The sequence below is a fragment of the Janthinobacterium sp. HH106 genome, assembly GCF_001758725.1.
In the GTDB taxonomy this organism is placed as follows: domain Bacteria; phylum Pseudomonadota; class Gammaproteobacteria; order Burkholderiales; family Burkholderiaceae_D; genus Janthinobacterium.
Map to the genome: position 1 here is coordinate 1 of NZ_LRIC01000060.1, position 114,334 is coordinate 114,334.

Here is a 114,334-nt window from a genome sequence, read left to right on the forward strand (position 1 = left end):
GGCGGGGCCGGGGGCGCCGCCAGGGCAGGATCGGGCGCCGGCGGGCCGTAGCGCTGCGCGTCGAGCTGGGCGCGCTGGTCGGGCGACAGGAACAAACGGCCCAGTTGCGGCGACTGTGCCTGGGCCGTGAGCGCGGCACCGGCCAGCAGCGCGCCCAGGACGAGGGTGGTCCTCATGGCCGCCCCGGCACGGGCGCGCTGCCCAGGGTCAGCCACAGCAGCTCGCATTCGGCGCCCACGGTGGGCGCAGCTCCGCTGCCTGGACCGGCCCCGGCCGCAGCGTGGCGCTTGAGCGTGCAATCCTGCACGGCGAAATAGCCGGCCTGGCGTAAATCGTCCAGCAGGTTCAGCAAATCCATCTCGTGCAGCAAATCCATCTGCAGGCGCATGCGGCTGCCGCGCAGCTGATATTGTCCCATCACCATGGGCAACGGTACTTGCAGCCCTTGCTGCGGGCTGATGTCATAGCTGATCGGCAGCAGTTTGCGCTGTTCCTGGCTGCGGCGGATGGCGTCGATCCAGGCCAGGCGGTTTTCCTCGCCGATCAGGCCGCGCTGGCGCAGGGCCAGGAATTGCGGTTCGTAGGCGCGGATTTCCTGCTTTTCCGCCTCCGCATGGTTGAACAGGAGGGCGGCCGCCGAACGCGTGCGCTGGGCCAGGTCCAGCTGCTGCGCTTCACGCGCCCGGTAGGCGGCACTCAGGCTCAGCAGCACCACGCTGGCCAGCAAGGTCAGCGCAAAGCACAGCAGGGCGCGGCGTATCAGGTGCAGTTCGCCCAGCCAGGCGGGCAGCGCGCGCGCGGGCGTGCCGCTCCGTTGCATGCCGGGCAGGGGCGGCTGTTTGACGGGGCCGCTCATGGCTGCCACGCGAGCAAGAGGGTGAAGCGGGCCTGGCTGGCCGGCGCCGGCACGGCGCTCTTGCCGGATAGGGCCGCGCTGGGGCGCAGGTCGAGCGGCGTTTCCTCGATCGTCACCTGCATGCCCGGCTGGCGCGCCAGGGTTTGCGCGAAGGCCGTGATGGCCGCCAGGGCCGCGCGGTAATCGTTGTTTGGCATGGCCACGTCCGCTTCCAGGCGCAAGGCCTGCGGCGGCGCGACGGGAATGCCGGCCAAGGCGCTGCCGGCCGGTGCGCCCGTACTTTGCTGCTGCTGTGGCGGCGTCTGATTGCTCGCCACGCGCGCGGTCGCCTGGCCCGCATGCCAGTGCAGCTGGCCGAGCGCGACTTGCGGCGCCTGGTCCAGTGCGGCGCTCAGTATGCCCAGCAGCCGGCCCGGCTCCGGCGCCTGGCTGGCGATCATGTGGCCCAGGGTCACGGCCACTTTCATGTTCTGCGTCTTGGCCGGCGCCGGCGGCTGGGTCGACATGACGCTGCGGTAGCGCTGCTGATAGGACGCCGTTTCCTGCGCCAGGCGTTCGATGGCGGCCCCGTCGGCTATGCCGCCGAGCAAGTTAATCGCGCACCACAGGGCCGCCGATGCGCCGATCAGCGTGCTGGCGCCATACAGCGTCTTGCGCGCGCGCTGGAAATGGTAGTAGCGGGCCAGCGCGCCGGGCGGATAGTGGCTGGACGGCGGATGCTTGCCCAGCAAAGTCAGCAGCAATTCGTCGGCCAGCGCCGGCGTGCGGCGCAAGCCCACCCGTTCGCCCGCCAGCTGCAGGTCGATGAAGTGGTAAGCCACTTCGACGCCGTTGTCGCACAGCAGTTCGAGCTTGGCGATTTGCGCGGCCGGCGCCAGGATGACGGTATTCAAGACGTCGCCGCGCGCCAGCATGCGCGTGCTGGTGAGAAATTGCCGCGTTTTTTCCGTTTCCAGCGCAATATTCACGGCCACGCCGTCGAGCGCGATGGTGGCCGTCTGGCGCGAAAAGCGCAGCTGGCCCTTTTCATAGTAGCTTTGCCGCAAGCCGCCCGACTGCTGCGTCACCAGCAGCAAGTGTTCATGCGCGATCGACAGCTTTTTGACCAGCGCGATACTGAGCAGGCTGGTCGAATAAATGCCGGCCACGGGCACGCGCAAGTGCTCGAGCGCCTCCGTCCATGGCTGCAGCAAGGATGGGTTGGTCAGCGCAAAGAACAGCACCTGGTCGTCGTGGCGGCCCGTGCTTTCGCGGCCCAGCAGGGTGCTGCCCCGGTAGGGCGTGTCGCGGTGTAATTGCTGCTTGCGCCGCTCCAGCAGGGCCCGGCCGGCCTTGCCGCGCACATGGGGCAGCAGCTGGCGCTGGAAATCTTCCTCGATCAAGTCCGTCAGCAGGTAGGCGGGCACGCCCGACCGTTGCCCCTGCGGATCTTCCAGCCACGCGGCGAAACCGTCCAGCCCGGCCGCGCTGGCGGGGAAGGCCTGGCCCTGGCCCAGCACGCCGTGGTCCCAGTCGTAGGCGCACAGCGCGTCGCTGGTGATGTAGAGTAATTGTTTGCGGAACACGGCGGTCTCAGGTCTCGGGTCTCAAGTTTTCATCGTGCTGATGGTGTCGTAGATCGGCCCCAGCACTGACAGCATGATCCAGCCCAGCAGCAGGCCCAGGATGACCGTCATGGCCGGCTCGATCATGGCTTGCACTTTTTCAATCAATTCCTTCACTTCGCGGTTGTAAAAGTAACTGACATTGCGCAAGGCCGTGTCCAGCGAGCCCGTGGCCTCGCCCACCTTGAGCATGCGGATCACCAGTGGCGGGAAGATGCCCGTATGCTGGAAGGCGGCGGTCACGCCATGGCCTTCGCTGATCAGCTGGGCGGCGCGGCGCAGGCCGGCCGCCACCACCTGGTTGCCGGCGATGCCTTCGGACAGGCGGATGCATTCGAGTATCGTGATGCCGGAAGCATACATCAGGGCAAAAAAAGTGGCGAAGCGGGCCAGGATGATCTTGTGCAGCACGGGGCCGACCAGCCACAGCCGCAGCTTCAAGCCATCCCACGCGTAGCGGGCCGCCTCGCTGCGGCGGATCAGCGCGCGCAGGCCGAAAAACAGCAGCACGGGCAAGGCCAGCAGCACATACCAGTAATCGATGAACACATTCGATACAAAGATCAACACGCGCGTGTGCAGCGGCAGCTCGCCGCCCATGTTGCGGATGAAGGCCGTCAGCTGGGGTACCAGATAAATCATCAGGAAAAACGTCACGCCCGCCACCACCAGCGCGACGATGACCGGGTACATGACGATCTTGCGCGTCTGCGAGGCCAGCTCGTCCTGCCACTTCAGGCTTTCCGACAGGTTCTTGAACACTTCGGCGATCTTGCCGCTCTGTTCGCCCGCCAGGATCAGGCTGGTAAACGTGGCGTCGAAGATGTCGCCATGCTGGGCCAGCGCGCCCGACAGCGGCAAGCCGCCTTCGATGCTTTCGATCAGATCCGTGACGACTTCGCGCAGGCGCGGGTGGTCCGTGCTTTCGCGCAAGTCGTTCAAGCCTTCCAGGATGGGCACGCCCGCACCCGTCAATTGTTCCATGTGGAAGCAGAAGTTGATCAGGTCGCGGCGGTGGATGACCCGCTTGCCCAGCAGCACAAGATACTGGCCCGTGATCTTGCAGTCGATCAAGTCCAGCTGCATGCGGTGCAGGCGCGCTTCCAGGTCCGGCACGTTGGCCGCCTCCATGCTGCCGGGAATCAATGCGCCGGCGGCATCCATGGAGCGGTAGACATATTGCGCCATCAGGCCAGCCTTTCCGTCAAGTCGACCACGCGGCCCACTTCTTCCAGGGTGGTCACGCCTTCGAGCACGCGACGCACGCCGTCGTCGACGATGCCCTTGAAGCCGGCCGCGCGCGCCGCGTTCTTCAATTCGCGCGAACTGGCGCGGCGCGCCGTCAATTCATCGAGTTCAGCCGTCATCTTGAGAATTTCCATGATGGCCAGGCGGCCCTTGTAGCCCTGGTGCGCGCAGCGCTCGCAGCCGACGGCGCGGCAGATGGAGGCGGGCGCATCGCTTGCTGCCAGGCCCATCAGGCGGCGCTCGACGTCGTCCGCGATCACGGTTTCCTTGCAATGCGGACACAAGCGGCGCACCAGCCGCTGCGCCACAATGCCGATGATGTTGCCGGCCATGATGTCGGGCAGGATGCCGATGTCGAGCAGGCGCGCCACGGAACCGATGGCCGAGCTCGTATGCAAAGTGGAATACACCTGGTGGCCCGTCATGGCGGCGGCAAAGGCCATTTCCGCCGTTTCGCGGTCGCGGATCTCGCCCACGAGGATGATGTCCGGGTCTTGCCGCATCATCGAGCGGATGCCGTCGGCAAAGCCCAGCTTGACCGATTCGTTGACGGAGGTCTGGCGTATCATGTTCATCGGATACTCGACCGGGTCCTCCAGGGTCATGATGTTGACGCTTTCCGTATTGATATGGTTGAGTATCGAATACAGGGTGGTGGTCTTGCCGCTGCCCGTCGGGCCCGTCACGAGGATCACGCCGTCGGGACGGGCGATCATCAGTTTGAGCAAGTTCAGTTCCGCTTCGGCCAGGCCCAGCCCGTCCAGCGGGACGATGCCCTTTTGCCGGTCCAGCACGCGCAGCACGACGTTTTCGCCATGCGTGGTGGGTTGCGCGGACGCGCGGAAGTCGATTTGCCGACCGGAAAACTTGATGCTGATGCGCCCATCCTGCGGCGCGCGCGCTTCGGCGATATTCATGTTCGACATCACCTTCAGGCGCACGGCCATGGCCGGCCAGTACGATTTGTGCAGGCTGCGGATTTGCCGCAGGATGCCGTCGATGCGGTAGCGGATGCGCAGGAACGACTGTTCCGGCTCGAAATGGATGTCCGAGGCGCCGTTCTGCACGGCGTCGGCCAGCAGCGCGTCGATCAGGCGCACCATGGGCTGGCTGTACTCGTCCGACGGCGACGCCATGCTTTGATAGCTGACTTCGCCCGTTTCGATTTCGTGCAGGATGCCGTCGATCGACAATTCAAAACCATAGTACTGGTCGATGGCGCGCGAAATGTCCGATTCGTTGACGAGCACGGTGGAAATCGTGATGCCCTTGACCAGCATGGCGCTGATCTGGTCGAGCGCGACGATGTTGCTGGTGTCGGCCATGGCCAGGATCAGGTTGTCCGCCTGCCGCTCATAGACGATGGGAAAGACACGGTAGCGCTTGGCCACGTCCTTCGGAATCAGCTTCAGGGCGATGGCGTCGACAACCAGGCTCGACAGGTCCGCGCTGACCTGTTTCAGGTTTTCGCTGAGGGCCTCGCGCACGGTGGCTTCCGTGACGAAGCCCAGGGTGATCAGCAGCTTGCCCAGCGGTTCGCTGCTGCGCCGCTGCTCGATCAGGGCGATGCGCAGCTGGTCTTCGCTAATCACCCCTTTCTGGATCAGCAATTTGCCCAGCGGAAGTTTTGCCTGTTCTGCCATGTAGTACTTATTCCTGACGGGGTGGGATGGTGGCCGGCTCGGCCGGGGGCGGTGCTGCCGGCGCGGGGGCCGCCAGTTCGCGCAAACGCGTTTGCACGACGGCCTGGTCGAACGCGGCGGGCGTGGTTTGCGCCAGGGTCAAGGCGCGCTGGTAATACGTGGCGGCCAGCTTGGGCTGGTTCAACCGGTCCAGGCCGACGGCCAGGTTGAAGGCATAGTCGGGATTGCCGGGCGCGGCGCCATAGGCGCGGAAAAATTGCTGCTGCGCTTCGTTCCAGCGGCGCTGCTTGGCATACACATTACCCAGGGCAAACAGCACGGGGCCGCTGTCGGGGGTACGGGCCAGGAGGGCTTTCAGCCTGGCTTCGCTCTGCACGACGTCGCCCTGGCGCAGGCCGATCAGGCCGGCCAGTGCGACGCCATCGTCCGGGTTTATCTCGAGCAAGCGCACGTACAGCGACGCCGCCTGCGCGCCCTGGTTCTCGCGCAGGGCCACGGCCGCCAGGCCCAGCAGCGCGTCGCGGTTGTTGGCATCCTGCCGCAGCACGCTTTCATATTGCTGGCGAGCAAGGCCCAGCTGGCCCCCGTTGAACGCCTGGTAGGCTTGCTGCACGCCTGGGTTGATTTGCGGCGCCGTATCGTTGCGCAGCACCTGGATCTGGCTATTGTCGGGCGCGGCCACCGGCGGCAGGCTGGGCTGCGCAGGCGGCGGCAGTTGCGCCAGCTGGGCAGCCACGGCCGCTTGCGCGGCGGCCTGGATCATCGCCTGCTGTTCCGCCGCGCCGGCTGGCGGGCGCTGTTCGCGCGGCGCGTCCTGCGGCAGCGGGGCGGGCGCCGGGGGGGCCGGCAGAACGCCGCCGGCCCCGGGCAGCACCACGATGGGGCCGGCAACGCCGGCCGTGCCCGGGGCGTCCGTCAGCGGCATGGGTACGCCGGGCAGGTTGGCGCCCGCGCCGGGGCTGCTGCTGGCGCGCCAGTACCAATACGCCATCGATCCCGCCACCAGCAGCAGGATCGCCAGCAGCACGGCCAGGCGCACGGTGGCCGGGTCGACGCTGATGGGGCCGGTGGGGCCTTTCGGCGGCGGATTGCTGCGGCTGGCGCGTGGCTTGGCGGGCGGCGGTTCCGGACGGGCGCGCGGCGGCTCGGGGGGCGGGCCAGGTTGCGTGCCTTGCTGTGAACCGGGCTGCGCGCCGCTGGGCTCGGGCTGCGGCGCGGGAGCGTCCTGCAGCGGTTCCAGGCGCAAGCTGCTTGCCGGCTGCGCGGGCGGTGGCGCGGCAGGCGCGGGGCGGGGCGGCAGGGCGTCGGCCGGCGCCAGTTCCAGCACCTGGTCGTAGGCTTCGGACGGCTTTTCCAGTTCTTCGTCGGAAAGGCTGTTCTGCTTGGCGCGCTCGGCTTTCTTGAGCGCCTGCATCAACAAGCTCATGGGACGTCTCCCTGCAGGCGTGCCTGCGGCTGGAGGGCTGGCGCCGGCGGGCCATCCGTGTACGGCTGGCTGTTGAGCGGCGCCTGGCCGGGCAGCAGGTAACGGTAGTCGCGGTAATCGCCTTCGATGCTGGCATCCTTGACCACGACGGGGCGCATGAAGATCACCAGCTCCGTCTTGCTGCTTGCCTCATTACGATAGGTAAACAAATTGCCCACGACGGGCAGGCTGGACAGGCCAGGCACGCCATCCTTGGCATTGTCGATGGAATCCTGCATCAGGCCGCCCATCACGGCGATCTGGCCATTGCCCACTTTCATGATCGATTCCAGCTCGCGCGCCTGGATCACGGGCACGCGGCTGATCACGCTGGCCGTGGCCAGGGCCGGATTCGGGTCTTGCACATAGCCCACGATGCGCGTAATGGTGGGGCGCACATTGAGCGTGACTTCGTCGCTGTCGGAAATCTGCGGCGTGACGCTCATGACGAAGCCGACGGGCACCGTTTCCAGTTTCGACTCATAGGTGGCGGGTGTGGTGATGGTGCCCGTCGAACTGATCACGGCGGGCGTCACCTTGATGGTAAAGAAGACATTGTTGTCGACCACCTTCAGCATGGCCGTTTGATTGTTGAGCACGCTGATCTTCGGGCTGGACAGCACTTTCACCTTGCCGAACGATTCGAGCAGCTGGATGGTGGTCCTGAAACTATCCTTCATGTAGTTGAGCACGAAGATGCCGGGCGACGTACCCGGCAGCACGCCGCTGGGCAGGGGCAGGGTGCCGACACGGCCCTGGTTCAGGCTCAGGCTGCCCGTCAGGCGCGACCAGTTGATGCCTTGCTGATATTCATTGCTCAGGCGCACCTCGATGATGGTCGCCTCGATCAGCACTTGCCGCTTGGCGCTATGCAACACGGCATCGAGGAATTCGGCGATCTTTTCGTGCTGGCGACCCGTGGCGCGCACGGCGATCAAGCCGCCTTCCACGTTGACGACGACGGACGAGGGGCTGCCCTTGTTGGCCAGTTTTAATAGCGGCAGGCCGTTCGCGTCGAGCTGCTGGCCAGGATTCGCATTCTGGTTGGGTGCCTGCTGGCCTGGCGCATACTGGCCGCCAGTCTGCATCGGCGCCTGGCTGCCGTATTGGTTGCCGCCCTGATTCTGCTGCTGGCCCGGCTGGCCTGGCTGACCCGCTTGTCCCTGCTGGCCTGGCGTATTGCCCTGTGCGGCCGTCAATTGCTGGTTCAGCTGCGCCAGCGGGTCGACCTGCACGTCGTTCAGTGTGGTGTCGCGCAGCAGGTCGCGGATATTTTTTTCCAGGCTGTACCAGAAGTTATTTTCCGAACGATTCACGACCAGGGTGGTCGAATTGTTATTGCCGTTGCCGCCGCTGCCTTGCGTGCTGCCAACGGGATTGCTGGCGTTGTTCGACCCGCCGCCCGCTGTGGAAATTTGCGTAGCGATATTCACGCTGCTGTTGGTGCTGCGCGCGATGTTGACGTAATCGATCTTGTAATTGCGCCATACGGGGGCGTCGGGCAGCACCGTCAGGTTCTTGCCATCGATTTCGTAGCGCATATCGACTTGCTTGCCGATACGTGCCAGCAATTGCGGCAGGGTCTGGTTCAGCGCATTCAGGGTGACGCTGCCTTCGATCTGCGGGTGGATGTCGATATTCATGCCCGCGTCGCGCGCCAGCGCGAACAGCAGCGATTGCACGGGCACCTTGTGCACGGTGACGCTGTAGGTTTCCACCTTGGGCGCGGGCAAGGGCGCGGCCAGCGCGCTGCTTTGCTGCACCGGTTCGGGAATGGCGCCGCCGGCGACGGGCGCGGTATTGAGGTGGGCAGGCGACAGCGGCATTTGATGCGTGGCGCAGCCGGACAGCACGGTGCCGCAGGCGAGGGCGACCCAGGAGGCCAGCACAGGAATAGGGTGTTGATTCATGAAAAGTTCGCCCTTGGAGTCGTGTTGTGCCTTTGCAATTTTACCCAGCATGATCGCCTAAAATCAATCGGCTGTGCGGGCTCCGGAGGCAATATACCGAAATAAAGTCAGGGGCTACCACGCGTCGTTTGTAGCGGTGCCGTGGCTTTAATTTCCGTACGGATACTATCTATGTCGTTCAGCAATATTTTCTGTGGCGACGAGGGGGCCAGCCTCGCCCAAACGGCTTCGGCGCTGGCCCGGTCGGCGAAGCTGCCGTAGACGATGTCCAGGCGCGCGATGGCGTTTGCGGGCGCTGCGCCAGGCAGGCGAAACACGTGAAGATCGCGCAGGCCGATCGCTTGCTGCGCCTGCTGCAGGAAAGTTTCCGCCGCGGCCGTTTCGGTGGCGGGCAGGCTGGCGATTTGCAGCACCAGTTGCTGCGGCCTTTGCCGTGTCAGCCAGTCGCGCGATTCGGCCAGCTTGCTGTCGAGCAGCGTCGACGGCGCCGGCAGCGGTGCGCGTGGGACGGCAGCCGGGGCCGAGATAGCCGCTGTTTGGCCCGGCACCAGCCATTGCCACAGCAGTGCCGCAGCCAGCAGCAGCATCAGCGCGCTCAAGACGCCTGCCAGCAGCTTGCCCGCATGCCAGGGCGGGCGGTGAAAGGGGCTGTCGGCAATGGCCAGGCGCATGTGGCGCGCGCTGATTTCCTGCGCATCGTCCGCAAACGCGGCCAACAAGGCCTTGTCGGCCAGGATATTGACCCTGCGTACGATGCCCTGCGCCGCGCGCGCCAGCCGGCGCAGGGCGGCAGGCGTAAAAACGAGCGGCGCCATGCGGCCGGCGGCGGCCAGGCGGCACGCCAGATAATCGTTCAGCAAGGCTTGCGGCAGGCGCGGTACGGTGAAACTGTGGGTGATGCGTTCCTTCAATTGGCGGAACTGGGGCAAGTCCAGGGTGTGCTGCAATTCCGGCTGGCCAAACAGCACGATTTGCAGCAGCTTGTGGCTGGCCGTTTCCAGGTTCGTCAGCAGGCGCAGCGCTTCCAGGGTGGCGCCCGGCATGGCTTGCGCCTCTTCGGCCAGCAGCACCACCTGGCGCCCGGCCGCATGCCTGGCGATCAGCTCGCCGTGCAGGGCGCGCAGCGCGGCATCGGCGCGGCATCCGTCCAGTTCCAGGTCCAGTTCGGCAGCGATGGCGTGCAGGACTTCGTCCGGCTCCAGGCAGGGATTGAGCAGGTACAGCACGTCGACCTGGGGCGGCAGGCGTTCGGCCAGCATGCGGCACAGCATGGTCTTGCCGCTGCCCACTTCTCCCGTCAGCTTGATGATGCCTTCGCCTTGCGTGACGGCATACAGCAGCGCATCGAGCAGTTCGCCCCGCGTATTGCCGGGATAGAAAAAGGCCGGGTCCGGCGTGATGCCGAACGGCGCCGTGCGCAAGCCGAAATGGCGCAGATACATGCCGTGCGGCGAGGGCGCGTAGTGGCTGGAAACCTGCGTGTCGGTGTTCATGCCGCGATGCAATTGAGAAAAGCCTGCTCCAGGCTGGCGTCTTCCGTACCGCCATGGCGGGCGCGGCATTCGGCGGGCGTGCCCGCAAATACGATGCGGCCCGCATGCAGGATGGCCATGCGGTCGCACAATTCTTCCACATCGGCCAGCGCATGCGAGGTGAGCAGGGCGCCGCGGCCCTGCGCATGCGCTTGCCGCAGCACCTGCTTGAATTGCGCGCGCGCCTTCGGGTCGAGTCCGCTCATCGGTTCGTCCAGCACCAGTTGCCGCTTGCCCGACAGCAGGCAGGCGACCAGCCCCAGTTTCTGCATCATGCCTTTCGAATAGGCGCGCGCGGGACGCAGCAAGGCGTCCGGCGCCAGGTCCAGCGCGTCCAGGGCTTGCTGCACGGCGTGCGCATCGGGCCGCACATCGTGCAGGCGCGACAGGTAGCGCAGGAAGTCGCCGCCCGTCAGGTAATAAGGCGCCTGGAAACGTTCCGGCAGAAACGACAGGGGCTGGCGCGCCGCGCCATGCCGGTGCGGCCGGCCGAAAATGGCGATCTCGCCCCGCTCGGGCGTGCAAAAGTCGAGCAGGCATTTCAGCAGGCTCGTCTTGCCCGCGCCATTCACGCCGACCAGGCCGAACAGTTCACCCGCGCGCACCTGCAGGTCGACGCCGCGCAGCACGGCGCTGCCCGCCAGCTGCAGATGTACGTTGTGGAACTCGATGGCGCAGGCGTTCATAGGGGCAATGGTCGGCAGGGAAGACGGTGAACGACCGCCATTATTGCCATGGGCGCAGGCGGGCGGCAAGTGTTTCCTTGCATCGTGTTGAAATGCGCAAAAATCAAATGATGGAATGTATTTTCTTTAAGAAACATCAGGTTCTGGAATAAAATGCCTGTGCGCGCCGCAGGCGTGTATCTTCTGTGAAATTTGTTTGTCGAGGAGTAAGCAATGGCAAGGCCAGAGAAAGTCCGGCTCGGTGAAATTTTGGTGCAGCAGAAGTTGCTGACGGAAGAACAGTTGGGCCAGGCCTTGACGGAACAGAAGCGTTCGGGACGCAAGCTGGGCCGCGTTTTTGTCGAGCACGGCTTCGTCACGGAAGAGCAGATTTCAGGCGCGCTGGCGCGCCAGCTCGACATTCCCTATATCAATCTGAAGTTTTTCAACATCAATCCCGAACTGGTGCGGCTGCTGCCGGAAACCCAGGCGCGCCGCTTCCGCGCGCTGGTGCTGGAAGACCGCCGCGAGGGCTTGCTGGTCGGCATGTCCGATCCCACCGACCTGTTCGCGTACGATGAAATTTCGCGCCTGGTCAAGCGCCAGATCGAACTGGCCGTGGTCAATGAAACGGAAGTGCTGGCCGCCATCGACCGCATCTACCGCCGCACGGAAGACATCTCGACCCTGACGCGCGAGCTGGAGCAGGATCTGGGCGACGTGTCCGTCGACTTCGGCGCGCTGGCCGCCAACCCGGGCCTGGAAGAGGCGCCCATCGTCAAGCTGCTGCAATCGGTGTTCGAGGATGCCACGCAGGTGCGCGCCTCCGACATCCACATCGAGCCGCAGGAAGGCCGGCTGCAGATCCGCTTCCGCATCGACGGCGTGCTGCACCTGCAGACGGAAGCGGACAGCAAGATCGCCAGTTCGCTGGCGCTGCGCCTGAAACTGATGTCGGACCTCGATATTTCCGAGAAGCGCTTGCCGCAGGACGGCCGTTTCGCCATCCGCGTAAAAAACCAGCGCATCGACGTGCGTATTTCCACCATGCCGACGCAGTACGGCGAATCGGTGGTGATGCGTCTGCTGAACCAGGGCGGCACGACCTTGCGCCTGGACGCGATCGGCATGCCGCCCAAGCTGGTGCAGCAGTTCCGCGCCATCGTCAGCCGCCCGAACGGCCTCGTGCTGGTGACGGGGCCGACCGGCAGCGGCAAGACGACGACCCTGTACTGCGCCTTGTCCGAACTCAATTCCGTGGAAAAAAAGCTCATCACGGTGGAAGACCCCGTCGAGTACCGTTTGCCCGGCATCAACCAGGTGCAAGTCAACGACAAGATCGAACTGAACTTTGCCAGAGTGCTGCGTTCGGCCTTGCGGCAAGATCCCGACATCGTGCTCGTCGGCGAGATGCGCGACCAGGAAACGGCGCAAATCGGCTTGCGCGCCGCCATGACGGGCCATTTGGTGCTGTCGACCCTGCATACGAACGACGCCATCAGCACGCCGCTGCGCCTGATGGACATGGGCGTGCCCCGCTACATGGTGGGCAGCTCGCTGCAAGCCGTGCTGGCGCAGCGTCTGGTGCGCGTGATCTGCGAAAGCTGCAGCACGCCGTACCAGCCCACGCCGAACGAATACGAATGGCTGCGCCTGGAATTGGGCGAGCTGGTCGAGCGCAACCAGTATTTCCACGGCAAAGGCTGTTCGCATTGCAATGGCATGGGTTACCGGGGCCGCACGGGCGTGTACGAATTGCTGGAAATTACGCGCGCCGTGGCCGATGCCGCCAACCATGCCGATCCATCGCACTTCATGAAGGTGGCGACGGCGCAAATGGCCGGCGACACCTTGCGCCGCCACGCCGTGCAGCTGGTGGTGCAAGGCCGCACGACGGTGATGGAAGCGATGCGCATCAGCAACCAGAGCGAGGATTGACGTGGCGTTTTTTGCTTACAAGGCGCGCAATGCCAACGGCGAACTGCTGACCGGCGTGATGGAGGGCGCCGACAGCGGCGCCGTGGCCGATCAGTTGATGGCGGGCGGCAGTACGCCCGTCGACATCAGCGCCACCAAACAGACGGTGGCGGGCGCCGGCGCCAGCAAATTGGGCTGGTGGGACAAGCTGACCGAGAAAAAAGTCACGCCCATGGACGTGCAGCTGTTCAGCCGCCAGCTGTACACCCTGCTCAAGGCGGGCGTGCCCATCATGCGGGGACTGGCCGGCCTGCAGGAATCCGCCATCAGCCCCGCGTTCGGGCGCATCATCAAGGACGTGCGCGAGTCGCTGGACGCGGGGCGCGAGTTGTCGGCCGCCATGGCGCGCCATCCCGCCATCTTCACGCCGTTTTATCTGTCGATGGTGCGCGTGGGCGAAATGACGGGGCGCCTCGACGAAGTGTTCCTGCGCCTGTTCGATCACCTGGAATTCGACCGCGACATGCGCGCGCGCGTCAAGTCGGCCACGCGCTACCCGAGCTTCGTCGTCTTCGCCATGGTCGCCGCGATGATCGTGGTGAATATCTTCGTCATTCCCCAGTTCGAAAAAGTGTTCGCCAGCTTCCACGCGGAACTGCCCCTGATGACGCGCTTCCTGATCGGCACCTCGCGCTTCACGGTGACCTACTGGCCCATCCTGCTGATGCTGGGCGTGGGCGGCTTTTTCGGCTGGCGCGCCTGGTTGCGCACGAAAGAGGGCCTGTATAAATGGGACCGCGCCAAGCTGCGCCTGCCGATTGCCGGCAAGATCATCCTGAAGGGCACGATGGCCCGCTTCGCCCGCAGCTTCGCCCTGTCGAGCACCAGCGGCGTGCCCATCGTACAGGCGCTGACGGTGGTGGCGCAAACGGTGGACAACACCTACCTGAGCGCGCGCGTGGAGCAGATGCGCGACGGCGTGGAGCGGGGCGAAAGCATCCTGCGCACCTCGGTGGCGGCCGGCGTGTTTACGCCCGTGGTGCTGCAGATGATCGCCGTGGGCGAGGAGTCCGGTTCGCTCGACGACCTGATGGACGAGATCGCGGACATGTACGAGCGCGAAGTCGATTACGAGCTGAAAACCCTGTCGGCGCAGATCGAGCCGATCCTGATCGTCTTCCTCGGCGCCATGGTGCTGGTGCTGGCGCTGGGCATCTTCCTGCCGATCTGGGACCTGGGCCGCGCGGCCCTGCACTGATGGCGCTGCCTGCCCGCCAGCGCGGTTTCACGCTGTTCGAACTGGCCGTCGTGGCGAGCGTGTTCGCCATCCTGGTGGGCGTGTTCCTGAACCGGGCCGGCTACTACCAGCAGCAGGCGCAGCAGCTGGCTATGGCGCAGACGCTGGGGGCCTTGCGCACCGGCTTGCGGGTGCAGGTGCTGCAGCTGTACCTGGCGGACGGGCGCGCGCGCATACCGGCGCTGGCGCGGCAAAACCCGTTCGACTGGCTGGCCGACAAGCCGGCCAACTACCTGGGCGAATTCGATGCCCCCGTGCTCGATGAATTACCCGGCGGGAATTGGTTGTACGACAGAAAAGAACAAAAAATCATCTATTTGTTTAGTAATGGCAATATTTTTCCCGGTTCAGAGCTTGATGCAGTGAAATTTAAGGTAATCTTGCCAGGTGCAGACGCCGATATTGACAAGCTCGTCCAGGAACCCGATATTGTGGTGTGGAAATAGCCTGACGCTGCAACGGCGTGCCGTGCAGCGCACGTTTCATGGCGTTGGTTTTGATGTTTTTATTTGATTTTGGAGAAGCTGGTATGAAGAAATCCTTACGTAGTATGAAAAGCGGCGCCCAGGCGGGTTTTACCCTGATTGAACTGGTCGTCGTCATCGTGATCCTGGGTATCCTGGCAGCGACGGCCATTCCTAAATTCGTCGACATGTCGACCGATGCGCGCATCGCCAAGATGCAGGCGGCAGCGGGCGCCTTGAAATCCGGTTCGGCCCTGTTCCACGCACAATGGCTGGTCAAGGGTTCGCCTGCCGACGCCGTTGCCGTCAACATGGAAGGCACGGACATCAAGGGCATCAGCGGCTACCCCGGCATCGCATCGCCTGGCATCGCCTCGGCGGCAGGCGGTCTGGTTGACTACGATACCACCACCGTTGCGGCGACGGGAACCGTGCTGACGGTGTTGCCTGATAACAAGCATACAAGTTGCAAGGTGACCTATACGACTGCCGTGGCTGCGTCAGGCACCACGCCAGTCCTGCCGGCGGTGGTTGACGCGACGGCCCTGACCTCGACCAACTGCAGCTAATCCGGGCGTGCAGCTGCTATGCCGGCAAGCCGGCATGGCCACGCCATGTTTTCCGCCCGCCCAACGCCAGGCCATGCCGGTTGGGCTTTTTTACGGGTATTGCCATTGTCCCTGCCATCGACCACCTTGCCGCAACGTATGACGCTCTCGCGGCCCAGGCTGCGGCGCCGCGCGCGCGGCTTCACGCTGATCGAACTGGTCGCGGTGCTGGTGATCGCCGGCCTGCTGGCCACGTTTGCCGTTTCGCGGTTTTTCCAGCGCGATGCCTTTGATGCGCGCAGTACCAGCGATCAGGTGGCGAGTATCGTGCGCTATGGACAAAAGCTTGCGGTGGCGCAAAACCGTCCCGTGTTTGTGCGCATCGACGGCAAAAGCGTGGCGCTGTGCTTCGATGCCGCTTGCAGCGATGCGCAGAAGGTGGTGCCACCCGCCGGCACGAACAGCGGCAGCAAGGAAACACTGCTCGCTTGCAGCGACAGGAGCAACTGGCTGTGCGAAGGATGGCCTGCGGCCGTTACGCTGACGGGCGGCGCGGGGTTTTACTTTGACCCGCTGGGGCGCCCGTATTACGCGGCGTACGGCGATTTTTCCACTATCCTGGTGCTGACCGTGGTTGCGGGCGGGCAGCAATACCAGGTCAACGTCGCACCGGAGACCGGCTATGTGTACCGCTAGGCGCCGTGCCACCAGGCGCGGCCAGGCCGGCGTGACCCTGATCGAACTGGTGCTCTTCATCGTCATCGTGGGCGTGGCGGTGACGGCCATCCTTGGCGTGATGAGCTTGACGACGCGCAATAGCGTCGACCCGCAGCTGCGCAAGCAGGCGCTGGCCATTGCGCAAGGCATGCTCGACGAAATCGAGGGCGCGCGCTTCACTTATTGCGCAGTGGACGACCCGGCAGCCGAGACGGCGACCGGCGAGGCCGGTTGCGCCACGAAGGAAGCGTTTGGCATACAGGGCGCCACCACGCAGCGGCCTTACGACAACGTCAATGATTACGTGGCCAGCGACGGCGGAACCTCGACATACACCACGGATGTGGCCGGCAACCCGTTCTCAGCGCTTGCCGGCCAGTATGCGGCGACGGTGAGCATCAATACCGTTGCGCTGAACGGCATCGCGGCGCCCAAGGTGCTGCATATCCAGGTCAGCGTCGCCTATGGCGACAAGCAGCAGGTCGTGCTCGACGGCTATCGCACGCGCTACGCGCCGAACAGCATCCCATGAATACCTCTTCTTTCCGGCGCCGCGCGCGCGGCTTTACCCTGGTGGAGATGATCATCGTGATCGTCATCACGGGCATCATCGGCGGCATGGTGGCCATGTTCATCCGCCTGCCCGTGCAAGGTTATATCGATGCCAATGCCCGCGCCGACCTGGCCGACCTGGCCGATACCGCCACGCGGCGCATCGCGCGCGACGTGCGCCTTGCCCTGCCGAACAGCGTGCGCGTCAGCGCGGACGGGAAATACCTGGAGTTGCTGTTGACGAAATCGGGCGGCCGCTACCTGTCCGAGGACGATGCACCGGGTCTCGGAGCCGTGCTGGCCTTCAATCCCGTCGCCGCCGGCGCGAACGCCAATCAATTTACCGTCGTCGGGAGCGCGCCGGAGATCGCGCCCGGCGACTTTATCGCCGTCTACAATATGGGCGACAACCTGCCGGATGCCTACGGCTGTGCCGTCAACGCCGGCATCTGCAATCTGGCGCAGGTCGATGCCGTCAGCGGCACGCTGGTGACCCTGAAGAGCAATCCCTTTCTCGCGCAGGCGCCGCTGAAGTTCCCCTCACCATCGCACCGTTTTCAGGTGGTGACGACGCCTGTCAGCTATGTTTGCGATCCGCAGGCCGGTACCCTGATGCGTTATTCCGGCTATGTCATCCAGGCGACGCAGCCGCTCGATGCGGCGGCGGCGCCTTTGTCAACGGCCCCCGTGCGCGCACTGCTGGCGCAAAAAATCCTGAAAAACACGGTGACGCGGTCTGGTCAAACAGAGGCTCCCCCCGAAGGCTGTTTTACCTATGAGGTGTTGAAGAACGGGCCGCGCGGCCTGCTCAGCATCGTCCTGAGCCTCGGCGCGGAAAACAGCAATACCGGCACGCTGCGCCTGGTGCAGCAGGTACAGGTCAGTAACACACCATGAGCGCCATGAGAATATTTCCCTCCCGCCGCATGCGCGGCTTCAGCCTGGTGACGGCCATCTTCCTGCTGGTGGTGCTGGCGGGGCTGGGCGCCGTGATGGTGAACGTGTTTACCCTGCAGCAAGTTGAATCGGCGATGGACGTGCAGGGCGTGCGCGCCGAGCAGGCCGCGCGCGCCGGCATCGAGTGGGGCGTGTACAGCCAGCTGATCGATGGAAACTGCGCTCCTTCCGTGTCGTTTGCCTTGCCGGCAGGCACATCGCTGTCCTCCTTTTCTGTCAGCGTACAGTGCGTCAAGGCCACGGGTCCGGGCACACTGAGCAGCTGGACCATCACGGCCACGTCCTGCAACCAGCCGGCCGCGGCCGAGCCGTTATGTCCGCACGCAGGCAACAACCTCGATTACGTCCAGCGCCGCCTGCAGGCCGTGCTGTCGCAGTAAGGTCAACTGCTTGAAAAAAAGATCGCTAATTTATTGTTTTTACACAACAAAATTGGTTTCATGAATTAGAATTGGCTTGATGCATTATCTGCGCGACAAGTCGGGCAGGCACTTACACTGGATAGTTCGCATGGGTTTATTCGCAAGAGCAAGAAAATACGATGGCTGGCTGGCGACGGCGTTTGGCCGCGAAGGTGTCAGCGCCGTCGTTGTCGAGCGTCCCGCCGACGGCCTGCCGCGCGTGCTGTGCGCCAGTTACCAGGCGGCGGAACGGCCCGCGTCGGCCGAAGTGCTGGAAAAGCTGGGCAAGGAACTGCAGGCCGCGGCGCGCCACTGCAGTACCGTGCTGGCCGGCGGCGAGTACCAGCTGCTGTCGCTGGAAGCGCCGGCTGTGCCGCGCGAGGAATTGAAGACGGCCGTGGGCTGGCGCCTGAAGGACATGCTGGACTTTCCCCTGGCCGAGGCCACCATCGACGTGTTCGACATCCCCGGTGACCCGAACGGCACCCAGCGCGGCAGCAGCGTGTTTGCCGTCGCCGCGCGCAACAGCGCCGTGTCGCGGCGCCAGGGGCTGTATGGCGTATGCAAGATCGGCCTGTCCGTGATCGATATCCCGGAAATGGCGCAGCGCAATATCGCCACCCTGCTGGAAACGCCGGGGCGCGGCATCGCCGTGCTGTCCTTCGATGGCGACGGCGGCTTGCTGACCATCAGTTTCAATGGCGAGCTGTACCAGGCGCGCCGCATCGATGTGACCTTGCCGCAATTGCACTCTCCCGACGCCAGCCAGTATTACGATCGTGTCACCCTGGAGCTGCAGCGCTCGTTCGACCACTTCGACCGCCAGTTCCACTTCATTTCGCTCTCGCGCCTGATGCTGATGACGGGCGCCAGCGATGGCTTGCACGGCTATCTGGCCGATAATCTGTACATGCCGGTCGAACGGCTGGACCTGAATCAGGTGTTCGACTTTTCCCGGGTTGCCGCCTTGCGCGAGCCGGACATGCAGGCGCGCTACTTCCTGGCGCTGGGCGCGGCCTTGCGCGAGGGGGGCATGCTCCCGGGCAAGAGCGAAGGGAAGGGCGCATGAGCCAGCAGATCAATCTGTTCAACCCCCAGTTCGAACAGACGACCCACCAGATGTCGGCACGCACCGCCGGCGCCTGCCTCGGTGCGCTGGCGCTGGGCTTGCTGCTGCTGTGCGTGCTGGACCAGCGCTCGCTGACGGAACTGCAGCGCCAGGACGCGGATGTCCAGGCGGCGCTGGCAAAAGAAGAGGCCAGGCGCGACCAGGCTTTGCGTGATTTTCCGCCACGCAAGAAAGATCCGGCGCTGGCGCAGGAAGTCGCGGCTGCCGAGGCGCAGCGCCAGTTGCTGCTGGATGCGTCGGCCGTGCTGGCCAGTGGCGAACTGGGCAATACCCAGGGCTTTGCCGGCTATTTCCGCGCGTTGGCGCAGGCCAGGGTGGAAGGCGTATGGTTGACGAACATCAATATCGCCGGTGCCGGCAGTGAACTCGGCTTGCAGGGCCGCGCCTTGCGCGCGTCGCTGCTGCCCGCGTATATCACGCGTTTGGGCCAGCAGGATGTGCTGGCAGGCAAGAGCTTCGCCAGCCTCGACATCGGCCAGCCGCCGGTGCCGGCGGTCACCGAAGGCAAGGCACCGGCGGCGCCGTATGTGACTTTCAGCTTGCAATCATCAAGCCAGCTTGCGGCGTCCGCCGCGGCAGCGGGAGGAAAACACTGATGCAGCCCTTGCTGAAAAAATGGGCCGCTGCCTTCGATGCCCTCAGTCGGCGCGAGCGGCTGATGCTGTTCGGCGCGGGCGTGGCCGCGCTCCTGTTCGTCTTCTATTTTTTGTTCTTTAATCCGCTGTTCGCGAAACGGGCGGCGCTGCATGCGAACATTGCGCAAAAGCAAAACCAGAAGGCAGCCATCGCCAAGGAAATCGAACTGACCATGCTGGCGCACGCAGTGGATCCGGACCAGAATGCGCGCGCGCGTTTGGCGGCCCTGCTGGCGGAAGGGGCGAGAATGAAAGATCAGCTGCGCCAGAAGCAGCACGGCCTGGTGGCGCCCGAACGCATGGTCGCGCTGCTGGAACAGTTGCTGCGCCGGCATGCCGGCCTGCGCGTGGTCGCGCTGAAAACCTTGTCTGGAGGTGGCGTGGGCGCTTCCCCGGCAGCTGCAGCGTCCGGCGACGGCGCCGCCAAGGCAAGCGCCCCGGCGCCCCTGCTGCACCGGCATGGCGTGGAAGTGGTGCTGCAGGGCAGTTATGCCGACATGCTGCAGTACATGCAGGCGCTGCAGGCGATGCAGACGCGGGTCTTCTGGGGCCAGGCCCGCCTGGAGGCCGAAACTTACCCGCAAGCGACGCTGACCCTGACTTTATATACCCTCAGCATGGATGACACATGGATCGCACTGTGACCGCCGGCCGCGCGCCGCGCCGCTGGGCGCCGCTCCTGGCGCTGTGCCTGGCCTGCAGCGGCGTGCAGGCGCAGGCGCTGGACGACCCCACGCGCCCGCCCGCGGCCCTGTGGGCGCCCGCCAGCGCCGCTCCCGTCACGCCCGCGCAGCCGCGCCTGCAATCGGTGCTCATCTCCACCCAGCCGGGCGGCCGCCGCCTCGCCGTCATCGATGGCCAGACAGTCAAGGTCGGCAGCAAGGTGGGCGACGCCGTGGTGACGGAGATCCGCGACACGGCCGTATTATTGCGGCGTGGCAAAACACTGGAAACCTTCAAGCTGTACCCGGGCAGCAAGATACCGCCTCAGACCGACAGCAAGACCGACCGCAAGCAGGAGTAGAAGAAGTGGCCAAGCAATTCAATCAACACAAGGCGAGCATGTTCAAGATCAGCACGATGGCGGCGCTTGTCAGCGTCAGCCTGGGCCTGGGCGGCTGCAATGTCGCGCCCGTCAAGCGCGATACCTATAATGCGATTACCGACGCCGTCAAGGGCGCGGCGGCCACCACCACGCCGGCAGCCCAGCCCGATGCCGTGGAAGCGGCGCTGCTGCCGCCCGTGGCGGCCCTGGCCCAGCAATTGCCGAAGGCCCGCGCCGCGCTCGACGAGCGCTTCAACGTGGCCTTCAACAATGTGCCGGCGCGCCAGTTCTTCACCTCCATCGTGGCCGGCACGCGCTACAACATGCTGGTCCATCCCGATATCGGCGGCACGATTTCGGCCAACCTGAAGGACGTGACCCTGTTCCAGGCGCTCGACGCCGTGCGCGAGCTGTACGGCTACGACTACAAGGTCGAAGGCACGCAGATCTACATCAAGCCGCTGACCATGCAGACGCGCTTGTTCCATGTCAATTACCTGACGGGCGCGCGCAGGGGCAGTTCCAACCTGCGCGTGTCGTCGACCTCGGTGGGCTCGGTCGGTTCGACCAGTTCGGGCGGTTCGGGCGGCAATGGCAACCAGGGCAACAACCAGAATAGCGAGCAGAACCAGCAGACGAATGGCGGCCAGGGCGGCCGCACCCTGGACAGCAGCAACCTCACCACCTCGTCGACGGCAGACTTCTGGCCGGAATTGAAGGCGGCGCTGGAAGCCATCGTCGGCAGCACCGAGGGCGGCCGGCAAGTGGTGCTGAGCCCGCAGTCGGGCGTGATCGTCATCCGCGCCATGCCGGAAGAGCTGCGCAACGTCGACATGTACCTGAAGGCCACGCAGCTGTCCGTCGACCGCCAGGTGATCCTCGAAGCGAAAATCCTCGAAGTCGAGCTCAACGACAACACGCAGACGGGCATCAACTGGGCCTCGTTCGCCTCGATCAAGAGCGGCCACACGAACCGCATCTCGACGGGCTTCATCCAGCCGGGCGGCAGCCTGGCGCCGCTGCCGTTCAACGGCGGCCAGCCGCCCAACATGACGAATGGCAGCGGCCTGACGGCCAGCAGCGGCTTCGGCCTCAGCTCGGCGGCGACGGCGGCCGGCTCCATGTTCGGTCTGGCGTTCCAGACGGCCAACTTTGCCGCCATGATTTCCTTCCTGGAATCGCAAGGCTCCGTGCACGTGCTGTCGAGTCCGCGCATCGCCACCATGAACAACCAGAAGGCCGTGCTGAAGATAGGCACGGACGAGTTTTACGTGACGGGCGTGTCGACCACCACGAATACGACGGCCAGCGGCGCCACCACCAGCCCCAACGTGACCTTGCAGCCGTTCTTTTCCGGCGTCGTGCTGGACGTGACGCCGCAGATCGATGCGGATGGCAACATCATCCTGCACGTGCACCCGTCCGTCAGCCAGGTGTCGACCATCAGCAAGGAAATCGACCTGGGCAGCGCCGGCTCGCTGAAACTGCCGCTGGCCGCTTCCAGCACGTCCGAGATGGACAGCATGGTGCGCAGCCAGGATGGGCGCATCGTCGCCATCGGCGGCCTGATGCGCCAGGCCACGACCTCGGACCGCTCGCAGGTGCCGGGCGCGGGCGATATTCCCGTGCTGGGCGCGCTGTTCCGCAACACGGGACAGGTGATCCAGAAGCGCGAACTGGTGGTGCTGATCAAGCCCACCATCGTCGAAGGCGCCAACAGCTGGAACGAGGACTTGCTCGATTCGGGCAAGCGCATCGAGGCGCTCGACCCGCGCCGGCCGTCGGAGCGGCGCTAAATGTACCAGGCCCATTTCGGCTTGCGCGAGGCACCGTTCGGCCTCACGCCCGATACCAGTTTCTTTTTCAACGGCCCGCAGTCGCAAAAGGCGCTCAACACCTTGCTGGTGGCGGCGCGCAATGGCGAGGGCTTCATCAAGATCACTGGCGAAGTGGGCACTGGTAAAACCTTTTTGTGCCGCAAGTTCATGCAATCGCTGGGGCCGGATTTCGTCACGGCCTATATCCCGAATCCTAACCTGCCGCCCCGATCGCTGATCCTGGCGCTGGCGGACGACCTCGATGTATTGCTGGAGAAAGATGCTGATCAGCACCAGCTACTCAAATCCCTCAACTTGCGCCTGCTTAACCTGGCGGCGCAAGGCAAGCGCGTGCTGCTGTGCCTGGATGAAGCGCAGGCGATTCCCGTCGACAGCCTCGAAGCGCTGCGCCTGCTGACGAACCTGGAAACGGAAAAACGCAAGCTGCTGCAAATCGTGCTGTTCGGCCAGCCCGAACTCGACGTCAAGCTGGCCCTGCCGGAAATCCGCCAGCTGGCGCAGCGCATCACCTTTCACTACCACCTGGGACCGTTGTCGCGCGACGACGTGGATTTCTATGTGGCGCACCGTCTGCGCGTGGCCGGTTTCGATGGCGCGCGTCTGTTCAGCCGGGGCGGCGTGCGCAAGCTGTACCAGGCTTCCGGCGGCATCCCGCGCCTGATCAACATCATGGCGCACAAGGCGCTGATGGTGGCGTATGGCGAAGGGCGGCAGCAGGTCAGCGGGCGCCACGTGGCGCTGGCCGCCAGCGATACCCTGGCCAGCAAGCCGCGCTTGTGGCGGAAGCCTTGGCCATGGCTGGCTGGCGCCGGCGTGCTGGCCGCCGCCTGCGCCGTGAGCTGGACTTTATTGAACCGATGACGAAGATGAGCCTGTAGATGAGCCTGATTAACAAGATGTTGCAAGACCTCGATGCGCGCGGCACTCCCGATGGACGCGGCGACGCGGCCGGCATCCGCTCCGTGCCCGAACGCGAGCGGGGCTTGCCGCGCGCGCTGATCTTCGGCGGCGCTGCCGGCCTGACGGCGGCGGCCATCGCCCTGGGCTGGGTCTACCTGAAGCGCCCGCCCGTGCCGCCCGTGCTGGTGAATGTGGCCAGCAACCCGCTTCCGGCGCCTGTCCCGGTACCCGTTCCAGTGCCCGTTCCTGTGCCTGTCGCCGTAGCGCCTGCGCCGGTGGTGTCCGCCCCGGCGGTTGAGCCCGAACCCGTGTCCCAGGCCGAGGAAGCTTCCCCTGCGCCCGCCAGGGCGCGGCCCGCCGAAATGCGGCGCGTCACGGAAAAACCCGCCAAGCCTGCCGCTGCGCCCGTTGTAAGGACGGCAGCGCCCGCCGCCAGCGAACGCCTCATCGACGGCAAGCAAGTGACTGCGCAGCAGCGCGTGGAGAATGCATACCGGCGCGCGCTGGCCCAGTTGCAGGATGGCCGCGTCTCCGAAGCGTTGCCCGGTTTGCAGCAGACCCTGCAGCTGGACCCGCGCCACCAGGGCGCGCGCGAAACCCTGGTGCGCCTGCTGCTCGAAGCGCAGCGTCCCGACGAGGCTGCCCGCCAGTTGCAGCTGAGCCTGGCACTGGACCCGAAACAGCCGGCGCAAGCGATGATGCTGGCCCGTCTGCAGCTGGACAAGACCAACGGCGGCGCGGCGGCCCTCGACACCCTGATGCGCAGCTTGCCGTACGCCGCCGACAGCGGCGAATACCACGCCTTCCTGGCCGGCGTGCTGCAGCGCGAGCAGCGCTACCGCGAAGCGTCCGAGCACTACCAGCTGGCCCTGCAGGCGGCGCCCGACAACGGCGTCTGGTGGATGGGTCTTGGCATCGCCTTGCAAGCGGACAACCACCCGGCCCAGGCGCGCCAGGCGTTCGAGCGCGCCAAGGGCTTGCAAACCCTGTCGCCGCAGCTGCAGGCGTTTGTCGAGCGCAAGCTGGTGCAGTTGACGGCGGCCAAGTAAGTGCGGCCGATTGCGGCGCCGCCGTTGGCAAGCGGGGCGGGCACGATACGTACGCTTCTCCTGTCGGCAGCGTTGCTGGCGCTATCCACAGCCGCCGCCACGGCAATTGCCTGAAACGGATGAATCCGTGGACAAGACAAGATGAGCGCTGCCTGGAAATTCCCCGATGCCCCGAATACCGCCTGCTTCACGACCACGGAGGTCTTGAACGGCGCTCCCATCGTGCTGGTGTCCCATGACTACGAAGGGGATTGGCAATTTCACGCGGCCTCAACTGAAACGATGTTGAGTTCAGTCAAGATTGTCTGTCTGGCAGACATGCTGCGACGAGATGACCTGCTCGCGTTCCACCCCCTGCATGTGGCGGATATTGCTAGTGAACAAGATTGAAAGGACGGGCCGTGCGCAATGAACGCGAGGGGGCGAAAGAGGCGCGCCGGGAAATCAGGCGCTACCAGGAACATATCAATTCGCCGCGCCTGTGTCCGGACCAGTGTTACCGCTTGGCCAGCCCGACGTATGCGCTGGTGTGCCATGTCAACCAGGTGACGGGCCTTTTCCTGAGCAAGAACTATTATGTGATCCCCATTTTCCTCCAGCGCGCCCATGCCACGCTGCTGGAGTTGAAGGCAGAACGCGTCAGCGAGCCGTATCGCAAGCTGGTCGAGCAGTATCTGAGCCACATCGCGCATTTCATCGTCGATTTTCCATGCCTGGCGGAAGATGAGCGGCAAGCCGCGCACTATATCCCGCCAGCGCTGCTGGCGCTCATGCCCGAGGCCTTGCCGGAAGACTTGCTCATGGAGGGCGAGTTTTGATATTGTAGTGAGGATGTATTTTTTTGCATTGTTGTAACAGTGTCATTCCTGTTTCACATTGTTGATATCATCGCGCCATCACTGACTACGTCAAGGAACCCCGTTTGAAATCCCTCAGCCTGCTGCTCGCACTCTGCTGCCTGCTCAACAATGCCCATGCCGCCCCCGCCAGCTACGTTGTAGAGAATACGGAAGTGCGCGACATCCGCGCACAAGGATTGAAGCGCGACTACCAGCTCTACGTCGCCTTGCCCGATTCCTACCGGCAGGGCAATAAACGCTATCCGGTGCTGTTCGTCGTCGACGCCAATTATGCGTTTCCCGTCGTGCGCAATATCGCGCAGCGCCTGAACAAGCATGCGGGCATGGAAGAGGTGGTGGTGGTCGGCCTGTCGTATGCCAACGGCGATGGCGGCGTGTACAGCCGCCGCCGCGATTACACGCCCACCACGCCGCGCAAGCACGATTACCGCTCGGACATGCCGGGGCGCCAGCCGGCGTTCGGCGAAGCGGCGGCCTATGGCCAGTTCGTCTCGGGCGAGGTGTTTCCCTTCATCGCCAGTAACTATCGCGTAAACATGCAGCGCAAGGTCTTCATCGGCCACTCCTACGGCAGCCTGCTGGGCCTGCAATTGCTGCTGACGGAACCGCGCACCTTCGAGCACTACATCCTCGGCAGTCCCTCGCTGTGGTACGACGCCGGCGTCATGTTCGACCGCGAGCAGGCGTATGCGGGCAGCCACAAGGACTTGCCCGCGTCCGTGTTCTTCGGCATCGGCGGCCTGGAAAAGTTGTCGGAAGGCAAGAAGCGTTCGCGTGCCGAGGAAGACGCCGACATGGTGGCCGACTTGCGCGAGTTCGACGGCAAGCTGAAATCGCGCAAGTTTCCGAATCTGAAAACGCGCTTGCGCGTATTCGAGGACGAAGACCATGCGAGCGTGTTTCCTTTTGTGCTCACGCATGGCTTGCGGGCCTACCTGAAGTCCGCAAAATGAACGGTGCCGGGTGCCGCCCGCCAGACAGTGCCTGCGCCGCCGTGCGCATTCCGACCGCCGGAAGCGGTCATCGATAAGGTCAGATTGCATGCGTACATTGAATGAATTACTCGAAAGCGAAGACCCGGCATTTCCCCTGATCAGGCAATGGGCCGACGAGGCCGAACTGCCGGTGGAATTGCTGCCGCCCGCGGCCGGCAGGGAGGATGTGCTGCTGAGCCTGCAGGTCACCACGCGTTCTCCCCTGGGGGCGATAGCCTATGAAACGGGGGGCATCCTGGTGGATGACGGCTGGCTGCGCATACTCGGGTCGGGACATGCCAGGCTGGGCAGGGATATCGCTGCCTGGAACAAAGGAAAGGCCGACGGTTTTCTGCTGGTCGCCGACGACGTGCTGGGCGGATTTTTTGCCATCAATGGCGGCGCACTCGGGGACGACCAGGGCAATATGTATTACCTGGCTCCCGAGACGCTGGAGTGGGAAGCGCTGGAGATCGGCTTCACGATGTTTGTCCAATGGGCTTTTACCAGCCAGTTGCGGCAGTTTTACGGCCGCCAGCCTGGCGACGCGGAGGGCTTTGACGAATTGCCCGAATTGCCCTTGCCCGGCGAGCTATGTCTGAATTTTTATCCATTTCTGTGGACGCAAGAGGGTTCCCTCAAGACCAGTTCGCGGCGCATCATTGCCGTGCAAGAGCAGTGGGCGCTCAACCTTGATCTGCAACAGAAGTTGCCCGACGCGCGCTGAGGCAGGGCTTGCGGGCATATCTGAAAGCATCGCCATGTGCATCCCGAGGCGGTGGAATGGCGTTTCAATCCCCGGATCCAGCAGTTTGTCGCAATGGCATGGGCGAGAAAATGGCAAGGCGATAGCATGTGATGGGTTTCCTCATGATGGGCTGCCCGCAAGCGAGTGTTCGATGCTGACGGTAGCGCCGTCATCAACGGATGCTTCCCAATGACCTCGATCAGGATGACATACGCATGAAATTACCCCTTTCATATCTTCTTTCCACCTGCCTGCTGGGCGCCTTGGGCGTGATGGGTGGTGCGCAGGCGGCTCCCGCCGACGCCGAACTGCTGGCCCTGGTGCAGCGCCATGCGCAGGCCCAGAGCAGCTTCGATCAAGCCGCGTTGAAAGCCGTCACGGCCGAGAATTATGTGGAAATATCGCCGGTCGGCGAGGTGGACGGGCGTGAAAAAATGCTGTCCTTCTATGCGCCGGAGCAGAAGCGGCCGAGTCCGGAAGTCCAGGTCGATGAACCGGCGGTGCGCCTCTTTGGCGATACGGCGCTCATCTCGGCCCGGTTGTCCTACCGCGTCAATCAGGAAGGGGTTGCCCGCAACTTCGCCATGCGCGCAGGGTACGTCGCCCGGCTAGTTGACAAGCAATGGCTGCTCGTCAGCGCACAGTACACGGGCATCCGTCCGCCGAAAACCGTGAAATAACATTTGGCGGCGCTGGCCGCCGGCGTTGCCCGGCCAGACTACAGCCGCGCTTCATCGCCCCACACATGGCGCATGCTGAAGTGCACGCCCGCATCGTCTTCATGCAGCGACGAGACGATGGCGAACTGGCTGTCGCCCGTGTCGCGCGGCGCCATCTGCGCCAGCTGGGCGGCGGCCAGCGGCGCGCCCAGCGGGTCGCTGAGCGGATGCACGAGGGCGGCGCCCCGCTGCGTGACGACGCCCAGTTCGCCGCTGCGCAGGCGCACCAGGGTACCGGGCGGATACTTGCCCAGCAGATTGACGAACCGTTCCCCCAGCAGCGGATCGATGGGCACGCCCTGGTCGAGGAAGATGTGCTGCAGCGCCTGGTCGGGCACGATGGAGCGGCGGTAGTTGCGCGCCGAGACGCGCGCGCAATAGCGGTCGGCCAGGCCGATCAGCTTGGCGTTTTGCAGGATTTCGTCGGCCGTGCGCCCCTGCGGGTAGCCGCTGCCGTCGTCGTTTTCATGGTGCAGCAGCACGCAACTGAGCCATTCCTCGTCGTCGACGCCGGCGCAGCGCAACAGTTCCGTGCTTTCCTGCGGATGCTGGCGCACGATACGCATTTCTTCGTCGTTCAGGGGGCCGCGCCGGTCCTGGAAACTGTCGTGGTGGCGCAGCATGCCCACGTTCATCGTCAGCGCGGCCGCGCCGATCAATAAGAGTTCATCGTGGGACTTGTGCATGCTGCGGCCCACCAGCATGGCCAGCAAGGCCGTTTCGATGCAGTGGCGCACGGCGTAGCTGCCGGCGATCTGGTTGAGCAGGATGCTGGCCAGGGCGATGTCGGCATCGTGTTCGAGTGCGCGCAGCAGTTCGCGGGCGATGTCGCGCACGTCGCGCTCGGCATTGCTTTCGCTGCGCAAGGCCAGCAGCAGGCGCTCCAGGCGCTGCGCCGCTTCATTGAGCAAGCGCAACACGGACGGCTGCTTCGGCGTGCCCACGTACAGGCCCAGCTGCATCAGCCGTCCCAGCTGCGCTCCGTCCGTGATGATCTGCCCCTTGCGCAGTTGCGGGCCGGCACTATGGTCAGCCAGAAACAGATCCCAGGGCAGGGGTTCGCCGGGAACCAGGTCGGCCGGGCCGATGCGACGCTGTACCATGCTGTCATCCTTTGCTCCGCCGTGGCGGAGAAATACTGTCGTTAAATGCTGCGCAGGCGCTCCAGCGCCAGGCGCAAGGTCTCGTCCTGCTTGGCAAAGCAGAAGCGCACGATGCCCGACTCCTTGCCCTGCGCGTAAAACGCGGAGACGGGAATGGCGGCCACCTTGATTTCCGCCGTCAGCCATTCGGCGAACTGCGCTTCAGTCTCTTGCGAAATGGCATCGTAGCGCACGCACTGGAAATACGTGCCGTCGGCCGGCAGCAGGGTAAAGCGGCTGCCCGCCAGGCCGTCGCGGAACAAATCGCGCTTGCGCTGGTAAAACGCGGGCAAGTCCAGGTAGGGCTGCGGGTCGGCCATGTAGCCGGCAATGCCGTGCTGCATGGGCGTGTTGACGGTAAACACGTTGTACTGGTGCACCTTGCGAAATTCCGCCGTCAGGGCCGCGGGCGCCGCCACGTAGCCGACTTTCCAGCCCGTCACGTGATACGTCTTGCCGAAGCTGGATACGATGAAGCTGCGCGCCGCCAGTTCAGGGTGGCGCGAGAGCGAGGCGTGCGGCACGCCGTCGTACACCATGTGCTCGTAGACTTCGTCCGATAAAATCAGGATTTGCGTGCCGCGCACGATGTCGGCCAGCGCGGCCACGTCGGCCGGGCGCAAAATCGTGCCCGTCGGGTTATGCGGCGTATTGATGATGATCAAGCGCGTCTTGGGGCTGACGGCAGCAGCGAGCTTGTCCCACGGCACGCTGTAACCTTGTTCACCCACTTGCATGGCCACCAGCACGGGCACGCCGCCGGCCAGCGCGATGGCGGGCAGGTAGCTGTCGTAGGCCGGTTCGATGACGATGACTTCGTCGCCCGGATGCACGCAGCATAAAATCGCCGTGGTCAGCGCCTGCGTGGCGCCGGCCGTGACGGTGATTTCCGTGCCCGCATCGTAGGCGTGGCCGTACAGGCTGGCGATCTTCGCGGCAATCGCCTCGCGCAGGGGCGCGGCGCCCGTCATCATCGGATACTGATTGTGGCCGGCGCGCATGGCGTCGCTGACCCGTTCGACCAGTGCCGGGTCGCAATCGAAGTCGGGAAAGCCCTGGCCCAGGTTGACGGCGCCATGCTGGGCCGCCAGGCTGGACATGCGGGTAAACACGGTGGTGCCCACCAGAGGCAAGCGGGTGGTCAGGGTGGGAGTCAGGTGGGGCAGGGACGGGCTGTTCATGAACGGTAGGGTCGCGGTGCGGAAAGTGGAATCGTTTCCCATTCTAGCGCAGCGCGCCCCGTCGCGTGCGGGGCTTTGGCGGCTCAGCCCGGCAATGCCCAGCCTTCCGGCACCATGATCTTGAACATGCCGGCCTTGGCCGTCTTGCGGGCCAGTTTCAGCAGCGCCTTGTCCTTGGTGATGAGGATGTCGGCGTTGGCGTCGCGCGCCAGTTCGAGGAATTTCTGGTCATCCTTGTCCGTGCAGACGGGCAGGCGCACGCCGGACACGGGCGGCGCCACGACGCTGATGTGGGCGTCGAAGCGGGCGGCGGCGACGGCGCGGCTGGCTTCATCGAGCGGCAAATGCTTGTAATGCAGCACGACCAGATATTCCGCGCGGCAATCTTCGCGCGTGATGGCGTGCACGGCGCCGCTTTCCATGGCCGCCAGCAGGCCCGCCCAGCGCGGGTCGTTGAAGACGAACAGGTCGAGGCAAACGTTGGTGTCGAGGACGAGTTTTTGTGGAGCAGGTATCATGTCGGCAATTCTATTCTGTAGTGATAATTTATGTTGATCGTGCTTTCGCCCGCCAAGAGTCTCGACCTGGAGACGCCGCCAACAACCTCGTTGCACAGCACCCCCGATTTTCTCGACCATTCTGCCCAGCTCATAGCCCGCATGCGCCAGTTTTCGCCCGCCGAAGTGGGCAGCCTGATGGGCATTTCCGACGCCTTGTCGGCCCTCAACGTGGCCCGCTACGCGTCCTGGACGCCGCAACTGGAGGACGCGCGCCAGGCCATCATGGCTTTCAACGGCGACGTGTATGCCGGTTTCGAGGCGCGCAGCCTGCAGCCGGCCCAGCTCGACTATGCCCAGTCGCGCGTGCGCATTTTATCTGGCCTGTACGGCTTGCTGCGCCCGCTGGACCTGATCCACCCGCACCGCCTGGAAATGGGCACGCGCCTGTCCACCACGCGCGGCAAGGATTTGTATGCGTTCTGGGGCGATACCATCACCAACGGCCTGAACCGCACAGCGAAGGAGCAGGGCGCGCAAGTGCTGGTCAATCTTGCTTCCGAAGAATATTTCAAATCCGTCAAGCCGCGCCAGCTGGACGTGCCCGTCATCGCGCCCGTGTTCGAGGACTGGAAGAACGGCAAATATAAAATCATCTCGTTCTACGCCAAGCGCGCGCGCGGCATGCTGGCCCGCTATGCGGCCGTCCACAATATCCGCGATCCGCAGCAGCTCAAGCAGTTCGACGTGGATGGCTACGGTTTCGTGCCGGAAGCGTCGAACGACAAGAGTTGGGTGTTCCGGCGCAAGGTCGGCGAATAACCCTGAAGCGAATGCTGGGGTTGTACCCGACGGGGGAATGCATCCCAGTGGGACGTATTCCGATCGCGCAGCGAACGACCCCGGATTTTGTTGTTGGGTCAAGAAAAAAAACCGGAGCAAGCTCCGGTTTTTTCATTTTACTGCCAGAATTTCCACCACTTGCGTTCCTTGTTCACCCCTTCCGGGCTGAGGAATGCCGTGTTCGGGTAGTTCTTGGTCAGCACGCGCAAGGTATCGTCGCGCAGGTCGGTCAAGCCCAGCTTGTCGTACGAGCGGTACATGATGAACAGCGCTTCTTCGATGGCCGGCGAGGCGGCAAAGTCCTTGACCGTCGTTTGCGCGCGGTTGGCGGCGGCCAGGTAGGCGCCGCGGCGGTAGTAATAGCGCGCCACGTGCACTTCGTATTTCGCCATGGCATCGATCAAATAGTTCATGCGGGCCAGCGAATCGGGCGCGTATTTGCTATTTGGGAACTTGTCGACCAGTTGCTTGAAGGCCGCAAACGCTTCGCGCGTGGCTTTCGGATCGCGCTCGGTCGGATCTTGCTCGTACAGGAAGTTCAGGAAGCTGATCTGATCGTTAAAGCTGATCAGGCCCCGCAAGTAGTACATATAGTCTACATTGGCGTGGTTCGGATGCAACTTGATGAAGCGTTCGACGGCAGCCAATGCCTGCGCCTGGTCTCCCGACTTATAATACGCGTAAGCGATCTCCATCTGCGCTTGCAGAGCATAGTTGCCGAAAGGATAGTTAGCCTCCAGCTTCTGGAACAGGCCGATTGCAGCTTCATAGTGCTGCCCGGCCATTTCTTCACGCGCCTCCGAGTATAATTTCGTAACGGACCAGTTTTTGGTCTCATCCACTTTTTCAGGCAACAAGCTGCAAGCGGACATGCCGAGCAGAACGACTGAAGCGACTACCAACGATAATTTTTTTTGCATGACGTTTTGCAAGAAGGTTTTAACCAAGATTTTACAATAGGCTGATTATAGCCGATGGGAATGCTGTGATATTAACTCCGAAGCCTAATTTGGCTGACCCCGCGTTTGACTCCCTTTCTGACCATGCCGCCGAAGAGGCGTTTGACGGCGATTTTGCCGCCGACGACGTCTTCGAGGAAATGGCCCCGATTACATTGGAACTGACGCCGGACGCCTGCGGCCACCGCCTCGATAAAGTCATCGCCCAGCTGGTGCCGCAATACTCGCGCAGCCGCTTGCAATTGTGGCTGGAAGCCGGTTTCGTGACCGTCGATGGAAAAGTTGCCAAACGCAACATGACCGCCTATGGCGACGAGAAGATCGTCATTCTGCCGCAAAGCGCGCCGGAAGACGAGGCTTTTAAGCCGGAAGCGATGGAATTGAACATCGTGCACGAAGATGAGCATATCATCGTCATCAACAAACCGGCCGGACTGGTCGTGCATCCGGGCCCCGGCAACTGGTCGGGCACCCTGCTCAACGGCTTGCTGCACCACTGCCCGCAACTGGCCGGCGTGCCGCGCGCCGGCATCGTGCACCGCCTGGACAAGGATACGAGCGGCCTGATGGTGGTCGGCAAGACCCTGGCTTCGCAAACGGACCTGGTGCGCCAGCTGCAGGCACGCACCGTCAAGCGCGAGTATTTCGCGCTGGTATGGGGCACGCCGAAAATGGCGGGCACCATCGATGCGTCGATCGCGCGCCACCCGCGCGACCGGGTCAAGATGGCCGTGTCGGAGAATTTCACCGCCAAGCCCGCCATCACGCACTATGAATTGATCGGCAGCGGCGAACTCGACCGCCGTCCCGTGAGCCTGATGCAATGTCGCCTGGAAACAGGACGCACGCACCAGATCCGCGTGCACATGCAGCATCTGGGCTTTGCGCTGGTCGGCGATTCCGTGTACGGCAAGCAGCACCTGGTGTCCGTGTTCTCGCGCCAGGCCTTGCAGGCGCGCCGCCTGGGCCTCGTGCATCCGGGCACCCTGGAAGCGTGCGAATGGATCGTGCCGCTGGCCGATGATTTCGCGCAACTGATCGCCACGGCCGGCATTCCCGAGCCGGAACAGGTCTGATGACGTCGCCGTTGCCCTGCATTATTCCCCATTGGCCCGGTTTGCCTGCCAACGTGGGCGCGCTGGCGACCGTGCGCGCGGGCGGCGTCAGCCAGGGGCCATATGGTGACGGGCAGGGCGGCGGCTTGAACCTGGGCACGCACGTGGGCGATGACCCTGATCATGTGGCGGCCAACCGCGCGCGGCTGGCCGCTATCCTGCCTGCCGAGCCGGCCTGGCTGTCGCAGGTGCATGGCGTGGCCGTGGCCGATGCTGGCAAGCTGGACGGCCACGTGCCCGACGCCGACGCCAGCGTGGCAACGCAGCCGGGCGCCGTGTGCGTGGTAATGACGGCCGATTGCCTGCCCGTGCTGTTCAGTTCGACCGATGGCCTGGTCGTCGGCGCGGCCCACGCGGGCTGGCGCGGCCTGGCCAACGGCGTCTTGCAGCGCACGGTGGACAGCATGCGCGCGCAGGGCGCGACGGAGATCCTCGCCTGGCTGGGGCCAGCCATTGGTCCGCAGCAATTCGAGGTGGGGCAGGACGTGCTGCAGGCGTTCCGCGACGGCGCGCGCGATGACGTCGAGCGGCAAGTGTTGTCGGATGCGTTCGCCGCCATCGCCGGCAAGCCGGGCAAGTATCTGGCGAATATTTATGCGCTGGCGCGCACCATGCTGCTGCGCGATGGCGTGGCGCAAGTGGCGGGCGGGGAATATTGCACCGTCAGCGATGCGGCGCAGTTTTACTCGTACCGGCGCGACGGCGTCACGGGAAGACAGGCCAGTTTGATCTGGCGCAAATAATCTGCACGGCAGACACTTATGTGTCTGCCGTTTTTGTTTTATCGTCTGCTGAGGCGAGCGCGCGGGCGTTCAGTTCAGCGATACGCGCCGCCTTGCGTTTGCGTCGCCGCGAGCCCGTCAGATAGAATAGGATGGACAGCGGGATGACGCAGTACAGCACGAAGGTCATCACCCCGGCGACGATGGACGGTTCCGTCAGCGCCATGAGGCCGACGACATAGATCCAGGCAACAGCGGTCATGAGCATCATTGGTATTGGCAATTAGTAAGAGTTTGCATGCAGTTGATATTAAAGTTTTCTATTTTTCGACTACGTTTCGACGCCGCGCAAAACCGTAGCGAGCGGAAGGGAGAGGTGGCTAAGAAGCGCAACCGTACGAAGGTACGGTGAGCATCGCAGGCCGCCCATACCGACGCGCAGTAGGTTTTGTTCGGCGTCCCCAATTCTTGAATGGACTTATATAGCTATGAACATGCCCGATCCTCAAATGATGACCAAGGAATGGATGGCGCAGATCAGCAATCCTGAGCAGTGGAAGACGTGGTTCAACATGGTACCGCAGCCCCAGGGCAATCCGATTGCCGGCATTTTGCAGGATGCGGGCGCCAGCATCAAGCCGGAAGCGATCGAGCAACTGAAAAATGCCTACGTGGCCAAGCTGACGGGCTTATGGGCTGACTTTATGGCTGGCAAGGCGCCGGAGCTGAAAGACCGCCGCTTTGCCGCGCCCGCCTGGCACGCCAGCCCCCTGTCGGCCTTCAATGCGGCCGCCTACCTGCTCAATGCGGAATTTCTCAGCGCCATGGCCGATGCCGTGGAAGCGACGCCGCACCAGAAGCAAAAGATTGCCTTTGCGGTACAGCAAATCGTCGACGCCATGTCGCCCGCCAACTTTCTGGCCACCAATCCCGACGCCCAGCAAACCCTGATCGAGACCAAGGGCGAGAGCCTGGCCAAGGGCTTGAGCAATATGCTGGCCGACATGCAGAAGGGCCGCATCTCGCAATCGGACGAATCGGCCTTTGAAGTGGGCCGCAACGTGGCCACCACGCCGGGCACGGTGGTGTTTGAAAACGCCTTGTTCCAGCTGATCCAGTACACGCCAAGTACGCCCACGGTACACCAGCGGCCCCTGCTGATGGTGCCGCCGTGCATCAATAAATTCTATATCCTTGACTTGCAGCCGGAAAACTCGCTCGTGCGCTATGCGGTGGAGCAGGGCAATACCGTGTTCCTGATGTCCTGGCGCAATCCGGACATGAGCATGCAGCACCTGACGTGGGACGATTACGTGGAGCAGGGCGTGATCGAAGCCATCCGGGTGACGCAGGACATTTCCGGCCAGGACAAGCTCAATATGTTCGGCTTTTGCGTGGGCGGCACCATCGTTTCGACGGCGCTGGCCGTGCTCAAGGCGCGCGGCGAGAATCCGGCCGCCAGCCTTACGCTGCTGACCACCTTCCTCGACTTTTGCGACGCGGGCGCGCTCGACGTCTTCATCGACGAGCCGCAAGTGGCGCTGCGCGAGCAAACCCTGGCCAAGGGCGGCCTGATGTCGGGCCGCGACCTGGGCAGCACTTTCTCGAGCCTGCGTCCGAACGATCTCGTGTGGAACTACGTGCAGTCGAATTACCTGAAGGGCAAGGAGCCGCCCGCGTTCGACTTGCTGTACTGGAATGGCGACGGCACGGGCTTGCCGGGCCCCATGTTCTGCTGGTATCTGCGCAATACTTACCTGGAAAACAGCCTGAAAGTGCCGGGCAAGCTGACGGTGGCCGGGGAAAAAGTCGACCTGAGCAGCATCGACGCGCCCGCTTTCATCTACGGTTCGCGCGAAGACCATATCGTGCCCTGGGGCGCGGCCTACGCCAGCACGGCCTTGCTGAACCCGAAAAAGCCGAAAGCCAACCGTTTCATCCTCGGCGCCTCGGGCCACATCGCCGGCGTGATCAATCCGGCGTCGAAGAAAAAACGCAGCTACTGGAGCAACGACGCAGGCAAAGGCGCCCGCACGGCAAAAGCCAAACCCTTGAGCGCCGAGCAATGGATGGAAGGCGCGACCGAGCACGTGGGCAGCTGGTGGCCCGAATGGGCGGCCTTCCTGGCCGAACACGGCGGCGCCCAGGTGAAGGCGCCAGCCAAGCCGGGCAACAAGCGCCACGCGGCAATCGAGCCGGCGCCGGGGCGGTATGTTAAAGTCAGGGCAGATTAATTCACAAAGCGATTTGCCAGGCAAGGCCGGCGTAATCTCCGGTCTTGTCAAGAATCTACTTTTAGTTGCGTTGCAATAAATGCGGGAATCTACTACCCTGATGTGCAATGGAGCCGTTTTCCACTCTATAATGGAAAACGTAGGCAGGTGCGAAAGCGGACCCACGTTCGCTTTTTTTTCGGATTAACTCAGTATGCGCTGCGGCGCAATAAGTGGAACTTGTGATGAGTAGTGCAAAAAAAAGTATAGACCGCCTGATTAAAAAATATCCCAACCGCCGTCTGTACGACACGCAAACCAGTTCCTACATCACCTTGACGGACGTCAAGCAGCTGGTGTTGGACAATGAAGTGTTTACCGTCGTCGATGCCAAATCCAATGAAGATTTGACGCGCAGCATCTTGCTGCAAATCATTTTGGAAGAGGAAGCGAACGGCGCGCCCATGTTCTCGAGCAGCGTGTTGTCGCAGATCATCCGCTACTATGGCCACGCCATGCAGGGCATGATGGGATCCTACCTGGAAAAGAACGTGCAAGCGTTCACCGATATCCAGCACAAATTCACGGGCACGTCGGCCGGCAGTTTTGAAGGCAAGCCATTCAGCCCGGAAATGTGGACCCAGTTCATGAATGTCCAGGGTCCGATGATGCAAGGCATGATGAACAACTACATCGACCAGAGCAAGAGCCTGTTCGTGCAGATGCAGGAACAGATGCAGAGCCAGAGCAAGAATCTGTTCGGCACGTTCCCGTTTGTTCCGCCGGTGCCTCCAACGGACAAAAAGTAGGCCGCAACCGATGCGGATCACACAACGGCACAGGAATTCCTGTGCCGTTGTGCTTTGCGGGTGTCTTGCCGCCGGCTGCCGATGCTGAATGCTATTGCTTCAGTTGTTGCAAGGTGGAAAGCAGATCCTGGTTCGAATGCTCGAGTTTCCATGTCCGGGCATTGTCCATGGAGCTGTAAATGCTGACGTTACCCTTGAAATCTTCCTGGATGCTGAGAGCGAGGCCGGAGGGGAAAATCAATGGTGCGTGGCGCAGTGTGTATGGCGCATACGGCCCCCAGGTTTTGCCTTCGTCGCTGCTGACCAGCAGTGCGCCCTCGTTATACATGCCGGCCTCCATCAGCAATCTGCCGTCATTGAGGGGCGCCACGGGCGACATCAGGACCTTGAATGGCGAAACGATAGTCGTCCAGTTCTGGCCCCGATCCCGTGAAACGTAGGCGTCCGGAAATCTTCCTGCCAGGCCGGCCGCTACCAGGACGCTTTCTGTGCCATTGGCTTGATGGGTAAATTCCGTCAGGTTTTTCTTGTGCGGACTAAAGCGTTCGGTCAACTTGCCCGTGCGGTAATCGAACTCGCCGATCAAGCCACTTTCCAGCGCATAGCCGATCCGACCCGCGTCTTGCCATGTCCAGAACAAGCCTGGGCCATGCAGCCACGATCCGGGCACGGTGGTATGGTACACAGATCGCCAGTCGCCAGCGTCCAGTTGATTCGCATGAAAAATGTTTAACTCATCTCCCTTGCGATGCATCACGTACCAGCCATCGTTGGAGTTGCCACCGATGCGCAGCAGATTGCCGGGCGGCAGGTTGCCTGCATCGACAGGGAACAGCTTGTCACTGTCACGCGCCTTGCGTAGCAGGGAGCCGGATTCGCCTACCGCGATCAACTCGGCATTGGGCAGGTCCACAGGAAAGACGCAAGACAGCGACTCCACCGATGGCGCATTGATGATATTCCATCGCCCTTGCGTCGAGCGCATCAGGACGGCGCCCATGCGGCTGGCGGCGGCCACGCGGCCATCGGGCATTTCGGTGACGCACTCGGCCCCGGCCGGGTGGGCGCGAGCAAATTGCTCGACATCGTCCCGCGCGTGGCGTGGGGTGCTCCAGCCAAGGCTGGCGGCGGCGCCAAACATGGCGCTGTAGTCGGGGGCAAAGCGCCGGATCAATTCCGCATTGGATGCTACCTGTGCACTGCGGCCGTACTGCACGCCGAAATTGCCGCGTGTCACAATCAGTCGGCCCAGATCCGCCGATTTGCCCGCTTCGATCTTGAAGCTTCCCACGATGGTCGAATACACACGCAAGAGCTTGTTGGCCCGGGTGTCGATCAACTCGATGAATTCATACTCGCCAGGCGGTAGTGCGCCAATGAACAGGGAAGTATCGCCTGCCATCGCGCTCTCGACTTTTTTCATCACCAGGTTTTCGGACACCAGCTTGAAATCACTGCGCTGCTCACCCGCCACCACGCGGCGCAGCTTGATCGTGTTGAAACCGTAAATGTCCTTGGTGTTCGACGTGATGCTGAGCACCACCGGGCTATCTCCCGATTGCGCGCTCATTTTCAGTGGATCGACCACCGAGGTGTTGACGGCGCAGCCGCTCAGCAGCAATACGCTCAGACCGCAAGCCGCGACAGCCGAGCGTCGCGCTTTCAGATTGGAAAAGGAAAAAGACATGGGATTGATTTAGTTTTTTAAAAAACAATTATATGTCAGTCATTAGTTTCTTTGTGGAATTATTTTTTAATTTCTTGATATCGGTGATGCGGGGCGGGATCTGATTCGCGCACTGCCATGACGGTAGTGGCTGGAACAAAGTTGCGGTTGTAGCGTTGCAGATGCGCCAGCAAAAGGAGCCCGCGCTGACAGCAAGGGGCGGCTCGGGGTACAATAGCCGATTCGCCTCACCATTTTCTAGCTGCCAACTATGTCTGAAATTCACCGTATTCCCGTTCCTTCCGCCCAGCCCGAGGCCATGCTGGCCATGCCAGGTACGGCGCCGAAAGTGGGCTTTGTCTCGCTCGGCTGCCCGAAAGCGCTGGTCGACTCCGAACAAATCCTGACCCAGCTGCGCGCCGAAGGCTACGAAACGGCGAAATCCTACGCTGGCGCCGATCTGGTGATCGTCAATACCTGCGGTTTTATCGATGCCGCCGTGCAAGAGTCGCTCGACGCCATCGGCGAAGCGCTGGCTGAAAACGGCAAGGTCATCGTCACCGGCTGCCTGGGCGCCAAGAAAGACGCTGCCGGCGACGACATCATCATGAAGGTGCACCCGAAAGTGCTGTCCGTCACGGGTCCGCACGCGCTGGCCGAAGTGATGGATTCCGTCCATTTCCACTTGCCGAAACCGCATGCGCCGTTCCTCGACCTGGTGCCGCCGCAAGGCGTCAAGCTGACGCCGAAGCACTATGCGTATTTGAAAATTTCCGAAGGCTGCAACCACCGCTGCAGCTTCTGCATCATCCCGTCGATGCGCGGCGACCTCGTCTCGCGCCCGATTGGCGAACTGATGATCGAAGCGGAAAACCTGTTCAAGGCCGGCGTCAAGGAATTGCTGGTCATTTCGCAAGACACCTCGGCGTATGGCGTGGACGTGAAATTCCGCTCCGGCTTCTGGAATGGCCGTCCCATCAAGACGCACATGACGCAGCTGACGGAAGCGCTGGGCGAACTGGCCAAGTCCTACGGCGCCTGGGTGCGCCTGCACTATGTGTACCCGTACCCGCACGTGGACCAGATCATCCCGATGATGAGCGGCGGCCACATCCTGCCTTACCTCGATATTCCGATGCAGCATGCGCATCCTGACGTGTTGAAACGCATGAAGCGCCCGGCCAGCGGCGAGAAAAACCTGGACCGCATCCAGGCCTGGCGCGCCATCAACCCGGACCTGACGATCCGTTCGACCTTCATCGCCGGTTTCCCTGGCGAAACGGAAGCGGAATTCGAGTATCTGCTCGACTTCCTCAAGGAAGCGCAGATCGACCGCCTCGGCTGCTTCGCCTATTCGCCCGTCGAAGGCGCGACGGCCAACGAAATCGCCAATCCCGTGCCGGAAGAGCTGCGCGAAGAGCGCCGCGGCCGCGTGATGCTGCTGCAGGAAGAAATTTCCAAGAAACGCCTGCAAGCCAAGGTCGGCAAGACCGTGCGCGTGCTCATCGATGAAGTCACCCGCTCCGGCGGCGTGGGCCGCTCGTCCGCCGACGCGCCGGAAATCGACGGTGTCGTGTACGTGAAACCGCCGTTCGAGCCGCACCGCAAGCTGGCCGTGGGCCAGTTCGTTGACGTAAAAATTACTTCCGCGGACGCGCACGACCTGTGGGGCGCCGCCGAGTAAGCAGGTGTAACAACAGTACGGCAGGCAAGGGCATAAGCCCTTACAATCAAGGCGGACCAGCACAGGCTGATCCGCCTTTTTTTATTCCTGACGCCATGACCACACCCAAATCTCCGCAAACCGCGCTGATCCACAGCGATTACCAGGCGCCGCAAGGTTTTGCCGCGTTTCCGAATGCCATCCATCACGCCTCGACCGTGCTGTTCAAGGACGTGGCGGCCATGCGCTCGGGCGACTGGAAAGAGAAGAACGCCTATACCTACGGCTTGCACGGCACGCCCACCACGTTCACCCTGGAAGCGCGGCTGGCCGAGATCGAAGGGGGCACGCACTGCCTGCTGGCGCCGTCGGGACTGGCGGCCATCGCGATGGCGGACTTTGCCTTGCTGAAGACGGGCGACGACGTGCTATTGCCGGAAAATATCTACAACCCGAACCGCGAACTCGGACGCTGGCTGGCGCAGGATTTCGGCATCACGGCCCGCTATTACGATCCGCTCATCGGCGCCGGGATCGCCGCCTTGATCCAGGAAAATACCAAGCTCATCTGGACGGAAGCACCGGGCTCCGTGACGATGGAAGTGCCGGACTTGCCCGCCATCTGCGCGGCCGCCCACGCGCGCGGCGTGCTCGTCGCTTTGGACAACACCTGGTCGGCGGGCCTGGCCCTGCGCGGCTTCGACCTGGGCGTGGACATCATCATGCAGGCGCTGACGAAATATCAGTCGGGCGGCTCGGATGTGCTGATGGGCGCCCTGATCACGCGCGAGCGGGCGCTGCACGACCGCCTGGCGCAGGCGCACATGCGTCTGGGCATGGGCGTGGGGGCGGACGACGCTTATCTGGTGCTGCGCGGCTTGCCGACCATGAAGCTGCGCTTCGACGCCCACGATGCGGGCGCGCGCACGGTGGCCGCCTGGCTCAAGAGCCGGCCGGAGATTGCCACGGTGCTGCATCCGGCTTTCGCCGATTGCCCGGGTCACGCCATCTGGCAGCGCGATTTCACGGGCGCGGGCGGCCTGTTTTCCGTGCTGTTCGATGCCCGCTACACGGAGGCGCAGACAGACCGTTTCGTCGATGCCTTGCAGTTGTTCAAGATTGGCTACAGCTGGGGCGGCGCGAACAGCCTGGTGATGCCGTACCGCATCGCCGCCATGCGCAAGGGCTGGCAGTTGCCGGGTCAGCTGGTGCGGCTGAATGTGGGGCTGGAAGATCCGCAGGATCTGATCGCCGATATCGAACGGGCGTTCGCGGCGATGTAGCGGTATGGGGCAAGCATGTCGGCTTGCCCGCAAGTGCCTACATGGGCACGGGTTTGTTGTTGTTCAGGTCGAGGAAGCCGCGCAGCAGGCGGTAGGCTTTCCACAGCCAGGCCACGCCCCACACGATGATAGCCAGCGGAATGCCGATCAGCGTGATCCACAGGATGGCGCCGACGACGATCCAGGCCACATACCACCAGAAGGAACGGATCATCCAGCTGTGATGGCTGTACACGAAGGTCCCGGCCGCCTCGTCCCGCTTCACATAATTGATGATGAGCGGAATGAAGGAAAACGCGCCCAGCGAAAACACGAAGCTGGCGCCATGTATCAGGTACAACCACCAGGCCAGGTTCTTGGTCTGCTGGAGTTGGGTATCCAAAATAATATCTTGTGACATGAAAGCTCCCGTCGTTGCGCAATTTTTAATTGTAACAAGCAAAGCGGCGAGGCAGCGCAGTCCATGGAAAAAGGCAGAATACATTGTTGAAGCGAAATCAATATTCCACCCTGGCCGCGCGCGCCAGCTCATGGCTGCGGCGCGCCGTGCCGGCCTTGCTGCTGTGCTGTGCCACGGCGGCGCACGCCGCCGGCCCCACCCTGGAGGCGGAGTTTGCCGCCGGCTTGAAGGAAGAGGGCCTGGTGGGCGCCGTCTGGAGCGAAATCTTGCCCGATGGCACAGTCAAAGTCGGCGCGTCCGGCTTGCGCGATGCCGCCAAGCAAGTGCCCATGCAGGCCGATACGCGCATGCAGGTGGGCTCCGTGGGCAAGGTGGCGCTGGCGCTGGGCGTCTTGCGCCTGATCAGCGAAGACAAGCTCACGCTCGACACGCCCCTGCAGCAGGTGCTGCCCGAACTGGCGCTGAGAAACCCGTGGCTGGCCAGCGATCCCGTGCGCATCCGCCACCTGCTGGCGCATACGGCCGGCCTCGATAATGTGCGCTTCTGGCAGGCATTCAGCCTGCAACCGGCGCCGGACACGCCGTTGGCCGCCGCTTTTGACGGCGGCGGCAATCTGCTGCGCGTGCGCACGCGGCCCGGCAGCCGCTACGCTTACTCGAACATGGGCTATGGCTTGCTGGGCATGGTGATTGAGCGAGTCACGGGCCAGCCGTATGAACGCTACCTCGACGCGCAGCTGCTGCAGCCGCTGGGCATGGCGGACAGCACGTTTGCTTTTGTCAGCCAGACAGGCGCGCAGGCTGATCCGCGCTTGGCCATGGGTTATTTCGAGCATGGCGTGGCGCAGCCGGCCGTGCCCCAGTATCTGCGTCCGGCCGCGCAATTTACCACCACGGCGGCCGACATGGGCAAGCTGGCGCAGTTCCTGATGGGCGACGGCAAGCTGCAGGGTACGCAGTTCATCGACCTGGCCCTGATAGGCGCCTTGTCGGAGCCGGCCGGCACCGATGCGGCGCAGGCGGGCCTGGCGACGGGCCACGGCCTGGCGCTGGCCGTGCGCGACCGCCATAATGTCGTCGGCGCCTGCCACCCTGGCACGGCCGTGGGTTTCCGCGCCATGCTGTGCATCTATCCGGAGCAGGACAGCGCCTTCTTCGTGGCCTTTAATACGGATGCGGAGCGGGCCGACTATGAACGCTTCAACCGTCTGCTGCTGCGCGACCTGGAACTGCCCCTGCGCGCGCCGGCCCCGCAGGGCACGCCCGCACCCACGGTGGAAAACTGGCAGGGCGTCTACGTGCCGTCGCCCAGCGCCATGGCCAGCATGGCCTGGATCGATGCCGTCTTCGGCTTTACGCGCGTCAAGTGGGATGGCGAATCGCTGTTCCTGATCCCGTTCCAGGGTGAGCCGAAGGAGCTGGAACCGGTGGGCGGCTTGCTGTTCCGCGCCAGCGACCGCAGCACGCCATCGCACGTGCTGATGCAGGAAGATGGCAAGCATGTGCTCAGCGACGGCTTGCACAGCTATGAGCGCGCGTCGATGCTGCGCATGCTGGTGCTGTGGGGCAGCCTGGCCCTGGGGGCTGCCGGCTTGCTGTACGTGCTGGTGGTGGGTGTCTGGCGCGCCGCGCTGCGCAGCCTAAGGCGGGGCGACCATCTGTTCGCGCCCCTGCTGTCGCTGCTGGCGCTGCTCTTGCCGCTGCCGTTTTTCTATTTCCAGTCCTATCTGCGCCTGGGCGACGTCACCGTGGCCAGCGTGCTGCTGACATTGGCGACGGGCGCGCTGCCGCTGGCCACGGCGTTCGGCCTGGCCCGCTGCTGGCGCAGCCGCGGTACGGCGGCCGAGGCGGGCTCATGGGCGAAATGGGATTGGGTGGCCTTGCTGGCGGCCCTGCAACTGCTGCTGGTGCTGGCCTGGTGGGGTTTGCTGCCGCTGCGGCTGTGGCAGATGTAGGCGGTCAGGTCCAGGCGGCCAGCAGCCGGCGCCACCAGCGTGGTGCCGGCGTAGTCCGTGCACCGTGTCCGGCGCGCCCGGCCCGCTTGGCGCGATAGCTGGCCGCCGCCATCTGCAGGCCAACGCGGTCCATCGCCGCCATCGCTTCCGCTTCCTGCGGCGACAAGCCGTGCAGCAAGGCTTGCGCATGGGGCGCGAGCAGGAAGGCGGCACGCACGGCGTCGTCCGTGTACAGCCTGGCCAGATAGGTTTCCAGTGCGGGAGAGCTCATGCGCTGCGCCCCGCGCGCAAGGCCGCGCGCGCCAGTTCCAGTTGGTCCAGCACGTGGTCGAACGACGGGTAATTGCCGTCGCGTTCGACGATCACCGTCAACGGTTGCGGTGCATGGCGCGCCAGCAGGGTCAATAAAGCGAAGACTTCAGGCGGCACGTCGTGCAGGTGGTCGTCCAGCAGACGCTGGCCGCCGCCCGGCGCAGCTATCCAGTGGCCGCCACTCAGGTGCACGGCGCCGACCCTGTCCAGCGGCAGGCGCAGCAGCAGTTGTTCCGGCTGCTCGCCAATATTGACGGCGTTCGCAAACAGGTTGTGCAGGTCGAGCAGCAGCGGCACTTGCGCGCCGTGGATAATCTGCGCCACCCACTCGGCTTCGTCCATGGTGCTGGCCGGCGGGGCGACGAGGGTGGCGATGTTTTCCATCAGCGGCGTGCTGCCGACGATGCGCGTGGCCAGCGCGATATTGGCGACGGCACCGGCGGCGCTGTGCGGCGTGCGCGGCGGCGCCGCCAGGTGGCCGATTTCCACGCCGCCGGCGCGCACAAAGCTCAGGTGTTCGGACCACGATTCCGCCTGCACCTCCTTCATCAGGCGCGCCATCGCCTGCAGCCGGCGCGGGTCGGCGGGTATCGTCGAGGCCAGCCCCATGCCCACGCCGTGCAGGCTGACGGGCACCTGGCGCGCCAGGCGGCGCAGGGCGGCGATGCCGGCGCGCGGGGCATGGTAATAATCGTCGGCGATCACTTCCAGCACGTCGATCCGCGCCAGGTGGGACAGGATGCCGGCGGCCAGTTCGCCGCGCCAGCCCAGGCCGACGCGGTCGCGCGCGCTTGCCTGGCTAACTGCCACAGCCGCCGCCACCGCCGCACCCGCCGCAGCCGCTGCCGCCGCCATCACCGCCGCCGTCACCGCCCGATGAAGAGCCGCCCGAGTCGCCCGTGCCGCCGGACGACGAGTCGCCGCCCGAACTGTGCCGGGGCGCCGGGTACAGCTCGGCGACATATGCGTACACGGACAAGGGCAGGGCGCCGATGCCGAAGATGGCGGCCAGCAGTGCCATGTCCGCGCTGCTGCTGCCTGCCTGCAGGCGCGCCGAGCGCATGTTCAGGCGGCCAAACAGCATGCGCAAGTCGGTCAGCAGCCGCTGCGCGCTCCAGCTGGTCGCCTGGGTACGCAGGCCGCGCAGCATGAGGAGAAAAATCGCCAGCAGGACTGCCAGGAACAGCAGGTTGTAGTGCTGGCGGCTGATGGCGATGACGGCCTTGACGCCGGCCACCGTCACCAGCAGCCAGTGCGCGGCCCAGGTGATGCGTTCGCGCCGGCGCAGCAGCGGCGGGCCGACCAGCAATTCCTGCTGCGTCAAGGTCTCCTGGTAGGCGCGGCACGATGGCAGCATCCCGGCCTGCACGGCCAGTTCCTTGCTATGGCCCTGGCGGCCCAGGTACAGCCGCAGCACGTCGCGTTCGATGTCGTGGCTGGCGAAGCGCAGGCTGTCGGCGCTGGCCGTTTCCAGCAGCGGGCCATCGGCGCGCAGCAAGCCGCGGTCGACCAGCACGATGGCGGCGATCTTCACGGCTTCGAGGGCGCCGCCGCGCAAGAAGGCGATGCGGTAGGGATCGTCGGCGAGTGTCAGCTGGGCGTGCGGATTGCGCAATTCCTGGCGGATCAGCAGCTCGCGCACGCCGTAGTACACGAGCAGGCCGAAGATCAGATAGGCCAGCAGGAACCACGGTCCGCTCCAGTCAAAGGGATTGAGACCGTTCACCGCATCTGCTCCGCGTGCTCGCGCAGGCGTTCGGTCATCGTCATCAGGCTGGTGAAGGCGGGCAGGGCTTGCCCCGGCGCCAGGCGCGCCGTTTCGCGCGCCGCCGACATCGCTTGCAAGGCTGCGTGCAGCGACGGTTCGCCCAGCTGGTCGACAAACGCTTCGAGCGCCTGCTTGCCGGACAGCGCAGACTTGCCCTCCAGCTGCGCCAGCGAGGCGGCGGCCGAGCGCAAGGGACCGGCGGCGTCGGCGATGGCGCCGGCCAGCTGTTCTTCATTCAGGCTCAATAGCATATAGCGTTCGCGCATGCGCACCTGCTGGTTCAGCAGCACTTGCCGCAGCCGGCGCAGCACGGCATCGCGGCTCGTGTGCAGGCTGGCGAAAGGATCATTGCCCAGCAGGACGCGGTGGCGCGCGATGATGTCGGCGAACTTGACGGCGAAGGCGTCGGCAGCCTGCGTCAATTCGCTTTCGAGCAGGAACATCACCTGCAAGTCTATGGCGGCGTGCGCCAGGCGCAAGGGAGCGCGCAGCGCATCGGCCGCCTGCGGCGTAAAGCGCTTGAGCAGCAACAGCAGGTTGACGTCGGACGTGGCGCGCAACTGGCCGTCGGCGGCCGAGCCAAACAGCACGGCGGCGGCCAGGTCGGCGCCGAAGGCCGTTTGCGCGGCGGCGACGAACACATCCAGGTGGCGTTGTATTTCTTCTGGCAGCGGTGGCGGCATGCGGTGTTCTTTCACGGTGGGCGGGCGGGGTGAATATAAGTTTGCAATATAGCAAACTTATGCAACCGTGCGCGCACCGTCCGGCGCCGCGAACTTGGCCCCGGCTCAGCTCAAGACGTTGAGCAAGCCATCGAGTCCCACGAAGTTCAGCGCCACATCGGCCTGCGAGCGCACCACGGGCTTGGCGCGGAAGGCCACGGACAGGCCGGCGATGCCCATCATTTTCAAGTCGTTGGCGCCGTCGCCCATGACGATGGCCTGCGATGGGGAAATGCCCATCTCCGCGCACACGCGTTCCACCGTGCGCTGCTTTTCCTCGGCGTCGACGATGCCCCCTAAGACTTTGCCCGTCAGCTTGCCGTCGACGATTTCCAGTTCGTTCGCGTGCGTGTAGTCGAGGCCGAGGCGCTCTTTCAGGCGCTCGGTGAAGAAGGTAAAACCGCCCGAGACCAGCAGGGTTTTCAGACCAGCCGCCTGCACGGCCGCCAGCATCTTCTCGGCGCCGAGCGACAGTTTCAGGCGCTCGTCGTAGACGCGCTGCAGGGCCGATGCATCGAGGCCTTCGAGCAGGGCCACGCGCTGTTTCAGGCTGGCCGCGAAATCGAGTTCGCCGCGCATGGCCGCTTCCGTGATGGCCGCCACTTGCGGTTTGAGGCCCTGCATGTCGGCGATTTCATCGATGCACTCGATGGTGATCAGGGTCGAATCCATGTCCATCGCCACCAGCTTGAACTCACTGAGTTCGCGCTGGCCCATCATGTAGGTCGCGTCCAGCTGCGCCGCCTGGGCCGCCACTTCGATGGTGGGGCGCAGGGCTGGCGAATAGGCGATCTGCTCGCAGCGCACGGCATTCGGACCGAGGCGCGTGACGGACGTGGGTGCGGCCAGCGCGGCGATGCGTTCGAGGCGCGCGCTATCGCCGTCGAGGCCCTGCAGGATCAGGTTCATGGTGATGGTTGTGGTATTGGTCATGGGTCAGGCCTGCATAAATGGTCGAAATGGTCTACACCGTCAATTGCTTGATGGTGGTCTTGATCTGCGTCACACGCGCGGCCAGGTCCGGCATGGCGGCCGTGATTTTCAGCTTGTCCTGGCCATGCAGCTTGATATGGCGGTTCTTCTGGATCAGGCCGATGATGCGCATCGGGTCGATGGGCGGCTTGGCCATGAATTGCAGGGTGGCCGCCTCGCCATGCACGTCGATCTTGACGATGCCCACGGTTTTCGCCGCGATGCGCAGGCGGTGCGTCTCGACCAGGGCCTTGACGGCGTCGGGCAGCTTGCCGAAGCGGTCGATCAGCTCTTCCTGGATATCGTCGATTTTCTCTTGCGTGGCGCAGTTGGCCAGGCGCTTGTAGATCGACAGGCGCTCGTGCACGTCGCCGCAGAAGTCCGCCGGCAGCAGGGCCGGCACGTGCAGGTTGATCTCGGTGGTCGAGGCCAGCGGCGCGGCCAGGTCCGGCTCCTTGCCGGCCTTCAGCGAGCGCACGGCTTCGTTGAGCATGTCCGAATACAGCTGGAAGCCGATTTCCGTCATCTCGCCCGACTGGCTCTCGCCCAGCACCTCGCCGGCGCCGCGGATTTCCAGGTCGTGCATGGCCAGGTAAAAGCCGCTGCCCAGCTCTTCCATCTGCTGAATGGCGTCCAGGCGGCGCTGCGCCAGTTTCGTCAGGCCCTGCACGTCGTGCACCAGCAAGTAGGCGTAGGCCTGGTGATGCGAGCGGCCCACGCGGCCGCGCAGCTGGTGCAGCTGCGCCAGGCCGAACTTGTCGGCGCGGTGCATGATGATGGTGTTCGCCGTCGGCACGTCGATACCCGTCTCGATGATCGTCGTGCACAGCAAAATATTGAAGCGCTGGGCGACGAAGTCGCGCATGACCTTTTCCAGGTCGCGCTCGTGCATCTGGCCGTGCGCCACGGCGATGCGCGCCTCGGGCAGCAGTTCCGTCAGCATGGCCAGGCGGTTCTGGATGGTTTCCACCTCGTTGTGCAGGAAGTAGATCTGGCCGCCGCGTTTGAGTTCGCGCAAGCACGCTTCGCGGATGATGGCTTCACCCTCGCTGCGGACAAACGTCTTGATGGCCAGGCGCTTTTGCGGCGCCGTGGCGATGATGGAAAAGTCGCGCAAGCCTTCCAGCGCCATGCCCAGGGTGCGCGGGATCGGCGTGGCCGTCAGGGTCAGCACGTCCACTTCCGCGCGCAAGGCTTTCAAGGCTTCCTTCTGGCGTACGCCGAACCGGTGTTCCTCATCGATGATGACGAGGCCCAGGCGCGTGAATTTCACGTCGTCCGACAGCAGTTTATGTGTGCCGATGACGATGTCGATGGTGCCGTCGGCCATGCCCTTGAACGCCTGCGTGATCTCCTTGCCTGTGCGGAAGCGCGACAATTCCGCGATACGCACGGGCCAGTCGGCGAAACGGTCGGCGAAGGTTTGCGCATGCTGCTCGGCCAGCAGGGTGGTGGGCGCCAGGATGGCCACCTGCTTGCCGCCCATGACGGCGATGAAGGCGGCGCGCAGCGCCACTTCCGTCTTGCCGAAGCCGACGTCGCCGCACACGAGGCGGTCCATCGGCTTACCGGACGTCATGTCCTTGATGACGTTGTGGATGGCCTCGGCCTGGTCCGGCGTCTCGTCGAAGCCGAAGCTGTCGGCGAAGCGCTGGTAGTCGTGCGACGAGAATTCGAACGAGTGGCCCTGGCGCAGTGCGCGGCGCGCGTACAGGTTGAGCAGTTCGGCGGCCGTGTCGCGCACCTGTTCGGCGGCGCGCTTCTTCGCCTTTTCCCACTGGCCCGAGCCGAGCGAATGCAGTGGCGCGTCTTCCGGCGAGGCGCCCGAATAGCGCGAGATCACATGCAGCTGCGACACGGGCACATACAGTTTCGTGTCCTTCGCGTACTCGAGGTGCAAAAATTCCGTCTCGCCTTCGCCCAGGTCCATGCTGGTCAGGCCCATGTAGCGCCCGATGCCGTGGTTGATGTGCACGACGGGGTCGCCGATTTTCAGCTCGGACAGGTCGCGCACCATCGACTCGACCTGCGTCACGCCTTCCTGTTTCTTGCTGCCGACCCGGCGGCCGGAACCGGCATACAGCTCCGTCTCGGTGATGAAGGATAAATTTCCTTCCGGCGTAAACAGCTCGAAGCCCGCGTGCAGCGGCGCCACGCCCAGCATCAGCTTGGCGTCGGACTGTAGAAAACCGTCGCTGCCTTCCACCGGTGTCAGCTGCAGGTCGTATTCGCTGAAGTACTGCTGCAGGGTTTCGCGGCGGCCGTTCGATTCGGCGCAGATCATCACGCGGCGGCCCGCTTGCAGCAGATAGCTGCGCAGGTTGGCCAGCGGGTCGTCGGCGCGGCGGTTGACGGCGATGTTAGGAATCGGCGCCGACAGTTCGGACGCCAGCGCATCGTTCGATTTCGCAATCGCCAGGCGCGGATACGGCTTGGCCAGGCCAAAGAACTGCTCGTCGGACAGGAACAGCGCTTCGGGCGGCAGGATAGGCCGCTCGCGGTCGGCCTTCAAAAAGCGGTAGCGCGACTGCGTGTCGGTCCAGAAGCGGCCGATGGCGGCGTCGATCTCGCCCACCAGGGCCAGCGAGGCGTCGGGCGGCAGGTAGTCGAACAGGGTCGCCGTCTGCTCGAAGAACAGGGGCAGATAGTATTCGATACCGGCCGAGGCAATGCCGCTGCTGATGTCCTTGTAGACGACGGAGCGCGACGGGTCGCCTTCGAATTGCTCGCGCCAGCGGTTGCGGAAGGTGGTGCGCGCCGCTTCGTCCATGGGAAATTCGCGGCCCGGCAGCAGCCGCACTTCATGCACGGGGTAGAGCGAGCGCTGGGTGTCGGCGTCGAAGGTGCGGATGGTTTCGATGGTGTCGCCGAACAGGTCGAGCCGGTAGGGTAGGGCGGACCCCATGGGGAACAGGTCGAGCAGGCCGCCGCGCACCGAATATTCGCCCGGCGACATCACTTGCGACACATGGCTGTAGCCGGCCAGGGTCAGCTGCGACTTCAGGCGCGCCTCGTCCAGCGTTTCACCCTTCTTGAAGAAGAAGGTGTAGGCGGCCAGGAAGGACGGCGGCGCCAGGCGCACCAGCGCCGTGGTGGCCGGCACGATCAGCACGTCGCACTGGCGCGTCTGGATTTCGTGCAGCGTGGCCAGGCGCTCGGAGACCAGATCCTGGTGCGGCGAAAAGGCGTCGTAGGGCAGGGTTTCCCAGTCAGGCAGCAGATGGCAGCGCAGTTCCTTGCCGCCAAACCACGGGATTTCATCGAGCAGGCGCTGGCCGTCGCTGGCCTGCGCCACTACCACGGCCAGCATCTGGCCCCGCGCTTTCAATTCCAGTGCGGCCAGCGCCAGGGCATAGGCGTCGGATGAACCATACAGGGCGGGCAGCGCATAGCGGTTGCCGGGCTTGGGGAGGGCTTTCGTTAAGTCTAAGGACATGCAGGCGATGACACTAGTGGCAGAGGCAGTTGAGTGGAACAGCTGTGATGCGCGCCGCGCCGCCAGTGACGGCGCTGACAGGCGAGATTATAGACCATCGCCCGCGCGCATATTCGCAATGCCGAACGGTACATGCACCATCGGGATGGTTCCGCCCGCCGATTTCAGGTGGCTCAACTGGTCGTCGAAGAAGATATGCGGCTTGAACACGGACAGCACGCGCGATTTGTCCATGCCGCCGAGGAAAAACGTCTCGTCGGCCGCCACGCCCCAGCTTTTCAGGGTCGTCACGACGCGCTCGTGCGAGGGCGCGTTGCGCGCCGTGATGATGGCGATGCGCAGGATCTTTTTGTAGCCGGGGTCGCGCCGCTGCGCCTTTTCTTCCAGGCGCTGCATGGTGGCCAGCTTCTGAAACAGGTCGGCCAGCGGGCCGGGGCGGTGCGGTGTGCCCACGTTCAGGGTTTCATGGGCGTGGAATTCATCGACGTCATTGTTGCGCTTGAACACCGTTTCCGCCTCGTCGTCGGCGATCACACCGTCGAAATCGAAGGCCACGCGCAGTTCCTCGTCGTTTTCGTCGTCTTCCGTGCGCGATGGCAGCACCAGGCCGGCCGGATAGTCGCACGCCAGCGCGCTGCGCACGTCGTCTTCGTTCGCGCTGAGGAAGAGCGAGGCGTTGAAGGCGGGCAGGTAAGGATAGGGCGACTTGCCCGTCATGAAGGCGGCGCGCGAGATATCGAGGCCGTAGTGGGCGATCGAATGCATGACGCGCAAGCCCGTTTCCGGCGAATTGCGCGAAAACAGCACCACTTCCACGGGCGACTGGCGCGGGTAGTGCTTGTTGATGTTCAGAAAGCGGCGAATGAAGGGGAAGGCCACGCCGCGCGGCAGGACCGTGTCGATATGCGCTTCCTGGTACTTGCGGTATTCCTCGGGGCCGCTGTCGAGGTAGACCTGGTGCGATTCTGCCAGGTCGAACAGGGCGCTGGAAGCGACCCCGATCACCAGTTTGTGTTCGATAGGATAAGCCATGGTCTGCCTGTTGTTTGCTTGTTGCTCATCTTATACGACTATCAACTGCGTAGCCAATAGTGGCGTATCGGGATTTTTTGCACCAAAGCGGGGCGCCAGGCCGTTTTTTCTGTCCCCTGTGCAATATGCGCCACAGTAAAGAAAGAAATCTTGTTTTGTATCAAGTATGTAGCAGCCAGCGAGCGTATTTTCCACTATGCTTTCACTTATGAAATCTCGCCAATTGTAACGAAGCGTACGCCCTATCCCCGCCACCTTTATACAAGTGTCAGCTGTTTTACTCGAACATGCCAGCCCCAACTTCGCCAGCAGTCGTCGTGACTTTATAAAGGACCTAGCCATGTTTAAGAATTTACTGATCAAATGGAAGCTGGCGACGCTCGTTGCCGTGATGATGGTGGCCTTGCTGGTGGTGGGCATCAGCGGCTACACGGGCATCGCCACCGTGGGGACCGCCGTCAATGAGATCGGCGTGGTGCGCCTGCCGTCGATCCAGGGCCTGATGATGATGAACGAGGGCCAGACGGCCGTCGCCGCCGCCACCCTGACGGCCGCCATCTATGAAAACAATTACCAGGCACAGGACAAGTTCGCGGAAGCGCTGCAGCTGCGCACCAAGGCCTGGAGCAATATCGAGGCAGGCCGCAAGCTGTACGAGCCGCTGCCGCAAACCCCCGAGGAAGCCGTGCTGTGGAAGCGCTTCCTGGACGAATGGGCGGCCTGGAAGGGCGATGACGACAAGGTGCGCGCCATCCTGCGCCAGCTGGCCGACAACCGCGACGAGCCGCGGCAGAAAGAGCTGTTCGTGGCGTTTTACAAGCAGTACCAGGATTCGCGCAGCCTGTTCAGCAAGGCCGAAGCCACGCTCAACGAGATCATCAAGCTCAATAACGGCGTGGCCGATGCCAGCGTCAAGGAAGGCAGCGCCGCCGTGATCCGCTCGGAAAGCCTGATGGTCATCCTCGGCTTGCTGGCTTCCGCGCTGGGCATCGGCTGCGCCGCCTACATCACGCGGGCCATCACGCAGCCGATCAATTCGGCCGTGAAAGTGGCGCAAACGGTGGCCTCGGGCGACCTGACCAGCCACATCGAGGTGCACACAACGGAAGAAACGGGCCAGCTGCTGCAGGCGCTGAAAGACATGAACACCAGCCTCGTGAACATCGTCGGCCAGGTGCGCAGCGGCACGGAGACGATTGCCACGGCGTCGTCGGAAATTGCCAGCGGCAACCTGGACCTGTCCTCGCGCACGGAAGAACAGGCCAGTTCGCTGGAAGAGACGGCATCGTCGATGGAAGAGCTGACGTCGACCGTGCGGCAGAACGCCGACAACGCCCAGCAAGCGAATCAGCTGGCGCTCTCCGCCTCGGGCGTGGCCGTGAAGGGCGGCGCCGTGGTGAGCAAGGTGGTCGAAACCATGGACGCCATCAACGACTCGTCGCGCAAGATCGTCGACATCATTTCCGTCATCGACGGCATCGCCTTCCAGACGAATATCCTGGCCCTGAATGCGGCCGTGGAAGCGGCGCGCGCGGGCGAGCAGGGACGCGGCTTTGCCGTGGTGGCGACCGAGGTGCGCAATCTGGCGCAACGCTCGGCGGCGGCCGCCAAGGAAATCAAGACCCTGATCGGCGACTCCGTCGTGGCCGTCGACACGGGCAGCAAGCTGGTGGCCGAGGCGGGCAGCACGATGGCCGAAATCGTCTCCAGCGTGCAGCGCGTGACGGACATCATGGCGGAGATCAGCCTGGCGACGCAGGAGCAAAGCTCGGGCATCGACCAGATCAACCAGGCCATCGGCCAGATGGACCAGGTGACGCAGCAAAACGCGGCCCTGGTGGAAGAGGCGGCCGCCGCGGCCGAATCGCTGCAGGAGCAATCGGGCCAGCTGGCCCAGGTGGTCAGCGTCTTCAAGCTCGATGGCGCACAGGCGCCAGCCGCGCGCGCAAACGCGAGCGCAAAGCCGGCCGTGCCGCGCGCCGCGGTGGCCAGCGCGCCGAAGCATCCTGCACCGCGTGCGGCTTCGAATACGGGCCGCCCGGCCCTGCGCTCCGTGCCTTCGGGGCAGAAGAGCGCGCCGCGCGAGGACGAGTGGGAAGTGTTCTGACGGCTTGATGGCGCCTGCATGCGCTACCGGACGGCCGCCTTGCGCGGCCGTTTTTTTTAAGGCGTGGCCGGCGGTGGCTATTCGTAGGCACCCAGCCGGCGCTGTTCCTCCGGCGTGAAACTGGCGTCGCGCAGCTGCTGCAGCGCTGCAGCATCCTGTGCGCCGCCGGGCAGGCCGGCCTGCTGCGCCTTCTGTGCCTGGTAAGCGATGATGCGCTGCTGCCACTGCGATTCCTCGCGGTCCAGTTCCGCCAGGCGCGCCGCCGCCGCCGGCGTGAAGGTGCTGGCACGCAGGCGGTAGACTTCATTCTCGCCGCCGCCCTGGGCCCGCAGCGCCTTCACCGAGGCGTCCAGCTGCGCCACCCTGACGGGTGCGTCGCGCGCATCGCGCTGGGCGGGCGACATTTTCTGGTCCAGCACGGCCAGTTGCGCCTGGCGCTGGGTTTCATCGAGCGAGGTATCGCCGAGGATCGCCATGCGCGCCACGGCATCGTCGTCATATGCGTCGCTGGCGCCGAACAGGCCTGTGCTTTCCTCGGGCGTAAAATAATTGCCGCGCAGGGCGCGCATCGCTTGCAGGCGCGCGCGCGCCGCCACGGCGGGATCGGCCTGCGCCGGCAAGGCCTGTTCCGCGCCGGCCAGCGCCTGCTTGTAGGCCAGGTAAGCGCCCAGCAGGCGCTTGGCTTCGCGGGCGGGGACGGGCGCGAGGCGCCGGTCCAGTTCTGCTTCGATCTGGCTGCGGATGGCGGCCAGCGGCTTTTCGCCGAGGCCCGCCAGATAGTAGTCGAACAGGTGCCCCAGTTCCGCGTCGACCACCAGCTTGTCGCCGGCGGCCACCGTCACGTTGCCGTCGGGCCGCGTGCCTTCCATCGAGCGCACGAACGCGAACAGGTCCGGTTCCGCCTTCTCCGGCGGCGGGGCGGGCGGCTCCCCCGGCCGCAATGCCAGGTACAGGACCAGGGCCGCCAGGCTGCCGCCGATGAGCCATCTCGCGTTCGTGCGCATCGCAGCCTCCTTACAGTCCCAGGCCTTGCAGGCGGTTGGCCTGCTGGCGGAAGACGGTGACGGGGTTCGTCTCGAACAGGTTGACGATGCCGACGAACTGGTTGACTTCATCGAGGTGGTTCATGGCGTAGTCGTCGCGGATCACCTTGCCCAGGTGGCTGGAGCAGCTGCTGACCAGACCATCGTTCTTCACGCCGCCGAAGGCCAGGCTGATGGCCGCCAGCGCCGGGTCGCCCACGTCGAGCACATTCGTGTACGGTTGCGCGCCGCTCCACGAAAAGTAGTGCACGCCCTGCACCTGGTAGGCCCCTTCGCCGCAGGAGGAGGTGGGCACGCCTTGCGGATGGCGGCTATTGAAGGCCAGCGAACCTGCCGTGGACAGCGAGGTGAGCGAGGCGCCCGCGTTTTGCGGCAAGCCCTTGTTGCCCGACAAGATGCCGATCAGGGAAGCGAGCGCATTGCCCAGCGCGCCGCTGGTGTTGGGAATGGCGCCGCTGAGGATATCGGCCACCTTGGAACCCTTGTTGACGCCGGCCACGCTGGTGACGGACGCCACCAGGTCGGGCCGCACGGAGGCGACATAGCGGGCCGTGGGGCCGCCGTGGCTGTGGCCGATCAAATTGACCTTGGCCGCGCCGGTGGCGGCGAGGATTTGCCGCACCTGCGACAGCAGCTGCTCGCCGCGCACTTCCGTGCTGTTGGCGGCCGAGACGGTGGTCACATACACTTGCGCGCCGCCGCTGCGCAGGGCGTCGGACACGCCATAGAAATAGTCGACGGGCCCCAGCTTGTCGAAGCCGAACAGGCCGTGCACGAGCACGATCGGGTACTTCGTTTGCGTGTAACCGGCGGCGCCGGCGCTGCCGGGCAGGATGGCGAGGGTGAGGAGCAGGGTGGATAGCAGTTGCCAAAAGCGAGTCTTCATTTTGTCTCCGTTATTATTGAATAGTGGAAATGTCGATGCTGTAGCGATGAACCGTGCACTCCTTACATTCTCGATGCATTAAAAATAGCGAGCGCTCGGTTTTTTGAATGTAGCACCGCTGGATTTAAATTGCTGTGAATTGCATGATGCAGCGCAATAACTGTGCGCATTTGGCGTTGCGTATGGGTCCATTGCATAGTTGAAAGGTCAAATAGTTGTTTTCCTGAGCTATAATCGGCCCCGCATCCGCCGTCCCGCCGTCTTGCAGCGCCGCCCAGGTGCTGTCTTACATTGCTCATACACCGTTACTTGGGAATGCACTTGTCGACCCATTTTAATTTTGAACAGTTTCAGCAGATGACGCCTTTAAATGGCGAAAACATCTGGGAATATATTCTTGACCGCCACGCGGAGCGCATCGGCGTCAAACGTCGCAAGCCGGCGCTGGAAAATCTCGAACGCATCTTTGTCGCCACCTTTCGCCTGGCCAATGACGTGGGTTTCCGCGCCATGAGCTTGCGCGACCTGTGCCGCGAAACGGGGCTGTCGATGGGCGGCCTGTATGGCTACATCACCAGCAAGGATCAGCTGGCGGAAATGATCGAGGACGTGGTGCGCCACGCCACGCAAGCCTTGCCGCTGCTGTTCGTTGACGTGAAGTCGCCGCTGGACCGCCTGGAGGCGATGATACGCTCGTCGATCTACCTGTCCGAAGTGCTGCAGCCGTGGTTTTATTTCGTCTTCATGGATTCGCGCGTGCTGCAGGTGGAGCAGCGCAGCATGGCGAAAAATTCCGAGCTGTATGTGCAGACCCTGATCGCCGCCACCATCGCCGAAATCGAACCGAAGCCGCAGGGCGATCCCACCCTGCTGGCGGCGCACTGCCTGGCCCTGTTCCAGGACTGGTACGTGAAACGCTGGAAGTACCGCGCGGCGAAGGTCAATGTCGACGATTTTGCCGACAGCGTAGTCGGCACGGTGCGCGGATATTTGAGCATGGCCGCTGTGTAAACCTCTGCGGCACTTGTCGGGTTACGCCGTCCCGGCTAACCCGACCTACGACTGGCGATTGATGCAGTAAGAGGTAGGTCGGATTAGCGAAGCGTAATCCGACAAGATACTGGTGATTGATGCAGTAAGAGGCAGGTCGGATTAGCGAAGCGTAATCCGACAAGAGACGGTGTAAACCGCTGCGGCACTTGTCGGGTTACGCCGTCCCGGCTAACCCGACCTACGACTGGTGATCGATGCGGTAAGAGGCAGGTCGGATTAGCGAAGCGTAATCCGACAAGATACTGGTGATTGATGCAGTAAGAGGCAGGTCGGATTAGCGAAGCGTCATCCGACAAGATAGCTGCGTCAGTTCGTGGTTTCCACCGGCAGCGTCTCCGGCAGTGCTGCCGGGTCCGTCGGCGTCTCCGCCTCCATATCCAGCGTCTTCACGCCATTCATGTCGATGAATTCATCGTACAGCCATTCGCCGTCGACCTGGCTCAGGCCCGCTGGCACGTCGCGCGTGACTTGCGGGCGCGTGGAAAGCGCCGTGCGCATGTAGTCGATCCAGATCGGCATGGCCAGGGTCGAACCGAATTCGCGTCCGCCCAGCGATTTGGGTTCGTCGTAGCCCATCCACGCCACCGCCACGATACCGCCGCTGTAGCCGGCGAACCAGCCGTCGACGGCGTCGCTGGTGGTACCCGTCTTGCCGGCGATGTCGCTGCGGCCCAGTTTTTTCGTCGCCGCCGCACCCGTGCCCGTGCGGGCCACTTCGCGCAGCATGCTGTCCATCACGAAGGCGTTGCGCGGGTCCAGCGCCAGGGTCTTGTCGTCGTTCGGCGCGGGCGGCTTGGTCTGCATCAGGATGGTGCCCCTGGCGTCGACGATGCGGTCGATCAGGTATGGTTCCACCTGGTGGCCGCCATTGGCGAACAGGGCGTAGGCGCCCGCCATCTGTACGGGCGTGACGGAACCCGTGCCCAGCGCCATGGTCAGATTGCTGGGTTGGCGGGCCGGGTCGAAGCCGAATTTTTCCAGGAAGTCGTGCGTGTACGGCACGCCCAGCGCGCGCAGGATGCGCACCGAGGCCACGTTCTTCGACTGCGCCAGCGCGTAGCGCATGGTGATGGGGCCATCGAACTTGAAGTCGTCATTCTGCGGCGCCCACACCTTGCCGCCCGCCTGCATTTCCAGGGGCACGTCATTGATCAGGGTGGCCGGCGAAAAGCCTTTTTCCAGCGCCGCCGAATACACGAAGGGCTTCATGGCCGAACCGGGCTGGCGCCAGGCCTGCGTGACGTGATTGAACTTTTGCAGGTTGTAGTCGAAGCCGCCCACCATGGCGTGGTAGGCGCCCGTGTCCGCGTCCAGCGAGACGAAGGCGGCGGCCACCAGCGGCACTTGCGTGATGGCCCAGTTGCCCTTGGCATCCTGGCTGATGCGGATCACGGCGCCCGGGCGCAGCTTGATGCCGGCGCTCGCCTTGGCGGACAGGGCGGGGGCGGCAAAGCGCAAGCCGTCGCCCGTGATGGCCTTGGCGTCGCCGTCGCCCGTGTCGGCCACCACCTTGCCGCTGGCGACTTCCGTGACGACGGCGGCGATCAGGCCGTCGCTGTCCGGACGTTTTTGCAGCGCAGCATCGATGGCGTCGTCGCGCTGCTCGGGATCGGCCGGCATGTCGATGAAGGTTTCCGGGCCGCGGTAGCCGTGGCGCTGGTCGTAGGCGATGACGTTGCGGCGCGTCGAGGCGTAGGCCGCGTCCTGGTCCGCCTTCAGGATCGTCGTGTAGACGCTGATGCCCTTGGTGTAGCTGTCTTCCTTGAATTGCGCAAACACGGCCTGGCGCGCCAGTTCGGCCACGTATTCGGCGTGCGTGTCGAAACCCTGTTTGCCGCGGCTGTTGATATGCAGCGGCTGGGCCAGCGCCTGCCGGTACTGGCCTTCGCTGATGTAATCGAGTTCACGCATGCGTTTCAAGACCAGCTGCTGGCGCGCGTGCGCCTTTTTCGGGTTGCTGATCGGGTTGTGGCGCGACGGGTTTTGCGGCAGGCCGGCCAGCATGGCCATTTCCGCGATCGACAATTCCGACAAGGGTTTGCCGAAATACGTCTGCGCCGCGCTGCCGAAGCCGAACGAGCGCTGGCCCAGGTACATCTGGTTCATGTACAGCTCGAGAATCTGCTCTTTCGACAGGGCCGCCTCGATTTTCAGGGCCAGCATGATCTCATTGAGCTTGCGCGAGGCGACTTTTTCGCGCGTCAGGAAGAAGTTGCGCGCCACCTGCATGGTGATGGTGGAGCCGCCGCCATGGCCGAAGCCGTGGCGCAGGTTCGACAGGACGGCGCCGCCGGCGCGCACGAAGTCGATGCCGTGGTGTTCGTAGAAGCGGCTGTCCTCGATGGCCAGCAGGGCTTTCTTCATCATTTCCGGCACTTGCGCAATCGGCACGAAATCGCGGTGCTCTTCGCCGAATTCGCCGATCAGCACATTGTCGGCCGTGTACACGCGCAGCGGGATCTTCGGCTGGTAATCGGTGATGACGCCCAGCTCGGGCAGGCGGGGGCGCACGTACAGGAACAGATAAGCGGCCAGCAGCACGGCGGCGGCCAGCGCGGCGCCGCCGGCGAGGATGAAGCCGCGCACGGTGGCGCGGCGGGAGGGCCAGGGGAATCCGGATCGTTTGGCAGTCAAGGCAGTCTCACGTGAGCGTGCAGGGCACGGTGGCAGCGATTATAGACCAATGCGGCGGCGCTTCCCGTGCGGGCCGGGCGCCGGGATCGGCTGCAAAAAACCTTTTCATCGAAACGCGGCTGTGCGATAGTCACGGCTTCAAGCAAATAGCCCGGGCCTAAGTAACCCCCAATAAATTATTGTGATTTATGACTTCCATAACCGGCGCTCTGCGGCGTTGCTCACTGCTAGCAGTGCTCGCACTGCGTCGCAGTGAGCGCCTTGCATAGCATCCGCTTCTGTTCGTCATAAATTCACACTAATTTCCCGAGGGTTACTTAGATCCGGGCTGTTTATTTTACAAGACTAAGGATTTATTTATGGCAAAAGATGCAATGCCGAGCGCCGTGAAGCCGTACATCCCGGCCGATGCGAAGCTGCCCGAGATGACCTTCCGCGCGCTGTTCATGGGCGTCATCCTGGGGATGGTCTTTGGCGCCTCCTCGCTGTACCTGGTGCTGAAGGTGGGCCTGACCGTCAGCGCCTCGATTCCCGTCGCCGTGATCGCCATCACCCTGTTCGGCCTGGCCAAGAAGGTGGGCGGCAAGGATTCGTCGATCCTGGAAAACAGCATCACGCAGACGGCCGGTTCGGCCGGCGAGTCGCTGGCCTTCGGCCTGGGTGTGACCATGCCCGCCATTTTGATCCTCGGCTTCGACCTGGAAATCTCGCGGGTCATGCTGGTCGGTATCCTCGGCGGCCTGCTGGGCATCCTGATGATGATCCCCATGCGCCGCACCATGATCGTCGACCAGCACAAGGAACTCAAATTCCCCGAAGGCACGGCCTGCGCCGAAGTGCTCAAGGCAGCCGCCACGGAAGAATCGCGCATCGCCGCCGGCGAAAGCATCGAGAAGGATTCGGCCGCCGCGCTGGACGCCAAGCGCCGCGCCAAGATCATCTTCGGCGGTTTCGCCGTCGGCCTGCTATATAAAGTCTTCAATATCTCGTTCAAGGGCTGGAAGGATACGCCGGGCGTGGAATTTGCCGCGCCGCTCAAGGGCGGCTCCATCGGCGCCGAGATTTCGCCCGAATTGCTGGGCGTGGGCTACATCATCGGCCCGCGCATCGCCGCCACCATGGCCGCCGGCGGCGTGCTGTCGTATCTGCTCTTGATCCCGATGATCAAGTTCTTCGGCGACAGCCTGACGACCGTGCTCTCGCCGGGCACCAAGTTGATCAGCGAAATGGGCGCCGACGACGTGCGCAGCGCCTACGTGCTGTACATCGGTGCGGGCGCCGTGGCCGCCGGCGGCCTGATTTCGCTGGTGCGCGCCATGCCCATGATCTGGCGCAGCCTGTCGGCCGGCCTGAAGGGCATCGGCAAGGGCATCAAGACCGATTCCACCTTGCGCACGGACCAGGATATTCCCCTGAAATGGGTCGTCATCGGCTGCCTGTCCATCATCGCCGTGATCACGTTCGCCACGCCGCTGCACATGAATTTCCTCGGCGCGCTGCTGATTCTCGTCTTCGGCTTCCTGTTCGCCACCGTCTCGTCGCGCCTGACGGGCGAAATCGGCTCCTCGTCGAACCCGATCTCCGGCATGGCCGTGGCCACCTTGCTGTTTACCTGCCTGATCTTCCTGATCATGGGCTGGACGGGCGGGCGTTACTATGTGACGGCCCTGTCGGTGGGCGCCATCGTCTGCATCGCCGCCAGCAATGCGGGCACCACGTCGCAAGACTTGAAAACCGGCTACCTGGTGGGCGCCACGCCGCGCCTGCAGCAGTACGCGATCCTGGCGGGCGCCTTGTCGTCGGCCCTGATCCTCGGTCCGATTCTGCTGAAACTGAACGAGGCGAGCACCGTCTACGTGCCGGCCGCGCAAGTGGCGCCCGGCCTGACGGTCGATGCATCGAAGCTGACGGTGACGGGCGAGCTGCATGGCCCGCAAGCCGAGAGCGACCACAATACGTACAAAGTCTGGCAAAAGACCGATACCGTGGGCGGCCCGGCCGGCAAATATTTTGTCAAGGAAGATGGGCAACTCGCTTACCTGGTCGATCCGGGCATCAATGGCCACTACAGCAAGCGTCCGGACGGCTCGGAAGTGAAGAAATACGATGCGCCGAAGGCCGTGCTGATGTCCTACATCATCAAGGGCATCCTCGACCAGCAGCTGCCGTGGACCCTGGTGCTGTTCGGCGTGATGATCGCCGTGGTGCTGGAAATGGCCGGCATTCCATCGCTGGCGTTTTCGGTGGGCGTGTACCTGCCGCTGTCGTCGACCTTGCCGATCTTCGTCGGCGGCCTGGTGCGCTGGCTGGCGGACCGCCGCAACAACAAGCTGGAACACAACGCCAAGCTCAATGAAGAAGAACGCCAGCTGGCGGGCGACCGCAGTTCGGGCGTGCTGCTGGCGTCCGGCTACATCGCCGGCGGCGCGCTGGCCGGCATCATCATTGCAATCACGGCCGGCGTGCTCACGCACTTCGACCAGATGATGGCCGACTGGGCCGAGCACGGCAACCCGTTCTACGCGGGCTTGAACTCGGATGCGCTGTCCCTGCTGCCGTATGCGGCCATCATCGTGCTGCTGTATATCGTGGCGCGCGAGAAGAAAATGGACCGCCCGCAGGCTTGATTTTTTAAGCACGCTAATGAAAACCGCCCGGTGTCATGACGATCCGGGCGGTTTTTTATGCGCGCCCGACAGGCCGCGCCGCCAGTTGTGCAGCGCTTGCGTAGATCGTCACGTGTTCGGACGCCATTTGGCGCAGGTGGTCATAAAATGCCTGCGCCGGTATGCACCACGACGCCGCGTCGCCCACGTGCCCGTTGACGCGCAGGCCGGCGGCGTCGAACTCCCGGTGAAAGTAGTCGCGCAGGTCGCCGCGCCCGGGATGGTCGATGCGGCGCTGCGCGATGGCCGGATCGAAGGGGCGCACGGGCACGTCCCAGCGCCGGCCGGCGTGGTCCAGGCAGGTCAGCAGCTTTGTCTCGCCTGCCCACACGGGCACGGGAAAGGCCTCGCCCATGGCGTCTTCCAGCGCGTGATAGAACGTCACCGGTCCCATGGAAATGCCCAGGCCCAGCACCTTGGCCCGCTCGCAGCCGATGAAGCGCTGCCAGGGCGAATCCACGCCGAAAATCGATGGCGCGCGGTGATGCGCCTCGGTGAGCGCGGCGGCATGGCGGCCCCACGCGGACACGGAGTGGGTCGGGTGGATGCTGCGCCGGACACCGGCGCTGGCGAGGAACGCTTCGGGCAGGCGCCCCATGTGCGTGCCATGGCGGCGCGGGTCGAACACATAGTCTTTCATGTCGCAGGTGGCGCGCACGGTCCCGCCCGGCAGATAGTAGGTGGGCAGCAGCAGGGTGCCTTGCGGGCCGACGGCGTCCTGCAGGGCGCCAATCACGGCCGCCGCGCCGCCTTCCACGTAGCCGAGGCTTTTCAGCGAAGAGTGCACGAACAGCGTATCTCCATGCGCGATGCCCAGCCGCGCCAGATCGGCGGCCAATCCGGCGCGCGTCACGTGGCGCGCGCCGTGGCGCATGTTGCGGGCGCTGGCGGCGCGGCGCCACGCTTCCAGCGCGGCCCTGGCGGTGCGCCTGGCCCCTTCAAGCATGGCCTGACTCCAATTCCAGCAGGTTGGCATCGATGCAGAACTTGGCGGCCCAGTTCAGGTAGGCCCAGGTGCCGTAGTCGCCATCGACGGGAAACGAGCCCTTGACGCCGCCGCGCGCGTGCGCGGGGCCGTCGATGCTGACCGCGCGCCGCACGTAACGATTCAGGCGGCGCGCCGCGTCGAGGTAGCGCCGCTCGCCCGTGAGCTGGTACAGCAGGAACAGACAATGCGCGTTTTGCGCCGAACCCGTGAGGCAGGCGTAGCCGGCCCCCGGCTGGAAGTCGGGTCCGAGGCGGCCAGGCAGGTAGCCGTCTGCCGCCACGGCCCTGGCGACGCTCGTGCCGGTGCGCGCGGCGGCCTCCAGCAGGTCGGCGCGCGCCGAGAAGCGGTGCGCTTCGAGCACGCCGCGCAAGGCGTAGCCGATGGTGTGGGTCAGGGGCAGCAGCGGGTTGTCCAGGCAGTTCGAGGCGAACCAGCCGTTGGGACGCTGCTTCGTCAACGCCCAGTCGACCTGGCGCAGGCCCGCCGCGCCATAGCCGTGGCCCGGCGCGACGCGGTCCGCTTCGAACAAGCCCCACGCCACGTGCGTTTCATACGCCTTGTCGCCGGCGCTGGCGAACGGCGTCGGATGGCGGCGCCAGCAGCCGTCGGCATCCTGGCTGTCGCGCAGCCAGCGTGCCGCGCGGTGCATGGCGTCCTCGTAGGCCCCGCCGTACGCTGCCACGCCGGCCGCCAGGCCAAGCAGGATCTGGCCCGTGTTGAAGGTGACGGGCACGCGCGGCGTCGAATCGATCTTCCCGCCCTGGAAACCGCCTTCCGGGAACTGGATGGCCACGCACCAATCGAGCATGCGGCGCGCGCGCTCGTGCAGCGCATCATCCCCACCCTCGTCGCCCGTGCGCTGCGCCAGGGCGATCAGGGTGGGGATGATGTAGCCGGTGGTTTCGGGATAGGAGCTAGCCCAGCCCGTCAGCAGGCTGTAGTCGCGCGCGACGCCGCCGTCGTTGGAGCTGGAATGGTCTTGCGCCGCGCATAGCCAGGCCGTGCAGGCCTTGATGACGGCTTGCGGCCCGGGATCAAAGGCGGGCAGGCCGCGCCGGTCCGACGTCCGCTCCATGCGCGCCGCCGCCGGCAGGCCCGCCTGCGGCGCCAGAGTGTTCCTGATTTTCGCGAGCAAGGCGCGCATGGCATTCCATCCGGTGGTTGGCTCAGCCTACTGTAGCGCCGGCCATCGGCAGGGCTATTGACTTACCGCAAGGATTGGCCGCCGCGTCGCCGCCGCGGGAATTGACGCATAATGGCTGTATCACCATCGCCGACGAGGCCCGCCATGAACACCGTCACGCTTGAGTATTCGGTCGTCACCAATCCCGACTCGTTTGTCGGCTTCAAGTATTACGTCAAGGCGGGGCAGGCATTCGATGCCGACGATTTCGCCTATTCCTACAAGCTGAACCGGTCCGACCTGGACCCGGACAGCGTGCTGGCCACGCGCGAGGCGGCGGCGAATCTGCAGCCGGGCGAGTGGCTGACGGTGTCGCATTCGATTGCGGCGTAGCCGGCAGCCCTACGCTGGCGCAAACCAGGCCCGCAGTTCATCCTCGGCCCGCTGCGCCGTCGCCTGCGTCAACGTCAGCACGATGCCCTTTTCCTGCGCCGTATGATGCTGTCCATCGCTGCCGGCCAGCTCGATGGCTTGCTCGAAGCTCGTGTAGCAGGGGCCGAACTCCTGCGGGCATTGCTGCACGATGCGCGCCGCCTTGCCGGCGTTGCGGTCCGCGAGGTTGATGATGGGATTGCCGTCATAGAACGGCTGGCCATTGGCAAACGCGGTGCGCAGATATGGCGCGCACTGGCCGTCGAGGAAGGCCAGGCGTGCCTGCCAGTAGGCCTCAGCCGCCGCATACGCGGCCTGGTCTTCGAGAAAATCGGCAAACAGGAAGTCGTTCATATGGTTTCCTCGGCTAGATGCCGAACACTTTCAAGATCGCGTCCGTAAAACCCTCGAACCAGCTGCCTATCTTGCCCGGCTGCTTGCCGTGGCGCGGGGTTTCTTCGTACAGGTAGACGCCGTTGCCGCCGTCGAAGCGGTCGTTGAGCAAGGCTTGCTGGCCGCGCAGGTAGGGCAGGAAGGTTTCGCTGCGCATCGTCGAGTACAGCACGTCGGTGGTAAAGCCCAGGGTGGCGGACTGGCTGATGGAACGGCCCTGGCCCGCCCGTTCCAGGCGCACGCCGCGGCAGCCGCGCACGATCAGGGTGACGGGGCCGCGAAAGACGATGAAGCGCAGCTGCAGGGTGAGCCAGGCATGCAGGCTGCCCAGGCGCCAGTGGCTCGATAGCGCCAGCGGCTGGCCAGCGTCGCAGACCAGGCCAACCAGGCCCCGCGGCTGGAACACGAGGGCGCTGCCGGCCGGCAGGCGGACGACGGCCACTTCCAGCAGCGGGTCGTCGCTGGCGGAAATCGTCACGGATGCGGTCACGTCGCTTTCCAGCCGCGTCAGCGCCGCCATGCCGGCGGCCAGGCTGGTGAAGGGAAAGCGCCAGTCCAGCAGCCACTGCGTGCGTTTATGCGTGCCGACGGGCGACGCTTGCAGGTATGCGGGGTGGAGCAGCATCTGCTGGCCGGGTTTGAGCTGCAGCGCCTGCGAGACGGCGGAGATGCGGGACTGGCCGTCGGGCGGCAGGGGGAGCGCAGTGGCCGTCACGCCCAGCGCGTGCGCGATGGACAAGGGCTTCAGGCGCGAAGCGATGGGCGCCAGCACGAAGTAAAAGCAGGCCTTGATGGCGACGGGCAGCAGGATGGCCGACAGCACCAGCAGGGCGGCCGTGGGCGCCACGTCGAGCACGGGAGCGCGCCAGCGGGCGATCCAGTTGCGCGCCAATTGGGTCTCTCCGGCCGCAATCGCCGCCCGCACGGGCGCCAGCGCGCCGCTCAAGGCTTGCTCGTCGACGGCGAATGGGGCGGGGCGGGCAGCATCGCTGGTGCGCGCGCGCTGCGCCAGCCAGGCCTGGTAGGCTTGCAGATTGATCTCGCGCAAGCGCTGGCCCTCCGCGTCGAGCTGCGACAGCTGCGCGTAGGCGTCGCTGCCGGGCAGGCGCGCGGCCAGCGGGTGCAGCGCTTCCAGTTCCCGGCGCTGGCGCAGATTATTGAGCAGCGCCGCATACGCGCTGACGTGTTCCGCATGCAGGCGCGCCAGCGTCTGGCGTGCATCTTCGCCGCTGATCGCCGCCTGCAGGGCGCTCAAGTAACGGGATTCCTGCACCAGCACTTCGATTTCCACGCGGCGCATGGCTTCGTCCTGCGCGTGCAGGGCCAGGGTGCCCGGGTCGGGCAGGGGAAGGGTGAACAGCGACGGCTGCCGCTGCGCGCGCAAGGCGGCCAGTTGCGCCTGCACTTGCTTCAGGCGTGCCGCGATGACCGCGTGCGAGGCGTGCTGCAAGGCGTTGACGCGCAGCGTGGCCGCCTCGGCCAGGCTGGTGCCATGGCTATCGGCGCTGCCGGAAGCCTGGCGCAGGGCGGCGACAGCCTCGCTGCCGGCGCTGTAGCTGCGCCATTCGGCCAGCAGCAATCGGCCGGCCAGCAGGATGACGATGAACAGGGCGAACTGCAGCGCGTGGCGCAGCAGGAAGCGCAGGATGGCCGTCAGCAGCTGGCGCAAGGAGTAATCGCCTTAGCTTGCCGCGCTATCGGCGTCGGCACAGCATTTCTTGTATTTTTTACCGCTGCCGCAGTGGCACGGGTCGTTGCGGCCCGTTTTCGGCAGTTCGCGCAGCACGGTGGCGCCGGGCTGGCTTTGCGCCTGGCTTTTCAGGTGGCGCTGGCGCGCCCAGGCGGCGTTGATGGCGATCACGGCGGGAATCACGCCATCCATGGCCGTTTCGGCCGCATCGTCATCGAGTTCGCTGGCCGTGGCCAGGTGCTGGAACGGCGCCAGGTATTCCGGGTGGCTGACGGCCAGGGCCGCCCACTGGGGCTTGTCCAGGCTCGTGCCCAGGATAAAGCCGGCGCACCAGGCGGGCACGCTCCATTCGGGGCCGCAGACGTAGATGGGCTCGAAGCTGTCCGGGTCTTTCGCCAGCCATTCGACCATGTAGGCGTGGTGGCGGCGGGCCAGGCTGGCCGCCCGTTCGCTGGCAGCATCCGCTGCGGGCGCGGCGCTGCCGGCCGCCTTGTCCCAGACCCATGGCAACCACTGCTCCTGCGCGATCTGTTTCGGGTTCAGGGCGACGGCTGTGAGAAAACCTTCGAGCATCGACACGTCCATGGCACGGCTTTCCAGCGCGGGCGCGGCCAGAAGGGTGTCGAGTTCGGCGTATTCGTCGTCGGAGAGGGGCGAGGTGGTGGAGATGCTGGACATAATATTCTTTGCTGAGTGGGGGGAGTGGCCGGTGGCCCTGGCTGTATTGTACCGCCCGCCAAGGCAACAACCGGCGCCGGAATGAAAAACGGCGGCCCGCAGGCCGCCGTTCTGATCTACAGCAAGACGCTTACTTCACGCCGTGCATCAGTTTGTTGATCAGCGGTGCGATCAGGAACAACACGACGCCGGCGCCCAGCAGGGACCAGAAGCCGAAGGTATAGCCGGACAGGGCCGACTGCACCGACATGCCGCTCGTGCCGCTGACGTGGCTGGCGAAGATGCCCGACAGGTTGTTGCCGATACCGGTCGACAGGAACCAGCCGCCCATGCCCAGGCCTACCAGACGCACCGGCGCCAGCTTGGTGACCATCGACAGGCCGATAGGCGACAGGCACAGCTCGCCTATCGATTGCAGCACGTAGACGGTGGTCAGGGTCCAGAACGGGATCTTGTTATCGGCGCCAACCAGGCTCGACAGAGCGAAGATCAGCAGGCCGAAGGCCAGCGCATTGCCCAGCAAGCCCAGGCCGAATTTGCGCGGGATCGAAGGGTTGACGTTGTGGCGCGCCAGGAAGACCCAGACGGCGGCGATGATCGGCGCGAAGACGATGATGGCGACCGAATTGACGGTCTGGAAGTAGGCGGTCGGGAAGATCCAGAAGCCCAGGTCGCGGTTGACGATCTTGTCAGCCAGGAAAGTAAACGAGCTGCCAGCCTGTTCGAAGAACATCCAGAACAGGATGTTGAAGACGAAGATCAGCAGCATGGCGATGACGCGGTCGCGCGCCACTTTGCCGTTGCGGATGCCTTCGATCATCAGCATGACGGCCAGACCGACGAACAGCACGGTCAGGACGATTTGCAGCTTTTCAGCGCCGACGGTCAGCAGGAAATACATCAGCGGGATCACGCACAGGGAGCCGACGGCCACCCAGACGACGCGCATCGGGTTGCCGGAACCGGCTTCCGGAGCGCCGATGCCCTTCAGGGCACGGCGGCCGATGAAGAACCATACCAGGCTGATCAGCATGCCGAAACCGGAGGCCATGAAGACCATCTTGTACGACGGCATGGCGCTGGTGCCGAAGATCGACTCGGCCAGCCATTGCGTGAAGACAGGCGCGACCATGGCGCCCATGTTGATGCCCATGTAGAAGATCGTGAAACCACTGTCGCGGCGCGGATCGGCGGTCGTGTACAGCTTGCCGACCATGGTCGAGATGTTCGGCTTGAACATGCCGTTACCGACGATCATCGTGGCCAGGCCCAGGTTGAAGATGTCCTGGTTCGGCACGGAGATGCAGAACAGGCCGGCAGCCATGAAGATGGCGCCCAGCAGGATGGAGCGCTGGTAACCGATGACGCGGTCGGCGATGTAGCCGCCGAACAGGGCGCCGGCGTACACCAGCGCGAGGAAGGAACCGTAGGTCAGGTTGGCCGCTGCCTGTCCCGAACCGTCGCCGCCGTGGAACTGGGCCACGATGTACAGTACCAGCGCCCAGCGAACTCCGTAGAACGCGAAGCGTTCCCAGAATTCAGTCATGAACAACATCCACAATGGGCTTGGATGGCCCATAATCTGCTTGAACTCGGGAATAACGGCTTCCTTGTTGGGCGTAGTCGCACCGCTCATGCGGTTCCTCCTGAAAAATTATTATAGTCAATCGATACAACGAACTTATGGAAGCCTGCGGGCGGCGGGGACTCTCATGAAGAACCGTACGCACGGGAATTCCAATAGGCTGGCATTCTAATCTACAAATTGCGCGGAGCGAAGGTTTCGATTCGCATTAGCAAGAATGACTGTTTCATATTAGTCAAACCGGTTTGCAGGCAAGAACGGCCCCGGCGATTTTGCGGCGGCACAGCACAACTTGCCTGACTTGTCGTATATTAAGGCTGCAAGACCTTCGAGCATCGATTTTTAAAGGGATTTTTCGCATTATGGAACACGACGTTATCGATACTCTGGTTTCACCGGAAGGCCGCCTGGACGTGCTCTCCAAGACTGAAGTCAACAAACTGCTCGACACCAGCCAGGGCGGCCTGTACAACACTTTCCGCCGCTGCGCGCTGGCGGTCTTGAATTGCGGCAGCACCATCGACGATGGCCGCGCCCTGCTGGAGCGCTACCAGTCGTTTGAAATTTCCATCATCCAGCGCGAGCGCGGCATCAAGCTCGACATCAAGGGCGCGCCGGCCATCGCCTTCGTCGACGGCAAGATGATCAAGGGCATCCACGAGCACCTGTTCGCCGTGCTGCGCGACATCATCTTCGTCAGCGACGAAGTGACGGGCAACCCGAAATTCGACTTGCAGAGCACGGAAGGCGTGACGGACGCCGTCTTCCACATCCTGCGCAACGCCAACGTGCTGCAAACCCAGCTCAACCCGAACCTGGTCGTCTGCTGGGGCGGCCACTCGATCAACCGCGCCGAATACAATTATTCGAAGGAAGTGGGCTACCAGCTGGGCTTGCGCGGCCTCGACATCTGCACCGGCTGCGGCCCCGGCGCCATGAAGGGCCCCATGAAGGGCGCCACCATCGGCCACGCCAAGCAGCGCCTGCACAATGGCCGCTACCTGGGCATCACGGAGCCGGGCATCATCGCGGCCGAATCGCCGAACCCCATCGTCAATGACCTCGTCATCATGCCGGACATCGAAAAGCGCCTGGAAGCGTTCGTGCGTGCCGGCCACGGCATCGTCGTCTTCCCCGGCGGCGCGGGCACGGCCGAAGAGATTCTGTACATCCTCGGCATCCTGCTGCACCCGGACAACGCGGAGATTCCGTTCCCGCTGATCTTCACGGGCCCGGAAACGTCGCGCGAGTACTTCGTGCAGATCAACCAGTTCATCCACGACACGCTGGGCCCGGAAGCGCAGCAGCGCTACAAGATCATCATCGACGACCCGGAACTGGTGGCGCGCGAAATGCTCGAAGGCATACGCCAGGTGCGCGAATTCCGCAAGGCGCACAGCGACGCGTATTACTTCAACTGGCTGCTGAAGATCGACCACGAGTTCCAGAAGCCGTTCCAGCCCACGCATGAAAACATGCGCAACCTGAGCCTGCACAAGAACCAGCCCACGCACTTGCTGGCGGCCCAGCTGCGCCGCGCGTTCTCGGGCGTGGTGGCGGGCAACGTCAAGGATGACGGCATCCGCTCGATCGAAAAGCACGGCAACTTCGAAATCCATGGCGACAAATCCATCGCCGGCCCCATGGATGCGCTGCTGGCCTCGTTCGTCGCGCAGCACCGCATGAAACTGGCGGGCACGGCGTATGTACCTTGCTACACCGTGGTCCAGTAAACAGTCTTGACACCATCACGCCGCCCGCCTCCTGCGTTTGCAAGGGGCGGGCGGCTTTTTTTCATCCGCGTTCCCATCCATGCACCCATCGTGTTCCTTCGCCGCCACAGGCAATCAAATCGCTTGCGTCATCGATGCGTGGGTGCGATCTTTGGAACCGGTTCCAAAATAAAAATATGCAGATCAACAGGTAGTGGAGAGCACCTTGGATTCAGTACGCAGCAACAAAAAAACAGCCTCCGGCGAGCCGCCACGGCCCGTGACCATCGCCCAGGTGGCGCGCGAGGCGGGCGTGTCGAAAACGAGCGTGTCGCGCTTTCTCGGCGGCGAACTCGATGCCCTGTCCGAAAATATCCGCCAGCAGATCGCCAGCACCATCGCGCGTCTCGGCTACCAGCCGAACCAGATGGCGCGCGGTCTCAAGCGGGGACGCACGCGCCTGATCGGCATGGTCGTGGCCGACATGCTCAATCCCTACACGGTGGCCGTGCTGCAAGGCGTGGAAGCGGCTTGCCAGCAGCATGGCTATACCTTGATTCTGTGTAATACCGGCAATGACGAACAGCGCGAACGCCAGTCGCTGGCCGCGCTGCGCTCGTACAGCGTGGAAGGGCTGATCGTCAACACGCAGGGGCGCAACATTCAGTCGTCCGACCTGCAGCAGGCGGACATGCCCATCGTGCTGGTCGACCGCCGCATCGAGGGCGCCGATTTCGACCTCGTGGGCCTGGACAATGTGCAGGCGGGCCGGCTGGCCACCGCGCATCTGATCGAACAGGGTTTCGACGCCATCGCCTTCGTCGCGCCGCCATTGACGGGCGTCAGCTCGCGGCTGATGCGCGCCGACGGTTTCCAGGCCGTGATGGCCGAACATCCCGGCTGCGTGGGCGAAGTGCTGGCCGTGGACCTGGACGACCGGCCTTCCATCGACGCGCAGGTGCGTCTATGCCTGGCGCGGTGGCGCGGCCGCCGCGTGGCGCTGCTGGCCTCGAACGGCATGGTGGCGCTGGAGCTGGCGCTGATGCTGCAGCGCCTTGCCTTGCGCATGCCGCAGGACGTGGGCTTGCTGGGCTTTGATGAATTGCCATGGTCGCCGCTGGCGGGCCTGAGCACGATCGAGCAGCAGACCTATGACATCGGCTTTTCGGCGATGACGTGCATGCTGTCGCGCCTGCAGGGCGATCAATGCCCGCCGCGCGAGGTGCTGTTGCCGGGCAAGTTGATTGTGCGCCATTCCACCCAGGGTAGCGAAGTACGCAAGGGCGGCGACGCTTGAGGAAGGGAAGAGGGCGTTGCCCTTTTTTTTGAGATAGTTATGGAACCGGTTTCATAAACTGTTTTTACGCTGGAAAGGGGCGTGGATAGTCAGGCAAGGCAATGGTTGGCATGAAGTTGAAATGACACGGCAAGAGGCGATCCGAATCGTCCATTTGACAATATTCCCGGCAGTGCCTCGACGAGGCCGGTACCGGGATCACAGGAGACTGAAGCATGAAGATGACTACACTGTTGTATTCGAAGATCGTGGCCTGCGCGCTCGCAGCAACGTTTGCCCTGGGTGCGGCGGCCGATGCCGGCGCCCAGACGCTTGGCGACCTGATCAAAAAAGGCAAGCTGACCATCGGCGTGGTCAGCGGCACGCCGCCGTTCGGCAGCATCGACGCCAAGGGCGCGCCCGTCGGCTATGACGTCGACGTCGCCAACCTGATCGGCAAATACATGAACCTGCCCGTGGAAATAGTCCCGTTGACGGCGCCGTCGCGCGTGCCGTCGCTGGAGTCGGGCAAGGTCGATTTCCTCGTGGCGACCCTGGCGCCCACGCCGGAACGGGCCAAGACCCTGATGTTCACCATGCCTTACAGCGCGTTCGAACTGGCCATCGTCGCGCCGGTCGGCGGCAAATTCAAGGCCCTGGCCGAGTTGAAGGGCAAGAAAGTGGGCGTGACGCGCGGCACCACCAACGATACGGCCTTGAGCCGCCTGGCGCCGGCCGGCACCAATATCGTGCGTTTCGAGGATGACGCCACCGTCACCCAGGCCTTGCTCAGCAAGCAGGTCGACGCCGTCTCGATTCCCAGCACGATGGCGCTCGACATCATCAAGACGCGCGGCGCGGGCAAGATCGAGGTCCGCTTCACCTACTCGCTGCAGCCGAACTCGATGGCGGTGCGCCGCGGCGACTTCGAGCTGCACCAGTGGCTCAACAACTTCATCTACTACGTCAAGCTGAACGGCGAACTCGACGCCATCGCGCGCAAGTGGAGCGGCGCGCCGCTGCCGGCGCTGCCGACTTTCTGATACAGCAAGCCGCACAAGAAAGTGCCCGTCCGTACGGCGCGCCGCCATGGTGGCGCGGCCGGGGACGCGCACGCAGACAAGGAGTTGAGTATGCCGTATGAATTTCATTTCGAACTCGTCATGCAATCGCTGGACCGCCTGTTGTGGGGCGCGGCGCTGACGATACGCCTGAGTGCCATGGCGATGGTGCTGGGGCTGGCGGTGGGCGTGTGCGCCGCCGTCATCCTGAAGAACGGCCCCGCCTATGCCCGCGCCGTGGTGCGCGCGTATGTCGAGATCATCCGCAGCACGCCGTTCCTGGTGCAGCTGTTCATCATCTACTTCGGCTTGCCGTCGCTGGGCCTGCAGCTCGACGCGAACGGCGCCGCGCTCGTCGCCATGACGGTCAACCTGGGTGCCTATGCGGCCGAAATCGTGCGTGCCGGCATCGGCGCCGTGCATCCGTCGCAGCTCGAGGCGGCGCAGGCGCTGGGCATGACGCGCTGGCAGGTGATGCGCCACGTGGTGCTGCTGCCGGCGCTGGAAAAGGTGTATCCGGCGCTGGCCAGCCAGTTCACCTTGATGATGCTGGCCTCGAGCGTCGTGTCGGCCATTTCCGCCGAAGAGCTGACCGCTGCCGCCCACCTGCTCGACGCGGAAACCTTCCGCAGCTTCGAGATCTACATCGTCGTGATGGTGCTGTACATCCTGCTGGCCCTGCTGTTCCGCTTCGGCTTCTGGGTGCTGGGCCAGATCGTCTTCAAACGCCGCCGCCGTCTGGGCGCGGCGCGCATGGGAGCTTGACATGATCAGTGACTTTTCCTGGGATAACCTGCAATTCCTGCTCGAGGCCACGCGCTGGACCATCGGCCTGTCGCTGATCGTCTTCATCACGGGCGGCATCGCCGGCTTCGCCGTGGCGCTGCTGCGCACGGCGCGCAGCCCGCTCCTGCGCTGCATCAGCGCCCTGTACATCCAGCTGGTGCAGGGCACGCCCGTGCTGATCGTGCTGTTCCTGACGTATTACGGCCTGGCCCTGTTCGGCTACAAGCTGTCGCCGGTCATCGCGGCCGGCGCGGCGATGACGATCTTTGCCAGCGCCTACCTGGGCGAGATCTGGCGCGGCTGCATCGAAGGCGTGCAGCGGCAGCAGTGGGAAGCGTCGGCCGCGCTGGCGCTGAACCGCTACCAGCAGCTGCGCTACGTCATCCTGCCGCAGGCGCTGCGCCATTCGCTGCCGCCGACCGTGGGCTTCATGGTGCAGATCATCAAGAACACTTCGATCACCTCGATCATCGGCGTGGTGGAATTGACGCGGGCAGGGCAACTGGTCAGCAATGCGACCTTCCTGCCTTTCATCGTCTTCCCCGTCGTCGCCCTGATCTACTTCGCGATGTGCTATCCGCTGTCGCGCTACAGCCATTCACTGGAAAGGAAATTCCATGCCCATCGTTGAAATCGACAATATCAGCAAGAGCTTCGGCGCCAATCATGTGCTCAAGGGCGTCTCGTTCGCCGTCGAACGGGGCCAGGTGATCGCCGTGATCGGCCGCAGCGGCTCCGGCAAGAGCACCATGCTGCGCTGTATCAACGGCCTGGAAACCATCGACAGCGGCAGCATAGCCGTGGCCGGCCATACGCTGACGGCGCGCCAGGAGCATTTGCTCGACTTGCGCAAGGACGTCGGCATGGTCTTCCAGAGCTACAACCTGTTCCCCCACCTGACCGTGGAAGAAAACGTCATGCTGGCGCCGCGCATCGTCAAGAAGGTGCCCGACGCGCAGGGCCGCGCCACGGCGCTGCGCGTGCTCAAGCAGGTGGGCCTCGACCACAAGCGCGAAGCCTATCCCGAGCAGCTGTCGGGCGGCCAGCAGCAGCGCGTGGCGATCGCCCGTTCGCTGGCGATGGAGCCGCAAGTGATGCTGTTCGACGAAGTGACGTCGGCGCTCGACCCGGAACTGACGCAGGAAGTGCTGAAGGTGATGGAAGAGCTGGCGCAGGCGGGCATGACGATGCTGCTCGTGACGCACGAGATGGAGTTCGCGCGGCGCATGGCCGACGTCACCGTCTTCATGCACCAGGGATTGGTGTGGGAAAGCGGGCCGTCGGAAGCGTTTTTCAGCAATCCGCAAACGCCTGAAGCGCGCCAGTTCGTCGGCGCGGGAGCGATCAAATGAGCCCCGTTTTGGTGGCGGCGTCGGCTTATGGCGCAAGCAGGGTAAGGCAGCTGGGGCAAAGCCATTTCATCGACGTGGTGGCCGATGCGGGCGGCGCCGGCATCGAGATCCGCCGCGAACTGTTCACCTCCGACTGGCCGGACCTGGCGCGCATGGGTGCGGCGGTGGCCGCGCGCGGCCTGTACTCCGTGTATTCCACGCCCATCGAATTGTGGGACGCGGACGGGCTCCTGCGGCACGAGTTGCTGCAGCAGATGCTGGACGAGGCGGCGCGCCTCGGGGCGCGCTACCTGAAGGTGTCGCTGGGCCATTACCCGGCCGCGCCGGACTTGCACGCCTTGAGCGCCCAGCTGGCGGCCGCGCCCGTGGCGCTGCTGGTGGAAAACGACCAGACGGCCCATGGCGGCAAGCTGGCGACGATGGCGCGCTTTCTGGAAGCGGCGCGCGACATCGGGCTGCCCGTGGGCCTGACCTTTGACATCGGCAACTGGCGCTGGGTGGGCGAGGATGCGCAGCAGGCGGCGCGCCTGCTGGCGCCGTACGTGCGCTATGTGCACTGCAAGGCCGTGCTGGAGGATGGGGGGCGGTTGTCCGCCTGCGCCGTCTCCGACACCGATCCGGCCTGGCGCGCCGTCTTCGCGCACTTTGCGCCGGGCGTGCAGCGGGCCATCGAATTCCCGCTGGAGGCTACTGACCTGGTGGCCGAAACGGGCCGCTACATCCGGATGCTGGAGGCCGCATGACGGAACACGAAATGATGCATGGAGCGCATGCGCTCGACGTCGTCACCTACGGCGAAGCGATGGCGATGTTCGTTGCCGAGGAAACGGGCGACCTGGCGGCCGTGGCGCATTTCACGCGCCGCCTGGCCGGCGCCGAGACGAACGTCGCCATCGGCCTGGCGCGCCTGGGCTTGAAAGTCGGCTGGCTGAGCAGGGTGGGCGATGACTCGTTCGGCCGCTTCATCCGCGCCAGCGTGCAGGCCGAGGGCGTCGATTGCAGCCGGGTCGCCGCCGTCGCCGGCCAGTCCAGCGGCTTCCTGCTCAAGGAGAAGGCCGAGAACGGCGCCGATCCCCTGGTCGAATACTTCCGCAAGGGTTCCGCCGCCAGCCGGCTGGCGCCCGAGCACTTCGACCCCGCCTATTTCCTGTCCGCGCGCCACCTGCACGCCACGGGCGTGGCCGCCGCGCTGTCCGCCACCAGCCTGGCGTTCGCCGGCCAGGCCATCGACTTCATGCGCGAGCATGGCCGGACCGTGTCGTTCGATCCGAATCTGCGGCCTTCGCTGTGGCCGTCGCAAGCCGTCATGGTGGAACAGATCAACCGCCTTGCCGCCAGGGCCGACTGGGTGCTGCCCGGCCTGGGGGAGGGAAAAATCCTCACCGGTCATGACCTGCCGCACGACGTCGCCGGCTTTTATCTGCAGCAGGGCGCGCGGCTGGTGGTCATCAAGCTGGGCGCCGAGGGCGCCTACTACCGCACGGCCGACGGCGACAGCGGCATGGTGCCGGGCGAGCGCGTGGCCAACGTGGTCGACACGGTGGGCGCCGGCGACGGCTTCGCGGCCGGCCTGGTCAGCGCCTTGCTGGAAGGCTTGCCGCTGGCGCAGGCGGTACGGCGCGGCAACAGAGTCGGCGCCTTCGCCATCCAGGTGGCCGGCGACATGGAAGGCTTGCCGACCCGCGCCCAGCTCGATGCGCTGGGCCAATCTTGAACCGAACAGGGGAACACTCGTGAAAAAACATGTGCTTGTGTATAAAAAGCTGGCCGAGCCGCTGCTGGCGCGCCTGCGCGCCGAATGCGAGGTGACGTATTTCGAGGCGATCGATGGGGGCAACCGCGCCGCATTCGCCGCCGCCATCCGCGGCGCGCATGGCTTGCTGGGCGCCAGCGTGCGCCTGGACCGCGAACTGCTGGACCCGGCCGTCGACCTGCGCATCATTTCCACCATTTCGGTGGGCGTCGACCAGTTCGACGTCGACTACCTGCGCGAACGGGGTATTTTGCTGGCCAATACGCCGGACGTGTTGACGGAAACGACGGCCGACACGATCTTCGCGCTGATCCTCGCCAGCGCGCGGAGGGTCGTTGAACTGGCCGAATTCGTCAAGGCGGGACGCTGGACGCGCAGCGTGGGCGAAAGCCAATACGGCGTCAACGTGCACGGCAAGACCATCGGCATGCTGGGCATGGGCCGCATCGGCCGCGCCGTCGCCCGCCGCGCCGCGCTGGGTTTCGGCATGCAGGTGCTGTACGTGAACGGCGAAGCGGTGCCCGAGGTGGAAGCGGCGCTGGGCGCGCGACAGGTGGCGCTCGACGAGCTGCTGGCCGGCTCCGATTTCGTCTGCGTGGTCCTGCCGCTGACGGCGCAGACGGAACGCATGATGGGGCGGCGCGAGTTCGCGCTGATGCGCCCCGGCGCCATCTTCATCAACGGTTCGCGCGGGCGCATCGTCGATGAGGCGGCGTTGATCGAGGCCCTGCAGCAGGGCACCATCCACGGCGCCGGCCTGGACGTGTTCGAGCGCGAACCGCTGGCGCCGGACAATCCGCTGCCGGGCATGGCCAACGTGGTGGCGCTGCCGCACATCGGCTCGGCCACGCATGAAACGCGTTACGCCATGGCGCAGCAAGCCGTGGACAACCTGCTGGCCGGCCTGCGCGGCGAGCGTCCGCGCCACCTGGTCAGCTAAGAACAGTATCCATAAAAAGACAGACAGGGAAAGAAATGAAGAACAAGGTAGCAAGGGCAATGATCATCGGTGCGGGCGCCTGCGGCGGCCTGTGCGCGGCGCAGTCGAACGTGGCCATGTACGGCATCGCGGACCTGGGCGTGGTGTCCGAGAGCGGCGGCCCCGGGGGCAGGGTGCTCAAGCTGACGAGCGGCATCGCCAACGGCTCGCGCCTGGGTTTCAAGGGCAGCGAAGACCTGGGCGGCGGCATGACGGCGATCTTTACGATGGATGCGGGCATCCTGGCCGACACGGGCGCTTCGGCCCAGGGCGGCCTGCTGTTCGGGCGCCAGGCCTTCGTCGGCCTCGCCGGTGCGGCGGGCACCTTGCGGCTGGGCCGCCAGTACACGTTCATCGATAGCAGCCTGGGGGCGCTGGACCCGTTTTACCTGGGTTTTGCGGGCAGGATGAGCAACGTCTTCACGGCCGGCTACATCAGCCGGGTCGACAACAGCATCACCTACAGCTCGCCCGTGCGCGGGGGACTGTCCGGCGAACTGGCGTACGGCTTCGGCGAAGTGCCAGGCGATGCCTCGGCCAGGCGCTACATGGGCGCGGCGGCCACCTATGCCAGCGGGCCGCTGTACGTGCGCCTGGCGCACCAGGACGCCAACACCCTGTCAAGCGCGCTGTTGACGGGCAGGGCGCGCAACACGGTGCTGGGCGCCACCTGGGACTTCGGCGTGCTCAAGGCGCATGGCGCCGTCGCCGTCAGCAAGAGCACGGCCGGTGCCGCCACCACGGTCGACAGCGCGGACCTGATGCTGGGCGCCACCGTGCCCGTGGGCCCGCACCGCATCCTGTTCTCGTACGTGCGGCGCGACGACCGGCGCGCCGCCAACGGCGACGCTAGCCAGCTCGGCATCGGCTACACGTACGCGCTGTCGAAACGCAGCACCTTGTACGCGGCCTACGCGCATATCGACAACCGCAACGGCGCCGCCTATGTGGTGGGCAATGCCACCGACAACGGCACCGGCAACCAGGCCTGGAACCTGGGCCTGCGCCACACTTTTTAACTGGAGAATCGAATGAAGAAAACCGGATGGATTTTGGTCGGCGCCAGCACCGTGGCGCGCGAATGGATGGTCGACGCGATCCGCCAGCAGGGCGATGCGGAAGTGCTGGCCGTGGTCAGCACGGATGCCGCGCGCGGCGCCGCCTTTGCCGGGCAATTCGGCATCGCCGCCAGCTATACGGACCTGGCTGCGGCGCTGGCCCATCCGGGCGCGGACGCCGTGTACATCAGCACCACCAACGAATGGCACATGGCGCAGACCTTGCAGGCGGCGCGCGCGGGCAAGCACGTGCTGTGCGAAAAACCGCTGGCGCTGAACCTGGACGACGCCCGCCGCATGGTCGACGGCTGCGCCGAGGCGGGCGTGGTGCTGGGGATTAACCACCACCTGCGCAACGCCGCCAGCCACGGCAAGGTGCGCGAGCTGATACGCGCTGGCGAGATCGGCCAGCCCCTGTATGGCCGCGTACTGCACGCGAACAACCTGCCGCAGCACTTGCGCGGCTGGCGCCTGGATGCGCCGGAATCGGGCGGCGTCACGCTCGACATGTTCGTGCACGATGTCGACACCCTGCGCTTCCTGCTGGATTCGGAACCGCGCCACGTGACCGCCTGCGCCACCAGCGGCGGCATGACGGTGGCGGGGCTGGAAGAGGGCCTGATGGCCGTCATCGAGTTCGACAACGGGACTTTGGTACAGGTGCACGACGCGTTCAACGCGCCGTATTCGCTGTCCGGCGTGGAAATCATCGGCAGCAAGGGCACCATCTTCGCCACCGGCGTGATGACGCAGCGCCCCGTCGGCAGCATCAGCCTGACGCGCGACGGCGGCAGCGTCGACATCCCCGTCGAGCACGAGAACCTGTACGTGCGCTCGGTGCGTGCCTTCCAGCGCGCCATGCGCGGCGAAGGGCAGCCGGCCGCCACCGGCGACGACGGCATGCGCGCGCTGGCGACGGCGCTGGCGGCGCAGCAGGCCAGCCGCAGCCACCAGCGCGTGACCCTGGCCGGCTGACGGCAGGCCGCATAAGTGAAAAAGCCGCCTGATTAAAAAAATCAGGCGGCTTTTTTTTGCCTTGAAGCATCGAACGCCTGAAAAATCGTAGCGAGCGGATGGGAGTTGCGGCTAAGAAGCGCAACTGTGCTATAGCACAGTGAGCATCGCAGGCCGCAAATCGCGACGCGCAGTAGATTTTTCAGGTGTTCATCACTCTTCGCGGCGCAAGTGAGGGAACAGCAGGACGTCGCGGATGTTCGGAGAATCCGTGATGATCATCATCAGGCGGTCGATGCCGATGCCGCAGCCGCCGGCTGGCGGCATGCCGTATTCCAGCGCGCGGATGTAGTCGGCGTCGTAGAACATCGCCTCTTCATCGCCGGCGTCCTTGGCGGCCACTTGCGCCAGGAAGCGTGCCGACTGGTCTTCCGCATCGTTCAACTCGGAGAAGCCGTTGGCGATCTCGCGGCCCACCATGAACAGCTCGAAGCGTTCGGTGATGCCGGCCACCGTGTCGGAAGCGCGCGCCAGCGGCGACACTTCGACCGGATAGTCGATGATGTAGGTCGGTTCCCACAGCTGCGCTTCAGCCGTCTCTTCGAACAGCGCCAGTTGCAGCGCGCCCAGGCCGGCCGTGGCGAACGGCTTGACGCCGAATTTCTTCAGCTCTTCCTTGATGAAGTCCGCATCGTTCAACTGCTCCGGCGTGTAGCCCGGCGCGTACTTGTTGATCGCTTCGACGATGGTCAGGCGGTGGAACGGTTTTGCCAAATCGAGTTCGCGGCCGCCGTAGGTCAGGGTGGCAGTGCCGTGCGCGTCGATGGCGGCCTGGCGGATGACAGCTTCCGTGAAATCCATCAGCCATTTGTAGTCGGTGTAGGCCGCGTAGAATTCCATCATCGTGAATTCAGGGTTGTGACGGATCGACACGCCTTCGTTGCGGAAGTTACGGTTGATCTCGAACACGCGGTCGAAGCCGCCCACGACCAGGCGCTTCAGGTACAGCTCGGGCGCGATGCGCAGGAACATCTGCATGTCGAGCGCATTGTGGTGCGTGATGAACGGCTTGGCCGCCGCGCCGCCGGGGATCGTGTGCAGCATCGGCGTTTCCACTTCCATGAACTCGTTCTTTTCCATGAAGCGGCGGATCGACGAGATGGCGGCGGTACGTGCCTTGAAGGTGCGGCGCGTCTCTTCGTTCATGATCAGGTCGACGTAGCGCTGGCGGTACTTCGTTTCCTGGTCGGCCAGGCCGTGGAATTTGTCCGGCAGCGGGCGCAGCGACTTGGTGATCAGGCGCAGTTCGGTGACCTTGATGGTCAGTTCGTCCGTCTTGGTCTTGAACAGGGTGCCCGTCACGCCCAGGATATCGCCCAGGTCATAGTGGTGCAGGGCGGCCATGGCCGCTTCGCCGGTGAGATCAAGCGTGGCGTAGATCTGGATGCGGCCGTCGGCCTTCGGGCCGGAAGCGTCTTGCAGGGTGGCGAAAGCGGCTTTCTTGCCCGCTTCGCGCTTGAGCATCATGCGGCCGGCCAGCACCACGGTGACAGGTTCGGCTTCCAGTTCTTCGCGCGTCTTGCCGCCGTATTGCGCGTGCAGATCGGCCGCCTTGTGTTCGGGGCGGAAATCGTTCGGGAAGGCGACGCCTTGTTCGCGCAGTGCGGCCAGCTTGACGCGGCGCTCGGCGATGATCTTGTTTTCATCGGGGGCGGCGGCTTGTTCTTGGATATCCGTAGTCATGGTGTTCTTCGTTGGTGATTATTGATGATGTGGTGCCAGCGCTGGCGCCACGCTGGCAAACAGTGCGTCGACGTCGAGTGCGGAGAAATCCGGCACGATGGCAATGATGTTGTCGAATGCGGCAAACGCCTCGGCCGGCAGGGTGGTGGTGAGTACCACGACGCGCATGCCGGCACGGCGCGCCGCTTCCACGCCCAGGGGCGCATCTTCGAAGACGATGCAGTCTTGCGGCAGCGCGCCGGCCAGCTGCGCGCCTTTCAGGAACACGTCCGGGTGCGGCTTGCCCCGTTCCACGTCGGCGGCGCCGACGATGGCGTCGAAGCGGTGGCGCAGGTCCAGGCCGTCGAGCGTGAACGCGATATTCTCGTCTGGCGCGGCCGTGCCCACCACCAGCCCCACGCCATGCTGGCGCGCGCTGGCGATCAGCCGGTCGAAGCCAAGCACCGTGGCCAGGTGCGGGCCATACAGTTCGCGGTAGACGACTTCCTTTTCCGCCAGCAGGGTGACGTGGTCGGCATCCTCGCCCAGATACTTGGCGATGATTTCGTGTCCCTGCCGTCCCGCCGTGTCGCGGAAAAAGGCGTCCGCATCCAGCGCATGGCCGTGGCGTTCAAAGAACGCCAGCCACGATGTCGTGTGGAAGGCCATGTTGTCGACGATCGTGCCATCCATGTCGAACAGGAAGGCGCGCTGCGCCAGTGCCGGAGCGGATGCGTTCATCCTTATACGCCTTGCTTGAGCGAGGCGGAAATGAAGTCGTCGATGTCGCCATCGAGCACGCCCTTGGTATTGCCCGTCTCGAAACCGGTGCGCAAGTCCTTGATGCGGGACTGGTCCAGCACGTAGGAGCGGATCTGGTGACCCCAGCCCACATCCGTCTTCGAGTCTTCCAGCTTTTGCTGTTCGCTCATGCGCTTCCGCAGTTCATGCTCGTACAGTTTCGCTTTCAGCATTTCCATCGCTTCGGCGCGGTTGCGGTGCTGCGAACGGTCGTTCTGGCACTGCACCACGATGCCGGTCGGCGCATGGGTCATGCGGACGGCGGAGTCGGTTTTATTAATGTGCTGACCGCCGGCGCCCGACGCGCGATAGGTATCGACGCGGATATCGGCCGGGTTGACGTCGATCTCGATCGAATCGTCGACTTCCGGATACACGAACAGCGACGTGAACGACGTGTGGCGGCCGTTGGCCGAGTCGAACGGCGACTTGCGCACCAGGCGGTGCACACCCGTTTCCGTGCGCAGGAAACCGTAGGCATGATCGCCCTCGACCTTCAGGGTGGCCGTCTTGATGCCGGCGACTTCGCCGTCGGACTGCTCGAGGATTTCAACTTTAAAACCCTTGCGTTCGCAATAGCGCAGGTACTGGCGCAGCAGCATCGAAGCCCAGTCCTGGGCTTCCGTGCCGCCGGCGCCGGCCTGGATGTCGATGAAGCAGTTGTTCGGGTCCATCGGATTGTTGAACATCCGGCGGAATTCCATGCTTTCGATGACCTTGCGGATTTCCTGCACGTCCTGCTCGATCGCTTCCAGGGTCTCGTCGTCGCCTTCTTCGCGGGCCATGTCGAACAGGTCGCGGGTGTCGCGCAGGTCGGCATCGGCCTTGGCCAGCGTGAAGACGATCGCTTCCAGCGCCTTCTTCTCCTTACCGAGGTCCTGGGCGCGCTTGGGATCGTTCCAGACGGTGGGATCTTCCAGCTCTTCGTTGACTTGCTCTAGTTTCTCCGACTTGACAGTGAAGTCAAAGATACCTCCGAAGTTCGGCTTCGCGGACCGTCAGGTCGTTGAGCAGGGCGGAGATGATATTGATGCGTTCGGCTTCCATAATGTTCTGGTCTTCTATGGTGAAATCAAACCCTGAATTATACGCGAGCGTGGCGCGTTTCCGCTGCCGCCGCGGCGCAATTGCGGCCGCGCGGGGCAATAAAATGCGTATTTTGCTATATTTGCGACAATATTTTTGCCTTGATGATGGCTATCGTGCTGCGTATGATGCTGGCGATATTGTCTTTCCACAGGAATTCTCATGCGCCACCCCCTGCGTCAACTGCCCCGTCTCGCCCTGTTACCGCTGCTGCTGGCCGGCTGCGGCGCCTTGCCGCCCGCCGCCACGGGACCCGCGCGGGCGCCTTCGGCCGCGCCGGCCGGCAGCAGCGCCACCCTGGCCCTGCTGGAGACGACGGACTTGCACGCGAATGTGCTCAGTTATGACTACTACAAGCTGCAGGCGGAGCCGTCGATCGGCCTGGAACGCACGGCGGCCCTGATCGCCCAAGCGCGCGCGCAATTCCCGAACAATCTGCTGCTCGACAACGGCGACACCATCCAGGGCACAGCGCTGGCCGACTACCAGGCACTGGTCAAACCGCTGGCTTGCGACCAGACCCTGGCCATCTACAAGGCGATGAATTTGCTGAAAGTGGACGGCGGCGGCATCGGCAACCATGAATTCAACTACGGCCTCGCATTTTTGAGCCAGGTGACGGGCAACCGCTTCGACGTCGACAGCGTCGATGCCGGCAAGCCGCGCTGCGCCGGTCCCGCGTTCCCGCAAGTGCTGGCCAACGTCTACAGCGTCAAGACGGGCAAGCCCCTGTTTGCGCCGTATCACATCATCGACAAGCAGATCACGGCCACCGGTCCCGATGGAAAACCGGTGACCAGCAGCGTGAAGGTGGGCATCATCAGCTTCGCGCCGCCCACCATCATGGCCTGGGACAAGCGCTGGCTGGAAGGGCGCGTCTATACGCAGGGCGTGCGCGAGACGGCGGAAAAATTCATTCCCGAGATGCGCGCGAAAGGCGCCGAACTGGTGGTGGCGATCTCGCACGGAGGTCTCGATGACAGCCCGTACTCTCCCACCATGGAAAACGGCAATTACTACCTGTCGCAAGTGCCGGGCGTGGACGCCATGCTGATCGGCCACTCGCACCAGCTGTTCCCGAACGCCGCGAGCACGGTGCCGCAGTTTAATTTGCCCGGCGTCGACAAGGTCAAAGGATTGGTCAACGGCGTGCCTACCGTGATGGCCAATTTGTGGGGCAAGCACCTGGGCGTGATCGGCTTGCGCCTGCGCCACGACGGCAAGCATTGGGTGATCGACAAGAGCGCCACGACGGTGGAAGCGCGCGGCATCCAGAACGCGGACAAGAGTTACGTGCAGCCCGATGCAGCCATCGCCACACTGGTGGCCGAGGAACACGCGGCCACGATCGCCTACGTACAGACACCGGTCGGCGCCACGGATTTCCGCATGTCGACGTATTTCGCCGACGTGGGCGACGTCAGCGCCATCGAGGTCGTGAACCAGGCGCAATCGAGCTATCTGGCCGCGTATTTGAAGGCGAACCTGCCGCAGTACGCGCACTTGCCCGTGTTGTCGATGTCGTCGCCGTTCAAGAGCGGCTCGGCCGGCGTATCCGACTACACGGACGTGAAGGCGGGCAATGTGGCGCTGAACAACGCGGCCGACCTGTATTTGTATCCGAATGCGCTGTACGGCGTGAAGATGAATGGCGCGGAGCTGAAGGCCTGGCTGGAACAGTCGGCGCGGCGCTTCAATACCATCGACCCGAACAAGCTGGAAGCACAGGAGCTGGTCAACACGGCCCACCCGAGCTACAACTTTGACGCCATCACCAGCGCCGACGTGCGCTACCAGATCGACGTCACGCAGCCGCCGGGCCGGCGCATCCAGGCGCTGACGTACAAGGGCAAGCCCGTGGATTCCAGCCAGGAGTTCCTCATCGCGACGAATAACTACCGCGCCAGCGGCGGCGGCAATTTCCCTGGCCTCGACGGCAGCAAGACGGTGGTGGCCTCGCCCGACAACAACCGCGAACTCTTGATCGCGTATGTGACGCAGCAGAAAAACCTGACGCGCGCGAAAAACGGCTCGGCGCGCAGCTGGCGCTTCGCCAAAGCTGCCACCAAAGGCCCTGTGGTGTTCCATTCGGCGCCGGGCGTGATCGACCTGGCGAAAGCGGCCGGCATCGACAACGTCACGCAGCTGAAAGCTGACGATGGCGCGGGCAAGGGCTTTGCGCTGTATCAAGTGGACCTGTCGAAGTGAAGGCATGGTTGTGTGCCATCGCCCTGGCAGTATCGCCGCTGGCATCGGCAGGGCCGGACCTGACGGCCCAGGCCAAGACCCTGATGCGTGCGGGAGTCGCGACCCAGCCGCAGGCGCGCATCCTGTTCGAACGCGAGGCGGGGCAGGGCAGCGGTCCCGCCGCGTATTACCTGGGTTTGATGCTCAAGAACGGCATGGGCGGGCCGCAGGACGGCGGCGCCGCGCTGCGCTGGCTGGAACTGGCCGCGCAGCGGGGCGTGGCGCCCGCCATGTTCATCGTGGCGAACCTGCTGCTCGATACCGACGAAGCCAGGGCGCGCTACTGGCTCGACGCCGCCTGCGACCTGGACTACCCGGAAGCGCTGCAGCAGAAATCCGTGGCCCTGGCCGAAGGACAGATGGGCTACGCGCACAGCGAGGAGCAATCGTTCCTGTATCTGAAGATGGCCACGCATGCGATGGGGCACCGTCCGCCTGAGCCTTGAGGGCATGGCCGGCTGCCTGGGGTAAGCCTGTTGCAATTGGAATGTGTCGAAGGAATTGTTTGTTTTTGATCGGAAAGATTAATTCTTCGTGATCATTCTGACTGCTTATATTTTCTTTCAATAATTTGTTATTTGATAGTCATTATTGGCTTTTTTAAAAAATTGTATGGCAGTATTCGACATATGGTTTTTTTATTAACTGGATGATTCCGGGAGCCCGTGTGCAAAGTCAAATGATTCGCCAACAAAAAACAATGTTTCACCATCGCCGAAGCGGTATACCGTTCTTGCCGAGGAAAATGGCGCATGCCATGCTCGGCATGTTTTGCCTGTTTGCCTCCACCGCGATGGCGCAATTGCCAGCGCCGATCAAGCAAGGCCATCCGCGGCTATTCCTGAATCAAGCCAGTTTCGATGCGCTGAAACCGCAATTGCCAAATCTGCCGGCCGCATTCCCAGCCGCAGGCGGCAGCATCAGCCTGGAGCTGTTCGCCGGGCGCAAGGATCCGCTCGATAGCGTCAACCAGCCGATTTTTGGCGAATTCAGTCCGAGCCGCAACGGCTTTTTTATCCGCCACGTCGATTCCTACGATAGCCCGGCCGGCGCGGCGGGGGAAAGCCTCGGTTTCCAGGTCGGTTTCCAGGTCAATGGACTGGACCAGTATCTGTCTGTCGCCAGGATCGATTTGAAACCCGATGTCTGGTCGAACATCCAGTTGTCATGGAACAGCCAGACCCATAAAGTTGACTTGAGAGTCAATGGCGTTGCCGTGCCCATGGGCTGGAGAACGGTCGACGGCACCAGCGCCACGCCACCGATGGAATGGAAGGCGGATGGGCAGATCAGCAGGATAGGCATGCGGCGCAACGAAACCATGCGCAATTTCCGTTTGCTCGATGGCGCTGGCCATGAATTGTGGCAAGCACCGGCGATGGATGCTTTGCTCAACAAGGCCTGGTACGGCTTCATGGAGCGTGTCGACGGACGGGTGAGCACGCTTCAAGCCTGCCCGCTGATTCCCCCTGCCAGCGGCGTGCCGGAGCTGTGCAACGTGGCCACTGGCAGCCGCGGCACGATTTATGAAACTGCGCAGATGCTGGCCATGGCCTACCGCCTGACTGGCAATGCGAAATATCTGAATGGCGCCCTGAATTACCTCGACAAGCTGCTGGTGACGCCCCCCGTGGCCGGCGGCGAGTGGTCGTCGGGCGGGCGCGTCGGCGCCATGGGCATCCTGTACGACTGGCTGTTTGCCGAAACGGGCGCGCGCGCCGTGCCCGACGCCGTGGGTTTCGGCACCTACCGCGACCTGACGGCGCAGCGAATCAAGGAAACGATCGCCGCCGATACGGGCCAGGGGCACGAGAATCTGTTTGTCTCGATGTGCGGCTATCAGCAGTTGTATATCACCAGCACTAGTTTTGATTGCAAGAAGAAGCCCGTGTATGAACAGTGGGACCGCAGCGAATCGAAGCCGTCCATCGCCGGTTTCTATATCAGCGGCCACCCGTTCAGCGCCGTCAATAATGTCACCGTTGGCTTGCTGGCCATCGTTGACGAGCATCCGGAAGTGTTGCCGATGATTGAAACGTCGTATGCGCACTACGAAAAGGGCTTTCTTGCTGCACGCGCCCTGATTTCGGTCGACGGCGGCCACCATATGGGCTTTGCCTATGGTGTATCGAGCATTCCCGAGCGCCTGCTCCTGTGGCGCAGCGCGCTGGAAAGTACGGGCACGGCGCCCCTGTTGCAGGCCGACTGGCAAGCCAGGCTGATTTATCCGTATATCTACGGCTTGCGCCATGACGGCAGCTTTCCCGCCAGCGGCGACAATTTCACAACGCCGCTCGGCAGCACATTGATCGGGCAGCTGGCGCTGGGCGCGGTGACGGATACGGCCGATGGCGTGGCAGGGAAGTTTTATCGCGAGCATGTCGTGGCGTCGCGCAGCGCGCACGATGCCTTGATACTGGAACGGCTGTTGTGGCCCGTTCAACTGCCGGCGGCGCCGCTGGAATCGCTGGAACTGTCGCGCCATTTCAGGACGTCGGGCCAGGTGCTGATGCGTGATAGCTGGGACTATGCGAATGCCACGTTACTGGAATTCAAATCGACGTCCTTTATCGCGGAAAATCACCAGCACTTCGACCAGAACAGTTTTTCGCTCAATTACAAGGCTCCGCTGCTGCTCGACACGGGCTTGTATGAAGAATATGGCAGCAGCCACTGGTGGAATTACTACACGCGCAGCATTGCCCACAATACGCTGCTGATATTTGACAAGAACGAGCGGTTCACGCGCGGAGACAGGGAATTCAGCAATGACGGCGGCCAATGGTTCTATGCGCCGAGACAGGGCTACCCGACGATCGAGGAAATCAGCCCTGCGGGACCGAATGCGCTCGACGGCATCGTCCGCTACGAAAATACGCCGCAGTACACCTACACCAGCGGCAATGCAAGCAAGGCCTATGCGTCCAGCAAGCTCGATATGGCCAACGGTTTTGTGCGCAACGTGCTGTTCCTGCGCTCGCCATCGTTCTGGGGCAAGCCGGTCACTGTCGTCTTCGATAGCGTGCGCAGCAAGCAGGCCTTGCCGGCCACGTTCCTGCTGCACACGGCAAATGATCCCGTATCGGGCGCGCCGGGCGTGACGGCGCTGGGCAATGGCCAGTACCAGCTGGGCTACAAGGCCGGCCAGGAGCGCATCGCCACCATTCGCAATGGCGGCGGCATGCTGACGGCGCAGACGATCCTGCCGCTCAATGCCAGCGTGCGCAAGGTGGGCGGTGCGCAGGAGGGGGGCAATGGCTGCGCGCAGACCGATCTCGAAACTGGTGCTGTTGCCGGCAACGGCGCCGATTGCCGCTTCACCGTGCGCCGGCGCCAGGCCGATGGCAGTTACCTGTGGCGCAATCAGACGCCGCTGGTCAGCAAGCAGCAATCGTCGACCAGCGATGTCGGCGTCTGGCGCCTGGAAGTGGCGGCGCCCGCGGCGCCCGCCCTGAACGCGCCCGAGTACTTCCTGCACGTGCTGGCCGTTGCCGACAATGACGGCGGCACGGGACCGGCCGCTGCGCCGAGCGCCATACGCCTGGCTGCCGCAGCCAACACCGAGGCGCTGTTGCTGGGTAGTCAGCTGCATGTGCTGTTCAACCGCGACGTGGCGCCCGCCGCCCGCATGGACTGGGTCTCTATCCAAGCCGGCGGCGCCATCCTGGCGACAGGACTGAAACCGGGCGCGCACTACGCGTTGACGTCGGCACCGGCGGCCGGCGGCTACGCCTGGAGCCTGGCCGAAGCGGCCGATGGCGCAGGAACGTATCTGAGCTCGGACCAGGGCGTGCTCAGCATCGAGTAAGCCGCTTGCCTGGTGGCCGGGTCAAGCCTGAGCGTCTTTTTTAGGCCTGGCCCGCAAGCTGGCCGCCGCCTCGCCGATGGCGAACGGGTCGCGCGACAAAATGGCGGCGCCCAGGTCGACCAGCCGTGCCGCCGTGCCGATGGCCGCCTTGATGTCGGCGATGCGCTTGAGCTGCGACTTGCCCTTGGCGATGGCGCCCTCGATGTCGACGCGCGCCTGCTCGGCGCCTTCGGCCGTCAGGTAAATGCCATACGCGCGGAACAGCGCGACCATCTGGTCCAGGTGATTTTCATATTGTTCCAGCAGCGCGCGCTCGTCCGGCGCCAGCGCCTCGCGTTCGCGGATGCGCAATTCCAGCACCAGGCTCGACGCCTGCGCCAGGCTGTCGGCGATGGCGTAGCTTTGGTCTTTCGTCAGTTCGGTCAGTGGGGCCATGGGATACTCCTGTGTGCGCGCCGCTTACCAGCGGGCGGGGGCATAGAACGCCGCTTGCCGCTGCAGCGTGTCGACGTCGCGTGAAAATTGCGCCAGCTGCCGCTCCAGTTCCGGCGCCTGCAGGTGGTCGAGATTGGCCCGCAGCGCGGCCACGCTCGCTTGCAGCGCGTCGACGGCGGCGACATACGCGGCGACGATCTTTTCCCTTTCCTGCAACTGCCGGCCTTCCAGGTGCAAGCGCGTGCGGATGTAGTTGGCGGCCAGCGGTTCGCGCGGCGCGGCGTTATCGACGGCGCCGCGCAGCAGGTCCAGGTCGCGCAATTCATCCTGCAAGCCGGCCCGGTAACTGCGCTGCGCATACTCCTTGAGCGCATTGCTGACGATATCGACGGCTTCCTGCTCGTCGAGCAATTCGCGCAAGGCCGATTTCTGCCGGCGCTGCGTGGCCAGCCGGCTCAGATGCTCGCTCAGTTTGACGACCTTGGCCAGCTTGTCCGCATCGAGCAGGGGCGCGCCGGCGCCCGGCTGCGCGAGGCTGCCCAGCGCATCGCCCAGCCCGGAAAACTCTTCCTTGTAGACGGGCAGCTGGTCATCGGCCAGCGCCGCCATGGTCTGGGCATAGCGCAGCAGGACGTCGTTCAGGCTGGCGATCGACGCGCTGGCTTGCGCGATCGCGGCGCAATCGGCGCGCGCCGCCTGTTCGCTCGCTTGCGCATCGAAACGCTCGGCCAGGATCAGACGCTTGCGCATGGCCTTGTCCATGCAGCTGCGGACGCCGCCTGCCAGCATGGGTTCGAAGTGCAGCGACACCTTTTGCGTCTGTTCGGCGAAGCTGCGCACGGGCGCCAGGTTGGCGGCGCAGCCGCCCAGCAGCAGGCTGGCGCTGGCGCAAAGAAGCAGGGTGGAAATGGACGAGTTCGACGGGCGCTGCATATGGCCTCCATGCGGTAGCAGTGGCTGACGGGGCCGGCGCGCACGCGCTGGCATGGCCGACGTTAGCATGCTGGGCAGTCGCAGTATTGCGCCAGATCAGCTCGCTGTGAAGTCGCCTGGCGGCCCCGTATCGGCGCCAGGGCTGTTGCCAAATGGTGCAGTGTGTTCCAATTTGCGTCATATTTTCCTTACAAAAGACTGACATCGGGCCAGCAATTAGCTCTTTTCTGCATGTTGCGACGCGTCATATGTAGTTGTTGCTGGTGCATGTTTACTCACCTACAATGATTTATCGATGGGGCGGTTATCCAGCGTACGACAATAAAAATAAGTGGCATTTAAAACGTTGTAGCAGAGGAGATGACAATGAATTTGAAACAGAAATTGCTCGTGGCAAGTTTGGTTTTGGGTTTCTCGCAGGCGGCAGTCGCAGCCGACCCCATCAAGATCGGCGTGTCCGGACCGTTTACGGGCGGTTCCGCGCCGATGGGCGTGTCGATGCGCGACGGCGTCAAGCTGGCTGTCGCGGAAATCAATGCCAAGGGTGGCGTACTGGGCCGTTCCTTGCTGCTGATCGAGCGCGATGACGAAGCGAAGAACGAACGCGGCGTGCAGATCGCCCAGGAACTGATCAACAAGGAAAAGGTCGCCGCCACCGTCGGCTACATCAACACGGGCGTGGCCCTCGCTTCGCAGCGCTTCTACCAGGAAGCGAAAATTCCCGTCATGAACAATGTGGCGACGGGTTCCATCGTCACCAAGCAATTCGCCGACCAGCCGGAAAACTACATCTTCCGCAATGCGGCCAATGACACCATCCAGTCCGGCATGATCGTGCATGAAGCGATCGAGAACCGCAAATTCAAGAAAGTGGCGATCCTGGCCGACTCCACCAATTATGGCCAGCTGGGCCGTGAAGACCTGGAAAAGGCGCTCGACAAGAAAGGCATCAAGCCCGTTGTCGTTGAAAAATACAACATCAAGGACGTCGACATGACGGCCCAGCTGCTGAAAGCCAAGCAGGCGGGGGCGGAAGTCGTGCTGACCTACGGCATCGGCCCGGAACTGGCGCAGATCGCCAACGGCATGGAAAAACTGGGCTGGAAAGTGCCGCTGATCGGCAGCTGGACCCTGGCCATGGGCAATTTCATCGACAACGCGGGCAAGAACGGCAACGGCACGCGCATGCCGCAAACCTTCATCCAGGACGCCAGCACGCCGAAGCGCAAGGCCTTCATCGACGCCTATGTGGCCGCCTACAAGCCGTCGGGCGGACGCATGCCGTCGGCCGTCTCGGCCGCGCAAGGCTATGATTCCATCTACCTGCTGGCCGCCGCCTTCAAGCAGGCGGGCGGCACGGATGGTCCGAAAGTGCGCGCCGCGCTGGAAAACCTGAATGAGAAGGTGGAAGGCGCCGTCACCACCTACAACAAGCCGTTCAGCAAGACCAACCATGAAGCGATCACGGCCGACCTGACGGTCTTCGGCGAAGTCAAGGACGGCAAAGTCGTCCTCGCGAAATAAGCCTGGCAGACATTCGCCGCGCAGTGGCCAGCCTTGAGGAATCAGGACTGGCCATTTTTTTATCTCCCATCCTTCGGGGAACACCATGGAAATCTTCCTGCAGCTCGTCTTCAGCGGCATCGCGCTGGGCATGATCTATGCCGTCATCGCCTTCGGCTACCAGCTGACCTTTGCCACGTCCGGCACCCTCAACTTCGGCCAGGGCGAATCGCTGATGCTGGGCGCGCTCGTGGGCCTGTCGCTGGTGGGCACCATCCACGGCGGCCCCTACATGAGCTATTTGCTGATGATCCCCATCGTCATCGTCTTCGGCGCCTTGCAGGGCGTGTTCGTCGAATGGATAGGTGTGCGGCCCGCCATCAAGATCAAGTCCGAATTCGGCTGGATCATGTCCACCATCGCGCTGGCCATCATTTTCAAGAACGTGGCGGAAAACATCTGGGGCAAGGATGACCTGATGTTCCCTTCGCCGCTGTCGGCCGCGCCGTTCCAGGTGTTCGGCGCCAACGTGCAGCAGATGCAGGTGGCCGTCATCGTCGGCGCGCTGGCCATCATGCTGGCCGTCGAAGTATTCAACCGCAAATCGATCTACGGCAAGGCCGTCGTCGCGACGGCCAATGACCGCGACGCGGCCGGTTTGATGGGCATCAACACGGGCATGGTCATCACCTTTTCCTATGCGCTGTCGTCGGCCACGGCCGCCTTTGCGGGCGTGCTGGTGGCGCCGCTGACCTTGACGGGGGCCACCATGGGCGCCTCGCTGGGCTTGAAAGCGTTTGCCGTGGCCATCATCGGCGGCCTGACGTCGGGCGTGGGCGCCATCGTCGGCGGCCTGATCCTGGGCATCGCGGAAACGACCACCGGCTACTACATTTCCACCGGCTACAAGGAAGTGCCCGGCCTGCTGCTCTTGCTGCTGGTACTGGCCGTCAAGCCGTCCGGCCTGTTCGGCAAAGCCGCGATCAAGAAAGTCTGAGGACCACATGCACAAGAAAATCACCATGCTGGCGCTGAGCGCGGCGGGCCTGGCCGCGCTCGCGCTGTTCCCCATCGTCATCCCAAACCCGTACTACATTCACCTGGCCGAGACCATCCTGATCTACGCCATCCTGCTGTTCGGCCTCGATATCGTCGTCGGCTACACGGGGCAGGTGTCGCTCGGCCACGCGGGCCTGTTCGGCATCGGTTCGTACGCCACGGGCGTGCTGGTGTTCAAGCTGGGCGCGCCGTTCTGGCTGGCCATCCCCGCCAGTATCGCGGGCGCGGCCCTGTTTGGCGCCATCCTGGCCTTGCCGGCCCTGCGCGTGACGGGCCCCTACCTGGCCATGGTGACCCTGGCCTTCGGCACCATCGTGCAAATCCTGATCAACGAGATGAGCTTCCTGACGGAAGGGCCGATGGGCATCAAGATCCACAAGCCTGTCCTGTTCGGCCACAAGCTGACGGAAGTGGAGTACTACTACATGGTCGCCGCGCTGCTGGTGATCTCGCTGGTGGTGGTGCACCGCATCCTGAAGTCGAACCTGGGACGCGCGTTCGAAGCGCTGCGCGACAGCCCCATCGCCTCGGACTGCATGGGCGTGTCCGTCTACCGCTACAAGGTGTATGCGTTCGTCATCAGCGCCGGTTTCGCGGGCCTGGCCGGCAGCCTGTACGCGTATTCGGAAGAGTATATTTCGCCCAATACCTACAACTTCGAGCTGACGATCCTGTTCCTGCTGGCCGTCATCATGGGCGGACGCAAGACGCGTTCGGGCGCGCTGATCGGCGCCCTGATCGTCGTCATGCTGCCCAGCCTCTTGTCGGACATCGAATTGTTCCGCAAGATCGCCGTGTCCGCCGCCGTGCTGGGCGTGATCGGCTCCGCCTTCATGCTGGCGAAAAAACGCTCCACCGTGCGCGGCGTGCTCGTGCCCCTGGCGGCCACCATCGGCCTGGCCGCGTTTTCCTACAAGCTGGAAAACATGGTCGACTGGCGTTTGACCATCTTCGGCCTGATGACCTTGTTTGTCGTGTACTACCTGCAGGACGGCATCGTCGGCTTTTTGATGAGCTTTATCGGCAAGGGCCGGCGCCATGTGCAGGCCGTCGCTTCGCACGGCGTGGCGCCGTTCGACCACGCCCAGGGCGGGCAGCAGGGCGCGACCCTGCTGCGCGTGGATCAGGCGCTGATGCAGTTCGGCGGCCTGAAAGCGCTGAACCAGGTGGACCTGAACGTCACGCAAGGCTCCGTGCACGGCTTGATCGGGCCGAACGGCTCGGGCAAGAGCACGATGATGAATGTGCTCACGGGGATCTACAAGCCGACGGCGGGCAAGGTGGAATTTGCCGGCGCCGTCATTTCCGGGCGTACGCCGTCCGAAATCGCGCTGGGCGGCGTGGCGCGCACCTTCCAGAACGTGCAGCTGTTCGGCGAGATGACGGCCACCGAGAATGTGCTGGTGGGCCTGCACAATACGTTCAGGTCGAATGTGCTCGACGTGATGCTGCATACGCCGCGCTACAAGCGCGAAGAGACGGCAGCGCGCGAGCGGGCGGCCAGCATCCTCGAGTTCGTGGGCCTGGCGGACCTGGCCAACGAAGAGGCGCGCAATCTGCCTTATGGCAAGCAGCGCTTGCTGGAAATCGGCCGCGCGCTGGGCCTCAACCCCCGTCTGCTGCTGCTCGACGAGCCGGCGGCGGGCCTGACGGCGCCCGACATCAAGGAACTGATGGCCATCATCCGCAAGATCCGCGAACACGGCATCACCATCATCCTGATCGAGCACCACATGGACGTGGTGATGGCCCTGTCGGACGTGGTGACGGTGCTCGATTTCGGCCAGAAGATCGCCGAAGGCGCACCCGCGCTTGTCCAAAGCGATCCGAAAGTGATCGAAGCCTATTTGGGCGGCAGCGCCGACACCCTGAGCCCTGCGGCGCACTGAGAGGAAGACCATGCTGACCATTCACAATCTGCACGCCGCCTACGGCAAAGTCGAAGTCCTGCACGGCATTTCGCTCGAAGTCCCGAAGGGCAAGCTGGTGACCCTGATCGGCTCGAACGGGGCCGGCAAGACCACCACCATGCGCGCCATTTCGGGCATGCTCAAACCCAAATCGGGCACCGTCACCCTGGGCGGCAAGGATGTCACGGGCCTCGATTCGCACCGCATCGCGCGCGCCGGCCTGGCCCATTCGCCGGAAGGGCGGCGCGTGTTCGCCTCGATGTCGGTGACGGACAACCTGCTGCTGGGCGCCTTCCCCCGCTTTACGCGCGCGCGTCCGAAAGGCGACATCAAGCGAGATTTGGACAAGGCCCTGGAACTGTTCCCCCGCCTGAAGGAGCGGCGTGACCAGCTGGCCGGCACCTTGTCGGGCGGCGAGCAGCAGATGCTGGCCATGGCCCGCGCCGTGATGCTGAACCCGGAAGTGATCCTGCTGGACGAGCCGTCGATGGGCCTGGCGCCCATCCTGGTCGAAGAAGTCTTCCGCATCATCACGCGACTGAAGGCCGAAGGCGTGACCATGCTGCTGGTCGAGCAATTCGCCGCCGCCGCCCTGAACGTGGCCGATTACGGCTACGTGCTGGAAAACGGCAGCATCTCCGTGCATGGGCCGGCCGAGAGCCTGAAAACCGATCCGAAGGTGATCGCCGCGTATCTGGGCGGAGGGCATTGATGATGGCCTGACAATGCGCTTGCTGCGCATTGTCAAATCCTCTACACTGCGCCTGCTGTTCGAGCGCAGTCTTTAGTGTTTCGTCGGCTTTTCCTGCTGCACCAGAATGAACGGGCTGACGACGACGGCCCACAGGGACGCATCGGCCGCCTGCCAGTCCAGCGCCTGCTGGTCCGAGACCTTGGCGACCTTGCCGTCGACCATCCATTGCGTGATGGTGGCCTTGTCGTCGTGCGAGATGCGCACGGCCACTTCGACCAGGTCCAGCTCGTTGGCGATCCAGACGACATTGCCTTGGGCGAAGTGCTTTTCCAGTTCGCTCCAGGCCAGGCGGGCCGTTTCGCTGTTTACTTTGAGGCGCAGTTCGGTGTCTTTTTCAGGATTGGTTTGCATGCGAAATATCAATGTTCGGTGAGTCGGGTGCCGATGCGCGCGGTTTATTTGCCTGGCAAGGCTTCCACGTGCGGCGTCGGCGTACCCTGCCATGTTAACCGATAGGCGACGCCCTTGCGAACATTGCCCACCAGGGCAGGGCGGAAGCAGGCCAGGTTGGTGCCGCTGGCGTGCCGGACGCTGGGGAAGATGACGCCCATGGAACCCGCGTCGAGCAGGATGGCGGCCAGGTCTTGCGAGGCGATGTAGCTGGCCGGGTCCAGGCAAGCCTGGTAGCGCTCCTGGCCGCGCAGGTCGTGGAAGCTGGCGGAAAAATCGGCCAGCAGCGACTGGTAGCTGACGCTGTCGTCGAAATAGTCGATTTCCTGGTATTCCACGGTCTTGTGGAAAATGATCTCGGCCAGCGCCGTTTTCATGTCGAAGGCGCAATACCAGGCACCCCGTTCGCCATCGTTGAAACGCGCCCCTTCCGGGCGGGCATACGTGTAGGCGGCGTTGATGATGCGAAAGTGCGGCACGCCAAAAACCAGCTCGTCCACGCCAATTCCTGGCGCGCCGCCGTACTCGGCCACCAGGCGCGCGTTGGTGGCGTTATCGAGCTCGAACAGCTCGCGCAGGTGGTCGTCGTCTTCGGCCAGCGGCGCCAGCACGGAATCCTCCATGTCGGCGAAGCGCGACGGGATCAGGCGGCAGGTGTCGATCTGGCGCAAGGCGGCCAGCGGCGGCAGGTGGGCATGCGGGGCGGCCGGCACGATCACAGCCCTCCGCGGCGCGCGTCGAGCAGCTTGCGCACGGTCTGCATGGCCAGCAAGCCGCCGGCCAGCATCTGCGACAGGGGCGTGCGTCCGCCAAAGATCGGGTTCTTGTTGGGCAAACTTACCCATTCGTCGGCCAGCTTGTCGCCGTACAGGATGTGCAAGGCCTTGTAGATGCCCAGCAAATAGGAAATGCGCGTGATGCGGTCCACTTCCAGCACGCGGTCCGGGTGTTTCTTCCACTCGTACCAGGCGCTGCTGGACAGGCCGCCCAGCAATTCGCGCGCATCGTCGTCGCGCAGTTTCCACGCGGCGGCCAGCTTGAAAAACCCCTTCAGTGCCGCTTGCGACAATCGTTCGCGCTCGGCTTTGGCGTTCAGGTCGACGAGCACGGCCGGCTCGAAGCGGCTCTTGGGATAGGCGTAGGCGAGATGCATGATATGTCCTTCAATAAAACTTTATTTAAGGACTATTTATACTCCTTTTTCGGATTCGTTGCAACGGCCGCGCGCATGCAAAACGGGGCGCAGCGGACATGTGTCCCACTGTGCCCCGTTGGCGGGCGACGCTGGTTTATCTTGCCGTGACGGTGATCGGCACCGTCAGTTGCGCCGTCAAGCCGTTATTGTCCAGCGCCACGACCTTCAGCGCATAGCTGCCGGCCACCGGTTGCGGCCAGTAGGCCGTGATGGTCAGGCCGCTCATGGAAAACTGCATGCCCAGCGGCGCGCCGTCGATCGAGATCCGCAGCGAGGTCGCACCTGGCGCCGTCAGCACGATGCTGCCGCTCATGGCCTTGCCGGCCACGCCCGTCATGGCGGCGGCGCTGATCGTGGGGCCGGCGGCGGCGATTTTCACCGTGGCCACGGCCTGGCCCGTCAAGCCCGTTTTCGTATCCTTGGCGATGACGGTCACGTTGTAGCTGCCCAGCACGGGGCTGGCCCAGCTGATGACGCCGGCGGCATTGACGGCCATGCCGGACGGCGCGCCCGACAGGCTGTACGTGACGGGGTTGGGCGCCACCACCGTGGCCGTGAACGACAGGGCCACGCCCGGTTTGCCGCTGACGCTGGACACTGTCACCGCGGGCGGCAGCGGGGCGGCGATGGCCACCGTATAGACGCCTTTGCCGCTCAGGCCAGTCTTGCTGTCCGTGGCCGTCACGGTGACGGCATAGGTGCCGGCCACGGGCGCGGCCCAGCTCACCAGGCCGGCGCTGCTGATGGTCATGCCGGCCGGTGCGCCGGCGAGCGCGTAACTGACGGGATTGGCGGCCGTGACGCTGACATTGAACGTCAGCGCCGTCCCCACCTTGCCCGTGATGGCGCCGGCCGCGACGACGGGCGGCGCGACGGGGGCGATGACGATGCTGTACACGCCCTGGCCGGTCATGCCAGTGACACTATCCTTGGCCACCATGGTCACGGCATACGTGCCGGCAATGGGGGCGGCCCAGCTGACCACGCCCGTGGCGGCGATGCTCATGCCGGCCGGTGCGCCCAGCATGGTGTAGCTGAGTGGATTGGAAGCGGTGGCCGAGACGGTGAACGACAGCGGCTTGCCGGCCGCGCCGCTGATGCCGGCCGGCGCCACCACGGGTGCCGCAGGGGCGATCTGCGTGCCCGACAGGCTGGCCAGCAGGTTTTTCACGTTCGGCGTGCCCAGGCCGCCCAGCGGGTCATAGCCGACCCTGGCCGTGCACACGCTGCAGGTGCCGTTGCTGCCGCGCGTGATGTCGGCAAAGCTGCTGGCAAAGGTGCCGGGCACGGTGGCGATCTGGCCGTACAGCATGCTGTGCGGCAAGCCGAGCGCCGCCTTCGCCTGCAGCGCGCGGCTGGCGTTGGCGATGGCGACGAGGCCGGCCCATTGCGGCGTGGACAGGCTGGTGCCGCCGATGCTGAGCCAGCTTGCGGTGCTGCTGCCCTGTGCCATTACGGCCGTGTACTGGCCCGTGGCGGGGTCGGCATTGAAGGCTACATCGGCCACGTTTCGCCGCAGCAGATTGGTCAGGCCGGGCACGTTTACCGTCTGGTAGCTGGGCAGGGCCGTATAGGCGCTGATGCCGCCGCCCGTGCCGGACCAGGCCGCTTCGCTGCGCGCACCGCTGCCGCTGTAGCTGAGCGTGGTGCCGCCCACGGCCAGCACATTCGGCGACACGGAAGGCCAGGACACGCCGCTGCCCGAGTCGCCCGTGGCGGCCAGGTAGCTCATGTTCTTGCCCGTGAAGGCGCTGTCGACGGAAGCCGTCCAGCTGCCTTCGGCGGCGCCAAAGCTCATCGAGACGACGCCAGGGCCCATCAGGTTGGCCAGACGCACGGCGCCCAGCAGGCTGTTGACGGACGCGTCGGGCGCCTCGATCAGCACGATGCGCGCCAGCGGTGCCGTGGCGTGCGCCCACTGCACGTCGAGCGCGATTTCCATGGCCCAGCCCGAGTTATAGGCGGGCGCGGTGGCCGTCATCGTGCTCGACGGCGTGTTGTAGACGATGGACAATTCGCAGCCACTCAGTGGTGCTGGCGGCAATGGCAGGGCGGCATTCGTGGCGATGGCTTTGGTGGTGCAGCCGGGCAAGCCGAATTTCTGGTTGAAGATGGCCAGTTCGGCCGCCGCGTTCGGGTTGTGCATGGCATCGACGATGTAGATCGTCTGCCCGGCACCCAGCTGGGCCGCCTGGGCTGGCGTCAGCGCCGTGCCCGCCGCAGGCAGGGCGGGCAAGTCGTAGGCGGCGCGGATTTGCGCGGGAGAGTAGGTGGCCACCACGCTGCTGCCGGCCATCGGCGCGACGGTGTCGCTCGTGCCGCCGGACAGCAACGGCGCGATATTCTGCGCCGCCTGTTCCGCTGCAGCGATCTTTTGCGCCGTCAGGCGCCGCGTGGCCATGTCCGCCATGGCGCGGGGCACGCGCTGCAAATGCGGTCGCCAGTGGGCCGAGCCGCTGCTGTTGGCGTTGTCGCGCCCGTCCGGCGCATCCAGGAGGGCAGGAGCCGCATGGAACATCGGCTGCGCCACCAGCGTGCCGACGCCGGCGGGGATGACGGGTACCTCGACGCTGAACTGTGTCGCGGCCGTGGCGATGGCGGCGGGCGGCGCCGTCGTCTCCTGGCCGGGGCCGCACGCGCCCAGCAGGATGGCGGCCGTGGCGCCCAGCAGCAGGCGCCCGTGGCGGGCATGCGGTGGAATGAATTTTTTCATGGCGAAACTCTCCGAGTTGGGCGAGGGCCACATCTCGACAATGCATCGAGGCTGGTGGCGCGCGTTGGCGGTCCCGGCCCTGCATTGGCAGCCCCGCTGCCATGGCGCTTGCGCGCGGTAGGCCGGTGGCTTTGCGTCCCCGCCTTTCGACGGGTTTGCCCTCAGAACTGATCATGCATCATTGGAAATTACCTGATGTGCTATCAATTCTAGTGAATTTGCCAAATAAGTGTTAACTATTTCCAATCAAGATTTTTATTTTTACAATAAAATGTGGTGATTTTGCCCATTGAGGATGGAATCTTGTCAGCTTGATTAAGTTTTAAAAACAGTTTTAAAAACAAGATTATCAAGGGTTTATCGATGCGTGACAGTGTTTTTGTGCAGTAACGGCGGATGCTCTTTTGCTGGTGCAATGAATTTAATGAATTTAATGAATATGCGCTGACCATCGTCAATCCTCGAACACCATGCCCTGATACGGCGCTGCCCGGCAGGCCGCCAGCCGCTGCGCCAGACTGCCTGCATGGATTTCCAGCTGGTGGCCGTCCGGGTCGAGAAAATACAGGGAATCGCCGGCGCTGCTGTTTTGCCGCCATTCTGTCACGCCAGCCGTGCGCAGGCGGGCGGCAAAAGCAGGATAGTCTTCCTGGGAAATGGAAAAGGCATAGTGCGTGTAGCCGCCCGCGCCGATCGCCGCGCCCGCATCCAGCGACAGGCACAGCCACAAATCCCTGGCCGACAGGTAGGCGCTCCTCTCCCAGCGCGCATGCATGCGCAGGCCCAGCGTATCGCGGTAAAAGACGACGCTGCGATCAAGGTCGTGCACGGACAGGGTGAGGTGGTTCAGGCCGGTCAGCATGGTGCGGGATAACTTTCAGGTGGTGTGAATCGCTGTTCCAGCCGTCGCTGTGGTTTGATCCGACATTGTTTCACGTAAACATGAGACATGGCAATAAGACCACAAAATTCGCAACGCCTGACAGAACCGTAGCGAGCGGAAGGGAGAGGCTGTCGAGAAGCGCAACCGTACTGCTAGTACGGTGAGCATCGCAGGCGGACTATACCGACGCGCAGTAGGTACTGTCAGGTGTCACTACACAGGCTCGGCGTGCTCCACCATCAATTGCACCTTGGTCGTGCCATTGTATTCATTCGCATCAAGCCGGAAGGCGACCCTTGTCCGTTCGCCCAGGGCATCCGTGTGGCCGAACCAGATGGCGTCGAAGCGCACGCCGTTCTTTTCCAGCAGCAGTTTTAAATGCCGTTCCTTGAGGATGCGCTGGCTGACGACGCGGAATTCGTCGCAGAAGACGGGCGGGGCGAAGCCCTGGCCCCACACCTGGCCATCCATCAGCTCGATGAAGGCCGTCGTGTAATACGCGTCTTCCAGCGGGCCGTCCGTTTCCACCACCCGTTCCAGCTGTTGGGCGCTGAGCCAAGCCTGGCCCACGGCTTCGAAGGCCTGGGAAAAGGCGTCGAAGGCGTCGGCGCGGATGGTCAAGCCCGCCGCCATGGCGTGGCCGCCGAACTTGTCGATCAGGCTAGGCGCCCGTTTCGACACGAGGTCGAGCGCGTCGCGCAAGTGGAAACCGGGAATCGAGCGTCCGGAACCCTTGATCCAGCCGTCGGCACCGGGTGCAAAGGTAATCGTCGGGCGGTAGAATTTTTCCTTCAGGCGCGAAGCGACGATGCCGATCACGCCCTGGTGCCAGGATTCGTCAAACACGCTGATGGTGCTGCTGTTGGCCGGCTCAAAATCGTCGAGGTGCAGCAGGGCCGTATCCTGCATTTCCGCCTCGATTTCGCGGCGTTTCAGGTTGATGTCGTTCAATTGCTGCGCCAGCGCCCAGGCGCGGCCTTCGTCGTCCGTGATCAGGCATTCGATGCCCAGCGACATGTCTTGCAGGCGGCCGGCCGCATTCAGGCGCGGTCCCAGGGCAAAGCCCAGGTCGAACGGCGTGGCGCTGCGCGCTTCGCGGCCCGCCACGCGAAAGAGCGCCGCCACGCCCGCGTGCAAATTGCCCTTGCGCATGCGTTTGAGGCCTTGCGCGACGAGGATGCGGTTGTTCGTATCGAGACGCACCACGTCGGCCACCGTGCCCAGCGCCACCAGGTCGAGCAGGTTGTCGAGCTTGGGTTGCGTTTGCGCGTCAAAGATGCCGCGCCGGCGCAGCTCGGCCCGCAGGGCCAGCAGGACGTAGAACACGACGCCCACGCCCGCCAGATGCTTGGATGGGAAACCGCAGGCGGGCTGGTTCGGGTTGACGATGACGGCCGCGTCGGGCAGGGTGTCGGCCGGCAAATGGTGGTCGGTGACGACGACCTGGATGCCGCGCCGGTTCGCTTCGGCCACGCCATCGATGCTGGCGATGCCGTTGTCGACGGTGATGATGATGTCGGGCGATTTTTCGCGCGCCGTCAGTTCGACGATTTCCGGCGTCAGGCCGTAGCCGTATTCAAAACGGTTGGGCACGATGAAATCGACGTCGGCGCCCATGGCGCGCAAGCCGCGGATGGCCACGGCGCAGGCCGTGGCGCCGTCGCAATCGTAGTCGGCCACGATGACCATGCGTTTCTTGGCGGCAATCGCATCGGCCAGGAAGACGCCGGCCGCGCCGATGTGCAGCAAGCCGGACGGCGGTATCAAGTCCTTGGCCTCAATCGACAGTTCTTTCGCGTCGGACAGGCCGCGCGAGGCGTACAGGCGGGCCAGCACGGGGTGGATGCCTCCCTGGCGCAGCAATTCGGATTCGCGGTAAGGGCAGGGACGGGTGGCGATGCGGGTACGGGTCATGATGCTTTCAACTTGTTCAGGGTAATCGCGCGCCAGAATTTACGCTGCGCATGCTTGCTGGTCTTGACGTCCAGCCAGGCGTCGCGGTGGCTCAGCACCAGGCGCAGCTGGCCCAGGCGGCCATCTTTCAAGGCCGCCAGCAGGGGCGCGAACCAGTCCGTTTCCAGCGCTTGCAATTGCTGCAGCCACATGCCCCATTCCTGGGCCTGTGCCGCTTCGGTCAAGCCGCCCAGCACGACGATCGTGTCGGATTGGTCCGTCAGCACACTGTTTGGACTGGCATCGCGCCGCGCCGGTTCCGCCAGCGCTGCCAACCAGCCCGGTGCATTCTGCGTATGCAGGCTGGCCGCGCAGCGTGCAGCTTCGCTCGTGGCCACGCTCCCGCCCCAGATCCAGAACGCATTGATGGCTTTCAAGCCCCGTTCTTCGCGCGCCGCATTGACGGGGTGTTCATGCCACAGCATCTGCACTTCGTTCTGCAGGCGGCGCGCGGCGCGCGCGTGCTCGCCTTCCGGCATCCAGACGGACAGGTCTTGCGTGGTGGCGGCGTCGGGCGTGGCGCACTGCAAGTCGGACCAGCCGTCGGCGCGCATGAACCAGGTGCCCGCGTCGCCATACGCCAGCGGCTGGCCGATCTCGTCGAAATACGGGGCAGCGATGTCGAACAGGGCGCGCCCATCGGTCTCGTTCAGCTTGAGCTGGCGCAAGTCTTCCAGGCTGATATGGCTGCGGGCGATGGCCAGGTGGGCCGGATGCAGCAGGAAGTAGCGTGCGCCCGGTTCCGGCACGAGGCCGTAGCCGCGCATGGCCCGGGCGGCAAAGGCCGCCTGCGCCGCCGCGCCGTTGGGCGCGGGCGACAGGTCCAGGGCGTGCGCCAGCCACGCTTCATGCGGCAGCAAGCGGTTGGCGTTGTCAAAAGTTTCTAAATTGCATGTGGAGGTGCGCGACAGCAGCGCTGCCAGCGCGGGCGCCTGCAAGACCTTGAGCAGGTCGGCAGCCAGTTCGGCGTTGGGCAAGGCGAAGGGCAAGACGAGGGTAAGTTGATTCATCCCGAGATTGTAGGCGATAGCGGCGGCGTGCGAGTAGGGCGCATGTGTTTTCGCCTCGATCATTGCCACAGATTGGCGCGGGCAAGCCAGCCGCCTTGCATATTAAAAATATCAATAAAGCATCTTCATTATTGAAATTTTATCTTTATCATCGGAAAATGATTCTCTTTTGAAAAGATAGTGGATATAATTGCGCTAACTTAATATCAGAAAGACAATCACCCCCTGCTGCGTGGTTGCGTCGTCTGGCTCCTGTGTCCCTCGAAATTGTATACAAGATCTGCCGGCTTCATTTTTAAACAAGTCCCTTCTTGGAAGCCCACTTATGTATACATTCGCCGCTTTGCGCGGCCAGGCTGATCGCGCCCTGGCCCCTCGTATTTCCGCTCCTGCTGCCGCCGTGGCATGCCGTCAGGAGGCCGCATGACTACCTACAACCTGTCGACCACGGTCCACGTCTGCGAAGACATCAACAAAAATTTCGATATCCGCGATCTGCTGATCCAGGCCGGCTACTCGGTGCAAGGCGAACTGAACATCAAGAATTTCACCGTGCTCTTGCCTGACGATACGGAATCGACCGAGAACACACCGCTGTTCGGTATGCTCGATGCGGACACCGTGTATGTGCGTCCCGGCGACTGGGCCGCCAACTACAACGGCAGCTTTTCGACCATCGAAGTGACGATCGACAAGGGCAATGGCGATATCGTCCAGCTGAGCCTGCAAGTCATCATCGACCGCGTCAACGACGCGCCCGACGCGGCCGACAAGACGTTTACATTGACCAATGGCAACAGCGTGGTGCTCAGCGAAGGCGATTTCGGCTTCCACGACGACGTCGAGCACGACGGCTTCAAGTCCATCGTCATCACGAATACCACCACGGCGGGCCAGGTCTTGCTCAACGGCGTAGCCGTGGCGGTGGGCACGGAAGTGTCGATCGACGACATCCGCGCGGGCCACCTGGTCTTCGTGCCGAGCCAGACGGTGGCGGGCGACTTCGACCTCGGTTTCAAGGTGCGCGATGACGGCGGCACGGCCGGCTGCAATGCGCAAGACCTGAGCCTGGCGCCCCATTACCTGACCTTCAAGGTGCCGATGGCCCACCTGGGCGACTTCGTCTGGGAAGACAAGAATGCCAACGGCGTGCAGGACGCGGGCGAGGCGGGCATCGCCAATGTGGTCGTGCAATTGAAGGATACGGCCGGCAATGTGGTCGCCTCCACCACGACGGACGCCAGCGGCGGCTACCACTTTGACGTCAACCCGGGCACGTATTCCGTGACCGTGGTGGCGCCCGCCGGCTATGTGCCGACGGCAGCGAACCAGGGCGGCGACGCGGGCAAGGACAGCAATATCGATGCCAGCGGCAAGATGGCGCCCGTCACCCTGGCGCCGGGCGAAACCAACCTGACCCTGGACGCGGGCCTGTACCGCACGGCCGAGCTGGGCGACCGGGTCTGGTTCGATACCAACAAGAATGGCGTGCAGGATGCGGGCGAAGCGGGTGCTGCTGGCGTGAAAGTGACCTTGCTCGATGCGTCGGGCAACGCCGTCGGCAGCCCTGTGGTGACGGATGCGAACGGCAACTACCTGTTCACGAATTTGAAACCGGGCGCCTACAGCGTGCAATTCGATAAAACCACCTTGCCAGCCGGCTATACCTTCACGGGCCAGGACCAGGGCGGCGACGAGCAGCGCGATTCGGACGCGAATGCCGATGGCAGGACGGCGCAAGTGCTGCTGGCCTCGGGCGACAGCAACCACAGCGTGGATGCCGGCATCGTGGCCTTGCCGGCCACCTTGGGCGACCGCGTGTGGCATGACAGCAACGCCAACGGCATCCAGGATGCGGGCGAGTCCGGCATCGGCGGCGTTACCGTGCAGCTGAAAAATGCGGCCGGCAGCGTGATCGGCTCGACCCTGACGGACGCCACCGGCTATTACAACTTCAATGTCGATCCGGGCACCTATTCCATCGCCGTCGTCGCCCCCGCGGGCTATTTGACCACCGTCAAGGATGCGGGCAGCAGCGACGCGCTCGACAGCGACATCAACACGCTGGGCAACAGCGGCCAGGTGACGGTCGCCGCGGGCCAGAACTACAAGGATCTCGATGCCGGCCTGTACAAGACGGCGTCCATCGGCGACCGCGTCTGGTTCGATGCGAACGGCAACGGCACGCAGGATGCGGGCGAGGCGGGCGTGTGTGGCGTGAAAGTCAATCTGTACAACGCGCAAGGCGTCGTCGTGGCCAGCGCCACCACGGATGCCAGCGGCAATTATCTGTTCAGCAACCTGGTGCCAGGCGAATATTACCTGGGCTTCGTGCCGCCGGCCGGCTACGGCTTCACCAAGGCCGATATCGGCGGTTACGCCACGGATTCGGATGTCAATCCGGCCAGCGGCTTCACCACCACATGGGCTAGCTTGAAGTCGGGCGATGTGCAGCTGGACTGGGATGCCGGCCTGGTCAAACTCAACACGGCCTCCATCGGCGACCGCGTGTGGGAAGACAATAACTACAACGGCGTGCAGGATGCAGGCGAGCTGGGCGTGGCGGGCGTAAAAGTCAACCTGCTCAACGCCAGCAACGTGGTCATCGCCTCGACGACGACGAATGCCAGCGGCAACTACCTGTTCAGCGAACTGGCGGCCGGCAGCTACAAGGTTGAAGTCATCCGTCCATCAGGCTTTTATTACACCAAGGCCAATCTGGGCAGCGATACGGCCGATTCCGACGTCGATGTCAGCACGGGGCGCTCGTCCCTGATCAACCTGGCCGCCGGCCAGAACGACATGAGCTGGGATGCGGGCATCTACCGCAAGGCCAGCCTGGGCGACAAGGTGTGGCGCGACGCCGACCATGACGGCGTGCAAGACTACAACGAGGCGGGCATCGCCAACATCAAGGTGCAGCTGTACTCGGGCAGCGGCGTGCTGCTGGCCACCACCTACACGAATGCCAACGGCAATTATCTGTTCAGCAACCTCGATCCGGGCAGCTATTCCCTGAAATTCGACAAGTCGGGCGTGTACCACGCGGGCTACGCCATGGATACGTGGAAATGGGGCGCGAAGAACGTGGGCACGAACGACAATATCGATTCGGATGTCAACAGCAACGGCACGACGTCCAACGTGGTCTACACGGACATATTGAAGCTGGCGTCGGGTCAGAACGACATGAGCTGGGATGCGGCCATCACGCCCATCGTCATCGACCTCAACGGTGACGGCGTGCACACGATCGCCCGCGCCGACTTCCACGGCAGCTTCGACCTGCTGGGCACGGGCAGCGCCATCCAGACGGGCTGGGTCTCGGCCCATGACGGCTTGCTGGCCATCGACAGCAATGGCAATGGCAAGATCGACAACATCTCCGAGTTGTTCGGTGGTAACGAGAAGGGCACGGGCTTCGCCAAGCTGTCCAGCTATGACTCGAACCACGACGGCGTGGTCGATGCGCATGACGACAAGTTCGCCGAACTGCGCATCTGGCGCGACGCCAACAGCAATGGCGTCACGGACGATGGCGAGCTGATGTCCCTGCACGACGCCGGCGTGGCCAGCCTGGCGGTCAGCTACACGGAACTGCCTTTCCTCGACGCCAACAGCAATCTGCACCTCGAGCGCAGCAGCGCCACCCTGGCCGACGGCAAGACGGTCGACATGACGGACGTGTATTTCAACGTCGACGCCAAGGATGCGGCCGCCGCCGGCGTGCATCTGCCCAGCATGGCGGACCTGCTGCGCGACGACAGCACGCTCGACGTGGTGCTGGGCCAGGATGGCACGGTGACCACCGTCGCCGCCGCGCCGGCCGCCGCAGCAACCCCTGCCGCAGAAGCCCAGGCCCAGTGCGAAATGGCCGACCTCTTGCGCCGCGCCATGGCTCACGTAAATACCCAGCCCCAGGAAATGGCTGCCTGATGTCCCTTGCCGGGCCATGAGCCTGCCCGGCAATGCCGCACCGGCGCGCCCGTCACGGGGCGCCGGCGCTTTCCACGCTTTTTTCACACTTGATAATCGAAATAGGGAAACCACAATGAAACAATCCATGCACCTGATCGTTCGCGGCGCCATCGCCGCAGCCGCTTTCGCCCTCGCCAGCGGCAGCGCCCTGGCCGCTTCCAACCTGCAAGTCGTCGATTCGCACAGCGTCAGCCTGTTTACGGCTGCCGGTGGCGCCTTCGGCTCGGGCAGCGCAATCTCGCCGACCTTGTGGGAAGTCAAGTACGACAGCAACACCTTCCTGGCGTTTTGCCTCGATCCCCATGTGGCCGTAAGCAACAGTTCGAACAGCTACAGCAGCGGCGCTTTCGCCGCCAGCGATGCCGTCAAGCGCCTGTATGAAGGGTATTACGCTTCGTCCATCGCGACTGTAGCGACCAGCGCCAACAGCGCCGCCGCCTTCCAGCTGGCCCTGTGGGAATTGAATAACGACAACACGAACCTGCTGACGGGCGACCTGCGCTTCAAAAACCTGAGCAACGCCGTCGTCAGCCAGGCCAACACCATGTTGGGCGTGGCCACGGGCAATGGCGCCATCCAGAACCTGTACAACTACACGAGCTTGACGAGCGTCAACCCAGCTTCGCAAACCCTGCTGGCCGTGTCGCCAGTGCCGGAAGCGCAGACGTGGGCCATGCTGGTCGCGGGCCTGGGCTTGCTGGGCTTCATGGCGCGCCGCCGCAAGGGCGCTTCCGCGCTGACTTAATTATTACTCATTAGTCATCACTCATCGCGCAAGCGATAGCGTTCCCGCTGCGGCGCGCCCGACCGGCGCGCCGCAGCGTTTTATTGTGAATCCATCATGACCCCACCCCCTGACACTTCCACCGCTTCCGCCGGCATGTCCACCGATGCCATCGCCGACGCCATCGTCTTCCTGGCGCGCTTTTTCGGCGTTGCCGTGCAGGCCGAGCGCCTGCGCGCCAGCGTGGCGGCCCAGGCTGCACCGGCCACGGCTGACTTTCTCGAACAGGCGCTGGCGCAGGCCAGCCTGACCGGCACCGTGTTGCCGGTAGATAAGCCACGCCGTCCCACGGAAATGCCGGCCTTGCTGCTCAACGGGGAAGGGCAGGCGCTGGTGATACTGGCCATTGCCGATGGCAAATATGAATGCCACGTGCCCGGCATCGAAGGCAGCGCCTGGTTTGACGCCGCCGCGCTGGCGCGGGAAGTGCCCGATGGGCGCTGGGTGGCCGTGCGTCCCGTCATGTTCTTCGACCAGCGCAGCTTGCTTTACAGCATGCCGGTGGCGGGGCGCTGGTTCTGGGATGTCTTCAACCGCAACCGCTGGGTCTTCCGCTGGGCCCTGCTGGGCACCCTGGTGCTCAATGTCATCGGCGCGCTGGTGCCGTTCTATGCGATGGCCGTGTATGACCGCGTGATCCCGAACAATGCCACGTCCAGCCTGTGGGTGCTGACGATCGCCGTCGTGGTGCTGACGGGCTTCGAGCTGGCCCTGCGCCTGCTGCGCGGCGAACTGGTGGAAACGGCGTCGCGCCGCATGGATGTGGCGCTGTCGTCGAACATTTTCGCCCAGTGCCTGCGCCTGCGCGCGGCCAGCCGGCCCGCTTCCGGGGGCACCCTGGCCAATACCGTGCGCGATTTCGAATCCGTGCGCGAATTCTTCGCCTCCACCACCCTGACCACCCTGGGCGACCTGCCGTTCCTGCTGCTGTTCCTGCTGGTGATCGCCCTGGTCGGCGGCTGGCTCGTGCTCGTGCCCCTGGCAGTCATCCCGATCCTGCTGCTGGTCGCCTTTGCCTCGCGCGCGGCCCTGGCGCGCCACGTGGCCGCCTCGATGCAGGAAAGCGCGCAGCGCACGGCGCACCTGTTTGAAACCATGAATGGCCTCGACACCATCAAGGCGCTGGGCGCCGAAGCGTGGAGCCGGCGCAAATGGGAAAGCCTGACGGTGGCCATCGCCGCCAACAGCGTCGAGACGCGCGAAATCGTCAGCCGGGTCAACTACATCAACACGGCCGTGCTGGCCCTGTCCGGCGTGGCCGTGGTGGCCACGGGCGCCTTGCTGATGGGCGAGCATCTGCTGACCCTGGGCCAGATCATCGCCGTGAGCATGCTGACGGGCCGCGCCCTGGCGCCCGTGAGCCAGATCGCGGGCCTGATCATACGCTGGGAACAGACCAAGCTGTCGTATCACGCACTCAATAAAATCATGGAAGCGCCCACCGACGATGATACGGCCAGCCTGCAGGCGCCGCCCCTGTCCGGGCGCATCGAATTTCGCGACGTGGGCTTTGCCTACCCGAATTCGCCGCCGCTGCTCGATAAGCTCAACCTGCACATCCGCCCCGGCGAACGGGTCGGCGTGATCGGCAAGCTCGGTTCCGGCAAGAGCACCTTGCTGCGCTTGCTGCTGAACCAGTACGGCCCGCAAAGCGGCAGCGTGCTGTTCGACGACCTGGCCAGCACCCAGCTGGACCCTTTGAGCCTGCGCCGCCAGATAGGCTACGTGCCGCAGGACGTGACCCTGTTCCACGGCACCCTGCGCGAAAACATCGAACTGGGACGCAGCCAGGCCGACGACGCCAGCCTGCTCGACGCCATCCGCCTGGCCTGCCTCGACGACATCATCACCCAGCTGCCCAACGGCGTGGCGACGGAAGTGGGCGAACGCGGTGAACGCCTGTCCGGCGGCCAGCGGCAAGCCGTGGCCATGGCCCGCGCCTTGCTGGTGAAACCGCCGATGTTGCTGCTCGATGAGCCGAGCAGCATGTTCGACCCGGCCACCGAGCAGCGCTTGATCGGGCGGCTGCGTACCTTAAAGGAGACGACCATCGTGCTGGTGACGCACCGCATGGCCATGCTGGCGCTGGTGGACCGCCTGATCGTCTTCGACAAGGGGCGCATCGTGGCCGACGGCCCGCGCGACGACGTCATGCGCGTCTTGAACAGCCAGGCGGCCAAGCCTGCGGTGGAACAGGGAGTGGCGGCATGAGCGCCCTCAATGCCCCGAACGCCCGCCCGCTGCCGGCGGCCCACCCGGACCCGGAACGCGAACCGCAGCGCATCGTCATCCGCATGCTGGCCTTGACGTCCGTGCTGCTGGTGCTGGCGCTGGCCTGGGCCATGTTCGCCCAGCTCGACGTGTCCGTGAATGGCCGGGGCGCCATCACGCCGCCATCGCACCTGCAGGAAGTGCAAAGCCTGGAAGGGGGCATCGTGCGTGAAATGCTGGTGAAGCCGGGCCAGCGCGTGCGCCGCGGCGACTTGCTGCTGCGCCTGGACACGGCCCAGTACGAGGCCAACCTGGGCGCCAGCGTGCAAAACCGGCTGGCCGCGCTGGCGGGCAGGGCACGCCTCGACGCGCTGCTGTCCGGCGGCACGCCCCAGTTTGCGCCGGAATGGCAGAAAGAGGCGCCCGAGCTGATCGCCAAGGAAACGCAGTTGTGGCGCGACGGCCAGCGCGAATTCGCGTCGGCCACGGCGGCCGCGCGCGAAGGCGTGACGCGCCGCCGTGGCGAGCTGGCCGAGGCGCACAGCCGCATCGCCCAGCTCGACACGGGCTTGAAGATCGCCCTGGAAAGCCTGTCCATCGAGGAGAGGCTCTTCAAAGAGGGTGCCGGTTCGCGCGGCGACTACCTGAATGCGCAGCAGCGTGTGCAGCAGCAGCGCACGGAACTCGACAGCCTGCGCACCTCCGTGCCGCGCCTGACGGCCACCCTGGCCGAGGCACAGGCGCAGGCGGGCGAAGTGGAAGCGCGCATGCGCGGCCAGTGGGGCGCGCAGCGCAGCGAGTATGAAACCAAGGCCGGCGCCCTGGCCAGCACCGTGAAAGGCCAGCAGGACCAGGTGAGCCGGCGCGACGTGACGGCACCCGTCGACGGCGTCGTCAACCGCGTGCTGGTGGCAACCGTCGGCGGCGTGGCGCAGCCGGGTAAACCTATCCTGGAAATCGTGCCGGCAGATTCGGAAATGCTGATCTCCGTGCGCGTGAAGCCGTCGGACATCGGTTTTATCCATGTGGGACAGAGCGCGTCGGCGAATGTGCTGGCGTACGACGCCACCACCTATGGCCGCATGCAGGCGCAAGTGGTGCGCGTGGGGGCGGACGCGATTCCCGACGAGCGCAACGAACCGTATTTCGAGGTGCAGCTGAGCACCGACCGCAGCCAGCTGACGGCGCACGGCAAGGTATTGCCGGTGACGCCAGGCATGCCCGTCGACGTGGGCATCCTGACGGGGCGCCGCTCGGTGCTGCAATATGTGTTCAAGCCCGTGCTGCGCGGCTTGCAGTCTTCCCTGCAGGAGCGGTGATGCGTGCCTTCTTGATTTGCATGGCATTGGCCTGCGCAAACGCGGCGGCCCAGTCCGCGCCGCCGGCCACTTTCCAGGCGCAGTCCGCGCGCGGCTTGCCTGCCTTGCTGGCGCGCGCCGTGCCGCGCGATCCGCAGGTGATTGCGGCGCAGGCGGCGCTGGCCACCACCGAAGCGCGCTACAAGCAGGCCCGTTCGCGCCTGTTTCCCACTGCGGCGCTGCAGGCGACGCGGGGGCGCAGCAAGGACCTCGATGGGACGCTGGAGGTCGAGCGCCGCACGCACCAGGTGGAAGCGAGCGTGCGCTGGAACGTGTACAACGGCGGCGCCGACCGCGCCGAACTTGATGCGGCCGAGCGCGAGATGGCGGGCGCCGCTTTCGACGTGGAGCGCGCGCGCGCGGAAAGCGCGGAAAAGCTGGCCGAAGCATATTTCGACATGCAGCGCCTGGAACGCAGCCTGCAGCAGTCGCAGGAACGCCTGCGCGACGTGACGCAGCTGGTGCGGCAGGTGACGCGCCAGGCGGAACTGGGCAAATCGTCGGAAGTGGACCGCGAACTGGCGCAAAGTTCGCAGCTGGACGCGGAACTGGTGCACGACGGCTTGCTGACGGACCAGCAGGCGGCGCGCATCAAGCTCGAGGCGCTGGCCTTCGAGCCGGTGGCGCAGTTTGCCGATTTCGCCTTTGCGCCGCTGCCGGCGCAGGCGCTGGAGAATGCCGATACGCAGCAGGCGCAGTTGCGCGCCGCGCGCGAGCGGGCCGCCGCGGCCCAGTTGCGCGTGCGTGGCGTGGCGGCCACCCTGGCCCCCAAAATCGATCTGAATGTCAGCCATCTGCTCAATAACAAGACCACGCCGCCGCCGTCGACCATCCAGCAGCGGGGCTGGTCGGTGGGGGTCTCCTGGGAAATCCCGCTCGGCGGGGGCAGCCTGGCGCAGCGCGACGAAAGCATCAGCCGCGCCCAGGCGGCCGAGGCGGACGTGGCGCGCGCCGAGCAGGGCACGCGCGCCGACCTGGCCAGCATGCTGCCGCGCATCGCCAATGCGCAGCGCACGCTGGCCCTGCTTG

The 114,334-nt window shown here is 64.2% G+C and carries 98 protein-coding genes and 1 riboswitch (1 of these 99 cut by a window edge); of the genes, 55 read left to right on the plus strand and 43 right to left on the minus strand.

Annotated features, from left to right (window positions below):
* Positions 1 to 172: 172 nt before the first annotated feature.
* The 8 genes from JAB8_RS22665 to JAB8_RS22700 form a co-directional block, all read right to left on the minus strand.
* The gene (locus JAB8_RS22665) at positions 173 to 856 is read right to left on the minus strand and encodes a hypothetical protein (RefSeq protein WP_227741991.1); all 684 of its coding nucleotides are present in this window, start codon (positions 854 to 856) and stop codon (positions 173 to 175) included.
* Positions 853 to 2,421, minus strand: coding sequence for a hypothetical protein (locus JAB8_RS22670; RefSeq protein WP_070291519.1), 1,569 nt, complete (start codon positions 2,419 to 2,421; stop codon positions 853 to 855). The genes JAB8_RS22665 and JAB8_RS22670 overlap by 4 nt, the downstream gene beginning before the upstream one ends.
* Before the next feature lie 21 nt (positions 2,422 to 2,442).
* Positions 2,443 to 3,648, minus strand: coding sequence for a type II secretion system F family protein (locus JAB8_RS22675; protein ID WP_070291520.1), 1,206 nt, complete (start codon positions 3,646 to 3,648; stop codon positions 2,443 to 2,445).
* A complete protein-coding gene (locus JAB8_RS22680) occupies positions 3,648 to 5,351 on the minus strand; it encodes an ATPase, T2SS/T4P/T4SS family (protein WP_070291521.1) in 1,704 nt (567 codons plus the stop codon). The genes JAB8_RS22675 and JAB8_RS22680 overlap by 1 nt, the downstream gene beginning before the upstream one ends.
* Before the next feature lie 7 nt (positions 5,352 to 5,358).
* A complete protein-coding gene (locus JAB8_RS30195) occupies positions 5,359 to 6,777 on the minus strand; it encodes a tetratricopeptide repeat protein (protein WP_070291522.1) in 1,419 nt (472 codons plus the stop codon).
* The gene (locus tag JAB8_RS22690; protein WP_070291634.1) at positions 6,774 to 8,726 is read right to left on the minus strand and encodes a pilus (MSHA type) biogenesis protein MshL; all 1,953 of its coding nucleotides are present in this window, start codon (positions 8,724 to 8,726) and stop codon (positions 6,774 to 6,776) included. Before JAB8_RS22690 ends, JAB8_RS30195 begins: the two co-directional genes overlap by 4 nt.
* 107 nt (positions 8,727 to 8,833) lie before the next feature.
* Positions 8,834 to 10,219 carry an AAA family ATPase gene (locus JAB8_RS22695; RefSeq protein WP_254679574.1) on the minus strand — a complete coding sequence of 462 codons (1,386 nt, stop codon included), beginning with the start codon at positions 10,217 to 10,219 and terminating at the stop codon, positions 8,834 to 8,836.
* Positions 10,216 to 10,944: an ABC transporter ATP-binding protein gene (locus tag JAB8_RS22700; RefSeq protein ID WP_070291523.1), complete on the minus strand. Its 729-nt coding sequence runs from the start codon at positions 10,942 to 10,944 to the stop codon at positions 10,216 to 10,218. Before JAB8_RS22700 ends, JAB8_RS22695 begins: the two co-directional genes overlap by 4 nt.
* Before the next feature lie 213 nt (positions 10,945 to 11,157).
* Between JAB8_RS22700 and JAB8_RS22705 the strand changes: the two genes are divergently transcribed.
* From JAB8_RS22705 to JAB8_RS22800, 20 genes are all read left to right on the plus strand, one after another.
* Entirely contained in the window at positions 11,158 to 12,861 is a 1,704-nt protein-coding gene (locus tag JAB8_RS22705) for a GspE/PulE family protein (RefSeq protein WP_070291524.1), read from the plus strand.
* A 1-nt stretch (position 12,862) separates the two neighbouring features.
* Positions 12,863 to 14,098, plus strand: a complete 1,236-nt coding sequence (locus JAB8_RS22710) for a type II secretion system F family protein (protein ID WP_070291525.1) — start codon at positions 12,863 to 12,865, stop codon at positions 14,096 to 14,098.
* Positions 14,098 to 14,583: a type II secretion system protein gene (locus JAB8_RS22715; RefSeq protein ID WP_070291526.1), complete on the plus strand. Its 486-nt coding sequence runs from the start codon at positions 14,098 to 14,100 to the stop codon at positions 14,581 to 14,583. The genes JAB8_RS22710 and JAB8_RS22715 overlap by 1 nt, the downstream gene beginning before the upstream one ends.
* Before the next feature lie 83 nt (positions 14,584 to 14,666).
* Positions 14,667 to 15,170, plus strand: a complete 504-nt coding sequence (locus tag JAB8_RS30200; RefSeq protein WP_070291527.1) for a prepilin-type N-terminal cleavage/methylation domain-containing protein — start codon at positions 14,667 to 14,669, stop codon at positions 15,168 to 15,170.
* Positions 15,171 to 15,308: 138 nt separating this feature from the next.
* Positions 15,309 to 15,845, plus strand: coding sequence for a prepilin-type N-terminal cleavage/methylation domain-containing protein (locus JAB8_RS30010; RefSeq protein WP_070291528.1), 537 nt, complete (start codon positions 15,309 to 15,311; stop codon positions 15,843 to 15,845).
* The gene (locus JAB8_RS22730; RefSeq protein WP_070220264.1) at positions 15,832 to 16,398 is read left to right on the plus strand and encodes a type II secretion system protein; all 567 of its coding nucleotides are present in this window, start codon (positions 15,832 to 15,834) and stop codon (positions 16,396 to 16,398) included. Before JAB8_RS30010 ends, JAB8_RS22730 begins: the two co-directional genes overlap by 14 nt.
* Entirely contained in the window at positions 16,395 to 17,315 is a 921-nt protein-coding gene (locus tag JAB8_RS22735) for a prepilin-type N-terminal cleavage/methylation domain-containing protein (RefSeq protein WP_070220262.1), read from the plus strand. The genes JAB8_RS22730 and JAB8_RS22735 overlap by 4 nt, the downstream gene beginning before the upstream one ends.
* Positions 17,316 to 17,320: 5 nt before the next feature.
* A complete protein-coding gene (locus JAB8_RS22740; RefSeq protein WP_254679576.1) occupies positions 17,321 to 17,755 on the plus strand; it encodes an agglutinin biogenesis protein MshP in 435 nt (144 codons plus the stop codon).
* A 130-nt stretch (positions 17,756 to 17,885) separates the two neighbouring features.
* The gene (locus JAB8_RS22745; RefSeq protein WP_070291530.1) at positions 17,886 to 18,845 is read left to right on the plus strand and encodes an agglutinin biogenesis protein MshI; all 960 of its coding nucleotides are present in this window, start codon (positions 17,886 to 17,888) and stop codon (positions 18,843 to 18,845) included.
* A complete protein-coding gene (locus JAB8_RS22750) occupies positions 18,842 to 19,501 on the plus strand; it encodes a PilN domain-containing protein (protein WP_070291531.1) in 660 nt (219 codons plus the stop codon). The genes JAB8_RS22745 and JAB8_RS22750 overlap by 4 nt, the downstream gene beginning before the upstream one ends.
* Complete coding sequence (gene gspM / locus JAB8_RS22755; RefSeq protein ID WP_070291532.1) at positions 19,501 to 20,184, plus strand: type II secretion system protein GspM; 684 nt, start codon at positions 19,501 to 19,503, stop codon at positions 20,182 to 20,184. The genes JAB8_RS22750 and gspM overlap by 1 nt, the downstream gene beginning before the upstream one ends.
* Entirely contained in the window at positions 20,169 to 20,564 is a 396-nt protein-coding gene (locus JAB8_RS22760; protein ID WP_070291533.1) for a hypothetical protein, read from the plus strand. The genes gspM and JAB8_RS22760 overlap by 16 nt, the downstream gene beginning before the upstream one ends.
* 38 nt (positions 20,565 to 20,602) lie before the next feature.
* Positions 20,603 to 22,381 carry a pilus (MSHA type) biogenesis protein MshL gene (gene mshL, locus JAB8_RS22765; RefSeq protein ID WP_070291636.1) on the plus strand — a complete coding sequence of 593 codons (1,779 nt, stop codon included), beginning with the start codon at positions 20,603 to 20,605 and terminating at the stop codon, positions 22,379 to 22,381.
* Entirely contained in the window at positions 22,382 to 23,284 is a 903-nt protein-coding gene (locus tag JAB8_RS22770) for an AAA family ATPase (RefSeq protein WP_070291534.1), read from the plus strand.
* 17 nt (positions 23,285 to 23,301) lie between these two features.
* Positions 23,302 to 24,372: a tetratricopeptide repeat protein gene (locus JAB8_RS22775; protein WP_070291535.1), complete on the plus strand. Its 1,071-nt coding sequence runs from the start codon at positions 23,302 to 23,304 to the stop codon at positions 24,370 to 24,372.
* 141 nt (positions 24,373 to 24,513) lie between these two features.
* Positions 24,514 to 24,762, plus strand: coding sequence for a hypothetical protein (locus tag JAB8_RS22780; protein WP_070291536.1), 249 nt, complete (start codon positions 24,514 to 24,516; stop codon positions 24,760 to 24,762).
* An 11-nt stretch (positions 24,763 to 24,773) separates the two neighbouring features.
* Complete coding sequence (locus JAB8_RS22785; protein ID WP_070291537.1) at positions 24,774 to 25,190, plus strand: hypothetical protein; 417 nt, start codon at positions 24,774 to 24,776, stop codon at positions 25,188 to 25,190.
* Between the two features lie 104 nt (positions 25,191 to 25,294).
* Positions 25,295 to 26,185, plus strand: coding sequence for an alpha/beta hydrolase-fold protein (locus JAB8_RS22790; RefSeq protein WP_070291538.1), 891 nt, complete (start codon positions 25,295 to 25,297; stop codon positions 26,183 to 26,185).
* Positions 26,186 to 26,273: 88 nt separating this feature from the next.
* Complete coding sequence (locus JAB8_RS22795) at positions 26,274 to 26,933, plus strand: DUF2625 family protein (RefSeq protein WP_070291539.1); 660 nt, start codon at positions 26,274 to 26,276, stop codon at positions 26,931 to 26,933.
* Positions 26,934 to 27,169: 236 nt separating this feature from the next.
* Positions 27,170 to 27,634, plus strand: a complete 465-nt coding sequence (locus JAB8_RS22800; RefSeq protein ID WP_175445236.1) for a nuclear transport factor 2 family protein — start codon at positions 27,170 to 27,172, stop codon at positions 27,632 to 27,634.
* A 38-nt stretch (positions 27,635 to 27,672) separates the two neighbouring features.
* On the opposite strand, the gene JAB8_RS22805 is transcribed toward JAB8_RS22800, so the two are convergent.
* The 3 genes from JAB8_RS22805 to JAB8_RS22815 form a co-directional block, all read right to left on the minus strand.
* The gene (locus JAB8_RS22805) at positions 27,673 to 28,776 is read right to left on the minus strand and encodes an HD domain-containing phosphohydrolase (RefSeq protein ID WP_070291540.1); all 1,104 of its coding nucleotides are present in this window, start codon (positions 28,774 to 28,776) and stop codon (positions 27,673 to 27,675) included.
* Positions 28,777 to 28,817: 41 nt separating this feature from the next.
* Positions 28,818 to 29,996 carry a pyridoxal phosphate-dependent aminotransferase gene (locus JAB8_RS22810; protein WP_070220231.1) on the minus strand — a complete coding sequence of 393 codons (1,179 nt, stop codon included), beginning with the start codon at positions 29,994 to 29,996 and terminating at the stop codon, positions 28,818 to 28,820.
* 83 nt (positions 29,997 to 30,079) lie between these two features.
* Positions 30,080 to 30,514 carry a putative toxin-antitoxin system toxin component, PIN family gene (locus JAB8_RS22815; RefSeq protein WP_035819658.1) on the minus strand — a complete coding sequence of 145 codons (435 nt, stop codon included), beginning with the start codon at positions 30,512 to 30,514 and terminating at the stop codon, positions 30,080 to 30,082.
* 30 nt (positions 30,515 to 30,544) lie between these two features.
* Here JAB8_RS22815 and yaaA point away from each other — a divergent pair, with 30 nt between their 5' ends.
* The gene (gene yaaA, locus JAB8_RS22820) at positions 30,545 to 31,315 is read left to right on the plus strand and encodes a peroxide stress protein YaaA (RefSeq protein ID WP_070291541.1); all 771 of its coding nucleotides are present in this window, start codon (positions 30,545 to 30,547) and stop codon (positions 31,313 to 31,315) included.
* A 137-nt stretch (positions 31,316 to 31,452) separates the two neighbouring features.
* Here the strand turns inward: yaaA and JAB8_RS22825 are convergent, their stop codons facing one another.
* Complete coding sequence (locus JAB8_RS22825; RefSeq protein WP_070220227.1) at positions 31,453 to 32,256, minus strand: outer membrane protein assembly factor BamD; 804 nt, start codon at positions 32,254 to 32,256, stop codon at positions 31,453 to 31,455.
* A gap of 89 nt (positions 32,257 to 32,345) precedes the next feature.
* On the opposite strand from JAB8_RS22825, the gene JAB8_RS22830 reads away from it, so the two are divergent.
* Positions 32,346 to 33,371: an RluA family pseudouridine synthase gene (locus tag JAB8_RS22830; RefSeq protein ID WP_070220225.1), complete on the plus strand. Its 1,026-nt coding sequence runs from the start codon at positions 32,346 to 32,348 to the stop codon at positions 33,369 to 33,371.
* A complete protein-coding gene (gene pgeF / locus JAB8_RS22835) occupies positions 33,371 to 34,153 on the plus strand; it encodes a peptidoglycan editing factor PgeF (RefSeq protein WP_070291542.1) in 783 nt (260 codons plus the stop codon). The genes JAB8_RS22830 and pgeF overlap by 1 nt, the downstream gene beginning before the upstream one ends.
* A 16-nt stretch (positions 34,154 to 34,169) precedes the next feature.
* On the opposite strand, the gene JAB8_RS22840 is transcribed toward pgeF, so the two are convergent.
* On the minus strand, positions 34,170 to 34,403 hold the full coding sequence (locus JAB8_RS22840; protein WP_227741988.1) for a hypothetical protein: 234 nt from the start codon (positions 34,401 to 34,403) through the stop codon (positions 34,170 to 34,172).
* Positions 34,404 to 34,620: 217 nt separating this feature from the next.
* Here JAB8_RS22840 and phaC point away from each other — a divergent pair, with 217 nt between their 5' ends.
* Positions 34,621 to 36,366 (plus strand): class I poly(R)-hydroxyalkanoic acid synthase, encoded by a 1,746-nt coding sequence (gene phaC, locus JAB8_RS22845; protein ID WP_070291543.1) that lies wholly within the window; start codon positions 34,621 to 34,623, stop codon positions 36,364 to 36,366.
* Between the two features lie 224 nt (positions 36,367 to 36,590).
* Positions 36,591 to 37,154, plus strand: coding sequence for a polyhydroxyalkanoate synthesis repressor PhaR (gene phaR / locus JAB8_RS22850; protein WP_010399000.1), 564 nt, complete (start codon positions 36,591 to 36,593; stop codon positions 37,152 to 37,154).
* A 91-nt stretch (positions 37,155 to 37,245) separates the two neighbouring features.
* On the opposite strand, the gene JAB8_RS22855 is transcribed toward phaR, so the two are convergent.
* A complete protein-coding gene (locus JAB8_RS22855; protein ID WP_139143149.1) occupies positions 37,246 to 38,841 on the minus strand; it encodes a hypothetical protein in 1,596 nt (531 codons plus the stop codon).
* A 307-nt stretch (positions 38,842 to 39,148) separates the two neighbouring features.
* On the opposite strand from JAB8_RS22855, the gene rimO reads away from it, so the two are divergent.
* A complete protein-coding gene (gene rimO / locus JAB8_RS22860; RefSeq protein ID WP_175445241.1) occupies positions 39,149 to 40,504 on the plus strand; it encodes a 30S ribosomal protein S12 methylthiotransferase RimO in 1,356 nt (451 codons plus the stop codon).
* A 95-nt stretch (positions 40,505 to 40,599) separates the two neighbouring features.
* On the plus strand, positions 40,600 to 41,766 hold the full coding sequence (locus JAB8_RS22865; protein ID WP_070291546.1) for a cystathionine beta-lyase: 1,167 nt from the start codon (positions 40,600 to 40,602) through the stop codon (positions 41,764 to 41,766).
* Between the two features lie 37 nt (positions 41,767 to 41,803).
* Here JAB8_RS22865 and JAB8_RS22870 read toward each other — a convergent pair whose 3' ends face one another.
* On the minus strand, positions 41,804 to 42,166 hold the full coding sequence (locus JAB8_RS22870; RefSeq protein WP_070291547.1) for a hypothetical protein: 363 nt from the start codon (positions 42,164 to 42,166) through the stop codon (positions 41,804 to 41,806).
* Between the two features lie 86 nt (positions 42,167 to 42,252).
* Here JAB8_RS22870 and JAB8_RS22875 point away from each other — a divergent pair, with 86 nt between their 5' ends.
* Positions 42,253 to 44,121: a serine hydrolase domain-containing protein gene (locus tag JAB8_RS22875; RefSeq protein WP_175445237.1), complete on the plus strand. Its 1,869-nt coding sequence runs from the start codon at positions 42,253 to 42,255 to the stop codon at positions 44,119 to 44,121.
* Positions 44,122 to 44,125: 4 nt separating this feature from the next.
* Here JAB8_RS22875 and JAB8_RS22880 read toward each other — a convergent pair whose 3' ends face one another.
* From JAB8_RS22880 to JAB8_RS22910, 7 genes are all read right to left on the minus strand, one after another.
* Positions 44,126 to 44,392, minus strand: coding sequence for a hypothetical protein (locus JAB8_RS22880; protein ID WP_070291549.1), 267 nt, complete (start codon positions 44,390 to 44,392; stop codon positions 44,126 to 44,128).
* Entirely contained in the window at positions 44,389 to 45,243 is an 855-nt protein-coding gene (locus JAB8_RS22885; protein WP_175445238.1) for a DUF692 family multinuclear iron-containing protein, read from the minus strand. The genes JAB8_RS22880 and JAB8_RS22885 overlap by 4 nt, the downstream gene beginning before the upstream one ends.
* Positions 45,233 to 46,159, minus strand: coding sequence for a TIGR04222 domain-containing membrane protein (locus JAB8_RS22890; protein ID WP_070291551.1), 927 nt, complete (start codon positions 46,157 to 46,159; stop codon positions 45,233 to 45,235). The genes JAB8_RS22885 and JAB8_RS22890 overlap by 11 nt, the downstream gene beginning before the upstream one ends.
* Positions 46,156 to 46,884 (minus strand): nucleotidyltransferase domain-containing protein, encoded by a 729-nt coding sequence (locus JAB8_RS30205; protein WP_139143150.1) that lies wholly within the window; start codon positions 46,882 to 46,884, stop codon positions 46,156 to 46,158. The genes JAB8_RS22890 and JAB8_RS30205 overlap by 4 nt, the downstream gene beginning before the upstream one ends.
* 105 nt (positions 46,885 to 46,989) lie before the next feature.
* The gene (gene serB / locus JAB8_RS22900; protein ID WP_070218909.1) at positions 46,990 to 47,832 is read right to left on the minus strand and encodes a phosphoserine phosphatase SerB; all 843 of its coding nucleotides are present in this window, start codon (positions 47,830 to 47,832) and stop codon (positions 46,990 to 46,992) included.
* Between the two features lie 55 nt (positions 47,833 to 47,887).
* Positions 47,888 to 51,331, minus strand: a complete 3,444-nt coding sequence (gene mfd, locus JAB8_RS22905) for a transcription-repair coupling factor (RefSeq protein ID WP_070291552.1) — start codon at positions 51,329 to 51,331, stop codon at positions 47,888 to 47,890.
* An 87-nt stretch (positions 51,332 to 51,418) separates the two neighbouring features.
* Positions 51,419 to 52,363, minus strand: coding sequence for a 5'-nucleotidase (locus tag JAB8_RS22910; RefSeq protein WP_070291553.1), 945 nt, complete (start codon positions 52,361 to 52,363; stop codon positions 51,419 to 51,421).
* A 340-nt stretch (positions 52,364 to 52,703) separates the two neighbouring features.
* On the opposite strand from JAB8_RS22910, the gene JAB8_RS22915 reads away from it, so the two are divergent.
* Positions 52,704 to 54,470, plus strand: a complete 1,767-nt coding sequence (locus tag JAB8_RS22915; protein WP_070291554.1) for a methyl-accepting chemotaxis protein — start codon at positions 52,704 to 52,706, stop codon at positions 54,468 to 54,470.
* A 77-nt stretch (positions 54,471 to 54,547) separates the two neighbouring features.
* On the opposite strand, the gene JAB8_RS22920 is transcribed toward JAB8_RS22915, so the two are convergent.
* Both JAB8_RS22920 and JAB8_RS22925 read right to left on the minus strand, forming a co-directional pair.
* Complete coding sequence (locus JAB8_RS22920) at positions 54,548 to 55,474, minus strand: lipase secretion chaperone (protein ID WP_070291555.1); 927 nt, start codon at positions 55,472 to 55,474, stop codon at positions 54,548 to 54,550.
* 10 nt (positions 55,475 to 55,484) lie between these two features.
* The gene (locus JAB8_RS22925; protein ID WP_070291556.1) at positions 55,485 to 56,399 is read right to left on the minus strand and encodes a triacylglycerol lipase; all 915 of its coding nucleotides are present in this window, start codon (positions 56,397 to 56,399) and stop codon (positions 55,485 to 55,487) included.
* Between the two features lie 357 nt (positions 56,400 to 56,756).
* Between JAB8_RS22925 and JAB8_RS22930 the strand changes: the two genes are divergently transcribed.
* Positions 56,757 to 57,410 (plus strand): TetR family transcriptional regulator, encoded by a 654-nt coding sequence (locus tag JAB8_RS22930; protein WP_070291641.1) that lies wholly within the window; start codon positions 56,757 to 56,759, stop codon positions 57,408 to 57,410.
* Between the two features lie 348 nt (positions 57,411 to 57,758).
* Here the strand turns inward: JAB8_RS22930 and JAB8_RS22935 are convergent, their stop codons facing one another.
* Positions 57,759 to 60,086 carry a PBP1A family penicillin-binding protein gene (locus JAB8_RS22935; RefSeq protein WP_070291557.1) on the minus strand — a complete coding sequence of 776 codons (2,328 nt, stop codon included), beginning with the start codon at positions 60,084 to 60,086 and terminating at the stop codon, positions 57,759 to 57,761.
* Between the two features lie 359 nt (positions 60,087 to 60,445).
* Here JAB8_RS22935 and JAB8_RS22940 point away from each other — a divergent pair, with 359 nt between their 5' ends.
* A complete protein-coding gene (locus tag JAB8_RS22940) occupies positions 60,446 to 62,713 on the plus strand; it encodes an oligopeptide transporter, OPT family (protein ID WP_070291558.1) in 2,268 nt (755 codons plus the stop codon).
* Between the two features lie 55 nt (positions 62,714 to 62,768).
* On the opposite strand, the gene JAB8_RS22945 is transcribed toward JAB8_RS22940, so the two are convergent.
* A complete protein-coding gene (locus JAB8_RS22945) occupies positions 62,769 to 63,698 on the minus strand; it encodes an AAC(3) family N-acetyltransferase (protein WP_070291559.1) in 930 nt (309 codons plus the stop codon).
* A complete protein-coding gene (locus JAB8_RS22950; RefSeq protein ID WP_083287877.1) occupies positions 63,691 to 64,884 on the minus strand; it encodes a hypothetical protein in 1,194 nt (397 codons plus the stop codon). The genes JAB8_RS22945 and JAB8_RS22950 overlap by 8 nt, the downstream gene beginning before the upstream one ends.
* A 144-nt stretch (positions 64,885 to 65,028) precedes the next feature.
* Here JAB8_RS22950 and JAB8_RS22955 point away from each other — a divergent pair, with 144 nt between their 5' ends.
* Entirely contained in the window at positions 65,029 to 65,256 is a 228-nt protein-coding gene (locus JAB8_RS22955) for a hypothetical protein (RefSeq protein WP_070291560.1), read from the plus strand.
* A gap of 9 nt (positions 65,257 to 65,265) precedes the next feature.
* On the opposite strand, the gene JAB8_RS22960 is transcribed toward JAB8_RS22955, so the two are convergent.
* From JAB8_RS22960 to JAB8_RS22975, 4 genes are all read right to left on the minus strand, one after another.
* Positions 65,266 to 65,649, minus strand: coding sequence for a hypothetical protein (locus JAB8_RS22960; RefSeq protein WP_070291561.1), 384 nt, complete (start codon positions 65,647 to 65,649; stop codon positions 65,266 to 65,268).
* Positions 65,650 to 65,662: 13 nt separating this feature from the next.
* Positions 65,663 to 67,357 (minus strand): hypothetical protein, encoded by a 1,695-nt coding sequence (locus JAB8_RS22965; protein WP_070291562.1) that lies wholly within the window; start codon positions 67,355 to 67,357, stop codon positions 65,663 to 65,665.
* Positions 67,358 to 67,369: 12 nt separating this feature from the next.
* Positions 67,370 to 68,056: a UPF0149 family protein gene (locus tag JAB8_RS22970; protein WP_070291563.1), complete on the minus strand. Its 687-nt coding sequence runs from the start codon at positions 68,054 to 68,056 to the stop codon at positions 67,370 to 67,372.
* A 130-nt stretch (positions 68,057 to 68,186) separates the two neighbouring features.
* Positions 68,187 to 69,692: an oligopeptide:H+ symporter gene (locus JAB8_RS22975; protein ID WP_070219941.1), complete on the minus strand. Its 1,506-nt coding sequence runs from the start codon at positions 69,690 to 69,692 to the stop codon at positions 68,187 to 68,189.
* 311 nt (positions 69,693 to 70,003) lie between these two features.
* On the opposite strand from JAB8_RS22975, the gene ppnN reads away from it, so the two are divergent.
* From ppnN to JAB8_RS23030, 11 genes are all read left to right on the plus strand, one after another.
* Positions 70,004 to 71,374, plus strand: coding sequence for a nucleotide 5'-monophosphate nucleosidase PpnN (ppnN, locus tag JAB8_RS22980; RefSeq protein WP_070219944.1), 1,371 nt, complete (start codon positions 70,004 to 70,006; stop codon positions 71,372 to 71,374).
* A 205-nt stretch (positions 71,375 to 71,579) separates the two neighbouring features.
* Positions 71,580 to 72,650, plus strand: coding sequence for a LacI family DNA-binding transcriptional regulator (locus JAB8_RS22985; protein ID WP_070291564.1), 1,071 nt, complete (start codon positions 71,580 to 71,582; stop codon positions 72,648 to 72,650).
* Positions 72,651 to 72,871: 221 nt separating this feature from the next.
* Entirely contained in the window at positions 72,872 to 73,672 is an 801-nt protein-coding gene (locus JAB8_RS22990; RefSeq protein WP_306798488.1) for a transporter substrate-binding domain-containing protein, read from the plus strand.
* A 90-nt stretch (positions 73,673 to 73,762) separates the two neighbouring features.
* Complete coding sequence (locus JAB8_RS22995; RefSeq protein ID WP_070291565.1) at positions 73,763 to 74,455, plus strand: amino acid ABC transporter permease; 693 nt, start codon at positions 73,763 to 73,765, stop codon at positions 74,453 to 74,455.
* A 1-nt stretch (position 74,456) separates the two neighbouring features.
* On the plus strand, positions 74,457 to 75,107 hold the full coding sequence (locus JAB8_RS23000; RefSeq protein ID WP_070291566.1) for an amino acid ABC transporter permease: 651 nt from the start codon (positions 74,457 to 74,459) through the stop codon (positions 75,105 to 75,107).
* The gene (locus JAB8_RS23005) at positions 75,094 to 75,828 is read left to right on the plus strand and encodes an amino acid ABC transporter ATP-binding protein (protein ID WP_070291567.1); all 735 of its coding nucleotides are present in this window, start codon (positions 75,094 to 75,096) and stop codon (positions 75,826 to 75,828) included. Before JAB8_RS23000 ends, JAB8_RS23005 begins: the two co-directional genes overlap by 14 nt.
* Positions 75,825 to 76,571 carry a sugar phosphate isomerase/epimerase gene (locus tag JAB8_RS23010; RefSeq protein ID WP_070291568.1) on the plus strand — a complete coding sequence of 249 codons (747 nt, stop codon included), beginning with the start codon at positions 75,825 to 75,827 and terminating at the stop codon, positions 76,569 to 76,571. The genes JAB8_RS23005 and JAB8_RS23010 overlap by 4 nt, the downstream gene beginning before the upstream one ends.
* The gene (locus JAB8_RS23015; protein WP_254679577.1) at positions 76,568 to 77,542 is read left to right on the plus strand and encodes a sugar kinase; all 975 of its coding nucleotides are present in this window, start codon (positions 76,568 to 76,570) and stop codon (positions 77,540 to 77,542) included. The genes JAB8_RS23010 and JAB8_RS23015 overlap by 4 nt, the downstream gene beginning before the upstream one ends.
* 19 nt (positions 77,543 to 77,561) lie before the next feature.
* Positions 77,562 to 78,521 (plus strand): D-glycerate dehydrogenase, encoded by a 960-nt coding sequence (locus JAB8_RS23020; RefSeq protein ID WP_070291569.1) that lies wholly within the window; start codon positions 77,562 to 77,564, stop codon positions 78,519 to 78,521.
* Positions 78,522 to 78,556: 35 nt separating this feature from the next.
* The gene (locus tag JAB8_RS23025) at positions 78,557 to 79,579 is read left to right on the plus strand and encodes a porin (RefSeq protein ID WP_070291570.1); all 1,023 of its coding nucleotides are present in this window, start codon (positions 78,557 to 78,559) and stop codon (positions 79,577 to 79,579) included.
* A 12-nt stretch (positions 79,580 to 79,591) separates the two neighbouring features.
* Complete coding sequence (locus JAB8_RS23030; protein ID WP_070291571.1) at positions 79,592 to 80,593, plus strand: Gfo/Idh/MocA family oxidoreductase; 1,002 nt, start codon at positions 79,592 to 79,594, stop codon at positions 80,591 to 80,593.
* A gap of 192 nt (positions 80,594 to 80,785) precedes the next feature.
* Here the strand turns inward: JAB8_RS23030 and lysS are convergent, their stop codons facing one another.
* The 3 genes from lysS to prfB form a co-directional block, all read right to left on the minus strand.
* A complete protein-coding gene (gene lysS / locus JAB8_RS23035) occupies positions 80,786 to 82,315 on the minus strand; it encodes a lysine--tRNA ligase (protein WP_070291572.1) in 1,530 nt (509 codons plus the stop codon).
* An 18-nt stretch (positions 82,316 to 82,333) separates the two neighbouring features.
* Positions 82,334 to 83,035: an HAD family phosphatase gene (locus tag JAB8_RS23040; RefSeq protein ID WP_070291573.1), complete on the minus strand. Its 702-nt coding sequence runs from the start codon at positions 83,033 to 83,035 to the stop codon at positions 82,334 to 82,336.
* Between the two features lie 2 nt (positions 83,036 to 83,037).
* Positions 83,038 to 84,142 (minus strand): peptide chain release factor 2 gene (gene prfB / locus JAB8_RS23045; protein WP_139143151.1). Its coding sequence is split into 2 segments (ribosomal slippage): positions 83,038 to 84,060 and positions 84,062 to 84,142, totalling 1,104 coding nucleotides; the frame shifts between segments, so codons are not numbered across the junction.
* 201 nt (positions 84,143 to 84,343) lie between these two features.
* On the opposite strand from prfB, the gene JAB8_RS23055 reads away from it, so the two are divergent.
* The 3 genes from JAB8_RS23055 to JAB8_RS23065 all read left to right on the plus strand — a co-directional run bounded on the left by JAB8_RS23055 (position 84,344) and on the right by JAB8_RS23065 (position 90,236).
* On the plus strand, positions 84,344 to 86,389 hold the full coding sequence (locus JAB8_RS23055; protein WP_070291574.1) for a bifunctional 2',3'-cyclic-nucleotide 2'-phosphodiesterase/3'-nucleotidase: 2,046 nt from the start codon (positions 84,344 to 84,346) through the stop codon (positions 86,387 to 86,389).
* Entirely contained in the window at positions 86,386 to 86,874 is a 489-nt protein-coding gene (locus JAB8_RS23060; RefSeq protein WP_139143152.1) for an SEL1-like repeat protein, read from the plus strand. The genes JAB8_RS23055 and JAB8_RS23060 overlap by 4 nt, the downstream gene beginning before the upstream one ends.
* 311 nt (positions 86,875 to 87,185) lie before the next feature.
* A complete protein-coding gene (locus JAB8_RS23065) occupies positions 87,186 to 90,236 on the plus strand; it encodes a heparinase II/III family protein (RefSeq protein WP_139143153.1) in 3,051 nt (1,016 codons plus the stop codon).
* Positions 90,237 to 90,257: 21 nt separating this feature from the next.
* Here the strand turns inward: JAB8_RS23065 and JAB8_RS23070 are convergent, their stop codons facing one another.
* Both JAB8_RS23070 and JAB8_RS23075 read right to left on the minus strand, forming a co-directional pair.
* Positions 90,258 to 90,671: a hypothetical protein gene (locus tag JAB8_RS23070; protein WP_070291577.1), complete on the minus strand. Its 414-nt coding sequence runs from the start codon at positions 90,669 to 90,671 to the stop codon at positions 90,258 to 90,260.
* 24 nt (positions 90,672 to 90,695) lie between these two features.
* Positions 90,696 to 91,604, minus strand: coding sequence for a hypothetical protein (locus tag JAB8_RS23075; protein WP_070291578.1), 909 nt, complete (start codon positions 91,602 to 91,604; stop codon positions 90,696 to 90,698).
* Positions 91,605 to 91,970: 366 nt separating this feature from the next.
* On the opposite strand from JAB8_RS23075, the gene JAB8_RS23080 reads away from it, so the two are divergent.
* From JAB8_RS23080 to JAB8_RS23095, 4 genes are all read left to right on the plus strand, one after another.
* A complete protein-coding gene (locus JAB8_RS23080; RefSeq protein WP_070219975.1) occupies positions 91,971 to 93,128 on the plus strand; it encodes an ABC transporter substrate-binding protein in 1,158 nt (385 codons plus the stop codon).
* An 85-nt stretch (positions 93,129 to 93,213) separates the two neighbouring features.
* Complete coding sequence (locus tag JAB8_RS23085) at positions 93,214 to 94,104, plus strand: branched-chain amino acid ABC transporter permease (protein WP_010398938.1); 891 nt, start codon at positions 93,214 to 93,216, stop codon at positions 94,102 to 94,104.
* A gap of 7 nt (positions 94,105 to 94,111) precedes the next feature.
* Positions 94,112 to 96,055: a branched-chain amino acid ABC transporter ATP-binding protein/permease gene (locus tag JAB8_RS23090; protein WP_070291579.1), complete on the plus strand. Its 1,944-nt coding sequence runs from the start codon at positions 94,112 to 94,114 to the stop codon at positions 96,053 to 96,055.
* 10 nt (positions 96,056 to 96,065) lie between these two features.
* The gene (locus tag JAB8_RS23095) at positions 96,066 to 96,788 is read left to right on the plus strand and encodes an ABC transporter ATP-binding protein (protein ID WP_070291580.1); all 723 of its coding nucleotides are present in this window, start codon (positions 96,066 to 96,068) and stop codon (positions 96,786 to 96,788) included.
* Between the two features lie 72 nt (positions 96,789 to 96,860).
* Here the strand turns inward: JAB8_RS23095 and JAB8_RS23100 are convergent, their stop codons facing one another.
* The 7 genes from JAB8_RS23100 to JAB8_RS23130 form a co-directional block, all read right to left on the minus strand.
* Positions 96,861 to 97,181, minus strand: a complete 321-nt coding sequence (locus JAB8_RS23100; RefSeq protein ID WP_070219983.1) for a DUF2288 domain-containing protein — start codon at positions 97,179 to 97,181, stop codon at positions 96,861 to 96,863.
* A 44-nt stretch (positions 97,182 to 97,225) separates the two neighbouring features.
* Complete coding sequence (locus tag JAB8_RS23105) at positions 97,226 to 97,933, minus strand: RES family NAD+ phosphorylase (RefSeq protein ID WP_070291647.1); 708 nt, start codon at positions 97,931 to 97,933, stop codon at positions 97,226 to 97,228.
* A gap of 2 nt (positions 97,934 to 97,935) precedes the next feature.
* Positions 97,936 to 98,373, minus strand: coding sequence for an MbcA/ParS/Xre antitoxin family protein (locus JAB8_RS23110; protein ID WP_070219985.1), 438 nt, complete (start codon positions 98,371 to 98,373; stop codon positions 97,936 to 97,938).
* A gap of 136 nt (positions 98,374 to 98,509) precedes the next feature.
* Positions 98,510 to 101,128 carry a S53 family peptidase gene (locus tag JAB8_RS23115; protein WP_070291649.1) on the minus strand — a complete coding sequence of 873 codons (2,619 nt, stop codon included), beginning with the start codon at positions 101,126 to 101,128 and terminating at the stop codon, positions 98,510 to 98,512.
* 83 nt (positions 101,129 to 101,211) lie between these two features.
* Positions 101,212 to 101,298, minus strand: a riboswitch (cyclic di-GMP riboswitch).
* A gap of 284 nt (positions 101,299 to 101,582) precedes the next feature.
* Entirely contained in the window at positions 101,583 to 101,990 is a 408-nt protein-coding gene (gene fos / locus JAB8_RS23120; RefSeq protein ID WP_070291581.1) for a fosfomycin resistance glutathione transferase, read from the minus strand.
* Between the two features lie 234 nt (positions 101,991 to 102,224).
* Positions 102,225 to 103,925: a single-stranded-DNA-specific exonuclease RecJ gene (recJ, locus tag JAB8_RS23125; protein WP_070291582.1), complete on the minus strand. Its 1,701-nt coding sequence runs from the start codon at positions 103,923 to 103,925 to the stop codon at positions 102,225 to 102,227.
* Positions 103,922 to 104,974, minus strand: coding sequence for a hypothetical protein (locus JAB8_RS23130; protein WP_070291650.1), 1,053 nt, complete (start codon positions 104,972 to 104,974; stop codon positions 103,922 to 103,924). The genes recJ and JAB8_RS23130 overlap by 4 nt, the downstream gene beginning before the upstream one ends.
* 423 nt (positions 104,975 to 105,397) lie before the next feature.
* Between JAB8_RS23130 and JAB8_RS23135 the strand changes: the two genes are divergently transcribed.
* The 5 genes from JAB8_RS23135 to JAB8_RS23155 all read left to right on the plus strand — a co-directional run.
* On the plus strand, positions 105,398 to 108,910 hold the full coding sequence (locus JAB8_RS23135; protein WP_070291583.1) for an SdrD B-like domain-containing protein: 3,513 nt from the start codon (positions 105,398 to 105,400) through the stop codon (positions 108,908 to 108,910).
* Positions 108,911 to 109,025: 115 nt separating this feature from the next.
* On the plus strand, positions 109,026 to 109,697 hold the full coding sequence (locus tag JAB8_RS23140) for a PEP-CTERM sorting domain-containing protein (RefSeq protein WP_070291584.1): 672 nt from the start codon (positions 109,026 to 109,028) through the stop codon (positions 109,695 to 109,697).
* A 96-nt stretch (positions 109,698 to 109,793) separates the two neighbouring features.
* A complete protein-coding gene (locus JAB8_RS23145) occupies positions 109,794 to 111,947 on the plus strand; it encodes a type I secretion system permease/ATPase (RefSeq protein WP_070291585.1) in 2,154 nt (717 codons plus the stop codon).
* Positions 111,944 to 113,266, plus strand: a complete 1,323-nt coding sequence (locus tag JAB8_RS23150) for an HlyD family type I secretion periplasmic adaptor subunit (protein WP_070291586.1) — start codon at positions 111,944 to 111,946, stop codon at positions 113,264 to 113,266. Before JAB8_RS23145 ends, JAB8_RS23150 begins: the two co-directional genes overlap by 4 nt.
* Positions 113,266 to 114,334: the 5' portion of a TolC family protein gene (locus tag JAB8_RS23155; RefSeq protein WP_227741985.1), read on the plus strand. The gene runs 224 nt beyond the window's last position; 1,069 of the gene's 1,293 nt are visible here — the first part of the coding sequence; the start codon lies at positions 113,266 to 113,268; its stop codon lies beyond the right edge, outside the window. The genes JAB8_RS23150 and JAB8_RS23155 overlap by 1 nt, the downstream gene beginning before the upstream one ends.

What these genes read in the sequence shown, in the direction of transcription:
- JAB8_RS30195 (WP_070291522.1), bottom strand. Translation starts at nt 6,777, where the DNA reads ATGAGCTTGTTGATGCAGGCGCTCAAGAAAGCCGAGCGCGCCAAGCAG.
- JAB8_RS22920 (WP_070291555.1), bottom strand. Translation starts at nt 55,474, where the DNA reads ATGCGCACGAACGCGAGATGGCTCATCGGCGGCAGCCTGGCGGCCCTG.
- JAB8_RS30010 (WP_070291528.1), top strand. Translation starts at nt 15,309, where the DNA reads ATGACGCTCTCGCGGCCCAGGCTGCGGCGCCGCGCGCGCGGCTTCACG.
- JAB8_RS22880 (WP_070291549.1), bottom strand. Translation starts at nt 44,392, where the DNA reads ATGAGCTCTCCCGCACTGGAAACCTATCTGGCCAGGCTGTACACGGAC.
- JAB8_RS22865 (WP_070291546.1), top strand. Translation starts at nt 40,600, where the DNA reads ATGACCACACCCAAATCTCCGCAAACCGCGCTGATCCACAGCGATTAC.
- JAB8_RS22990 (WP_306798488.1), top strand. Translation starts at nt 72,872, where the DNA reads ATGACTACACTGTTGTATTCGAAGATCGTGGCCTGCGCGCTCGCAGCA.
- JAB8_RS23040 (WP_070291573.1), bottom strand. Translation starts at nt 83,035, where the DNA reads ATGAACGCATCCGCTCCGGCACTGGCGCAGCGCGCCTTCCTGTTCGAC.
- JAB8_RS23015 (WP_254679577.1), top strand. Translation starts at nt 76,568, where the DNA reads ATGACGGAACACGAAATGATGCATGGAGCGCATGCGCTCGACGTCGTC.
- JAB8_RS23140 (WP_070291584.1), top strand. Translation starts at nt 109,026, where the DNA reads ATGAAACAATCCATGCACCTGATCGTTCGCGGCGCCATCGCCGCAGCC.
- JAB8_RS23055 (WP_070291574.1), top strand. Translation starts at nt 84,344, where the DNA reads ATGCGCCACCCCCTGCGTCAACTGCCCCGTCTCGCCCTGTTACCGCTG.
- JAB8_RS22745 (WP_070291530.1), top strand. Translation starts at nt 17,886, where the DNA reads ATGGGTTTATTCGCAAGAGCAAGAAAATACGATGGCTGGCTGGCGACG.
- phaC (WP_070291543.1), top strand. Translation starts at nt 34,621, where the DNA reads ATGAACATGCCCGATCCTCAAATGATGACCAAGGAATGGATGGCGCAG.
- yaaA (WP_070291541.1), top strand. Translation starts at nt 30,545, where the DNA reads ATGTTGATCGTGCTTTCGCCCGCCAAGAGTCTCGACCTGGAGACGCCG.
- JAB8_RS22760 (WP_070291533.1), top strand. Translation starts at nt 20,169, where the DNA reads ATGGATCGCACTGTGACCGCCGGCCGCGCGCCGCGCCGCTGGGCGCCG.
- JAB8_RS22810 (WP_070220231.1), bottom strand. Translation starts at nt 29,996, where the DNA reads ATGAACAGCCCGTCCCTGCCCCACCTGACTCCCACCCTGACCACCCGC.
- JAB8_RS22770 (WP_070291534.1), top strand. Translation starts at nt 22,382, where the DNA reads ATGTACCAGGCCCATTTCGGCTTGCGCGAGGCACCGTTCGGCCTCACG.
- JAB8_RS22675 (WP_070291520.1), bottom strand. Translation starts at nt 3,648, where the DNA reads ATGGCGCAATATGTCTACCGCTCCATGGATGCCGCCGGCGCATTGATT.
- JAB8_RS22975 (WP_070219941.1), bottom strand. Translation starts at nt 69,692, where the DNA reads ATGAGCGGTGCGACTACGCCCAACAAGGAAGCCGTTATTCCCGAGTTC.
- JAB8_RS22780 (WP_070291536.1), top strand. Translation starts at nt 24,514, where the DNA reads ATGAGCGCTGCCTGGAAATTCCCCGATGCCCCGAATACCGCCTGCTTC.
- JAB8_RS22995 (WP_070291565.1), top strand. Translation starts at nt 73,763, where the DNA reads ATGCCGTATGAATTTCATTTCGAACTCGTCATGCAATCGCTGGACCGC.
- JAB8_RS22950 (WP_083287877.1), bottom strand. Translation starts at nt 64,884, where the DNA reads ATGCGCGCCTTGCTCGCGAAAATCAGGAACACTCTGGCGCCGCAGGCG.
- JAB8_RS23065 (WP_139143153.1), top strand. Translation starts at nt 87,186, where the DNA reads ATGCTCGGCATGTTTTGCCTGTTTGCCTCCACCGCGATGGCGCAATTG.
- JAB8_RS23070 (WP_070291577.1), bottom strand. Translation starts at nt 90,671, where the DNA reads ATGGCCCCACTGACCGAACTGACGAAAGACCAAAGCTACGCCATCGCC.
- JAB8_RS22800 (WP_175445236.1), top strand. Translation starts at nt 27,170, where the DNA reads ATGAAATTACCCCTTTCATATCTTCTTTCCACCTGCCTGCTGGGCGCC.
- JAB8_RS30205 (WP_139143150.1), bottom strand. Translation starts at nt 46,884, where the DNA reads ATGCCGCCACCGCTGCCAGAAGAAATACAACGCCACCTGGATGTGTTC.
- JAB8_RS23115 (WP_070291649.1), bottom strand. Translation starts at nt 101,128, where the DNA reads ATGAAAAAATTCATTCCACCGCATGCCCGCCACGGGCGCCTGCTGCTG.
- JAB8_RS23100 (WP_070219983.1), bottom strand. Translation starts at nt 97,181, where the DNA reads ATGCAAACCAATCCTGAAAAAGACACCGAACTGCGCCTCAAAGTAAAC.
- JAB8_RS23000 (WP_070291566.1), top strand. Translation starts at nt 74,457, where the DNA reads ATGATCAGTGACTTTTCCTGGGATAACCTGCAATTCCTGCTCGAGGCC.
- JAB8_RS22815 (WP_035819658.1), bottom strand. Translation starts at nt 30,514, where the DNA reads ATGATACCTGCTCCACAAAAACTCGTCCTCGACACCAACGTTTGCCTC.
- JAB8_RS23010 (WP_070291568.1), top strand. Translation starts at nt 75,825, where the DNA reads ATGAGCCCCGTTTTGGTGGCGGCGTCGGCTTATGGCGCAAGCAGGGTA.
- JAB8_RS22955 (WP_070291560.1), top strand. Translation starts at nt 65,029, where the DNA reads ATGAACACCGTCACGCTTGAGTATTCGGTCGTCACCAATCCCGACTCG.
- JAB8_RS22970 (WP_070291563.1), bottom strand. Translation starts at nt 68,056, where the DNA reads ATGTCCAGCATCTCCACCACCTCGCCCCTCTCCGACGACGAATACGCC.
- lysS (WP_070291572.1), bottom strand. Translation starts at nt 82,315, where the DNA reads ATGACTACGGATATCCAAGAACAAGCCGCCGCCCCCGATGAAAACAAG.
- mfd (WP_070291552.1), bottom strand. Translation starts at nt 51,331, where the DNA reads ATGTCCTTAGACTTAACGAAAGCCCTCCCCAAGCCCGGCAACCGCTAT.
- serB (WP_070218909.1), bottom strand. Translation starts at nt 47,832, where the DNA reads ATGAACCTGATCCTGCAGGGCCTCGACGGCGATAGCGCGCGCCTCGAA.
- JAB8_RS22940 (WP_070291558.1), top strand. Translation starts at nt 60,446, where the DNA reads ATGGCAAAAGATGCAATGCCGAGCGCCGTGAAGCCGTACATCCCGGCC.
- JAB8_RS22665 (WP_227741991.1), bottom strand. Translation starts at nt 856, where the DNA reads ATGAGCGGCCCCGTCAAACAGCCGCCCCTGCCCGGCATGCAACGGAGC.
- rimO (WP_175445241.1), top strand. Translation starts at nt 39,149, where the DNA reads ATGCCAGGTACGGCGCCGAAAGTGGGCTTTGTCTCGCTCGGCTGCCCG.
- JAB8_RS22825 (WP_070220227.1), bottom strand. Translation starts at nt 32,256, where the DNA reads ATGCAAAAAAAATTATCGTTGGTAGTCGCTTCAGTCGTTCTGCTCGGC.
- JAB8_RS23025 (WP_070291570.1), top strand. Translation starts at nt 78,557, where the DNA reads ATGAAGAACAAGGTAGCAAGGGCAATGATCATCGGTGCGGGCGCCTGC.
- JAB8_RS23095 (WP_070291580.1), top strand. Translation starts at nt 96,066, where the DNA reads ATGCTGACCATTCACAATCTGCACGCCGCCTACGGCAAAGTCGAAGTC.
- JAB8_RS23080 (WP_070219975.1), top strand. Translation starts at nt 91,971, where the DNA reads ATGAATTTGAAACAGAAATTGCTCGTGGCAAGTTTGGTTTTGGGTTTC.
- JAB8_RS22795 (WP_070291539.1), top strand. Translation starts at nt 26,274, where the DNA reads ATGCGTACATTGAATGAATTACTCGAAAGCGAAGACCCGGCATTTCCC.
- JAB8_RS22855 (WP_139143149.1), bottom strand. Translation starts at nt 38,841, where the DNA reads ATGTCTTTTTCCTTTTCCAATCTGAAAGCGCGACGCTCGGCTGTCGCG.
- JAB8_RS22945 (WP_070291559.1), bottom strand. Translation starts at nt 63,698, where the DNA reads ATGCTTGAAGGGGCCAGGCGCACCGCCAGGGCCGCGCTGGAAGCGTGG.
- JAB8_RS22915 (WP_070291554.1), top strand. Translation starts at nt 52,704, where the DNA reads ATGTTTAAGAATTTACTGATCAAATGGAAGCTGGCGACGCTCGTTGCC.
- JAB8_RS22700 (WP_070291523.1), bottom strand. Translation starts at nt 10,944, where the DNA reads ATGAACGCCTGCGCCATCGAGTTCCACAACGTACATCTGCAGCTGGCG.
- JAB8_RS22870 (WP_070291547.1), bottom strand. Translation starts at nt 42,166, where the DNA reads ATGTCACAAGATATTATTTTGGATACCCAACTCCAGCAGACCAAGAAC.
- JAB8_RS22840 (WP_227741988.1), bottom strand. Translation starts at nt 34,403, where the DNA reads ATGATGCTCATGACCGCTGTTGCCTGGATCTATGTCGTCGGCCTCATG.
- JAB8_RS22730 (WP_070220264.1), top strand. Translation starts at nt 15,832, where the DNA reads ATGTGTACCGCTAGGCGCCGTGCCACCAGGCGCGGCCAGGCCGGCGTG.
- JAB8_RS30200 (WP_070291527.1), top strand. Translation starts at nt 14,667, where the DNA reads ATGAAGAAATCCTTACGTAGTATGAAAAGCGGCGCCCAGGCGGGTTTT.
- JAB8_RS23150 (WP_070291586.1), top strand. Translation starts at nt 111,944, where the DNA reads ATGAGCGCCCTCAATGCCCCGAACGCCCGCCCGCTGCCGGCGGCCCAC.
- JAB8_RS23135 (WP_070291583.1), top strand. Translation starts at nt 105,398, where the DNA reads ATGACTACCTACAACCTGTCGACCACGGTCCACGTCTGCGAAGACATC.
- JAB8_RS22775 (WP_070291535.1), top strand. Translation starts at nt 23,302, where the DNA reads ATGAGCCTGATTAACAAGATGTTGCAAGACCTCGATGCGCGCGGCACT.
- JAB8_RS23005 (WP_070291567.1), top strand. Translation starts at nt 75,094, where the DNA reads ATGCCCATCGTTGAAATCGACAATATCAGCAAGAGCTTCGGCGCCAAT.
- JAB8_RS22740 (WP_254679576.1), top strand. Translation starts at nt 17,321, where the DNA reads ATGAGAATATTTCCCTCCCGCCGCATGCGCGGCTTCAGCCTGGTGACG.
- JAB8_RS22910 (WP_070291553.1), bottom strand. Translation starts at nt 52,363, where the DNA reads ATGGCTTATCCTATCGAACACAAACTGGTGATCGGGGTCGCTTCCAGC.
- JAB8_RS22750 (WP_070291531.1), top strand. Translation starts at nt 18,842, where the DNA reads ATGAGCCAGCAGATCAATCTGTTCAACCCCCAGTTCGAACAGACGACC.
- JAB8_RS22705 (WP_070291524.1), top strand. Translation starts at nt 11,158, where the DNA reads ATGGCAAGGCCAGAGAAAGTCCGGCTCGGTGAAATTTTGGTGCAGCAG.
- pgeF (WP_070291542.1), top strand. Translation starts at nt 33,371, where the DNA reads ATGACGTCGCCGTTGCCCTGCATTATTCCCCATTGGCCCGGTTTGCCT.
- mshL (WP_070291636.1), top strand. Translation starts at nt 20,603, where the DNA reads ATGTTCAAGATCAGCACGATGGCGGCGCTTGTCAGCGTCAGCCTGGGC.
- JAB8_RS23110 (WP_070219985.1), bottom strand. Translation starts at nt 98,373, where the DNA reads ATGCATCTCGCCTACGCCTATCCCAAGAGCCGCTTCGAGCCGGCCGTG.
- JAB8_RS23030 (WP_070291571.1), top strand. Translation starts at nt 79,592, where the DNA reads ATGAAGAAAACCGGATGGATTTTGGTCGGCGCCAGCACCGTGGCGCGC.
- ppnN (WP_070219944.1), top strand. Translation starts at nt 70,004, where the DNA reads ATGGAACACGACGTTATCGATACTCTGGTTTCACCGGAAGGCCGCCTG.
- JAB8_RS22695 (WP_254679574.1), bottom strand. Translation starts at nt 10,219, where the DNA reads ATGAACACCGACACGCAGGTTTCCAGCCACTACGCGCCCTCGCCGCAC.
- JAB8_RS23145 (WP_070291585.1), top strand. Translation starts at nt 109,794, where the DNA reads ATGACCCCACCCCCTGACACTTCCACCGCTTCCGCCGGCATGTCCACC.
- JAB8_RS22930 (WP_070291641.1), top strand. Translation starts at nt 56,757, where the DNA reads ATGACGCCTTTAAATGGCGAAAACATCTGGGAATATATTCTTGACCGC.
- fos (WP_070291581.1), bottom strand. Translation starts at nt 101,990, where the DNA reads ATGCTGACCGGCCTGAACCACCTCACCCTGTCCGTGCACGACCTTGAT.
- JAB8_RS22690 (WP_070291634.1), bottom strand. Translation starts at nt 8,726, where the DNA reads ATGAATCAACACCCTATTCCTGTGCTGGCCTCCTGGGTCGCCCTCGCC.
- JAB8_RS22680 (WP_070291521.1), bottom strand. Translation starts at nt 5,351, where the DNA reads ATGGCAGAACAGGCAAAACTTCCGCTGGGCAAATTGCTGATCCAGAAA.
- JAB8_RS22735 (WP_070220262.1), top strand. Translation starts at nt 16,395, where the DNA reads ATGAATACCTCTTCTTTCCGGCGCCGCGCGCGCGGCTTTACCCTGGTG.
- JAB8_RS23075 (WP_070291578.1), bottom strand. Translation starts at nt 91,604, where the DNA reads ATGCAGCGCCCGTCGAACTCGTCCATTTCCACCCTGCTTCTTTGCGCC.
- gspM (WP_070291532.1), top strand. Translation starts at nt 19,501, where the DNA reads ATGCAGCCCTTGCTGAAAAAATGGGCCGCTGCCTTCGATGCCCTCAGT.
- JAB8_RS22960 (WP_070291561.1), bottom strand. Translation starts at nt 65,649, where the DNA reads ATGAACGACTTCCTGTTTGCCGATTTTCTCGAAGACCAGGCCGCGTAT.
- JAB8_RS23085 (WP_010398938.1), top strand. Translation starts at nt 93,214, where the DNA reads ATGGAAATCTTCCTGCAGCTCGTCTTCAGCGGCATCGCGCTGGGCATG.
- JAB8_RS22925 (WP_070291556.1), bottom strand. Translation starts at nt 56,399, where the DNA reads ATGAAGACTCGCTTTTGGCAACTGCTATCCACCCTGCTCCTCACCCTC.
- recJ (WP_070291582.1), bottom strand. Translation starts at nt 103,925, where the DNA reads ATGACCCGTACCCGCATCGCCACCCGTCCCTGCCCTTACCGCGAATCC.
- JAB8_RS22715 (WP_070291526.1), top strand. Translation starts at nt 14,098, where the DNA reads ATGGCGCTGCCTGCCCGCCAGCGCGGTTTCACGCTGTTCGAACTGGCC.
- JAB8_RS23090 (WP_070291579.1), top strand. Translation starts at nt 94,112, where the DNA reads ATGCACAAGAAAATCACCATGCTGGCGCTGAGCGCGGCGGGCCTGGCC.
- JAB8_RS23130 (WP_070291650.1), bottom strand. Translation starts at nt 104,974, where the DNA reads ATGAATCAACTTACCCTCGTCTTGCCCTTCGCCTTGCCCAACGCCGAA.
- phaR (WP_010399000.1), top strand. Translation starts at nt 36,591, where the DNA reads ATGAGTAGTGCAAAAAAAAGTATAGACCGCCTGATTAAAAAATATCCC.
- JAB8_RS22805 (WP_070291540.1), bottom strand. Translation starts at nt 28,776, where the DNA reads ATGGTACAGCGTCGCATCGGCCCGGCCGACCTGGTTCCCGGCGAACCC.